This is a genomic window from Eisenbergiella tayi (assembly GCF_001881565.1).
GTDB classification, from domain to species: domain Bacteria; phylum Bacillota; class Clostridia; order Lachnospirales; family Lachnospiraceae; genus Eisenbergiella; species Eisenbergiella tayi.
In genome coordinates this window covers 1,255,234-1,370,576 of the sequence record NZ_MPDJ01000001.1, presented here as the reverse complement: position 1 = coordinate 1,370,576, position 115,343 = coordinate 1,255,234, and the positions used below count along the sequence as shown (strand labels likewise).

89 protein-coding genes, 2 tRNA genes and 2 other annotated features (1 of these 93 running past the window's edge) are annotated in these 115,343 nt (G+C 47.0%); of the genes, 74 read left to right on the top strand and 17 right to left on the bottom strand.

The window, feature by feature from the left end; genetic code table 11:
* The 6 genes in view from BLA28_RS05650 to BLA28_RS05625 are tightly spaced (at most 56 nt apart) and all read left to right on the top strand, a layout consistent with a single transcriptional unit that may run on beyond the window.
* Window positions 1-222, top strand: partial view of a carbohydrate ABC transporter permease gene (locus BLA28_RS05650; RefSeq protein WP_069156379.1) — the 3' end only. 690 nt of this gene lie to the left of the window's left edge; only the last 222 of its 912 coding nucleotides appear in the window; its start codon lies beyond the left edge, outside the window; the stop codon is at window positions 220-222.
* Window positions 223-233: 11 nt separating this feature from the next.
* On the top strand, window positions 234-1,061 hold the full coding sequence (locus BLA28_RS05645) for a carbohydrate ABC transporter permease (protein WP_169897203.1): 828 nt from the start codon (window positions 234-236) through the stop codon (window positions 1,059-1,061).
* A 46-nt stretch (window positions 1,062-1,107) separates the two neighbouring features.
* Window positions 1,108-2,247 carry a trans-sulfuration enzyme family protein gene (locus tag BLA28_RS05640; protein ID WP_069156377.1) on the top strand — a complete coding sequence of 380 codons (1,140 nt, stop codon included), beginning with the start codon at window positions 1,108-1,110 and terminating at the stop codon, window positions 2,245-2,247.
* Window positions 2,248-2,284: 37 nt separating this feature from the next.
* A complete protein-coding gene (locus BLA28_RS05635) occupies window positions 2,285-3,220 on the top strand; it encodes a glycyl-radical enzyme activating protein (RefSeq protein WP_242880562.1) in 936 nt (311 codons plus the stop codon).
* 8 nt (window positions 3,221-3,228) lie between these two features.
* Window positions 3,229-5,397 carry a pyruvate formate lyase family protein gene (locus BLA28_RS05630; RefSeq protein WP_069156376.1) on the top strand — a complete coding sequence of 723 codons (2,169 nt, stop codon included), beginning with the start codon at window positions 3,229-3,231 and terminating at the stop codon, window positions 5,395-5,397.
* A gap of 56 nt (window positions 5,398-5,453) precedes the next feature.
* On the top strand, window positions 5,454-7,736 hold the full coding sequence (locus tag BLA28_RS05625) for a hypothetical protein (RefSeq protein WP_069156375.1): 2,283 nt from the start codon (window positions 5,454-5,456) through the stop codon (window positions 7,734-7,736).
* A gap of 76 nt (window positions 7,737-7,812) precedes the next feature.
* Here BLA28_RS05625 and BLA28_RS05620 read toward each other — a convergent pair whose 3' ends face one another.
* From BLA28_RS05620 to BLA28_RS05600, 5 genes are all read right to left on the bottom strand, one after another.
* Complete coding sequence (locus tag BLA28_RS05620; RefSeq protein WP_069156374.1) at window positions 7,813-8,886, bottom strand: DmpA family aminopeptidase; 1,074 nt, start codon at window positions 8,884-8,886, stop codon at window positions 7,813-7,815.
* A 156-nt stretch (window positions 8,887-9,042) separates the two neighbouring features.
* Window positions 9,043-9,564 carry a DUF4411 family protein gene (locus tag BLA28_RS05615; RefSeq protein ID WP_069156373.1) on the bottom strand — a complete coding sequence of 174 codons (522 nt, stop codon included), beginning with the start codon at window positions 9,562-9,564 and terminating at the stop codon, window positions 9,043-9,045.
* Window positions 9,558-10,721 (bottom strand): ImmA/IrrE family metallo-endopeptidase, encoded by a 1,164-nt coding sequence (locus BLA28_RS05610; RefSeq protein WP_069156372.1) that lies wholly within the window; start codon window positions 10,719-10,721, stop codon window positions 9,558-9,560. The genes BLA28_RS05615 and BLA28_RS05610 overlap by 7 nt, the downstream gene beginning before the upstream one ends.
* 219 nt (window positions 10,722-10,940) lie before the next feature.
* Window positions 10,941-11,486: an NADH peroxidase gene (locus tag BLA28_RS05605; RefSeq protein WP_025486236.1), complete on the bottom strand. Its 546-nt coding sequence runs from the start codon at window positions 11,484-11,486 to the stop codon at window positions 10,941-10,943.
* 82 nt (window positions 11,487-11,568) lie between these two features.
* Window positions 11,569-11,970: a Fur family transcriptional regulator gene (locus BLA28_RS05600; protein ID WP_207650788.1), complete on the bottom strand. Its 402-nt coding sequence runs from the start codon at window positions 11,968-11,970 to the stop codon at window positions 11,569-11,571.
* Between the two features lie 251 nt (window positions 11,971-12,221).
* Here BLA28_RS05600 and BLA28_RS05595 point away from each other — a divergent pair, with 251 nt between their 5' ends.
* From BLA28_RS05595 to BLA28_RS05585, 3 genes are all read left to right on the top strand, one after another.
* The gene (locus BLA28_RS05595) at window positions 12,222-13,706 is read left to right on the top strand and encodes a sensor histidine kinase (protein WP_009256058.1); all 1,485 of its coding nucleotides are present in this window, start codon (window positions 12,222-12,224) and stop codon (window positions 13,704-13,706) included.
* On the top strand, window positions 13,699-14,388 hold the full coding sequence (locus BLA28_RS05590; RefSeq protein WP_009256057.1) for a response regulator transcription factor: 690 nt from the start codon (window positions 13,699-13,701) through the stop codon (window positions 14,386-14,388). The genes BLA28_RS05595 and BLA28_RS05590 overlap by 8 nt, the downstream gene beginning before the upstream one ends.
* A 148-nt stretch (window positions 14,389-14,536) precedes the next feature.
* Window positions 14,537-15,304 (top strand): hypothetical protein, encoded by a 768-nt coding sequence (locus BLA28_RS05585; RefSeq protein WP_069156370.1) that lies wholly within the window; start codon window positions 14,537-14,539, stop codon window positions 15,302-15,304.
* Window positions 15,305-15,429: 125 nt separating this feature from the next.
* Here BLA28_RS05585 and BLA28_RS05580 read toward each other — a convergent pair whose 3' ends face one another.
* Window positions 15,430-16,332: a helix-turn-helix transcriptional regulator gene (locus tag BLA28_RS05580; protein ID WP_069156369.1), complete on the bottom strand. Its 903-nt coding sequence runs from the start codon at window positions 16,330-16,332 to the stop codon at window positions 15,430-15,432.
* 483 nt (window positions 16,333-16,815) lie between these two features.
* On the opposite strand from BLA28_RS05580, the gene BLA28_RS05575 reads away from it, so the two are divergent.
* The 13 genes from BLA28_RS05575 (at window position 16,816) to hflX (ending at window position 39,613) form a co-directional block, all read left to right on the top strand.
* A complete protein-coding gene (locus tag BLA28_RS05575; RefSeq protein ID WP_069156368.1) occupies window positions 16,816-18,498 on the top strand; it encodes an extracellular solute-binding protein in 1,683 nt (560 codons plus the stop codon).
* 122 nt (window positions 18,499-18,620) lie between these two features.
* On the top strand, window positions 18,621-19,550 hold the full coding sequence (locus tag BLA28_RS05570) for an ABC transporter permease (protein WP_069156367.1): 930 nt from the start codon (window positions 18,621-18,623) through the stop codon (window positions 19,548-19,550).
* A gap of 11 nt (window positions 19,551-19,561) precedes the next feature.
* Window positions 19,562-20,449: a carbohydrate ABC transporter permease gene (locus BLA28_RS05565; RefSeq protein ID WP_069156366.1), complete on the top strand. Its 888-nt coding sequence runs from the start codon at window positions 19,562-19,564 to the stop codon at window positions 20,447-20,449.
* Window positions 20,450-20,471: 22 nt separating this feature from the next.
* Window positions 20,472-21,515, top strand: a complete 1,044-nt coding sequence (locus BLA28_RS05560; protein WP_069156365.1) for a family 43 glycosylhydrolase — start codon at window positions 20,472-20,474, stop codon at window positions 21,513-21,515.
* Window positions 21,516-21,529: 14 nt separating this feature from the next.
* On the top strand, window positions 21,530-22,552 hold the full coding sequence (locus BLA28_RS05555; protein ID WP_050018451.1) for a family 43 glycosylhydrolase: 1,023 nt from the start codon (window positions 21,530-21,532) through the stop codon (window positions 22,550-22,552).
* A gap of 22 nt (window positions 22,553-22,574) precedes the next feature.
* Window positions 22,575-23,600, top strand: coding sequence for a family 43 glycosylhydrolase (locus tag BLA28_RS05550; RefSeq protein WP_050018452.1), 1,026 nt, complete (start codon window positions 22,575-22,577; stop codon window positions 23,598-23,600).
* A 58-nt stretch (window positions 23,601-23,658) separates the two neighbouring features.
* Window positions 23,659-24,666, top strand: coding sequence for a family 43 glycosylhydrolase (locus tag BLA28_RS05545; RefSeq protein WP_069156364.1), 1,008 nt, complete (start codon window positions 23,659-23,661; stop codon window positions 24,664-24,666).
* A 156-nt stretch (window positions 24,667-24,822) separates the two neighbouring features.
* The gene (locus tag BLA28_RS05540; RefSeq protein WP_069156363.1) at window positions 24,823-25,539 is read left to right on the top strand and encodes an RluA family pseudouridine synthase; all 717 of its coding nucleotides are present in this window, start codon (window positions 24,823-24,825) and stop codon (window positions 25,537-25,539) included.
* On the top strand, window positions 25,527-27,245 hold the full coding sequence (locus BLA28_RS05535) for an O-antigen ligase family protein (RefSeq protein ID WP_069156362.1): 1,719 nt from the start codon (window positions 25,527-25,529) through the stop codon (window positions 27,243-27,245). Before BLA28_RS05540 ends, BLA28_RS05535 begins: the two co-directional genes overlap by 13 nt.
* A gap of 146 nt (window positions 27,246-27,391) precedes the next feature.
* The gene (locus tag BLA28_RS05530) at window positions 27,392-28,492 is read left to right on the top strand and encodes an AI-2E family transporter (RefSeq protein ID WP_141702877.1); all 1,101 of its coding nucleotides are present in this window, start codon (window positions 27,392-27,394) and stop codon (window positions 28,490-28,492) included.
* 99 nt (window positions 28,493-28,591) lie between these two features.
* The gene (locus BLA28_RS05525; RefSeq protein WP_069156360.1) at window positions 28,592-31,798 is read left to right on the top strand and encodes a UvrD-helicase domain-containing protein; all 3,207 of its coding nucleotides are present in this window, start codon (window positions 28,592-28,594) and stop codon (window positions 31,796-31,798) included.
* 326 nt (window positions 31,799-32,124) lie between these two features.
* On the top strand, window positions 32,125-37,737 hold the full coding sequence (locus tag BLA28_RS05520) for an InlB B-repeat-containing protein (protein ID WP_069156359.1): 5,613 nt from the start codon (window positions 32,125-32,127) through the stop codon (window positions 37,735-37,737).
* Window positions 37,738-38,314: 577 nt separating this feature from the next.
* Complete coding sequence (hflX, locus tag BLA28_RS05515; protein ID WP_069156358.1) at window positions 38,315-39,613, top strand: GTPase HflX; 1,299 nt, start codon at window positions 38,315-38,317, stop codon at window positions 39,611-39,613.
* 101 nt (window positions 39,614-39,714) lie between these two features.
* Here the strand turns inward: hflX and BLA28_RS05510 are convergent, their stop codons facing one another.
* Window positions 39,715-40,566 (bottom strand): CPBP family intramembrane glutamic endopeptidase, encoded by an 852-nt coding sequence (locus BLA28_RS05510; protein ID WP_069156357.1) that lies wholly within the window; start codon window positions 40,564-40,566, stop codon window positions 39,715-39,717.
* A gap of 219 nt (window positions 40,567-40,785) precedes the next feature.
* Here BLA28_RS05510 and BLA28_RS05505 point away from each other — a divergent pair, with 219 nt between their 5' ends.
* The 10 genes from BLA28_RS05505 to BLA28_RS05460 all read left to right on the top strand — a co-directional run bounded on the left by BLA28_RS05505 (window position 40,786) and on the right by BLA28_RS05460 (window position 53,823).
* Window positions 40,786-41,532, top strand: coding sequence for a LytR/AlgR family response regulator transcription factor (locus BLA28_RS05505; protein WP_069156356.1), 747 nt, complete (start codon window positions 40,786-40,788; stop codon window positions 41,530-41,532).
* Window positions 41,533-41,537: 5 nt separating this feature from the next.
* The gene (locus tag BLA28_RS05500) at window positions 41,538-42,284 is read left to right on the top strand and encodes a sensor histidine kinase (protein ID WP_081329873.1); all 747 of its coding nucleotides are present in this window, start codon (window positions 41,538-41,540) and stop codon (window positions 42,282-42,284) included.
* Window positions 42,285-42,423: 139 nt separating this feature from the next.
* Window positions 42,424-44,271: an ABC transporter ATP-binding protein gene (locus tag BLA28_RS05495; protein ID WP_069156355.1), complete on the top strand. Its 1,848-nt coding sequence runs from the start codon at window positions 42,424-42,426 to the stop codon at window positions 44,269-44,271.
* Entirely contained in the window at window positions 44,258-46,141 is a 1,884-nt protein-coding gene (locus tag BLA28_RS05490; protein WP_169897202.1) for an ABC transporter ATP-binding protein, read from the top strand. Before BLA28_RS05495 ends, BLA28_RS05490 begins: the two co-directional genes overlap by 14 nt.
* 427 nt (window positions 46,142-46,568) lie before the next feature.
* Window positions 46,569-46,794 (top strand) — a binding site (T-box leader).
* A 90-nt stretch (window positions 46,795-46,884) separates the two neighbouring features.
* A complete protein-coding gene (gene proS, locus BLA28_RS05485) occupies window positions 46,885-48,315 on the top strand; it encodes a proline--tRNA ligase (RefSeq protein WP_069156641.1) in 1,431 nt (476 codons plus the stop codon).
* 129 nt (window positions 48,316-48,444) lie between these two features.
* On the top strand, window positions 48,445-49,641 hold the full coding sequence (locus tag BLA28_RS05480; RefSeq protein WP_044972077.1) for an acetate/propionate family kinase: 1,197 nt from the start codon (window positions 48,445-48,447) through the stop codon (window positions 49,639-49,641).
* 82 nt (window positions 49,642-49,723) lie between these two features.
* The gene (locus BLA28_RS05475; RefSeq protein WP_069156354.1) at window positions 49,724-50,464 is read left to right on the top strand and encodes a DUF5058 family protein; all 741 of its coding nucleotides are present in this window, start codon (window positions 49,724-49,726) and stop codon (window positions 50,462-50,464) included.
* A 13-nt stretch (window positions 50,465-50,477) separates the two neighbouring features.
* A complete protein-coding gene (locus tag BLA28_RS05470) occupies window positions 50,478-51,188 on the top strand; it encodes a hypothetical protein (RefSeq protein ID WP_081329870.1) in 711 nt (236 codons plus the stop codon).
* A 40-nt stretch (window positions 51,189-51,228) separates the two neighbouring features.
* The gene (locus tag BLA28_RS05465; RefSeq protein WP_069156353.1) at window positions 51,229-52,668 is read left to right on the top strand and encodes a M20/M25/M40 family metallo-hydrolase; all 1,440 of its coding nucleotides are present in this window, start codon (window positions 51,229-51,231) and stop codon (window positions 52,666-52,668) included.
* Window positions 52,669-52,971: 303 nt separating this feature from the next.
* A complete protein-coding gene (locus tag BLA28_RS05460) occupies window positions 52,972-53,823 on the top strand; it encodes an Rpn family recombination-promoting nuclease/putative transposase (RefSeq protein ID WP_069156352.1) in 852 nt (283 codons plus the stop codon).
* Window positions 53,824-53,926: 103 nt separating this feature from the next.
* Here BLA28_RS05460 and BLA28_RS05455 read toward each other — a convergent pair whose 3' ends face one another.
* Window positions 53,927-54,724: a class I SAM-dependent methyltransferase gene (locus BLA28_RS05455; RefSeq protein WP_069156351.1), complete on the bottom strand. Its 798-nt coding sequence runs from the start codon at window positions 54,722-54,724 to the stop codon at window positions 53,927-53,929.
* Between the two features lie 357 nt (window positions 54,725-55,081).
* Between BLA28_RS05455 and BLA28_RS05450 the strand changes: the two genes are divergently transcribed.
* The 13 genes from BLA28_RS05450 (at window position 55,082) to rsmH (ending at window position 70,029) form a co-directional block, all read left to right on the top strand.
* Window positions 55,082-55,267, top strand: coding sequence for a hypothetical protein (locus BLA28_RS05450; RefSeq protein ID WP_169897188.1), 186 nt, complete (start codon window positions 55,082-55,084; stop codon window positions 55,265-55,267).
* Window positions 55,268-55,652: 385 nt separating this feature from the next.
* Complete coding sequence (locus BLA28_RS05445) at window positions 55,653-56,462, top strand: class I SAM-dependent methyltransferase (protein ID WP_069156349.1); 810 nt, start codon at window positions 55,653-55,655, stop codon at window positions 56,460-56,462.
* Between the two features lie 45 nt (window positions 56,463-56,507).
* On the top strand, window positions 56,508-57,686 hold the full coding sequence (locus BLA28_RS05440) for an iron ABC transporter substrate-binding protein (RefSeq protein ID WP_069156348.1): 1,179 nt from the start codon (window positions 56,508-56,510) through the stop codon (window positions 57,684-57,686).
* Window positions 57,655-58,710 carry a FecCD family ABC transporter permease gene (locus BLA28_RS05435; RefSeq protein ID WP_069151591.1) on the top strand — a complete coding sequence of 352 codons (1,056 nt, stop codon included), beginning with the start codon at window positions 57,655-57,657 and terminating at the stop codon, window positions 58,708-58,710. Before BLA28_RS05440 ends, BLA28_RS05435 begins: the two co-directional genes overlap by 32 nt.
* Window positions 58,707-59,465: an ABC transporter ATP-binding protein gene (locus tag BLA28_RS05430; protein ID WP_069156347.1), complete on the top strand. Its 759-nt coding sequence runs from the start codon at window positions 58,707-58,709 to the stop codon at window positions 59,463-59,465. The genes BLA28_RS05435 and BLA28_RS05430 overlap by 4 nt, the downstream gene beginning before the upstream one ends.
* 11 nt (window positions 59,466-59,476) lie before the next feature.
* Window positions 59,477-60,007, top strand: coding sequence for an FmdE family protein (locus tag BLA28_RS05425; RefSeq protein ID WP_069156346.1), 531 nt, complete (start codon window positions 59,477-59,479; stop codon window positions 60,005-60,007).
* A gap of 391 nt (window positions 60,008-60,398) precedes the next feature.
* Window positions 60,399-61,433, top strand: coding sequence for a LacI family DNA-binding transcriptional regulator (locus tag BLA28_RS05420; protein WP_069156640.1), 1,035 nt, complete (start codon window positions 60,399-60,401; stop codon window positions 61,431-61,433).
* An 81-nt stretch (window positions 61,434-61,514) separates the two neighbouring features.
* Window positions 61,515-63,506 (top strand): glycoside hydrolase family 31 protein, encoded by a 1,992-nt coding sequence (locus tag BLA28_RS05415; RefSeq protein ID WP_069156345.1) that lies wholly within the window; start codon window positions 61,515-61,517, stop codon window positions 63,504-63,506.
* 102 nt (window positions 63,507-63,608) lie between these two features.
* Window positions 63,609-64,958: an ABC transporter substrate-binding protein gene (locus BLA28_RS05410; RefSeq protein ID WP_069156639.1), complete on the top strand. Its 1,350-nt coding sequence runs from the start codon at window positions 63,609-63,611 to the stop codon at window positions 64,956-64,958.
* Between the two features lie 164 nt (window positions 64,959-65,122).
* Window positions 65,123-66,028: a carbohydrate ABC transporter permease gene (locus tag BLA28_RS05405; RefSeq protein ID WP_069156344.1), complete on the top strand. Its 906-nt coding sequence runs from the start codon at window positions 65,123-65,125 to the stop codon at window positions 66,026-66,028.
* Window positions 66,018-66,842 (top strand): carbohydrate ABC transporter permease, encoded by an 825-nt coding sequence (locus BLA28_RS05400; protein ID WP_009256014.1) that lies wholly within the window; start codon window positions 66,018-66,020, stop codon window positions 66,840-66,842. The genes BLA28_RS05405 and BLA28_RS05400 overlap by 11 nt, the downstream gene beginning before the upstream one ends.
* 14 nt (window positions 66,843-66,856) lie before the next feature.
* The gene (locus tag BLA28_RS05395) at window positions 66,857-68,848 is read left to right on the top strand and encodes a glycoside hydrolase family 31 protein (RefSeq protein ID WP_069156343.1); all 1,992 of its coding nucleotides are present in this window, start codon (window positions 66,857-66,859) and stop codon (window positions 68,846-68,848) included.
* Between the two features lie 125 nt (window positions 68,849-68,973).
* A complete protein-coding gene (gene rsmH / locus BLA28_RS05390; RefSeq protein ID WP_069156342.1) occupies window positions 68,974-70,029 on the top strand; it encodes a 16S rRNA (cytosine(1402)-N(4))-methyltransferase RsmH in 1,056 nt (351 codons plus the stop codon).
* A gap of 22 nt (window positions 70,030-70,051) precedes the next feature.
* On the opposite strand, the gene BLA28_RS05385 is transcribed toward rsmH, so the two are convergent.
* Both BLA28_RS05385 and BLA28_RS05380 read right to left on the bottom strand, forming a co-directional pair.
* On the bottom strand, window positions 70,052-71,788 hold the full coding sequence (locus BLA28_RS05385) for an ATP-binding cassette domain-containing protein (RefSeq protein ID WP_069156341.1): 1,737 nt from the start codon (window positions 71,786-71,788) through the stop codon (window positions 70,052-70,054).
* Window positions 71,785-73,566: an ABC transporter ATP-binding protein gene (locus BLA28_RS05380; protein WP_069156340.1), complete on the bottom strand. Its 1,782-nt coding sequence runs from the start codon at window positions 73,564-73,566 to the stop codon at window positions 71,785-71,787. Before BLA28_RS05380 ends, BLA28_RS05385 begins: the two co-directional genes overlap by 4 nt.
* A 399-nt stretch (window positions 73,567-73,965) precedes the next feature.
* On the opposite strand from BLA28_RS05380, the gene BLA28_RS05375 reads away from it, so the two are divergent.
* Entirely contained in the window at window positions 73,966-75,345 is a 1,380-nt protein-coding gene (locus BLA28_RS05375; RefSeq protein ID WP_009256008.1) for a [FeFe] hydrogenase, group A, read from the top strand.
* Between the two features lie 55 nt (window positions 75,346-75,400).
* Window positions 75,401-75,940 carry a rubrerythrin gene (gene rbr / locus BLA28_RS05370; protein WP_009256007.1) on the top strand — a complete coding sequence of 180 codons (540 nt, stop codon included), beginning with the start codon at window positions 75,401-75,403 and terminating at the stop codon, window positions 75,938-75,940.
* A 131-nt stretch (window positions 75,941-76,071) separates the two neighbouring features.
* On the opposite strand, the gene BLA28_RS05365 is transcribed toward rbr, so the two are convergent.
* On the bottom strand, window positions 76,072-76,401 hold the full coding sequence (locus BLA28_RS05365) for a branched-chain amino acid transporter permease (protein ID WP_081329869.1): 330 nt from the start codon (window positions 76,399-76,401) through the stop codon (window positions 76,072-76,074).
* Window positions 76,398-77,090: an AzlC family ABC transporter permease gene (locus tag BLA28_RS05360; protein WP_069156338.1), complete on the bottom strand. Its 693-nt coding sequence runs from the start codon at window positions 77,088-77,090 to the stop codon at window positions 76,398-76,400. The genes BLA28_RS05365 and BLA28_RS05360 overlap by 4 nt, the downstream gene beginning before the upstream one ends.
* Before the next feature lie 552 nt (window positions 77,091-77,642).
* Here BLA28_RS05360 and BLA28_RS05355 point away from each other — a divergent pair.
* On the top strand, window positions 77,643-79,490 hold the full coding sequence (locus BLA28_RS05355; protein ID WP_069156337.1) for a sensor domain-containing diguanylate cyclase: 1,848 nt from the start codon (window positions 77,643-77,645) through the stop codon (window positions 79,488-79,490).
* A 59-nt stretch (window positions 79,491-79,549) separates the two neighbouring features.
* Here the strand turns inward: BLA28_RS05355 and BLA28_RS05350 are convergent, their stop codons facing one another.
* The 3 genes from BLA28_RS05350 to BLA28_RS05340 are packed head-to-tail and all read right to left on the bottom strand — an operon-like array spanning window position 79,550 to window position 81,950.
* Window positions 79,550-80,281, bottom strand: a complete 732-nt coding sequence (locus tag BLA28_RS05350; RefSeq protein ID WP_069156336.1) for an ABC transporter permease — start codon at window positions 80,279-80,281, stop codon at window positions 79,550-79,552.
* A gap of 2 nt (window positions 80,282-80,283) precedes the next feature.
* Window positions 80,284-81,039, bottom strand: coding sequence for an ABC transporter permease (locus BLA28_RS05345; RefSeq protein ID WP_050018897.1), 756 nt, complete (start codon window positions 81,037-81,039; stop codon window positions 80,284-80,286).
* Window positions 81,036-81,950, bottom strand: a complete 915-nt coding sequence (locus BLA28_RS05340; protein WP_069156638.1) for an ATP-binding cassette domain-containing protein — start codon at window positions 81,948-81,950, stop codon at window positions 81,036-81,038. Before BLA28_RS05340 ends, BLA28_RS05345 begins: the two co-directional genes overlap by 4 nt.
* Before the next feature lie 496 nt (window positions 81,951-82,446).
* Here BLA28_RS05340 and BLA28_RS05335 point away from each other — a divergent pair, with 496 nt between their 5' ends.
* From BLA28_RS05335 to BLA28_RS05325, 3 genes are all read left to right on the top strand, one after another.
* On the top strand, window positions 82,447-83,178 hold the full coding sequence (locus BLA28_RS05335; RefSeq protein WP_044971389.1) for a response regulator transcription factor: 732 nt from the start codon (window positions 82,447-82,449) through the stop codon (window positions 83,176-83,178).
* Window positions 83,175-84,719: a sensor histidine kinase gene (locus BLA28_RS05330; protein WP_069156335.1), complete on the top strand. Its 1,545-nt coding sequence runs from the start codon at window positions 83,175-83,177 to the stop codon at window positions 84,717-84,719. The genes BLA28_RS05335 and BLA28_RS05330 overlap by 4 nt, the downstream gene beginning before the upstream one ends.
* Before the next feature lie 185 nt (window positions 84,720-84,904).
* The gene (locus BLA28_RS05325; protein WP_069156334.1) at window positions 84,905-87,610 is read left to right on the top strand and encodes an alpha-mannosidase; all 2,706 of its coding nucleotides are present in this window, start codon (window positions 84,905-84,907) and stop codon (window positions 87,608-87,610) included.
* A gap of 413 nt (window positions 87,611-88,023) precedes the next feature.
* Here BLA28_RS05325 and BLA28_RS05320 read toward each other — a convergent pair whose 3' ends face one another.
* Window positions 88,024-88,236: a cold-shock protein gene (locus BLA28_RS05320; RefSeq protein ID WP_009255996.1), complete on the bottom strand. Its 213-nt coding sequence runs from the start codon at window positions 88,234-88,236 to the stop codon at window positions 88,024-88,026.
* 506 nt (window positions 88,237-88,742) lie between these two features.
* Between BLA28_RS05320 and BLA28_RS05310 the strand changes: the two genes are divergently transcribed.
* From BLA28_RS05310 to BLA28_RS05270, 8 genes are all read left to right on the top strand, one after another.
* Window positions 88,743-89,132: a BlaI/MecI/CopY family transcriptional regulator gene (locus BLA28_RS05310; RefSeq protein ID WP_009255995.1), complete on the top strand. Its 390-nt coding sequence runs from the start codon at window positions 88,743-88,745 to the stop codon at window positions 89,130-89,132.
* Window positions 89,129-91,075, top strand: a complete 1,947-nt coding sequence (locus BLA28_RS05305) for a M56 family metallopeptidase (RefSeq protein ID WP_069156332.1) — start codon at window positions 89,129-89,131, stop codon at window positions 91,073-91,075. The genes BLA28_RS05310 and BLA28_RS05305 overlap by 4 nt, the downstream gene beginning before the upstream one ends.
* 81 nt (window positions 91,076-91,156) lie before the next feature.
* Window positions 91,157-92,770, top strand: coding sequence for a DUF5597 domain-containing protein (locus tag BLA28_RS05300; RefSeq protein WP_069156331.1), 1,614 nt, complete (start codon window positions 91,157-91,159; stop codon window positions 92,768-92,770).
* Between the two features lie 144 nt (window positions 92,771-92,914).
* Window positions 92,915-93,268 carry a PadR family transcriptional regulator gene (locus BLA28_RS05295; protein WP_009255992.1) on the top strand — a complete coding sequence of 118 codons (354 nt, stop codon included), beginning with the start codon at window positions 92,915-92,917 and terminating at the stop codon, window positions 93,266-93,268.
* Window positions 93,265-94,275: a hypothetical protein gene (locus BLA28_RS05290; RefSeq protein ID WP_069156330.1), complete on the top strand. Its 1,011-nt coding sequence runs from the start codon at window positions 93,265-93,267 to the stop codon at window positions 94,273-94,275. Before BLA28_RS05295 ends, BLA28_RS05290 begins: the two co-directional genes overlap by 4 nt.
* A gap of 56 nt (window positions 94,276-94,331) precedes the next feature.
* Window positions 94,332-94,619 (top strand) — a binding site (T-box leader).
* Between the two features lie 148 nt (window positions 94,620-94,767).
* A complete protein-coding gene (locus BLA28_RS05280; RefSeq protein WP_069156637.1) occupies window positions 94,768-97,137 on the top strand; it encodes a valine--tRNA ligase in 2,370 nt (789 codons plus the stop codon).
* Between the two features lie 150 nt (window positions 97,138-97,287).
* On the top strand, window positions 97,288-98,616 hold the full coding sequence (locus tag BLA28_RS05275; protein ID WP_069156329.1) for a CCA tRNA nucleotidyltransferase: 1,329 nt from the start codon (window positions 97,288-97,290) through the stop codon (window positions 98,614-98,616).
* 191 nt (window positions 98,617-98,807) lie between these two features.
* On the top strand, window positions 98,808-99,791 hold the full coding sequence (locus BLA28_RS05270) for a CotS family spore coat protein (protein WP_069156636.1): 984 nt from the start codon (window positions 98,808-98,810) through the stop codon (window positions 99,789-99,791).
* Window positions 99,792-99,960: 169 nt separating this feature from the next.
* Here BLA28_RS05270 and BLA28_RS05265 read toward each other — a convergent pair whose 3' ends face one another.
* The gene (locus BLA28_RS05265) at window positions 99,961-100,593 is read right to left on the bottom strand and encodes a helix-turn-helix domain-containing protein (protein ID WP_069156328.1); all 633 of its coding nucleotides are present in this window, start codon (window positions 100,591-100,593) and stop codon (window positions 99,961-99,963) included.
* A 472-nt stretch (window positions 100,594-101,065) separates the two neighbouring features.
* Here BLA28_RS05265 and BLA28_RS05255 point away from each other — a divergent pair, with 472 nt between their 5' ends.
* The 15 genes from BLA28_RS05255 (at window position 101,066) to BLA28_RS05185 (ending at window position 115,302) form a co-directional block, all read left to right on the top strand.
* A complete protein-coding gene (locus BLA28_RS05255; RefSeq protein WP_009255984.1) occupies window positions 101,066-101,341 on the top strand; it encodes an HU family DNA-binding protein in 276 nt (91 codons plus the stop codon).
* Between the two features lie 637 nt (window positions 101,342-101,978).
* A complete protein-coding gene (locus BLA28_RS05250; protein ID WP_009255983.1) occupies window positions 101,979-102,218 on the top strand; it encodes an RNA-binding S4 domain-containing protein in 240 nt (79 codons plus the stop codon).
* Between the two features lie 203 nt (window positions 102,219-102,421).
* On the top strand, window positions 102,422-103,438 hold the full coding sequence (locus BLA28_RS05245; RefSeq protein ID WP_141702876.1) for a phosphotransferase enzyme family protein: 1,017 nt from the start codon (window positions 102,422-102,424) through the stop codon (window positions 103,436-103,438).
* 63 nt (window positions 103,439-103,501) lie between these two features.
* Window positions 103,502-103,792, top strand: a complete 291-nt coding sequence (gene yabP / locus BLA28_RS05240) for a sporulation protein YabP (protein WP_009255981.1) — start codon at window positions 103,502-103,504, stop codon at window positions 103,790-103,792.
* Complete coding sequence (gene yabQ, locus BLA28_RS05235; RefSeq protein ID WP_081329866.1) at window positions 103,749-104,357, top strand: spore cortex biosynthesis protein YabQ; 609 nt, start codon at window positions 103,749-103,751, stop codon at window positions 104,355-104,357. Before yabP ends, yabQ begins: the two co-directional genes overlap by 44 nt.
* A gap of 32 nt (window positions 104,358-104,389) precedes the next feature.
* Window positions 104,390-104,698 (top strand): septum formation initiator family protein, encoded by a 309-nt coding sequence (locus BLA28_RS05230; RefSeq protein ID WP_009255979.1) that lies wholly within the window; start codon window positions 104,390-104,392, stop codon window positions 104,696-104,698.
* A gap of 303 nt (window positions 104,699-105,001) precedes the next feature.
* Window positions 105,002-106,213 (top strand): SpoIIE family protein phosphatase, encoded by a 1,212-nt coding sequence (locus tag BLA28_RS05225; RefSeq protein WP_044970156.1) that lies wholly within the window; start codon window positions 105,002-105,004, stop codon window positions 106,211-106,213.
* Window positions 106,214-106,307: 94 nt separating this feature from the next.
* Window positions 106,308-107,861 (top strand): tRNA lysidine(34) synthetase TilS, encoded by a 1,554-nt coding sequence (tilS, locus tag BLA28_RS05220; RefSeq protein WP_069156326.1) that lies wholly within the window; start codon window positions 106,308-106,310, stop codon window positions 107,859-107,861.
* Window positions 107,854-108,381: a hypoxanthine phosphoribosyltransferase gene (hpt, locus tag BLA28_RS05215; RefSeq protein WP_009255975.1), complete on the top strand. Its 528-nt coding sequence runs from the start codon at window positions 107,854-107,856 to the stop codon at window positions 108,379-108,381. The genes tilS and hpt overlap by 8 nt, the downstream gene beginning before the upstream one ends.
* A 97-nt stretch (window positions 108,382-108,478) precedes the next feature.
* A complete protein-coding gene (ftsH, locus tag BLA28_RS05210) occupies window positions 108,479-110,329 on the top strand; it encodes an ATP-dependent zinc metalloprotease FtsH (protein WP_044970160.1) in 1,851 nt (616 codons plus the stop codon).
* 308 nt (window positions 110,330-110,637) lie between these two features.
* Window positions 110,638-112,806 (top strand): alpha-glycosidase, encoded by a 2,169-nt coding sequence (locus BLA28_RS05205; RefSeq protein WP_242880561.1) that lies wholly within the window; start codon window positions 110,638-110,640, stop codon window positions 112,804-112,806.
* A gap of 57 nt (window positions 112,807-112,863) precedes the next feature.
* Window positions 112,864-112,945 (top strand) — tRNA-Tyr (locus BLA28_RS05200).
* Between the two features lie 47 nt (window positions 112,946-112,992).
* Window positions 112,993-113,076 (top strand) — tRNA-Leu (locus BLA28_RS05195).
* 427 nt (window positions 113,077-113,503) lie between these two features.
* Window positions 113,504-114,442 carry an ABC transporter permease gene (locus BLA28_RS05190; protein WP_069156225.1) on the top strand — a complete coding sequence of 313 codons (939 nt, stop codon included), beginning with the start codon at window positions 113,504-113,506 and terminating at the stop codon, window positions 114,440-114,442.
* Entirely contained in the window at window positions 114,442-115,302 is an 861-nt protein-coding gene (locus BLA28_RS05185; RefSeq protein WP_069156621.1) for a carbohydrate ABC transporter permease, read from the top strand. Before BLA28_RS05190 ends, BLA28_RS05185 begins: the two co-directional genes overlap by 1 nt.
* Window positions 115,303-115,343: the final 41 nt, after the last annotated feature.

The window sequence follows — 115,343 nt, the reverse complement described above, 5'->3', positions numbered from 1 at the left end:
GCGGTGCAGACCATCAACGCGCCGGATCTTATTTTCGGTATGACCCAGGGCGGGCCGGCCGGAAGCAGCCATATTGCATCCAGTTATATCATGACGGAGGTGGTAAAGGGCAATGATTACGGTCTGGTATCCGCAGCCGGCGTTATCCTCTGGCTTGTTACACTGGTTTGTACGGGAATCTATATTGCCTGCACCAATACCCTGAAAGGCGGTGACGAATAATGGCGGGAAAAATGATTCAAAAAGCAGTGCTCACGGCAATGAAGTATATTCTGCTGGCCCTGTTCTTTCTTTTTACGGTATTTCCTTTTTTCTGGCTTTTGGTATCTTCCCTGAAGGGAAGCAAGGAGCTGTATGAATTTCCGGTCCATTATCTGCCGAGGGAAGCGAGCCTGAATAATTACAGGGAAGTAATCGAGATGGGCAATTTCGGGCTTTATATTTTGAACAGTCTCTTTATCGCTCTGGCAGGGGCCTGCCTGGTGGTATTGATTGCGGGAATGGCTTCTTACATACTCTCCCGTATGGAGTTCAAGTCGAAACCGCTGATATTCATGGTATTTATGATGACCCAGATGCTGCCCACCGCGGTGGGGTTTGCCCCCTTATATATCCTTATGTCAAGGATGGGGATGATCAACAGGCTTACCACGGTAATTATTATTCTGGTAGGAGGGCAGATTCCCTTCGGGACGATCCTGTTAATCGGATTTATGAAGGGGATTCCCAAAGCGCTGGAGGAAGCGGCGCTGATTGACGGCTGCGGAAGGATCAAAACCTTTTTCCGGATTGTGATGCCCCTTGCGAAGTCAGGGCTGTTTTCGGTATTTATTTTTGTGTTCCTTGCCTGCTGGAATGATGTGTATACATCCGTGCTGTATATTAATGCCAACAGCAAGAAAACACTGACGGTTGCCATATATTCCATGATCGGAAAATATGACATCAACTGGGGCAATGTCGCCGCTGGAACATTGATTGCCATGCTGCCGGCCATCCTTCTCTTTGGTTTCATGAAAGAAATCTTTGTGGAGAATATTGCGGGGGCAGTGAAGGAATAGAATGAATTTACGTCTGCGGAGAATCCGCGGGCAGGAGGGCTGATAAATGAGAGCAGAAGAAATATGTACCCACTATAGTGAAGATCCTTCCCGTTTTGCAGGTGCGGTGACACCGCCTATCTTCCAGAGTTCCCTGTTTACGGAATGCGAGGGAAACGAAGGGGACAGGGAAGGGCGTTATGCTTATACGAGGGTGTCCAATCCCACCACGGAGATTGTGGAAAATAAGGTGGCGGCCCTGGAGCAGGGAGAGGCGTCAAAATGCTTTTCCTCCGGTATGGGAGCCATCAGCGCAGCGATGATGCATTATCTGAAAAAGGACAGCCATGTGGTGGCAGTTGCCAGTATTTACGGCCCTGCCCACCGTTTCCTGGCGGAGTATATGAAGCGTTTCGGCGTGGAGGTTACCTTTGTGAAGGGCACCGATACGGAAGAGATAGAAGGGGCGATTCGGGAAAATACGGATTTGATTTATCTGGAAAGCCCTTCCACCTATCTTTTTCTGGTACAGGATCTGGCAAAAATAGCGGAAGTCGCCAAAAAGCACCATGCGGCCACGGTGATTGACAACACCTATTGTACACCGATTTTCCAGAAGCCTCTCACTTTCGGCATCGATATGGTAGTGCATTCCGCCTCCAAATATCTGGGCGGGCACAGTGATATAATCGGCGGTGTGGTGATTGGCCGCAAAGAGGATATAGATCAGATCGCCCAGAGCGAAAGGGAACTGTTCGGCGCTGTCATGAGCCCTTTTGATTCCTGGCTGATGCTGCGCGGGATACGTACCCTTCCGGTACGTATGAAGCAGCATATGGCAAATGCCATGGAGATGGCGGCCTATTTCCAGGAGCTTCCTGTTGTAAAAGAAGTGATTTACCCCTGGTGGGAGACACATCCACAGTACGAACTGGCAAAGAAGCAGATGACAGGGGCCAGCGGGCTGATGAGCGTGGTGTTTGATCTTCCCGGAGAACAGATAAAAAGAATTGTGAGGGAGCTGGAATTTTTCCACAGAGGCCCCAGCTGGGGAGGCTTTGAAAGCCTGATTTCCCCGGTGGGAGCGGATTTGGAGCAGGATAACGAAACGATGAAAAAAGGACTGGTGCGCCTGCATATCGGATTGGAAGGCGCCGATCTTTTGAAGGAAGATTTTGAAAGGGCTGTAAAGAATGTGCTTGGATAATAAACAACAGATGCCACGTCCTGTGAGATATCCTTATTTGCAGCAGGTTCCATTCTCCGAGGATCAATCTCATATTCAGCAAAGCACGGCCGTCATTTTTAATATACAGAGGTTCTCTGTTTTTGACGGTCCCGGAGTAAGAACTGCTGTTTTTTTCAAAGGCTGCAATCTGAGATGCCGTTGGTGCCATAATCCGGAGTCTTATGAAAAACGGCCCCAGCTTGCCTTTGATAAACAAAAATGCATAGGCTGCGGCAGCTGCGTGGAGAATTGTCCGGGCGGCTGCCTCCTTCCGGATCCCGGAAGGGGACTCGTATATGACCGGAAGAACTGCCGGGACTGCGGAAGCTGTACCCGGGGCTGCTATGCCAGGGCGCTCAGCAGGATTGGCTATGAAATCACGGCGGAGGAGCTGATGGAGGAGCTTCTGGAGGAGCTTCCTTACTACCGGGAAAGCGGAGGAGGCGTTACCTTTTCCGGAGGGGAATGCATGCTCCAGCTTGATTTCCTGGAAGAGGTGCTGCTGCGTCTGAAGGATAAAGGAATTCATACCGCCGTAGATACCGCGGGAAATGTGCCTTTCGAGGACTTTGAGCGGATTCTGCCCTATACGGATCTGTTCCTTTATGATATGAAGGCCTTTCATGAGGAGGTTCACAGGAAACTGACAGGAGTGTCAAATGAACGGATCAAGGATAACTTGGTGCGGCTGGCACAGGCGGGAAAGGATATCAGGATCCGGATTCCGGTTGTGGAGGAGCTGAATGCATCAGAGCTTCCCTTTATGAAGCGTTTCCTGTGGGACAACGGGATCCGTGATATCGAACTCCTGGCTTATCACAGGATGGGTGTGGGAAAGGGCGATCTTCTGCTGGAACCGATCGTCCAGGAAAGCTTCCGGGAGCTGGGAGCGGAAGAAATGGAAGAGTATAATAGCAGTTCAGACAGAGCTGCGCATTTACTGCGCGGATAGGAGCGATTATGATAAATACGGAAAAAACGATTCTTTCTCCCCGTATCGAGAGGAAGATTGAGCAGCTGCATCAGGATAAAATAAGAATAAATAAAGAAAAAATAGATCATTTCGGCTATCTGGATATCGATGATCATGGATTCCTGTATTTTCCTGACTTCACCTTTGAACCCATTACCCATGAGGACGGCAGGGTATACGGGATGAAAATGCTGGGAGACAATTACAGGAAAATTCTGAATGAGATGCCGGTATACAGCAATCCTTCCAGTGCGCTGGCCACCTGTTGGCCTGGCAATCTTTCCAATTGGATGGAAATAGGGTTCCGTGAGGAAAACGAGCCGAAACACCTTTTCCCCATATATGAAAAGTATAATATCCTGCAGCACGGCTGCGGAGGGATGAACCATCTCTGCCCGGATCTCACCATAGGTCTTCAGCTGGGGTGGAAAGGCCTTCTGGAAAAGGTAAGATATTATAAGGAATTGAATATCCATGGTGACGTCTCTTTTTATGAAGGAGAGGAACAGCTGCTTCTGGGTGTTCTGGAATGGATTAAGCGCCATGTGGATTATACAAGGGGACTGGCTGAAAATGCTGCGGAGGAAGAGCTGAGGATCCACTATACACAGGTGGCGGACTGTAATGAATGGCTGCTGGAAAACCCGCCCCGGACGCTTCGGGAGGCATGTCAGTTTACGGCTCATTTCCAGTGCATTGACAGAATGTATTATGCCGGAGGCGCGCTGGGACAGATGGATGAGCTGTTCCGCCCTTACTATGAAAAAGATAAGGAAAGCTTAGGGCTTACCGATGAAGAGGCTGTCTGGTATTTTGCCAGCCTGTTCTTTAACGACACCCATTATTCCCAGATTGGCGGGCTTACGCCTGCCGGGGATCAGGACTTGGCAAGCCGCGTCAGTTTCCTGATTCTGGATGCGGTGCACTATCTGAAAATTCCTTCCAATGTGGCGATCCGTGTGCATGATTCCATGAACGAAGTGCTTCTGCGCCGGTCGCTGGAATATAACATGGAGGATGGAACCGGCGTCTGCTACTCCTGTAATATGGGCTGTGAAGAGGGCTTTGTAAAGAACGGGTTCCCGGAGGAGCTGGCGCGTATGCGTATCAAATCCGGCTGTAACTGGACGGCGATCCCCGGTGTGGAATATCCTCTGCAGGACGTGACCCGGATCAATATGCCCATGGCTCTGTATCAGGCCATGGAAGAGATGAAGGGAATGGAACAGCAGGGTACGGATACGCTTTGGGAGCTTTTTGCAAAGCATCTTACCATTATGGTGGACTGCATCAAAGAAGGCTATGACTGGCATTATGAGCATGTTTCCGAGGATACGCCCGAAATCATCCTGAATCTGTTCATGCACGGCCCGGTGGAACGGGGGCTGAACTGTGCCAGAGGAGGCGTGGATATCGTTGATCTGAACATTGATGGGATCGGCCTGGCTACCGTAGCGGATTCCTTCGGAGCCATTGAGCAGAGAATCGAAAAAGAAAAGGTTCTCACCTTCCGTGAGCTGTACGCCGCCCTGGATGCGGATTTTGAAGGATATGAAAGAATCCGTCTCATGCTTAAGAACATTGACAGGCTCGGCGCGCCTCATTCGCCTTCCATGAAGTGGGCGGAAAAGGTAAGGGATCTGTTTGTGAGTCTCTGCATGGACGAACCCACACCCAGGCACCGTTTAAAGGTTATTGCGGGTATGTTTTCCCATGGGGATATTGTCAGGTATGGGGAAACCCTCCCTGCCACGCCGAACGGAAGGAAATACGGGGATCCCATTTCTCATTCCAATGAACCGGATCCGGGCTTTGCCAATGGCCTGCATACCTTTTCCCCTTCCCTGAAAGCGAATACGGTGGCGAAGCTGCAGCCGGGCTTCGGGAATTCTTCCCCGCTCCATCTGGACGTGGACAATTCCATGATAACCAAGGAGGGCGGCGTGGAAGCGCTGGAAACACTGATCCATACCCATAACCATATGGGAGGGACGCTGATTAATCTGAACTGTCTGACGAAGGATCGGCTGCTGAAGGCCCATGCGGATCCGGACAGCGATCCGGATCTGGTAGTAAGAGTGACCGGCTATTCCGCCTTTTTCTCTTCGCTGTCGCCTAAATACCGGCAGCAGATCGTGGATCGGTTTCTGAATTAACTGCGCAGCGTATCGCCGTGATAATTATATGAACGGGCGGAAGGATAGAAGATATTATGGAATATACGGGCAACTGCCTGAAGCTGTTAAGCTTCTGGGCAATTAACGAGGAACTGAAGCTGTCCGTCCTGAAAGGCCAGCTTGAGGAAATGAAGGCAATGGGCCTTCGGGGAACGGTTTTTCATCCCAGATATTATCCGGGAAGGCCCGCTTATATGAGCGGCGCCTATCTGGATATTCTGTCGGAAATCATCCTGTACGCCGGACAGCTGGAAATGGAATTCTGGATCTATGATGAGAACGGATGGCCCTCCGGAAGTGCGGACGGCCATGTGCTGGAACATTTCCCGGACAGCCGGTGTGAGTGGCTCAATTACCGTAACGGAGAAGTGGTGCTGGAAGGGAAAGCCGGGTTTAATACGTTCCGGAGAGATGAAATGGCATATTTCATCGAGTATACTTATGATGGATACCGGAAAGGACTGTCGGAAGAGGCCTTTGCCTGTGTTACCGGATTTTTCAGTGATGAGGTGGGCTTTCTGGACGGACACGGCGTATCTGTAAGTATGGGAGGAATTCCCTGGTGCCCTGAGGCGGAGGAAGTCTATGGACAGCTTCGGGGCAGGAAGCTCAGGGATGACTGGAAGCTGCTGTTTACAGAAGGGGAAGGGTACGAGGAAGTACGGCTTGCTTATTGGAAGATATTAGGTGATATTCTGTCGGATGCCTTTTACAAACCTGTGAATCAGTGGTGCGAAGCCCATGGAAAGCGGTATACCGCGCATCTGAAGGGAGAAGAAACTCTGTTTTTCCAAACGTCCTGCAGCGGTTCCCTTTATCAGAACCTGAAACAGATCAATGTGCCCGCCGTGGATGCGCTGGAGCGTTATCCCGGAAACCATTATTATCCAAGGACCGTTTCTTCTTTGAGCAGACAGTTTTCAGACGGACGCTGTATGGCGGAGGCCCTGGGAGGAAGCGGCTGGGGTCTGTCGCCCGCGGATCTGGAAAACTACGTGGACTGGCTGGCGGAAAGCGGCATTGATACCATCGCTTTTCATCTGTGGCAGTATCAGGCGGACAGCGCTTCGGTACGGGACTGGCCTCCGAATATTCCACGAGGGCTGTCCTGGAAGGACGCGGCTTCAGCCGTATTCGGTAAATTATACCGCAAATGGGATAATCGGCTTCACAAACCAAGGCCGGTGCTTTTGGTTGCGCCGGAAAGAGGAGTGCAGGCGCAGTTTGATCCTGCTGACGCCATAGCTCTTAACGAGCATAACGGAAGCGGGACACCGGACAGCCGGAGCGGAAAGATAAGCCGGGCTTTTTCCCGGTTCGCGGAGCATTGCTATGAACAGGGGATTCCTTTTGATGTTACAAGTGAACGGATATTGGAGGAACATGGACATGTGGAGGATGGTGTCCTGCGGATAGGGAAGGCTGTTTATTCCGCGGTCATTTGCGGGGATGGCGCGTGGTTTCTGGAAGAACAGATCCGGGAACAGGCAAAAGCGGCCGGGATTTGGTATGAAGCCGGGGAATGGCAGTGGCATTATACAGGCCATGGCGGCAATCAAATTCTGCTGGAAGAGAAGGAATGCCATATTCCCTGGCGGGGATGTGAAGATACTGAAGGAGAATGGCGCATCCGTTCCCTGGATCCCCTGGAGGGCATCCGGGCAGGAGAAACTCAACTGATCGGAGAAGAAAAAGAAGGAAATGTCGTTTATACAATTCCTGATTCCGTGAAAAAGTCTTTTCTCAAAAATGGGGAAATCAGTCTGCGCTGGGAAGCATGTCCTGAAGGGGAGAACGCTCCCTTTGTATATCTGGAAGGGAATTTCGGTGTGAAAAGCACTGAGGGTTTCCGGGAGAAAGACCGGCATCAGTGGGAAACCGCCGGTGACTTTTATCTGACGGATATTCGGGAGGATGAGGTGGATGTCAGGGATTTGTGCGCGTCCGGTTTTCCTTTCTGCGGAACCTATGTGGAAATGGAGAGCCTGCATTATACAGGAGCGGATGGAAAACTGAGATTTGATAAAACCGGCCTGCATGCGGACTGCATGGCAGTTATGCTTGACGGGGATACGCAGCTTAGATATTGCTGGGGGCCGGAATGGGAGCTGGCGGGGATAAAACAGGGGATACATCGGACGGTCATCCGACTGTTTCCCAGTACCTTTAATACTTATGGACCTCATCACCACATAGATGGGGACCGGCATCTTACAAGCCCCATGCAGTACAGCGGGGAAAAAGGATTTGCAGATGCCCCGCATGCCCCGTCTTTTACCCTGACTGATAACTGGCATTTTGTGAAGTTTGGAATATAAACGGCTGACAGGGAAGGGAAGCCTGGCGTAACGATTCAGAATTTATCCGGACGGCAGCGCCTCGGCCGCCCGGAAGCTATAATGCGGCCGGTATCAGATAGGAGGCGAATTCGCGGAGACTGTAATAGGTTCTGCCGTCGGCCCCCTGTGTGGTATCGGCCATTATCATGGAATTAAGCACCGCTTCTTCGGTGGCTTCTCCCACGGCGCGGAAGGCGTGATCCAGGGCCGGCTCGGAAAGAATGCTCTGGGTCAGGACGGATTTTTCAGATTCTGCGGGAATGCGGTTGGCGGTGGTGAAGCCTATCATGATTTCCCCGCTGCCGTGCCCGGTATAGGAGCCGGTGCAGGCCAGGCCGTTGGCGGCGCGCCGGATGATGCGTTTCAGCTGCCGGTCGGAAACGGGAAGATCCGTGGCTATGATCATCATGATGGAACCCTGATCGTCTGCGGTGGGAATCACTTTGGTAAAATTGTCGGTGGCGTTAAGAAGCTCTTCTCCCACTTTTCTTCCCTGTATGGTAAAATACCGGGTTGCGCCGAAATTGGACTGTACAAGAACGCCCAGGGTATAGATTTTCCCGTCCAGGGGAATGAGCCGGGAGGCGCTTCCGATTCCGCCCTTGAAGCCATAGCAGACCGTGCCCCTTCCGGCGCCTACGGAACCCTCTTCAAAATCCGCGCATGCATGCTCCAGGGCTTCTCTTACATGGCTTTCATTTACCGCCCGGCGGCAGATGTTATTGATGCGGCTGTCGTTGCATTCTCCTACTACCGGATTGACGGAATGTACGGTTACTCCTTCTTTTTCGCAGCTTTGAATAGTATGGGAGATCAGAGCGTCGGACACCAGGCCGACATTCAGGGTATTGGTGAGAGCGATCGGAGTTTCCAGACAGCCCAGTTCCTCTATCTGGGGAAGCCCGCAGGTTTTGCCGAAGCCGTTTTGGACAAAACATGCGGCGACAGGCTTGGACAGAAATGGGTTTTCCGTACCGGGAAGAATGACGGTAACTCCGGTTTTGTTTTCCGGGGTGGAAATGGTGGAATGGCCTACCAGAACGCCCTTTACATCGGTTATTTTGTTGAGCGGGCCGGGCTGCATGCAGCCCGGGGTGATGGAATAATCCCGGATTCTTTGTTTTTTCATTTTTACTCCTGTTTGTGTGTGGAATGCACTTTCTGCACTGATAAGAAGGGCTTACTAGTCTTTGCCCGTTTAGTGATGAGAAAATTCTATGTATTATAAAACAAGGCAGATAAATCACGTTTACTGTGAAATATCCGTCTTGTCTCATGATAAAGTTTAAATTTTAATTCCTAATTGACGCATCATACCATATAGATTCCGTGTCCTCACTCCAAAGGCGGCAGCGACATCCGGAATTTTTGCATTTTTATTAGGTGTTTTTTTACTAAGGCCACCAGATTTGACTTCCTCAGTAACAATGGTGTATCCATGAACAGAAGCGGCAGCGATAAGCCATGGATCTGCGATATGTCCTGGTGCCCATGTATGTAAAGCGGATTCTTTATAAAATCCGCAATTTACAATATACTGCAGTACTTCCTGATATTTGGTTATAATTTCAGGAGTTACGTGTGGGCATATCTGCAGATTTTCTATTCCATCAAGCCAACGGGATAAATCATCTTGTCCGGTATCAATCTCATCTTTTACCATATCTAACACGACCAAATATTTTGATATGAGAGGATTCGATAACTCTTTCCAATAAGATGGGATCAGATCAAAGGCATAGTAGAATCGAAAGGGTGTCATAAAGAAATTAGAATAAACTAAAAATTTTTCAGTAGTCTCTACCATTCTGCACCTCCCAGACGATCAGCCACTTCTGAAAAAGTCTTACGGCTGGTATTTGTTAACCGATAAGCTTCTGTATAAGAAGTTCTTCCCATATTTATACTTTCGCATAAAGCTCTGATAAAACATCGGTCAAGCCTGGAAGTCATTGTATTATAGTAGTTACCGCCGGATTCTTTATTTTCCCTGGCTGCCTTATATGCATTCAATGCTTTTTCCACAATTTGGTCATATGCGGACTTAGTAATTTTTTTGTTATCTAAAGCCTTTCTTGCAATTACAATTTCACTGCAAAGGAAGTATTTAGAGATGGTTTTTATCCGCTGAAATAAATCTTCCACGGCAGTTTGATTCCATTTATAAAGAAAAATTTTTTGAGGAACCATTAATTCGCCTGCGGCGGCATTGCATATAAATTCTATTTGCTTCATGTTGTCAGGGCTGCTTCTCATATCATTATAAAAATCATCTTCGCCCAGCCATATATGAACAATTTCATGAAATAAAGAAAATAAACGCGCACCCTGAGAATCAGCAGCATTTATAAAAATAAGCGGCGCCCATTCATTTACCAAAGTAAATGCACGGAACTCTTCTACATTCAGTGCTCTGTGTGTATTTTTATTGACGATACCATTCATCATCACAACGATACCGTTTTCTTCCAACAGGCCTCTCATATAATTAAAAGCATTGGGTATATTATTGCATTTTTCAAACCATGCCTTATCTAATTCCAAATCAGCACGAATCTTATCAACAATTGCCGTTATGTCAGTACTTCCCTTCATACTTCCTACTATTGGCAATACGTCAAATCCCATGTCCTTTCTGTAACTGATCATCCAGTCCTGGACGGCTTCCATCTCATGGATAGTGTCAATTAAATTACGGCTTGGATTGGCAGACTGAATACTATCAACTGTTCGGTATTCTAACAATGGTATATATTCTTTGGGAGGTGTTTGCAAAAAGAAATATCCTAACGGAATATTGGATTTTTTACTGAAATCCTCTATTTGATTGAAAGTAGGCGTTTTGGTGCCATCAAGCCAATGCTTAATATTTTTCATAAGCTTATCACCCAGCTTGGATTCTTGAGTTTGGCTAAGTGCCCAATGAATTACTTCCGGCTGAATATTAACATTTATTGCTGGCATACATTTCTCCTCCTTTCAATATTTCTTACTATTATTATATCAGAAAGCAACATATTTGCATCAACATTTTGAGTAAATATAATATAGTTTTATTTTTATATTTGTTGTTCCATTAATCATGTGACACAAACGAAAAAATAAAAGACATCCCGGTTTCCAACGGAAACCCGGGATGTCTTTTGTGTAGTTTATATAGATCTCTTGGAGGAGTTCTTATAATTATTTGCCGAAGTATCTCTCCAGTAAGCCCTGGAATGCCTTGCCGTGACGAGCTTCGTCTCTTGCCATTTCATGAACGGTATCATGGATAGCGTCAAGGTTAGCAGCCTTTGCACGCTTAGCCAGGTCAAATTTACCTGCAGTTGCGCCGTTTTCTGCTTCTACTCTCATTTCCAGATTCTTCTTTGTGGAATCAGTTACTACTTCGCCAAGCAGTTCAGCAAATTTGGAAGCATGCTCTGCTTCTTCATAAGCAGCTTTTTCCCAGTAAAGTCCGATTTCAGGATATCCTTCTCTGTGAGCTACTCTTGCCATAGCAAGGTACATACCTACTTCGGAGCATTCTCCTGCGAAGTTAGCTCTCAGGTCTTCCATAATATCTTCGCTTGCACCCTGAGCAACACCTACAACGTGCTCAGCAGCCCATTCCATTTTTCCGCTCTGTGCGGTGAATTTCTCTGCGGGAGCTCCGCAAACAGGACATTTCTCCGGTGCTTTTTCGCCTTCATAAACATAACCACATACCTGACATACAAATTTCATAATCTTTTTCTCCTTTTAATTTAAAATGATTTTATTTTGTTACAACTCGCCGGTTATCCGGGAGTTGTGGATGGCTGTTTGAAACTTAAGAGAGAGCTTTCAGCTTTTTCTCTTTACAGTGGGGACCCAGGCCGTAAAAATAAGTGATATGGCCGGTTATCTGTCCGTTAAAGTTTTTAGCGGCTGTCTGGTTGATATAGTCGATGCTGTCCATGTCTAAATCAATCACATTTCCGCAGTCGCTGCAGACAAAGTGATAATGAGGACTGGTGTCTGCGTCAAAATGGTCGACACCGTCACCGACGCGTAATCTTGCAATTTCACCAAGATCTGCCAGCAGCGTAAGATTTCGGTACACAGTACCAAGACTGATGTTAGGAAACTCTGTTCTCACATTGCTGTAAACTACATCTGCCGTCGGATGGTCCTTTCTTGTCATCAGGAAATCTTTGATGGCTTCCCGTTGACGGCTGTATTTCAGCATCATCTCACGCCTCCTTTCTGTTGAAAACGATAACTGTTACTGTTACTATAGCAAAGCATATTCTTTTTGTCAATATCTTTATACTTTTTTTATAAATTTATTTTGCCGTTTTTATATTTAGGATTTCTTAATATGATATAATGTTCACAAGATGTGCTTTTCCGGATGAACAGCAGCAGTGTCCGAAAAGCGCTGCATCCTGCTGGCAGGACAGAATAACATCGGATATGCAGGGAAGGATAGGAATAATAACAATGAAATTCAGAACGAAGTTAATTATCACATTTTTAACTGTAATCCTGTTGCCTTTGCTTCTGTCGGCGATAGCATTCCTGGCTATCGGCGCTGTTTTAATACACAATTCTGATTTAAGTTATGGGTTTGAAACTACGGACTACAGTACCATGTCTGATTCTCTCGCTTCCTTCAGCGATATTACCGACGATATTTTTTGTGACATTGAGCAGCTTGCGGAAACGGATCCGTCCAGGCTGGAGGATAAAGAATATCTTGCGGCAATGAATGAAGATGCTTTCAAACGTTCTTCCTATATATTAGTAAGAAAAGGTACAGGCATATATTATTCGGGGAATGAAACGGCGACCCAGAAAATTTTCGGCAGGCTGCCTTCCTATGGATTTGAAAGCCGGGACACCAATGCCGGTTATTACTATAATGATATGCAGAAGCTGGTGAAGCAGATTGATTTCCGGTTCTCGGATGGTTCGGAGGGAAGCGTTTTTATCATTACAAGAGTGAACAGCGTTATCTCCAAGGCGCTTCTTATCTATATGTTTTTTGCTATTGTAATTATTCTCATTGTAACAAGTATTATTCTCACCCAATGGATATATAAAAGTGTATTTGCACCTATCAACCGTTTGAACGTGGCCATGCAGAATATAGCCGAAGGGAACTTTGAGTATACCCTCACTTCGGAGGATACCAATGAAATCGGGGAGCTGTACCGTAATTATGAGGATATGCGCCTGCGTCTGAAGGAGTCCACGGAGGAGAAGATACAGAATGAACGCCAGAACAAGGAACTGGTGAGCAATATTTCCCATGATTTGAAAACTCCCATTACGGCTATCAAGGGTTATGTGGAAGGAATTATGGACGGCGTGGCGGATACTCCGGAAAAAATAGACCGTTATATTAAAACAATTTATAATAAAGCCAATGATATGAACCGGCTGATCAATGAACTGACCTATTATTCGGGAATTGACAGCAACAAAATTCCTTATAATTTCCATCGGATTAATGTGGCGGAATTTTTTCAAGATTGTGTTGAAGATGTGGGGCTTGACCTGGAGTCTAAAAACATCGAACTGAATTATTCCAATCTGGTGGATCCCGATACCCGGATTATTGCGGATCCGGAACAGCTGAAGAAGGTAATCAACAATATTATCGGAAACAGCATTAAATACATTGATAAACCTAAGGGTATTATCAATATAAGAATCCTGGATGAGGTAGATTCCATCCGGGTGGAAATAGATGATAATGGAAAGGGAATAGCGGCCAAGGATCTGGGAAATATTTTTGAACGTTTCTACCGCACGGACGCATCCCGCAATTCCGCCATGGGAGGCAGCGGTATCGGCCTGTCAATCGTTAAAAAAATAATTGAAGACCATGGAGGTTACATCTGGGCAACCAGTAAGGAAGGAGAAGGAACCTGTTTACATTTCGTAATCAGAAAATACAGGGAGGCAGAAGAAAATGAATAAGATATTAATTATTGAAGATGAAGAAGCAATTGCAGATTTGGAAAAGGATTATCTGGAGCTGTCAGGCTTTCAGGTGGAAATAGAACATGAAGGGGATAAAGGGCTGGAACGGGCTGTAAGCTCAGATTATGACCTCATTATCCTGGATTTGATGCTTCCCGGAATGGACGGCTTTGAAATCTGCCGCCGTATCCGTGATGAGAAGAATATTCCCATACTCATGGTATCTGCGAAAAAGGATGATATTGATAAAATCAGGGGTCTGGGCCTTGGCGCGGACGATTATATGACGAAGCCCTTCAGCCCCAGTGAGCTTGTTGCCAGGGTAAAGGCTCATCTGGCCCGTTATACAAGGCTTGTAAGTTCCCAGCAGAAAACCAATGATATCGTGGAAATCCGCGGGATACGCATTGATAAGACCGCAAGGCGGGTTTATATTGACGGTGAAGAAAAGGCATTTACCACGAAGGAATTTGATCTGCTTACATTTTTGGCGGAAAATCCCAATCATGTGTTTACCAAGGAAGAATTGTTCCGGGAAATCTGGGATATGGATTCTATCGGGGATATCGCTACCGTTACGGTGCATATTAAGAAAATCAGGGAGAAGATTGAGGCGGATACGGCAAATCCCCAGTATATTGAAACGATTTGGGGAGTTGGGTATCGGTTTAAGGTGTAAGGTGAGACCCAAATCGTTTGCGATTATGGGGAGTTGGGTACCGGTTTAAGGTTTAAGATGGGCACAAAGTCGTTTGCGAATAGGGCGAATTGGATGTCGGCTTAAGGTCTGGTATCAGCGGCAGAATAATTTTGGAGCAGGGGAAAATATGACAATAGGCAGTGATGGGCCGGCAGAGAAAGACATTATCAGGGATAAGGTTCGAAAACTTTATTCCGCTTATCAAAAGGGATATCTGGGCGGAGAAAAAATGCCTGAAGATGAGAATCCCGGATTAGATAAGGCATCAAAAGAGAATTATATGTATTTTACTCTGCCCATGGCTTTAAACTATCAAAGAAATTCATATGTCCTTTGGGAGTGTGCAAATCGATTATACAGTGAAGCAGATGCAGGAACAGTATTTGACTGTCAAAAAGTATGTAGTATGCCGGCTGAACAGCTAAAAGAAATACTTGTTAAATATAAGGTTGCATTACAACCGAATAAACAGCCGGTTATATGGAAAACAATCTGCAGCACCATAAAAGACAGGTTTGATGGAGATATTCGGAATCTATTCCGTGATAATAATTATTCCGTATGGAAAATAAAAAAATATATAGAAGAAAATAAGAGAGACTTTCCATACCTGGGCGGTAATAAAATATGTAATTACTGGCTGTATGTAATGGAAAAGTATACAGATGTAAGTTTTACGGACAGAGAAAATATTACAGTTGCCCCTGATACGCATGTAATACAAGCCAGTGCCAGATTGGGGATTATCAGTCCGGAAGAAATAAAAAGTTCAGATGTACAGTTGATTGTAGTACAACGATGGAAAGAACTGCTTGAAGGAACAGAATGGGTGCCTATTGATATCCATACACCTATGTGGCTTTGGAGCAGAGGAAAATTTCAAGTAGAATTATAGAGTTATTTATAGGCAGTTGCCAGAATTTATTAGATAATCGCCGTCAGCCAGAAATATAGCTGACGGCGGTTTTTTATGCCTATAGATAAAGTAGGAAGAAAGCCGGTTATCAGTCCGGTATAAATTCAATGATGGTTTACAATTCTTTTTGCATATGTATTTCGATATTCCGAAGGAGTCATGGAAGTAATGTTCTTATAAGTCCGGGCAAAATTGTGATAATTAGAAAAACCAAGGGAATCAGCGATTGAAGTGACGCTCATATTAGTGTCGCTGAGCAGGAAATTTGCTCTTTCTATTTTCTGAGAGAGGATATACTGCTTCAGACTTATTCCTGATGTCTCTCTGAAATAACGGGAAAGATATTTTTCATTGTAGCCAAAATGAGAAGCGATACTTGATACCTTCAGATTATCACTTATAAAATAGTTTATGTAATCAACAATATCATTATAAAGCTGTTTCTGAAGAGGAATATTGGGGGTATCTGCATCTTTTTTTTCAGTGAGAGAAATTATGTGCTGGTTGGAAATTTCGCTGATAATTAAGGTGGTCATATAATCCATATAATGGGTATCATAACCGGTACGAACACAATTTTGCAGTTGTCTCATAAGAAGCAGTACACGTTCCGGATAAAGAAGTGTTTTCTGAACTGGAAGAAGAATATCATTTCTTCCGCCGTCAATTTTACTGGGGATAAGTCCTGATACGGGATAGGCACGTTGACAGGAGAAGTGCATCCAATAGAAACTGCATTCTGATTCACGGAATCCCCTGCGGATTCTTTTTTCATCACTCGGTTTTGATGAAGGAGGCTGAAGCAGAAGATACTGTCCGGGAGTTACCGTATATTTAACATCCTGATACTGAAGGTACAGGTTCCCTTCTGTTTCAACAATAAGTTCATAATCCTCCGTAGTCTGTACACTATGTGTCCATTTAGAGGAGAGGGCTTCAAATTTTCCGGTTCTGTTAAACATTAAGGGATTAGCTATATTGATCATGTAGGCAAGGCATTGAGGCATTTTATTCACATCCTGTCTTTATTAATACAAAAAGTAATTTTTTGATACAAAAAATATCCGGAAAAATAAGGTTGTATGTGTTTTGCTACTAGAAGTTGTATCCCTTTTTATAAATTATAGACCATAAAATACTACAATTCAATAGTAAAAAGCATAAGAAGTAGGAAAAACAGTATTCTAGGAAAAAAAATTACTGTATCTGAAACAAGTTTCTAAATGATACATTTTAATACGTTTATGCATTTTGATGGAATGTATAAAATTGTATAATAGTTATAAATAAATTGATAGCCGGCAGAAAAAAATGAATATATTGTACAAAAAGTCTCGGTATAAAAGAGATTCTTAACTTGTTACATTAGTTCAGTTTTTTCATAAATACAATTTATTTTCGAAATCTATGTAATTACAAGAAAAGTATCAGGAAACATTCAGTATTGCTAAAACAAAATGGGGATGTTTACAAATCAAGGAGGGAATGTTATGAAATACAAAAAGTTATTGGCATTAGTACTTACAGCCGGTATGCTTGGTGGAATTTTGTCAGGATGTATGCCTGGTTCAGGAACAGGAGAGGCTGCAAGTTCGGAGCCTGCAGTGGAAAGCAAACAGGAAACGACGGAAGGCAATACCGTACAGGAGGCAGATTCTTCAGAAAATGCAGGAGGTTATTCCTTGCCGTTATGTGATCCAGGAAGTGAGTCCCTTTCTATTCTCACATATCAAAACTGGCATGCATCAGCATATTATGATTCTGATGAAGGTCTTCCAGTAGAAAATGAAATTGAAAAAATCACCGGTGTTAAGGTGGAGTGGGAATGTGTTGCCAGCGGCGATTATAACACAGTAGCTCAGACGAGACTTGCGTCCGGCAGTGAACTTCCGGATATTATCCGTGTTCCTAACGGCACTACAGGATTAGCAGACTATAGTTCCCAGGGACTTCTGGTTAATATTAAGGATTATATAAATGAAACGGATACGCCTAATCTTTGGAAATTATTCCAGGAACAGCCTATATATGAAGCGCAGATGACCTCACCTGATGGAAATATCTATGGTCTGCCTCATGCAGAATTTGATATTAATAATTACGTATTAATGTGGAATATCATAAGACAAGACTGGCTTGATAAATTAGGGCTGGAGATGCCGGCCACCATTGATGAATATCATGATGTGCTTGTTGCATTCAGGGATCAGGATCCAAATGGCAATGGAAAAAAGGATGAAGTTCCTTTAGGCTACCAAAATGATCAGATGTTTGGACTTTATACATTTAAAGAGGCCTTTGGATTTAATAATACGGATATCTGGTCTGTATCCGATGATGGAGTTGTGGCTTTTGACCTTATGGATGAGAAATTCCTGGATTGCCTGACAACGCTGAACCAGTGGTATAATGAAGGGCTTCTCAGCACAACTACTGATGGTTCCGATTCCGATTCTCTGATTTCACAGGACAGGCTGGGAGGACAAACCTTATCCTCTACAGACAATGTCATCGGCAAAGATGATTTGGTAAGCGAGACAAATCCGGATGGACATTATGTGTTTATTCCTGCATTAACCAATGAAAATTATCCGGATAATAAACCCACTGTCAGTAAGAGACAGTCATTTCATGATTATTATGCCGTTACAATTGACTGTGAGAATCCAAAGCTTGCAGTACAATGGCTTGACTGGGTATATGCCTCCGAAGAATCTGCAGTACTGCGTTACTGGGGATTTGAAGGTGATACATTTACCGAAGAAAATGGACAGAAAGTATTTACAGATAAGGTTACCAATAGTGGAACCAGTGCTATTGATGTAATGCGCGGAATTGGGGCCTGGCCGAATTTTGTAGGGAATGAAAGCGGAGAGCCGTTTAAGGCTATGTATGTTGGTTCTTATTTTGAAGAAGCTTATAATGAGTTCAAAGACATTATGAGTGACAGAGTTCCCATTGCTATCGGAACAGATGAAGAGAATAAGGTATATACAGAAAAATGGCCTGATATTGAAACATATGTAAAAGAAAATGTTGTGAAATTTATCACAGGCAACAGAGCTTTAAGTGAATGGGATGTTTACGTGGATACTCTGAAACAGATGGGAATAGAAGAGGTGGTTGCTGTAAAGCAGGCATGGTATGACAGGACACAGGAAGTAATGCAGTAAAAAGGACTGTGCAGCAGCCACATTGTGGCTGCTGTTGTCCAACTATACCCGAAAGGGCTGATTGAACCGAATGGTTATCTGCCCGGAAGCAGTATGTAAAAAACTGGATGAGGCGATAGGATATGGCAAAAAATAAGATTGAAAAGAAAATTCCTGTGAGGAAGCTTATAAAAAGAGACAGATATCTGTTGCTTATGGTGGCACCATGCGTGCTGTATTTTCTGTTATTTCATTATGCACCTATGGTTTGGAATATAGTTGCGTTTCAGGATTATAACGTGAGGAAAGGAATCTTTGGAAGCAGTTGGGTTGGTCTTGAAAATTTCAAACGTTTTTTTGAGAGTCCCTATGCGTTCAGACTAATCAGGAATACCTTTCTGTTAAGCTTTATGGATTTGCTTATGGGATTTCCTGTGCCAATCCTCTTTGCTCTTCTTTTAAATGAAGTAAAAAGAAAATGGGTAAAAAGAACGGTTCAGACTTTTTCTTATCTGCCCCATTTTATATCAGTGGTGGTAGTTGTAGGCATGATGAAAATTTTTCTGTCTCCCACAGACGGCATAGTGAATCTGGCTATTCAGGCTTTGGGGGGATCAGCAGTTAATTTTTTCTCAGAAGCTAAAATATTTCGGTGGTTATATGTCTTTTCAAATATTTGGCAGAATTTCGGCTGGGATTCCATTATATACTTTGCCGCTATTTCAGGGGTAAATCCCGAGTTATATGAAGCGGCAATTGTTGATGGCGCAGGTCGATGGAAAAAAATGTTTTTTATAACATTACCATGTATCGCGCCTACTATAATAGTGCTTCTGATTATGAGAATCGGCTGGCTTTTGAGTGTTGGCTTTGAAAAAATAATCCTTATGTATAATGAGGCTACCTATGAAACCGCGGATGTTATTTCCACCTATGTTTACAGGGTCGGCCTGCTGAATTCGGATTTTTCATATGGTACAGCTATTGGCTTATTTAACTGTGTGGTGAGTCTGGTTCTGATTATTCTGGCAAATGGCCTGAGCAGAAAATTCAGCAATACATCGTTATTTTAGGAGGTTTAAGGATGAAACAAAAAAGAAGCCTGAGGGAGCGCGGCGTAATCGGAATTGTAGTTATTTATATTATTATTATACTTGCAGCTTTCATTACCCTGTATCCGTTCCTGTATGTTATAGCCAATTCTCTGAGTAATCCGCTGAATGTAATCAGAAGAGATGTTATAGTATGGCCGGTTAACTTTTCATTGACATCTTATGAAACTCTTCTGAAACAAAAAGATGTATTCATGGCTTACTATAATACTATATGGTATACAGTGGTGGGAACTCTGGTTAATATGATTCTTACCATTATGGCGGCATACGCGTTATCCATAAAAAAATTTTTTCTTCGTAATCAGATATCCGTCTTTATAGCGGTGACAATGTTTGTGTCGGGAGGAATTATTCCATCTTATATTGTGGTAAACCGGCTTGGTTTATATGATACCCCCTGGGCATTGATTGTGCCCACTGCGATAAGCGCCTATAACCTGATTGTGGCCAGAAGTTTTTTTGAATCTCTTCCTGAAGAATTAATGGAATCCGCTCATTTGGATGGAGCTAATGATTTGGTAATTCTTTGGAAAATCATCGTACCGGTTTCCAAGCCTATCATTTCGGTATTGATAATTTTTTACGCAGTAGGACATTGGAACGAATATTTTAATCCCATGATTTATCTTAAGAGCAGGGAACTGAAGCCTATACAGCTGTACCTCAGAGATATTCTTGTGGCAAATCAGCAGGCTACCACAAGTACGGGAGGAAGTACAGGAGCTGAACGACAGTATCTTTTTGAAGCACTGAAGTTTTCAACAATAGTAATTACCACATTGCCAATTACGATTATTTATCCTTTTTTCCAGAAGCATTTTGTCCAGGGCGTTATGATTGGAGCAGTAAAAAGCTGATGACATAAGAAGGATTATTCATATGGCAGAAGAAAATGGGGGAAATATGGGAAGATATAAGTACATACCTCGCAATACAGCGGGAGGATGGGAAAAAGAAGGAAGTTCTCCGGTAATCGGAGGTGCTTTGGGTACCGTATTTGATTGCTGTGTGCGTGAAGATAATGGAGAATTCAGGATTTGGTATTCCTGGAGGCCTGCCAGAGGGATTGCTATGGCATATAGTACAGACGGAATCCATTGGAGCCTGCCGCAGTTGGTTATGCCCCGGCAGATTAATCTTAGCTGGGCAAAGGATGAAGTAAACCGACCTTGTGTACTGTATAGAAATGGAAAATATTTGATGTGGTTTATCGGAATGGTTCGTCCGGAAGATTTTGAGTATGGTCATACTGCGGTAGGATATGCAGAGAGTATGGATGGAATTCACTGGGATGTATATAAGGAACCGGTTATGGTTCCGGAAAAACCTTGGGAAAAAAGCAGTCTGTACTGTCCTCATGTGATTTGGGATGACAAGGAATCTGTTTATAAGATGTGGTATTCCGGCGGAGAACAATATGAATGCGACTGTATTGGCTATGCTGAGAGCAAAGACGGAATACATTGGGAAAAGTATGGTGATAACCCTGTATTCACGGCGGATAAATCCAGATTTTGGGAGGCTCTCAAAACGGAAGCCTGTTGCGTCATAAAGGATGAAGAATACTATTATATGTTCTATTTAGGAATCAGTGCCGACAGAATGTCTGCCATTGGGGTGGCAAGATCACGGGATGGTATAAGCGGATGGGAAAGACATCCGGATAATCCTGTCATTGCAGGAACAGATGGTGGATGGGACTATATGGGTGTCTGTAAACCATTTGTACTATGGACGGAAGAAGGATACCGTATGTGGTATAACGGCTGTAATCAATCGGAGGGAGAAGGGCAGATTAAAGAAGAAATTGGTGTTGCCAGACATAAGGGACATAAGTTATGGCCGGACAGTGACGGACCACGGGAGAGAAACATTCCTGATGAGGAATTTGTTTGCCGGGATTTATTTTTGGGATGCCGGTAGGAAGAGAGGGGAGTATGATACAAAATGTAAAATGGGTTCCTCTTGGAACGGCGGGCGGATGGAGAAAGGCAGCGGAAAATCCGGTAATCGGACCGGAATATGGAACTACCTTTGATCTTCATGTGATAAAAGAAGAGGGTATATACCGTATGTGGTTTTCCTGGAGGGATGTCAAGCTGATTGCCCATACTGCCAGTACGGATGGACTGCATTGGGATCTGCCTCAGGCTGTGCTTACAGCTGTTCCCGGTTCCGGATGGGAAGGGGATGAGGTGAACCGTCCTACTATCGTCGTAAAGGACGGTTTATACCATATGTGGTATACCGGGCAGATGTTTGCCAAAGAAAACCAGATGAGCAGAAGCTGTATCGGTTATGCGGTATCAGAAGATGGAATAAACTGGAAGAGAAGGCAGGAACCTGTTTTTGTACCGGAGGAAGCATGGGAGCGATATTGTGTTATGTGTCCTCATGTCCTTTGGGAGGAAGAGAAAGGTTTATACCGAATGTGGTATTCTGCAGGTCGTATGCATGAAGCGGATGCGATTGGGCTTGCGGAAAGCAGTGACGGAATAAGTTGGACCAGAGTGGGCAGAAAACCGGTTTTTTTGCCTGATCCGAAGAATTACTGGGATATGAGTAAGGTCGAAGCATGTTATGTACTGAAACAGAATGACTGGTATTATATGTTCTATATGGGAGTTCATGGCGATTATAAATCAGCAGTGGGGCTCGCTCGTTCTGCAGATGGAATAAACTGGGAGAGGCATCCGGATAATCCCGTTATTGCGGGAGACGATGACCTTTGGGATTTTGGCGGTATATGTAAAGTAAGTGTAGTGAGAGAAAATAATGGTTTACGCTTATGGTATAATGCATCCAACAGCGGCGGAGAACAAATTGGCATGGCATATCATGAAGGATTTGCCCTGTTTCCGGATGAAGAGGAAGTATACGTGCAGGAACGGGAGAAAAATCCCTGTAAAGAAGGTAAATTCAGTTATTACTATAACAGATTTGCATTATTGGATAAATAATAGTTAATCAAAGGAGGCTGACATGGACTTTTGCGGATATAAATATAAACCCCGTGGATGTACAGGCGGATGGGAAGTAGTGGGGACCAGGCCTGTATTGGGGCCGGGACTTGGGACAGTAAATGATCCTTTTGTAATGAAAGAAGGAGAGCTTTACCGAATGTGGTTTTCCTGGAGAAAAGGAAGAGTAATCGCTTATACGGAAAGCAGGAATGGAGCAGATTGGGATAATGTACAAGTAGTACTTACTGCAGTCAAAGGTTCCTGTTGGGAAGGGCATGAAGTCTGCAGGCCGACAGTGCTGAAAAAGAACGGGCTTTATCATATGTGGTATACAGGAATGATGTACCCCACGGAGATTAATGCAGCCCGAAGCTGTATTGGTTATGCATCAAGCGAAGACGGAATTGTTTGGAAGAGAAGAGAGGTTCCGGTTATGGTACCGGATAACGACTGGGAAAATATTGCTGTGGCTCATCCTCATGTTCTTTGGGATGATGAAAGGAATTGTTATCGTATGTGGTATTGTGCCGGCAGGCAGCATGAGCCGGATGCAATTGGTTATGCGGAAAGTGAAGATGGGCTGCAATGGAAGAAAAGTGCAGAAAATCCTGTTTTTTCTCCCACAGATGAACATTATTGGGAAATAGGAAAAGTGTCTGCACCTTATGTCCTGAAGGAAGATGGATGGTATTATATGTTTTATCAGGGGATGGATGGGGATCTGATAGCAGGGGAAGGACTTGCCCGTTCCCGTGATGGAATTCATAACTGGGAACGTCATCCGGCTAATCCCATATCAGCAGGTAAGGATGGAAACTGGGATTGGCTGGGAACACGTAAGGTAAGCCTGGTAAAAGAATTAAATGGTTACCAGATGTGGTATACCGGAGGTATGAGAGAGGGTCAGGCAATAGGTATTGCATGGCATGAAGGTTTTGATTTCGGATTCCCCGAAGAAGGCCAGTCCGGAAGAGATGAAAGAGGTTTTGGTAAGGGTCTTGGAAGTGTAAATTATTACTACCATGATAATATTGCCAAGTATTAATAAGGGGCAAAAATAATTGATAGTTTACTGAGGCAATAAGAATAGAATGGAGGTATCTATGCATAACCCTAATCAATATAAGCCCATTCCCTGTGGAGTTATGGCAGGCTGGGAAAGAGTGGGAGACGCTCCGTTATTCGGAGGCGCAATGGGAACTGTTTTTGACAATTTTGTAATCTATGAAGATGGTATCTATAAAATGTGGTATTCCTGGCGGCCGGTAACCTGTATTGTGTATGCAGAAAGTAAAGATGGCCAAAATTGGACGCTTCCTAAAGTAGTACTTACTTATGATGAAGAATCTGAATGGGAATGTTCGGAAGTAAGCAGACCGACTCTTATACATAAGGATGGTATTTATCATATGTGGTATACGGGACATAAATGGTGCGGCAGGTATTCTACCAGTGTTATTTGCTATGCTACCAGCACAGATGGGCTGCACTGGCATAAATATGGTGAACCGGTAATGCTCTGTACGCAACCGTGGGAAAGAGAAATGATCTGGTGTCCTCATGTCATTTGGGAAGAAGAAGAGAAAAAATATAAAATGTGGTATTCAGGCGGTGCTACACCCAAAGCTGAAGCGGATGCTATTGGATATGCGGAAAGTGTGGACGGTATTCACTGGTCTAAGCATCCGCATAATCCGATATTCAAGCCTGATCCGGAGATTCACTGGGAGATGTATAAGGTATCTGCATGTTTTGTATGGAAACAGGATGATTGGTACTATATGACTTATCTGGGAAGTGATTCCGATATGCGGGCTGCGAATGGTATGGCAAGATCCAGGGATGGAATTACCAATTGGCAGCGGCATCCGGATAATCCGGTTTTCGGAGAATGTGAAGGTGAATGGGATTGTGCTGGTGTATGTAAGGTCAGTGTGCTGAAGCAGGATGATGGTTATCTTGGCTGGTATAATGGATTTAACCATACGCTGGAAGAAATGGGGCTGTTAAGGCATAAGGGTTTTGATTTTGATTTCCCTGAATATGGGACGGAAAGACAATCCCGCAGAGGAGATGGGAGATGCTATTCGGAAATAAATACGTTGTATTAGGAATATTAGAATAATACAGAAAGGGCATTGCCACGATACAGAATCTGGCAATACCCTTTCTTTTTTTACATATTAAATATATATACTTAAATCCATTCCATGTTATAATAAACCTGCCTAAATCATATATAAAATAATCATCCAAGAGGAAAATAAATGAAATCAACAATACTGGCAGAAGATAAAGACATCCTCGTCTGCTATAAACCTCCCGGCATAGCCGTCCAGAGCGCCAGGCTGGGAGAACCGGATATGGTCAGTGAACTCAAAAATTATCTGGGAGGGAAAAATCCTTATCTCGGTGTGGTGCACCGACTGGATCAGCCTGTTTCAGGAATCCTTGTTTTTGCAAAAACGCCGGCTGCGGCAGCAGCCCTGAGCCGTCAGGCGTCCCATGAAACGGGACAGGAATCCGGAAAAAAGAAAAAGCCGGCGGCCTTTATGGAAAAAGAGTACTGTGCTCTTGTTTTTACCGGAGAGGCTGAGAATTTACCTGAACCCGGCCTAAGCGTAAAGCTGGAGGATTATCTGCTCCGAGACGGAAGAAAGAATACTTCTGCTGTGGTGCCTTCCGGAACAAAGGATGCCAAACGGGCGGAATTGGTTTATGAAGTGAAGGAAAAAAAAGAAAAACAGGCCCTTGTCAATATCCGGCTGCTGACCGGACGCCATCACCAGATCAGGGTACAGTTTGCCCATGCGGGACTGCCGCTGCTGGGTGATGCCAGATACGGGACTGAAAAAAGCAGGGAATATTCTGCAGGGAAGGGAATAACCAACATCTGTTTATGTGCCTGCCGCCTGAGTTTTTATCATCCGGCAACAGGCAGAAGGATGGATTTTCAGACGGAGGAGCATCCATGGATCAGCTGACAGAAAGAAAGGAACAGGAAAAAAGCGTTGAGAATAAGGATAAAGGTACGGATTGGTTCTTCGGCAATATCAGGGATGCTGCCCAATTCCTTACGGGCTGCTGGATGTTTCTTATGCTCACAATATTTCCGCTGTATTTCGGTAACAAATACCATGAAATAGGCGGATATAAATTTTCTTTTTTCTCAGGGACCTCCACTCTTATACTGTTCCCCGCAGCGGTTCTCGCGGTGGTGGTTTTGCTTGGGAAAATGATGAAAAGGGACTGCGGAGAATGGAAGAAGGAAATTTCCCTGGCGGATATCGGTGTGCTGCTGTATATGGGGGCCTCGGTCATTTCTTTTGTATTGAGTGATTTCCGTACAGATGCATGGGAAGGGGTAAGCGGCTGGAATATGGGCCTGCGTACCCAGCTGCTTATGGGTGCCTCTTATTTCCTTATTTCCCGTTTTTTCCCGTGGAAAAACGGGAAAGAGAAACGGGGAACCGGTCTGGCCGGGAAATTGATTCTTTATGGTTTTTTTGCAGGCTCCGGGATTACCTTTATCCTGGGGATCCTTAACCGCTTTGGAGTGGATCCGCTGGGGATGTATAAAGGGATCAGCAGTTCCTATCTGATTTTATTCCTGTCAACTATTGGACAGGCGACCTGGTATTCCAGCTATGTCTGCACTGTTTTTGCTATTGGGCTCTGTATTTTTTTTGCGGCAAAGAGCAATAAAATACGGATTGCTTCGGGACTCTATTGTGTTTTGGGATTTATGACTCTGGTGACTCAAAACAGCGACAGTGCTTTCGCATCGCTTGCCCTGCTTTTTACTGGGTTATTTGTGGCGGCGTGCGGCAGCCCGGATAAGATGGAACGGTTCCTGGAGACGGCAATTCTGGGGGCGGCTTCTTTCAAGGCAATCGGATTCCTTCAGTGGGGATTCTCGGACAGGGCATTGGAGCTTGGCAGGCTGTCCGTTATGTTTTCCCGGGGGTGGCTTTCCTGGCTGCTTCTGCTGTTCTTCTCCATCTGCTTAATTGTACTTCTTCAATTTGAAGAAAAAAAAGGAAAGGCGGCTGTGGAAAAAGAATGGGGAAAATGGAAAAAAAAGCTGCGGCTGATCTGTATAATTGGGGTTTTATCAGCGGCAGTGCTGGCGCTGCTGCTTATTATAGGAAATACGGCTGGGCTTTGGGAAAAATGGTTCGGAATCACCTTTCATAATCAATATCTGCTGTTTGATAATAAATGGGGCAGCGACAGGGGCTTTACCTGGAAGGCTGCCGCAGGTATGTTTGCAGAGATGACGCCGCTCCGTAAACTATTCGGCGCAGGACCGGATTGCTTTAAAGCTTACAGCTACAGTATCCCTGAGTATGCCGATTTGCTGTACCAATATTGGAAGCCGAATATCCTTACCAATGCGCATAATGAATTCCTGAACCTGCTTATCTGCATAGGAATCGTGGGACTGCTTGCTTTTCTGGCCATGCTTGGTATGGGAGTATGGAGGTTTTTCAAGGCATGGGAAAAAAAATCCGAGGGCACGGAAAGTACATGGCTTTCAGCGTTTGTTTTGGCAGGAATGCTTTCCATTCTGGCCTATGCAGGACATAATTTTTTCTGTTATCAGCAGGTCTGCTGCACCCCCTTTTTATTTATTGTAATGGGGCTGGCGGAAAGCGCTGTGCGTATCAATGAGCGTAAGCATTCATAAAAAATATTAATTTAAGAAAATAATTGGAAAAACGAGCTGCCGGTGGTTGAAACTGGCAGCTCTAATCTTTTCTGAAGCAGGATAGATTTAATAGAAATCCTTATACTAATCTCGTGAAAATTTTGAAAGAAACGGGTGAAAAGGGTATGGGGAAATTACTGGAAAAAGGTTCGAAAAAGTGGATTTTTGCCGTAGCGGCAGGATTAGGCGTATTTATTGGATTCCGCTATTTGTTTCCGCTTGTCACGCCGTTCCTGCTTTCTTTTTGTATCGTTTATCTATGCAATCCCTGGCTGAACCGGGTACAGAGGAAAACCCATATCAGAAAGGAAATTCTGCTTGCAGGAGTTATGGCAGGTGCGGCGGCAGTGCTTTTGGTGGTTCTGTGGATTTTGCTGCAGTGCGGCCTGGGGCAGGTGAGGGTACTTACGGAGAACTGGGATGGGATGTGTAAGCAGATACAGTGTTTTTTTGGCGACTGTTGTCTGTTTGCACAGGAGCATTTCGGAGTGGATGCGGTAAAGGTGGAACGGGTGATAATTGAGAAGGTTGAGATTTTTATAGAAAACCTTCAGGCGGATTTTTTCCCGGCCATGATGAGGGAATCATGGTGGTATCTGAAAAAAATTCTTTCCGCTGCCGCTTTTTTGGGAGTGAGTTTTATCGCCTCCATTCTGTTGTGCAAGGATTATGACGGCATGGTGGAACGGCTGCAGGAGGGCGGGGAAAGTTCGGAAATCATAGAAAAAGTATTTGATATCGGGGAGAGAATTATCCGTCTGGTCGCAGTATATCTGAAAGCCCAGGCAGTGATTCTTCTGGTGATAATGCTGATATGCTGCATAGGGTTATGGATAGGAAAAGTGGAAAATGCTTTTCTTCTTGGCATTCTGGCAGGGATGCTTGATGCCCTTCCCTTTATCGGAACAGGTATTGTTCTTATGCCGACTGCATTCTGGCAGCTGGTGAACGGAAGGTTTGGCGCTGCTATTCTGTGTGTGGTAATTTATGTGGCGTGTATGGGAGCCAGGGAATTCCTGGAACCGAAACTGATGGGCAGCAAAACAGGAATCTCGCCTGTTTTTATGCTTCTTTCTGTTTATGCCGGTGTAAAGCTGTTTGGAATATCAGGAATCATCAAAGGCCCTCTGGCCATGGTAGTATTGCTGGAAATATGGAAATGTCTATGTAATAAAGACAGCGGGGGCAGCAGCTTCTCTTGCGAAAAAAGTGAGAAAAAGTTATAATTTACAATATGCAGGGAAAAAATGTACTGCATAAAAGATACGGAAAAATAAAAGATAAAACAATTGGTTTTCATATGGGAAGCAAATGAGGTAAACGCTATGTATATAGGGGATTTGCACATACATTCCAGGTATTCCAGGGCAACGAGCAGAGACTGCACACCTGAATATCTGGATTTATGGGCCAGAAAAAAAGGAATTGATATTGTAGGAACCGGAGATTTCACCCATCCTGCATGGAGGGAAGAATTGAAGGAGAAGCTGGAGCCGGCAGAAGATGGCTTATATACGTTGAAGGATGAATACCGGATAATGGATGCAGGTGCGCCGGATAACCGGAAGCCCAGGTTTGTACTCACCGGAGAGATCAGTTCTATTTATAAAAAGAACGAAAAAGTGAGGAAGGTTCACAGCCTGCTTCTGCTGCCCGGCCTGGAGGAGGCGGACAGGCTGGCGCGCCGTCTGGAGCTTATCGGAAATATCCATTCCGACGGAAGGCCGATTCTGGGATTGGACTGCAGGGATTTGCTGGAAATCATGCTTGAAACGGTACCGGAGGGCGTATATGTGCCGGCGCATATCTGGACGCCTCATTTTTCCATGTTCGGCGCATTTTCCGGATTTGATACGATAGAGGAATGCTTTGAGGACATGACACCCTATATACATGCTCTGGAGACCGGACTGTCATCGGATCCGCCTATGAACTGGAGGATATCGGCTCTGGATTCTTACCAGCTGATTTCCAATTCTGACGCCCATTCTCCGGCAAAGCTGGGAAGGGAGGCAAATCTTTTTCAGATTCCTCTTTCTTACGGAGGATTGGCAGAAGCCATATCCACAGGAAACGGACTGGAAGGAACAATTGAGTTTTTCCCGGAGGAGGGGAAATATCATTTTGACGGACACCGGAAATGTTCCCTTTGCATCAGCCCGTCCGAGGCTGCGGCCTATGGCAATATATGTCCGGTATGCGGGAAAAAACTGACAATAGGTGTTTTACATAGAGTGGAGCAGCTTGCGGATCGGAAAGAGGATTTTGTGCTTTCAGGGGCGAAGCCTTTTGAAAGCCTGGTTCCCCTCCCGGAAGTTATCGGGGCCTGCACCGGAAAATCGGCGGCTTCCAAAAAGGTATTGGAACAATACGAATCCATGCTTGTGAAGCTGGGATCCGAGTTTGAAATCCTGAGAAATATTCCGGTGGAGGACATTAAAAAAGCTGCCGGTGCGCCTGTGGCAGAGGGAATCCACCGTCTGCGCGAAGGAAAGGTAGAACGTACCCCGGGATTCGATGGTGAATATGGGACGATAAAACTTTTAACTCCTTCGGAAATCGACGGACTGGAAGGACAGCTCAGTTTTTTTATGGAAGAAAGGCTTCAGGAAAAAAAGAAAGCAACTATAGTAAACGATACGGAATCCGGTAAAATTTCCGCATCAGCCCGGGAACAGGGAAGCGGATCCGAAACAGATAAGGAAGCAAAGGAAAAGGATATAATCGGGGGGAATGCGGAGGAATTACATAAGAACAGCCTGAGCCCGGCACAGCAGGAGGCGGTATCGGCCCGTGACAGGGCTGTGGCAGTAATTGCCGGGCCGGGCGCGGGGAAAACGAGGACTTTGATTTCCCGCATATGCAGTCTTCTGGAAGACCGGAAAATCAGGCCTTCGGAGATTACCGCAGTTACTTTTACAAACAAGGCCGCGGAAGAAATGCGCAGCAGGCTGGAAAAGCTTCCCGAAGGAAAACGTATAAGCAAAGAATTATGCATCGGAACATTCCACGGCATATGCAGCAAAATACTCGGCGACAGAGGAGAGGATTTTTTCGTGGCTGACGAAGGCCTGATGGAGGAACTGGCAGGAAAAACAATCACCAGATTTGATTTGAAGCTTTCCGTATCCCGTTTCCTGAGAGAACTCTCTCTTCTGAAATGTGGGATTCAGGGACTTCAGTCTCCTGTTACCGAGGAAGCGGCGGCATATTACCAGGAGATGCTGGAAGAGGAAAAAGCGTTGGATTACGATGACCTTCTTCTGAAAACAAGGAAGCTTTTCCTGGATGAGGATATTTCGGCACAGGAAAAACAATTCCGTTACCTGCTGGTGGATGAATTTCAGGATATTAATCCGGTCCAGTATGACCTTCTTCGCGTGTGGAATAAAAACGGACAGGAATTATTTGTTATCGGAGATCCGGATCAGTCTGTCTATGGCTTCCGGGGATCGGATTCACAGTGCTTTGCCCGGCTGGAAAAGGATTATCCCATGCTGCGCACGATACGGCTGACAGATAACTACCGTTCCACGCCGGAAATTGTAGCCTGTGCATTGGATGTGATATCTCATAACAAAGGGCCGGAGCGCAATATGCGGGCATCGAACCCGGCAGGTGCCTCCGTCCGTGTGGTAGAGGCTCCCGGCGAAATGGGAGAAGCTATATTTATTGCCAAGGAAATCAACCGACTTATCGGTGGTATTGATATGCTCGATGTGGAAGAAAACCATGGAGGTGAGGTAAAAAGGGTCAGAAGCTTTTCTGATATTGCAGTCCTCTACCGTACCCACAGACAGGCGCAGCTTCTGGAAAAATGCCTTCGGCAGGAAGGGATACCATACGTGGTAGCGGGACGTGAGGATTTTCTTCTGGATAAAAATGTCCGGGGTACCCTTTATTTCTTCCAATACCTGCTCTGTCCGGAGGATCTTGTTTCCCGCAGTTTCTGCCGGAAGCTTATCTGGCCGGCAGAAGAAACCATGGCTGAGGAACAGCTGTCCATGCTTGCCGACAAATACGGGAAAAAAGTCCGCAGGGAAAAAACAGAAAAGCTGCTTGAGGTATGGATAAAGGATCGGAAGCTGGAAGAGAGCGAAGCCATGTCCAGGCTTCTGAACGCTGCTGTGCTCAATCCATCTATGGAAAGTTTCCTTGAGACCATTTCTTTTGGCTCTGAAGGGGATGTAAGACGGTGCGGAAGCCGCAAATTTCCGGCTGATGCAGTAATGCTCATGACACTGCATGGCGCCAAAGGCCTGGAATTCCCCGCCGTATTCCTGTATGGCATGAGAAAAGGGCTGATGCCGCTGGAGCTGGGAACGGCAGCGGGAGATATGGAAGAGGAGAGGCGTCTTTTTTATGTGGGGATGACACGGGCCGCCGAAGAACTGATTATAACCTCATCAGGAGAGCCCTCTGTTTTTCTTGGGGAAATTTCGGAAGAACATGCGGTGATGGAAAAAGCAAAAAAAGAGAAGCCGGTGGAAGAAGTGGTCCAGTTGAGCCTTTTTGATATGGAATGGACATAAGAGAGCAGAGCTTACTAACTAAATAATATGGATACATTCAGGAGACCGTTCGGGAAATAAATTCCCGGGCGGTTTTTATTTTAATAAATTTCATGATTTAGTTAAAATATTTGATTTTAGTAAAAATGTAACGCTTGGTGTTACGGTGCTGATTATATAATCAAGTTAATCTAATAAAAACATTCCTGCAAATACTCTCCGGGCAGCGGAACAGTGTGGCAGAACCTGATGATAATCAGAAGCAGCACATTACAGACTGAAGGATCGATATAAACCGGATGAAAAGAACAAGTGATAGATGGTCAGAACAGAGAGGAGAAAATCAGATGAAGAAAACAAAGGGCATGCAGAGGTTATGGGCGTTTTTACTGGCTTTTGTATTAATTGCCACAACAGTAGGCAATGACGGGCTTACTGTTCTTGCATCAGAAAATGAAACGGAGCAGAGCAGTGAAGCATCGTCTGAAACACATTCTGCAGAAGCTTCAGAAAATACGAATTCCGGCGGAGAGGAAGAAAACTCCGGGGAAAATAAGTCAAATCAGGAAGAAGCATCAGAAAGTTCTTCGGAAAGCGCTTCAGAATCTTCAGAGGAGTCTTCAGCTGAAAGCACATCTGTCAGCCAGGAAGAGGAATTAACTACAGAAACTTCTGAAGAGGAAAGTAAAACAGAAGAGAATACAGAAAGTATTTCTGAGGAGGCAAATCAGAATTCCAAGTGGAAAGTGAATTTCAACACAGAAGGCGATGTCAAAGTTTTTAAGGAAGATGGCCAGGAAATCACCGGAACACTGGAAGTTGAAAATGGAAAACAGCTGTCCTTCAAAGTAGAAGCTGGAGAAGGAACTTCTGTAAAAGTTACAGCAGATAATAATGAACTTTCTTCAGAAAATGGTATTTATAAAATTAATCCGGATAAGGATATAACAGTTACTGTAAAGGCAGAAAAGAATGATAATGCAGAGGCTTCCACAGAGACGGAAACCGAAACAGAAACTATAACAGAATCTGCTGCAGAAACCGAGTCTGAGACGGAAACTGAAACGAAAACGGAAGCAGAGACCGAGACGGAATCTGAGACCGAAACAGAAATAGAAACCGAATCTGAGATTGAGACTGAAACAGAAGAAGTGCTGGAAACCGAAACTGAGGACGTAACCAGGGAATTTTCTGTAGTGTCATTTCAGGTGGAAGGCAAAGGAAGTATTACTGACGCTGACGGCAATGAAATTGGCAGTCAGGTAGAAGTTGAAAATAAGAAATCTCTGGAGTTCTATGTGAATCCGGAAGATGGTTATGAAGTTGCTGAAGTAATTATTGATGGAACAGTTATTTCCAGAAGTGATAATAAGTATGCGGTATCTCCTTCTAAGGATGTAGAAGTTAAGGTGACTTTTGCAGAGAAGGAAGAAGAAGAGGAAGAATATATTGAAACTATAGATACTGTAGAAGTAAATGGCGTAACGATAAAAGTTACTACCTATTCTGCAGGGGTACTTCCGAAAGGTTATAAAGTAGTTGCGGAAGAAGTTTCTGCCGGTACAGTACAGAATGCAGTTGAAACAAAGCTTGAGGAAAAAGGAAAAGAACTGGTTGACTTAAGAGCATTTGATATCACAATTCTGGATAAAGATGGAAATGAGATTCAGCCTAAGGGCGGTGTTTCCGTACAAATCATAGGAACCGGAGTTGAAGGCGAAAACTTTGATATTTATCATATGTCAGGGGATGAAGCCCAGTCTGTTGCTGAAAACAGAAAGAACAGCGATGTGAGTTTTACTGCCAACAGCTTTTCTATATATGTATTGGCAGGAAGCGGGTGGAAATATGTAACGAAGAGTGAGACCATTTATCTTAAAGTTGGCGAAACTAAAACTCTTAGTGCAGGAAATTTGGATTCTAGTAACAACTGGAGTACTAGCAATAAAAATATTGTAGAAATAGACGGTAACAAAGGTACCGGTTTCATAACAATAACCGGTGTTAATCAGGGAACTGCTGTCATAACCCATGAGTATGAGAACATTTATGGGAAAAATGTGAAGGAAACTACTACAATTAAGGTTACTTCAGATGATAAACAAGCCGTAACAGCATACTTTTATGTATTATTGCCAGAAAAGGAAATCGGTTCTACTATAGCAAAGGATTATTTCTATGTAGGACAGGGAAGTGTAATTCCGTATGATGGAGATTCGCAAAAATCTGACTTAGTACAACATCAGGGAACTTCTAATGTAGTTACCTATCCGGATAAAGAACAAGTCCTTCAGGCAGTTAAACAGAGATATGGTTCAGATATTGAAGTAAGAGATGTTATCTGGTATAAAACACCTTGGGCAAACGGAGCTAACAGTAATACTGACAAGCCCTTGGTAAGTGCCGGTACCAAATGTTATCACGTTGATGGATATGTTTCGTACAGCACTGTGAATTATACGACAGTTGCATTTAAAGCGGTACCTCCGGGAGCCGGAGCGGATTCAGATGAAAACAGTTTTGAATTAGTAGATTACTATAATAAAGTTAAACTATTAGATGGAAAAGCGACTGTAACCCCAACTACCAAGACAGCAGCATTTATTAATGGTTATGTATTTGAAGGCTGGTATTCAGATAAGGCATGTACTCAGAAGGTAACAGATTGGACTGTTAATGGACCTACCACCTATTATGGCCATTATGTACCTAATATGGATGATACCAGGGAATTAAAATATCAGGTCGTATACCAGACTGAAGATGGTACTGTTTTTGATACAGTAAATGAGAAAGTAAATATTTGGGTAGAAGCAGACAGCTATATTGTAGAAAAAGTAGCAACTAAGACTTTCACCGGATATAAACAGAAAACGGATTCTCCAAAACTGCCGCAGGAAGTAAAAGATAACGATAAAGTTATTGTATTATATGAAGTGGATAAAAATGCCAAAGTAGAAGTGAAGTATACAGTACAGCACTGGGTAGCCGGAGTGCACCAATCAGACGATGATGTAGTGGTAACTGATAATGTATGGGTAAATGGTGCTAAGGAACTGAAGGTAACAGCAGACTCCCTTGCAAAGAATACCTATCCGGGCTACAAATTCAGCAGCTATGCTCCAGCAGACATCAAAGCAGGCAGTATAGTAGCAGACAATCAAATCATCCGGGTGAATTATGAAAAGGATGAGGATGCCAAAGTAGAAGTGAAGTACACGGTACAGCACTGGGTAGCCGGAGTACATCAGTCAGACGATGATGTAGAGGTAACCGATAAGGTATGGGTGAATGTAGCTAAGGAACTGACAGTAACAGCAGATTCCCTTGCAAAGAATACCTATCCGGGCTACAAATTCAGCAGCTATGCTCCAGCAGACATCAAAGCAGGCAGTATAGTAGCAGACAAACAAATCATCCGGGTGAATTACGAAAAGGATGAAGATGCCAAGGTAGAAGTGAAGTACACGGTACAGCATTGGGTAGCCGGAGTACATCAGTCAGACGATGATGTAGAGGTAACCGATAAGGTATGGGTAAATGATGCTAAGGAATTGACAGTAACAGCAGATTCCCTTGCAAAGAATACTTATACAGGATACAAATTCAGCAGCTATGCTCCTGCAGACATCAAAGCAGGTAGTATAGTACCAGACAAACAAATCATCCGAGTGAATTATGAAAAGGATGAAGATGCCAAGGTAGAAGTGAAGTACACGGTACAGCACTGGGTAGCCGGAGTTCATCAGTCAGACGATGATGTAGAAGTAACCGATAAGGTATGGGTAAATGGAGCTAAGGAACTGACAGTAACAGCAGATTCCCTTGCAAAGAATACCTATCCGGGATACAAATTCAGCAGCTATGCTCCAGCAGACATCAAAGCAGGCAGTATAGTACCAGACAAACAAATCATCCGGGTGAATTACGAAAAGGATGAAGATGCCAAGGTAGAAGTGAAGTACACGGTACAGCATTGGGTAGCCGGAGTGCATCAGTCAGACGATGATGTAGAGGTAACCGATAAGGTATGGGTAAATGGAGCTAAGGAACTGACAGTAACAGCAGACTCCCTTGCAAAGAATACTTATACAGGATACAAATTCAGCAGCTATGCTCCAGCAGACATCAAAGCAGGCAGTATAGTAGCAGACAAACAAATCATCCGGGTGAATTATGAAAAGGATGAAGATGCCAAAACAGAAGTGAAGTACACGGTACAGCATTGGGTAGCCGGAGTGCATCAGTCAGACGATGATGTAGAGGTAACCGATAAGGTATGGGTAAATGGAGCTAAGGAATTGAAAGTAACAGCAGATTCCCTTGCAAAGAATACCTATCCGGGCTACAAATTCAGCAGCTATGCTCCTGCGGACATCAAAGCAGGCAGTGTAGTAGCAGACAAACAAATCATCCGGGTGAATTACGAAAAGGATGAGGATGCCAAAGTAGAAGTGAAGTACACGGTACAGCATTGGGTAGCCGGAGTGCATCAGTCAGACGATGATGTAGAGGTAACCGATAAGGTATGGGTGAATGGAGCTAAGGAACTGACAGTAACAGCAGATTCCCTTGCACAGAATACCTATCCGGGATACAAATTCAGCAGCTATGATCCAGCGGACATCAAAGCAGGCAGTGTAGTAGCAGACAATCAAATCATCCGGGTGAATTATGAAAAGGATGAAGATGCCAAAACAGAAGTGAAGTACACGGTACAGCATTGGGTAGCCGGAGTGCATCAGTTAGACGATGATGTAGAGGTAACCGATAAGGTATGGGTGAATGGAGCTAAGGAACTGACAGTAACAGCAGATTCCCTTGCAAAGAATACTTATACAGGATACAAATTCAGCAGCTATGCTCCTGCAGACATCAAAGCAGGCAGTGTAGTAGCGGACAAACAAATCATCCGGGTGAATTACGAAAAGGATGAAGATGCCAAAACAGAAGTGAAATACACAGTACAGCATTGGGTAGCCGGAGTGCATCAGTCAGACGATGATGTAGAGGTAACCGATAAGGTATGGGTAAATGGAGCTAAGGAACTGACAGTAACAGCAGACTCCCTTGCACAGAATACCTATCCGGGATACAAATTCAGCAGCTATGCTCCTGCAGACATCAAAGCAGGCAGTATAGTAGCAGACGAACAAATCATCCGGGTGAATTACGAAAAGGATGAAGATGCCAAGGTAGAAGTGAAGTACACGGTACAGCACTGGGTAGCCGGAGTGCATCAGTTAGACGATGATGTAGAGGTAACCGATAAGGTATGGGTAAATGGAGCTAAGGAACTGACAGTAACAGCAGATTCCCTTGCACAGAATAATTACACGGGATATACATTTGACAATTATAATCCTGCAGACATCAAAGAGGGAATGACAGTATCTGATGGAGATGTTATTAAAGTAAACTATCTGGAAAATGAAGTCACCATCAAATACATCGCCGATGCAAATGGAAACGTAAACAATGACAGTGAAACAATACTGGCAGTCAATGGTACAGCCACAGGTTCCACAGCCACTGCAGCCCCAGGTTATCATTTCGTTAACTGGACCAATGAAGATGGCACAGTAGTAAGCACAGATGAGACATATGTACCTCAACGAGTAAACGAGTTATATGCAGCAGCAACATACACTGCACATTTTGAAGAGGATGTTGTTACCCCTCCTGCTCCCACCCCGACACCGGATGAACCGACAGGAACAACACCCACAGTAACGGCACCTACAGAAGCAACCGCCGTACTGGGAGAAGCATTTGCACCCGTACAGCCTGAAGTAGGAGTTCTGGGTGAAGCAGCAGCGCCTGAGGTTGGAGTTCTGGGTGAGGCCAAAGGTCCCGGAACCGGAGACACAGCTCCAATCGCCGCCTGGTCACTGATTATTGTAGGAGCAATCCTTACATTGGGGATTACTGCAAAGAAACGTAAAAAAGAAGAGCAGTAAATCAGAACTATAATTTTTACGAATAAAGACATGGGGAGCCATTGCAGTTATAATGGCTCCCCATGTTTTCTTCAGAATATCCTTGACAAAACATACTGATCCCCACTATGATGAATTTGTAATAACATTTTCAGGTGCTTTATAAAAATTAATAGAAATCAGAGGTCAGAGAGATTGATTATTAGAATAAGATTCAGATAACTATTCCAAAGGAAAAATATGCGGTATGGCAGCCTTACGCGGTATCCGGTTATAGTCGGCAGCAGCGTCAGGTTTTTTGTATACGTCTGCATATGATGGGAATAGTATTTGTTTCTTTGGCATTTTCCGGGGATTAATTCAAGCCGGATTATGCAGGAAGCAGTCTCTTTTTTTGTACCTGAAAATGAGAAAATGGAGGAAATGAAATGTTTACGCATAAAAATATTTGTTTTATCAGATTAAGGAATGGATACGAAAAAGAAACTTTCTGTAAATAAGTTTGTGTCTGCGCTGCTGTCACAAACGGATACCTGTAATAACAGAACAAAATAAGTATAATACTACATGGAAAAGCAGCGTAGAAAAGAGGAAATGAATGAACGAAAATAACAATACACAGCAGGAAAATATATCCCGGGTTCTTCTGGTAGGGGTTAACGTGGATGATAATCCTGATTTTGAAACCTCCATGGAAGAGCTGGAAAGCCTGGCAGAGGCCTGCGAAATGGAAGTTACGGCCAAAATAGAACAGAACCTTTCATCCCTTAATCCCGCTTATTATATAGGAAGCGGTAAGGTTAAGGAAGTTCAGGAAACCGTGGAACAGATGGATTTGGACTATGTGATTTTTGATGAAACCTTATCCCCTTCCCAGCTGAAAAATCTGCAGAAGGAAGTGGGAGTCCCCATAATGGATCGGACCAATCTGATTCTGGAGATTTTTTCCCGGAGAGCCAAAACCCGGGAGGCAAGGCTGCAGGTAGAGTCAGCCAATCTCCAATACATGCTGCCTCGTCTTGTAGGCATGAGGGAAGCCCTTGGACGGCAGGCCGGAGCCAGCGGAAGCATGAGTAATAAGGGTACCGGTGAAAAGCAGATAGAGCTTGACAGACGTAAAATTGAAAAGAGAATAAGTGAACTGCGCAGAGAGCTGGAAGCCATTGAACATGACAGGAATACCCAGCGTAAGCGTCGGAATGATTCTTCCCTTCCCCAGGTGGCCCTTGTGGGCTATACCAACGCAGGGAAATCCACTCTTATGAACAAGATGGTGGAAACCTATGTGGGAAAAGAGGAGAAAATGGTGGTGGCAAGAGATATGCTTTTTGCTACACTGGACACTACTGTTCGAAAAATCAACCAGAATGACAGAAAGGATTTTCTGCTGTCTGATACGGTTGGATTTATAAGCAAGCTGCCTCATGGGCTGGTTAAGGCTTTTCGTTCTACGCTGGATGAGGTCCGTTATGCGGATTTGCTTTTACAGATTGTAGACGCATCGGATGAACACTACCGGGAACACATTCAGGTAACAGAAGAAACCCTGCGGGAGCTGGGAGCCGAAAAGATTCCCTGCATATATGTGATGAATAAAGCGGATCTCATTATGGCAAAGGAAGAACTACCCAGGATTGACGGAAATAAGATTTTTATGTCCGCCCGTGACGGCATAGGCCTGCAGGAGCTTTTGCAGATGATTAAAAAAAGGGTTTTCTCCGGAAACAGGGAAGGCATATTTCTTATCCCTTACGAAAAAGGAGAAATTGTCAGCTATTTAAACAGCAATGCGACAGTCAGCAGCCAGGAATATCTGGCGGAAGGGGTAAAACTCTTTGTGGACTGCAGGGAAAGTGATTACTCCAAATACAGGGAATATTTATTCCCGGAAGACTGAAAAATAATTTTATCTGCCAAAAAGGGAGTCTGATTAGCGCTCCTCCATAAAAACAGCAGGGAAGAAACCGGATTACTGGATTTCTTCCCTGCTTTCTTTTTTTATATTGTATTTTCCTGATACAAAGGAGCTTTTTCCAATACTTTTATCCCCAGGAATGTAAAAATTGAAAAAGCCGCAAAGAGGAAGAGGAAGAGCCAAATGTTTTCCGGCAAAGGATCAATCAGAGCGGCGATATAGGTTCCTGAAAAATTGAAAAACATGTGCAGCAGCATGGGAGCCGCAAGAGTTTTAAAGCGTTTGCAGAGCCAGCCGAGTATGAGTCCGAGAAGGAAGGCATAAATTCCCTGTATCCAGTTCATATGAGCTATGCCGAACAGAATGGCCTGAATGATATTTGCTGCATGGAAACCGAGTCCGGTCTTTCTTAAATATTGGAGGGTAAGCCCTCTGAAAATAAGCTCTTCACCCAGCGGTGCCATTACCAGAGTAACGATGGATGAAAGCAATGTAAGCCCTACGATTCCGCTTTCCTCCATCAGCATATTGTATTCGTCCATGATATCAGGCACCAGATGATCGGCCGCGCCCAAAAGGAGGGTAACGAAGAAATAAATACCCACAGACAGCAAAAAAATACCGGCCAGGTTATGTATATGAAGCAGTTTTTTAACAGTGCCCCTTTCTTTTTTCCGTGTAAAGCCAAGATAATACCAGCACCCGAAAACAAGAAGGGTAACACCCTGAATCAATACAAGAACGCCTGTATAATGCTCCATAACATAAGTATAAACAATATCATTCAGCATAGCGGGATCCATTCCCGGCTGCATGGACATATAGACCGTTACAGCGGCATAAATTATCTGGCCCCCCAGAACCTGTATCAGCAGCATAAATAACAGCGGCAGTAAAGAAAGCACTCCATAACCGATTCTTTTTCCTTTGCTCATATGTAATTGTTCTCCTAATTTCCAGTCTGTCTTTTCCCTATTATATGCACACAGGAAACGTTTCTGCAATATTTATTATGTCATCGGCCGGCCCTTTTGTTCTTCTGTAAAAATCTTTCCTGCGCACAGGTTAAGTATACGCATTGACATCCATATTTGTCTGTCCTAGAATGTAAAAAAAGAAAACGTTGATATTCCCATAAAAACAGGAGTAAACAAATGCCGCTGAAAGCCGCAATATGCGATGATGAACCGGAACAGGCCGGAATGCTGGAACGTTACATAAAGGAATGGGCTGTTTCTTCCGATATAAAAATAGAGACAAGGATTTTTCCCAGTGCGGAGGCCTTCCGCTTTGTATGGGAGGAGGAAAAGGACTGGTGGCTGATCCTGCTGGATATTCAGATGGAGGGGGAAGACGGCGTGTCCCTGGCAAAATATCTGCGGGGAGAGGATGAGAAGCTGCAGATCCTTTTTATAACCGCCCTGCCCGATTACATAGAAGAAGGATACGATGTATCAGCCCTCCATTATCTGATAAAACCCATACGCAGGGATAAGTTTTTTCAATGTCTGGACAAGGCGGCGAAGAAGGAAGAGGAAGAAAGTTATCTTCTTTTAACGACAGTGCAGGGCGAAAAAGTACGGGCGGCTCAAAAAGAGATTATGTATATGGAAGCCTTTGCCCATACGGTTCAGATTCATATGAAGGAAGAAATTTTGGAGGTTCGGTGCGGAATTAATACACTGGAGGAGCAATTGGAGGGAAAAAATTTTATCAGGTGCCATCGCTCCTATATCGTGGGACTGGCTTATGCCGCGAGAATAAAAAAGAAGGAGCTTCTGCTGGATGACGGGACTTCGGTTCCTGTCAGCAGAAGGCTTTTTCAGGAGGTAAACAGGGCTTTTGTAGCATATTACAGGAGAGAAGAAAGCGGAGAATACGGAACAGGGGAAAGGACTTAAGGATTATGAGTATCTGGTTGGCAGTCGTCTATATAACCGCTTTTTTACTGGCGGCAGTGGGCCTTTCTTTTCTTATCCGTTGGTATCTGACCCGGCTGGTGGATCGGAGAATCGAAGGCTTTCAAAATGATCTGATAAGCAGGCAGGTGGACGAAGTGGAGAACATGTACCGACAGATGAGAGGCTGGCGGCATGATTTCCGCAATCATATACAAACCATGCTTATTTTAATGGAAAATGGTGAAAACCAACGTCTTAAAGAATACCTGGAAGGCTTGAATGCAGATCTCACCGAAGTGGATCAGGTGCTGAAAACAGGAAATGTCATGGCTGATGCCATTCTTAACAGTAAGCTTTCCCTGGCCCGCGCGAAAGGTATTGCGGTGAATGCCAAGGCAAAAGTACCCGGCCGGATGCGGATTTCTGATGTGAATCTGTGTGCCATGTTGGGAAATCTTCTGGATAATGCCATTGAGGCCTGCCTTCGGATAGAGGAGCCCGAAAAAAGGTTCATAAGAGTATATATAGGAATTATGAAGCAGCAGTTATATATTTCCGTAACCAACTCTATGGGAAAAAGACCCGAGAAAACAGGCGGCCGTTTTCTGTCCTCGAAAAGCGGACGGGATGAAATGGCCCGTTTCGGCTTCGGGCTCATGCGGATTGATGTCATAGCGGAACAAAATGGAGGTTATGTAAACCGGCAAAATGAAGAAGGGGTGTTTGCTGCGGAAGTGATGCTTCCCTTATAAATATCAGGTAATTCCAATTGCCTGGGATAACCATTCGTGCATAAAAGATGACCTTTTGTGCACGAATTTTCTTTTGCCTGGTGACAGGTGTTATCCTTGGATGGTAGTAATACGAATAAGTCAGCAGGGTGGTGTAGATATGGGAAATGGAAAAGTAAAAAAGAAGCCGAAGTATTCGGTACTGCAGAATTTGGCCTATGTATTGCCCAAGTGGTGGAAATGGGATAAAAAGGGTATGTTGACGGGATTGTGCAGAATTCCCCTTGTAGTGGTGATTCCCTTAATGGGTATATTACTGCCGAAGGCAGTGCTGGACTGTGTCACAGAAGGCGGTTCTCTGTTCAGGCTGGCGGCGGTCTTATCTGTTTTTACCTTTATCCTTTGTGTGTGCCACATGGTGGACAAATATATTACACGTGGACAGATATTTGCTATTGGCCTCAAAAATCGGATGAATTATCTTTATATTTGGGCGGAAAAGATTTTTACAACAGATTATTCCAATATAGAGCAAAGCAAAGGGCAGCTGCAAAAAGAGAAGGCGAGGGAATTCCTGCGGGGCAGTGATTCAGGGGGAGAGGCAGTTATTTCTTCGTTTGTGGGAATCAGCGGAGATATTCTGGGGCTTCTGGTATATGCGGGGATTGTGGCCTCCCTGCATCCTCTGATTATTCCTTTCCTGCTGATAATAGCTGCGTTGATATTTGCGGCAGGTCAGGCAGTCAGACGGCTGGAATACCGAATTCGTGATGAAAGTACGGCATTGAATCAGAAGCTTTATTATTTGTTTTACACTCCCACTGATTTTGCGGCGGGAAAGGATTTCCGGCTTTTCCGGATCGGGGATTGGTTCGGTGAATTGTTTTCAGTCTTTTTATCTGAAAAAAGCAGGCTGACCGGTAAAAATGAATTTTGGTGGTTTGCAGTTAATGCACTACAGGGAATTCTCAGCTTTGCGCGGGATGGTATTTGCTATTTCCTTCTGATTAAAATGGTGCTGGAAGGACGGATAACAGCAGGGGATTTTACCATGTATTTTGGAGCGGTAGCCGGTTTCTCCGTATGGCTGAATGATATCGCGCATCAAACCGGCAATCTGTCCAGATTCAGTATGGAATGCTGTGACTACAGGGAATTTATAGAAATGCCGGATACGTATGTGAATGACGGAAAACAGACGATCACAGCTGAGGAAGGGAGCCCTGTTGAAATCTGTTTTGAGCATGTTTATTTCCGATATCCGGATGCGCAGAAGGATACGCTGTGTGACCTGAATTTTATTATAAAGCCGGGGGAAAAGCTGGCTTTAGTAGGGTTAAACGGGGCGGGAAAGACAACCTGTATAAAGCTGCTGTGCGGTTTATATCATCCCACCTCGGGGAGGATTCTGATTAATGGAAAGGATATGGCAGCCTGCAGCCGTGATGAATATTACAGGCTTTTCTCCGTCGTATTCCAGGAAATTAATTTTTTGCCATTTTCCATCGCACAGAATGTTTCGGCCAGTGAAACGGATTTTGACAGGGATGAGGTACAAAAGTGTCTGGAGCAGGCAGGGTTGTGGGACAAGGTAAAAGACTTTCCAAAGGGAATGGATACCATGCTTAACCGAACGCTGAATGAAGATGCGGAAGAGCTGTCAGGAGGCGAATGGCAAAAACTTCTGCTGGCGCGGGCATTGTATAAAAAAGGGCCGGTTATCATTCTGGATGAACCGACAGCCGCTCTGGATCCTATAGCGGAGAATGAATTATATCATAAATATGGGGAACTCACCAAAGGACGAACCTCTCTTTACATATCCCACAGATTGGCCAGTACCAGGTTTTGTGACAGGATATTTTTCCTGGAAAACGGTTCCGTTACAGAAATGGGAAGCCATGAAGAACTGATGGCCCGCAAAGGTTCCTATGCTTACATGTATGAAATTCAGAGTCATTATTATAAGAAAAAGCTGGAAAGGGGTGAAGGATATGAAAAGAGATAAGCTCAGGACGGAGCTTCATATGCTTGGAAGGATTTTTAGACTGTATCACCAGTTTACCGGCGGGTTCTGGTTCGTGGTGGTTTTTCATGCGATACTTCAGGTTGCTTCTCCTTTTATTAACCTTTATTTCAGCGCCAGAATCCTGAATGAACTGATTGGAAATAAAAATGTGCAGCTGCTGGGACGATATGTATTATTAACCCTGACTATTAATCTGGCGGTATACCTTCTTATGCAGGGGATTGAAAAACTGAAGAACATTGCCAGTGAAAAGATCATGTGGAAGGAATATAACAGTATCAGTGAAGTGTTCCTGAATACAGATTATGAGAATCTGGGGGATCCGTCCTATCAGAATAAAAAGAGATATTATCTGGAAAGAATACAGATGGAAGGCGGTTTATGCTGGAGGGTAATCGGAAACGTACAAAACATTGTAAAAGGAGCCATAACCATAGGGACAGCTATCGTATTCGCGGTTCCTGCTTTTATGCCGTTTCACGGAAGCACCTCTTTTTTTTCCACCCGAACAGCGTCCATTCTGATGATCCTGCTGCTTGTGGGAGCATCCATATACTCTGTATGGCTGAATGGCAGGCAGGTGGAGCTGGATCGCAAATTCATGGAAGAATTTATGCTGGGAAACAGAAGTTTTATGTACTATGCAGGTGATTGTATGGATTACCGATATGGAAAAGAAATACGTCTGTATAGCGAAGGACAAATGCTTGTGGAAGGAATGAAAAAGGTGCTGGATATTGACCGGCTGGGAAAGAGAGGGCTTCTTTCCGGTTTCTATGAAGCGGTAAAAGACGGCCTGGGAGTGCTTCTTGGCGGATGTGTTTACTTTTTCATAGGAGCAAAAGCGATAGCCGGTGCTTTCGGAGCAGGGATGATAGTTCAGTATGTGGGTGCAGTTACTCAGTTTACAGGAGGCTTTTCTGAAATTATTTCGGGAATATCCGCTCTTCGAAGTGAAGAACCGTTCCTGGAAAACTATCTGGGAATCCTGGATTCCAAACCGATTAAGTACCAGGGAACCCTTCCCGTAGAAAAAAGGGATGATAATGAATATGAAATTGAATTCCGGAATGTCAGCTTCCGTTATCCCGGCTCCGACAATTGGGCCTTACGTAATCTTTCCTTAAAAATGAAGGTAGGAGAGCATCTTGCCGTTGTAGGAAGAAACGGCAGCGGAAAGACCACCTTTATCAAGCTGCTCTGCCGGCTGTATGACCCCACGGAGGGAGAAATCCTGCTGAACGGAATCGACATAAGGAAATATAATTATAGCGAATATCTTTCCTTATTTTCCGTAGTATTTCAGGATTTCAGATTATTTTCCTTTTCCCTCGGACAGAATGTGGCGGCCTCCGTGGAAGTGGATGGACAGAAGGCAGAGGATTGCCTGAACAAAACAGGTTTTTCCGACCGTATGCCTGATATGCCCAGAGGTCTGGATACTCCTTTGTACCGGGATTTTGAGTCTGACGGCGTGGAAATTTCCGGGGGAGAGGCACAAAAAATTGCCTTGGCAAGAGCTTTGTATAAGGATGCGCCCTTCGTTATCCTGGATGAACCCACTGCGGCTCTTGATCCCGTGGCAGAATATGAAATATATTCCGGTTTCGAAACACTGGTGGGGAGCAAAAGCGCCGTTTACATTTCCCATCGCCTGTCCTCCTGCCGGTTCTGTGACGATATTGCGGTATTTGAGCAGGGGCAGCTGGTTCAGAGGGGAGATCATGAAACCCTTCTTGCCCAAAGGGAAGGCCTGTATCAGGAGCTGTGGAATGCCCAGGCTCAGTATTATGAGGATAATACGGAAGAGTCGGAAAAATATAGTATAGAGCCGGTTATGGAAGGTTAAAATACATACGGAATTATAATGCATAAGCGTTACAGTTCAGCCTTCAGTCGCCGTCTGTGCCAGCCCTGCCGCCCTTGCCGTCCTCCTTTTCCCAGCCCGCCTGGCCTTGCCCTCCCCTGTGGGGCAGCACCCTGCAAGGTTCCTTAGAGGGGACGCTCCCGCTCGGATAATCACGCAGCGGTACTAAGGCTGCACAGGACGCAGCCTAAGGACCGGCGTGCTTATAACGCCCCTTACAGAAATCCTTGCAGGGTGCTGCCCCACAGGGGAGGGCAAGGCCAGGCGGGCTGGGAAAAGGAGGGCGGCAAGGGCGGCGGGGCTGGCACAGACGGCGGCTGAAGGCTGAACTGTAACGCTTATGCAGAGGATATTATCAAAATAAGTTGACAAAACCCAAAAAGTTTCCTAATATCAATACATATATATTGATAAGGCAGAGAAAAGGAAAAGTAAGCTGCATGTCTCATCCACAGAGAGAAAACCGATGGTGGGAGGTTTTCATGAAGCCGCAGCCCAACCGGCCTTGGAGCCTTGTACGAAGGAACGTGACGGTTCCATAAGTGCAACGTAATTCCGGCGTTAACGGAAAAGTAAGTGAACGCATCAGCAGATGTGTTAATCAGGGTGGTACCGCCGGTTTTCCGGTCCCTCAGACAGGTTTCCTTTAGGAGGCCTGAATGGCGGATCAGAAAACGGCGGTTTTTTTGCTGAAAAAAGCAATGAAGGAAAAAGGAGAAAGAAAAATGGCAGACAAGAAATTGGTGGAGGCAATAACCTCCATGGACGAGGATTTCGCTCAATGGTACACCGATGTGGTAAAGAAAGCGGAGCTGATTGACTATACCAGCGTTAAGGGCTGTATGGTGATAAAGCCTGCGGGCTATGCGATCTGGGAGCTTATCCAGAAGCAGCTGGACGAGAGATTCAAGGCAACCGGCGTGGAGAATGTGTATCTTCCCATGTTTATACCGGAAAGCCTTCTTCAGAAGGAAAAGGATCATGTGGAAGGCTTTGCCCCTGAGGTGGCATGGGTAACCCATGGCGGCCTTCAGCCTCTCCAGGAACGTCTGTGTGTGCGCCCTACCTCGGAAACGCTTTTCTGTGATTTTTATAAAAATGATATCCATTCTTACCGTGACCTTCCCAAGGTATACAACCAGTGGTGTTCCGTTGTCCGCTGGGAAAAGGAAACCAGGCCTTTCCTGCGTTCCCGTGAATTTCTGTGGCAGGAAGGACATACCGCGCATGCCACTATGGAAGAAGCGGAGGAGCGTACGATCCAGATGCTGAACCTGTATGCGGATTTCTGTGAGCAGGTTCTGGCTATGCCTGTTATCAGGGGACGCAAGACAGATAAAGAGAAATTTGCGGGAGCGGAATCTACTTATACGATAGAGGCCCTGATGCATGACGGAAAGGCACTGCAGTCCGGCACAAGCCATAACTTCGGCGACGGCTTTGCCAAAGCCTTCGGTATCCAGTTTACCGATAAGGACAATACCCTGAAATATGTTTACCAGACCTCCTGGGGAATGACGACACGTCTTATCGGTGCGATCATCATGGTTCACGGAGACAATTCCGGCCTGGTGCTCCCTCCTAAGGTGGCTCCTACCCAGATCGTGATCATTCCTATCCAGCAGAAGAAGGAAGGCGTTCTGGATACCGCTTATCAGCTGAAGGACAGGCTCAGTAATTTCCGTGTGAAAGTGGATGATTCCGACAAGAGTCCCGGATGGAAATTCTCCGAACAGGAAATGCGCGGCATTCCCATCCGTGTGGAAATCGGCCCCAAGGACATCGAAGCAGGAAAATGTGTGCTCTGCCGCAGGGATACCAGAGAAAAAATCGAGGTTGCCCTGGAGGATCTGGAGGCAAAGGCAGGAGAGCTTCTTGAGCAGATTCAGACGGATATGCTGGAACGCGCCCGCGCCCACAGAGATTCCCATACCTATGTGGCGGAAAACATGGAACAGCTGGAAGAAACCCTCAATACCAAGCCGGGCTTTGTAAAAGCCATGTGGTGCGGCGACCAGGCCTGCGAGGATATGATCAAAGAAAAATACGCCGCCACCAGCCGCTGTATGCCTTTCGAGCAGGAACAGCTTTCCGATAAGTGCGTATGCTGCGGAAAGCCGGCCAAAAAAATGGTTTATTGGGGAAGAGCTTATTAATCTTTCCCACATCATGGAAAAAGTATGATAGAATACCATTATGGAAATGCGGAATAAGGCAGGAAAATATACCTTCCTGGCGGATCCGTATGAAAAAATGGATGAAAACAGCAGGAGGGTATCATAAGTATGAAGGTTTTGGTTATCAACTGCGGCAGCTCTTCCCTGAAATATCAGCTGATTGACAGCGACAGTGAAGAGGTACTGGCAAAAGGTTTATGTGAAAGAATCGGAATTGACGGCAGCAACATCGCCCATCAGCCGGCAGGCGGTGACAAGGTGAAGCAGGAAGCGGATATGCCGGATCACACTGCAGCGGTGAAGCTGGTAATAGAAAAGCTTACCGATGAGAAGGTGGGAGTGATACGTTCCCTTAAGGAAATTGATGCGGTAGGACACCGTATGGTTCATGGAGGGGAGAATTTTTCCGGTTCCGTATGTATTAACGAAGAGGTCCTTCAGGCGATCGAGGACTGCAATGACCTGGCTCCGCTGCATAACCCGGCGAACCTCATCGGCGTCAGATCCTGCCAGGCTATCATGCCGGATGTGCCCATGGTGGCGGTGTTCGATACCGCATTCCATCAGACCATGCCGGAAAAGGCATACTTGTACGGCCTTCCTTATGAATATTACAAAAAATATAAAATCAGACGCTACGGCTTCCATGGCACCAGCCATGATTTTGTATCCGAACGCGCGGCCCGGATCCTGGGCAGGGACAGAAAGGATTTGAAGATCATCGTATGCCATCTGGGCAACGGCGCTTCTGTTTCCGCAGTGAAGTACGGGGAATCCGTGGATACCTCCATGGGACTGACTCCCCTGGAAGGCCTCATCATGGGAACCAGAAGCGGGGACATGGATCCTGCTATTGTTTCCTTCCTTGCGGAAAAAGAAGGTCTGAGCGCATCTGAGGTAATCGATATCTGCAATAAGAAATCCGGCGTTCTCGGTCTGTCTGACGGGTATTCCAGCGATTTCCGCGATCTGGTACAGGCTTCGGAGTCCGGGAATGATCAGGCAAAGCATGCGCTGGAGGCATATGCCTACCGCGTGGGCAAATATATCGGCGCTTATGCCGCTGCCATGAACGGCGTGGATGTGATCGTATTCACGGCAGGCGTGGGTGAGAACAATTCTGAAGTACGCGCGATGATCGCCCAGTATATCGGATATCTGGGAACCAATATTGATTTGGAGAAAAACAAAGTGCGCGGGGAAGAAATCATTCTTTCCGATGAAGGAAGCGCGGTGGTTACCATGGTGGTTCCCACCAATGAAGAGCTGGCTATTGCCCGTGAAACGGTGCGGCTGGTGAAATAAGCAGCATGATCCGACTGTAAATGCAGGGGTGCCGGAATCGGCGCCCCTTTTCCCATTAAGAAAACAGCAGGAGAACGTGAATATGAACAATGAATATATAGCAAGTGTGAACTCAGGTGTTTTTTATCTGATAGTAGCCTGTGTCCTACTTTTCATTACAGTGATGTGTTTTGTATATCTGATAAAAAGCTATCGTGCCGGCCTGGCTATCGGCATGGACAAAAAAGTTCTGAAACGTGCCATTATATCCAGCGCCACCTTTACCATCCTGCCCAGTATAAGCATCCTGCTGGGCGTTATCGCCCTCAGCGGAACGTTGGGGGTCCCCTTTTCCTGGCTCCGCCTTTCGGTAATTGGTGCCCTTCAGTATGAATTGAATGTGGCGGAAATCGCCGCTCAGAGCATCGGCCTCACAGGTCTGAAGCTGTCGGAAATGAGTATGTCGGCGTTTGCAACCATTTCACTGGTAATGACCATCGGCATTCTGGGCGGGGTGTTCTGCTGTATTTTCTTCCTTAAAAAGTATCTCGGCAAAATCCAGAAGGCCCCTAAAGCGAAGGGCGACAGCAAGCCCGGTTTCGGTGACCATGCCACAACCTGTATGTTTGTTGGTTTGTGCGGCGCTTATATCGGTTCCTACGTGGGGACGTTTACCAGTACCGGAAACTATGTCCCTCTTGCGGTTGCCGCGGTATCTGCAGCGTTTATGGCGGTATTCGAATATTTTACCAACAAAAAAGGCATGGCGGTCCTGGATAACTTCAGCATGGCGGTGAGTATGCTGGCAGGCATGGCAGCAGCTGTGATCATGAGCCTGGTATAAGGGAGGGATGAAAATGGACGAAAAGAAAATCGAACGAATGCAGGAAGACGAAGCCCTTAAGCAGGCTTTTCTGGATGACTTCAACAAAGGAATCCACAGGATAGGAAGATGTATGCTCATTGTCAGTGTAATCCTGCTGATAGGAGTCCCTTTCTTAATCGGAGCGGTAAACGGCGTCACACCAAGCCTGAAAGGCTTTCTGATTGGTTTCGCCAAGGTGGGGATTATTTATATACCTGTAGCGATTGTGGAATTCCTGGTATACACACCCATGCTGGGAGCCGGCGGCAGCTATCTGGCCTTTATCACCGGCAACGTGACGAACATGAAAATCCCCTGTGCCATGAATGCCAGGGATATCGCCAAAACCAAGGTGGGAACCCCGGAAAATGAAATTATTTCCACGATCAGCGTGGCCACCAGTGCCATTGTCACCACTCTGGTTATTGTGGCGGGGGTTATATTAATGATTCCGCTGCGTCCGGTCTTGGAAAATCCGGTGCTCATCCCCGCGTTTGACAACGTGGTACCCGCTCTGTTCGGCGCTTTGGGCTTAAAGTATTTTATGAAGAGCCCCAAGATTGCGGCAGTACCGGTTCTTTCCATGACTCTGCTGTGTGTATTTGTGCCGGCGGCTATTTCCCAGACCAGCCTTTTGATGATTCCGGCGGGTGGGATGGCCCTGCTGATTGGCTATTTCCTGTTCAAAAAAGGAAAGCTCTAAGCTTTTCTTTTATAATAAAAAATATTAGGGGGAATCAGATATGACAGGCAATATAATCCTGGCAATTGTAATTCTTATACTTCTGCTTGCAGCAGCAGTTATAGTGAGAACCTGTATGCTGCAGCCCACATCGGCCATGACGGCAAAGGTGGAGCTTCAGGAAAACGAAAGAGCGAGAGAATACGGAGAAGCTCTGGCAAAAATGATCCGAAAGGAAACGGTATCCAGCCGGTTTGATACCGATAAGACAAAATTTTATGAATTTCACGAAATCCTGGAGGAACTGTTTCCTCTGGTACATAAAACCTGTGAGAAGCATGAATTCAACGGAAGCCTGCTTTTTAAATGGAGCGGTAAGGGAAAGGCGGAGCCCATCCTCCTCATGAGCCATCATGATGTTGTGGAAGCCAACGGAAAATGGGATCATGAACCCTTCAGCGGTGATATTGACGGACACGGAAACCTCTGGGGCAGGGGAACCGTGGATACCAAATCCAGCCTGTTTTGCATTTTTACCGCTGTGGAAGAACTGATAAAGGAAGGCCATCAGCCGGAGAGGGATGTCTATATCGCCAGCAGCTGTACGGAGGAATTCAGCGGAGAGGGCGCGCCGTCAACGGTTGCTTATCTGAAGGAGCAGGGAGTAAAGCTGGCACTTTTGATAGATGAAGGCGGCATGATTATGGAAGAACCCATCGGCGGCGTGAAAGGGACCTATGCCATGGTGGGGGTTCTGGAAAAGGGTTACGGCGACCTGAAGTTTATCGCCAGGGGCAAAGGCGGCCATGCCAGCGCGCCGGGGAAAAATACACCTCTTGTCCGTCTGAGTAAATTTATGGCGGATGTGGAAAAGCACGATCCCTTTACCAGTGAATTTAACCCTACTGTGCTGGAAATGTTCCGCCGTGTAACCCCTAATATGAATTTTGGGATGAAAATGGTATTTGCCAACCTGTGGCTTTTCAAGCCTCTTCTTAAAAAGCTCATGCCTTCTATAAGCCCCGCCGGCGCGGCCATGCTGCATACCACAATTGCCTTTACCATGGCAAAGGGGGCGGATGGCCTGAATGTACTGCCTCAGGAAGCTTATGTGACAGGCAATCTTCGTTTTATCCCTCATCAGCCAACGGATGAAAGCATTGAGCTGATCAGCGAAAAAGCGAAGCAGTACGATCTGGAGACAGAGGTTATTTACAAGGATTATCCCTGTCCGGTTGTCAATTATGCGGAGGATGCCTTCCGGAAGGTGGAAGAAACCATCCATGAAATTTATCCGGGAATCGGGGTCAGCCCTTACGTGATGACCGGCGGTACCGATGCCAAATATTATAAGGATATATGTGATAACTGCATACGTTTTGCCCCGCTTTATATTAATAAACAGCAGTATGAAAGCATCCATGGGCTGAATGAGAATATTTCCATCGGGGCGCTGCCCATGGGAGTGGATTTCTATAAAAAGATAATAAAGGAAAGTTAGTTCAAAGTGCTTTTGGCACTTTTGAAATATTTATTTACGGTCGGCGGAGCAAATTCGGTGACCTGTTGGAAAAGGGCTGAAGCCATGTGTAAAAGTGCACGGGATTCAGTCTTTTTTTGTTGCCCATGTATGCAGTTTATGCTAAGATAAATTTATCTGTAAATTCTTTTTTTATCAGGGCAGTTCTGCCCATAAGTTTCCGTATTTTTATTTTAAGGGTAAGGGGGGATGTCTATGCTTGTTTTTCGTTTCTGATTATTGATTCAATTCCTGTGTATATGATAAAATAAAGGAGAAGATTAAATGACTGAAAGAAAAACCAAAATGGTGCCTCTTGGCGAATTAACCCTTATGGACCGCTTTCTCTTTGATGCGGCAATGGAAAACGAAGAGGTACATCGGGCGGTGCTTGAGATTATTTTAGGCAGAGACATTGCCCTTTTGACGAAAAACGAAACAGAGAAGGAGCTGCGGACAAGCCCGCTTTTGCGTTCCATTCGTATGGACGTTTTTTCCATGGATGAGGACAGGATTATATATAATTCGGAAATGCAGAAGCAGCTTAAGTATGATTTGCCGAAACGCAGCAGATACTACCAGTCACTATTGGATTCTTCGCTGCTGGAACCCGGTTCCATTCACTTTAACCTGCTGAACGAAACTTACATTATTGTGATCACGCCGTATGATATATTTGGACTTGGTAAATATAAATATACCTTTCAGGCCAGATGCAGTGAGGATTTATCGTGTGTTCTTGAGGATGGGGCAGTCCGTATTTTTCTTAATACGAAGGGAAAGAACCGGGACGAAGTGAGCAGTGAGCTGGTGGAATTTTTGGAGTATGCGGAACAGACAGACGGGAAACAGGCCTGTGAGTCAGAGAGCGAAAGAATCAGAAAAATCCATAATTACATCTGCAAAATAAAATCCAGCGAAGAGATGGGAGTGAGATATATGCAGGCATGGGAAGAAAAAGTGAAAGATAGGGAAGAAGGCTTTGAAGATGGATTCGTGGATGGAGCAAGAGACAAAGCCTGTCAGACAGCCCATAATTTGTATGACAGAGGATTCTCGGCGGAGGATACGTCCGGGATCGTGGAGGAAAGCCTGGAAACGGTAAGGCGATGGTATCAGGAATGGGCTGGTAAATAATAGCCATAAAAATATCCCCGGAACCCGGAAAGGAGTTCTGAGGATATTTTTGTTGTACATTAAGGATGGAACACAGAACTCGGCATCTATGTTTCAATGGGCATCAGGCCATCCTGAATTGTGCTTTTACTGCCCGGACAGCTACATAAGAATTCATATATTGATCAAATAATCCGCCGCCGTCTCCGTCTTCATAAAGGTCGGTAATAAGAAATCCGGCCTTTATCAGCCCTCCTATTTGTTCTGTCAGGCTATGGCTGAACAGAAGTGGTTCATGATTCTTAAGCATTTTCTGCTTCTTTTCCTCACTTAAGTCACGAAGGGAATGAAAAGGAAGTTTATATATGGTGGTAAGTGCCTGATCTTTGCTGAAATCCGGTTCAAACATAAAGTGCTCTTCTTTAACATAACCCATCATTAATATTCCGCCTGTTTTCAAAATACGGGCACATTCTTTCCATACCGGCAGAATGTTTTCAATATAACAATTTGATACAGGATTAAAAATGATATCGAAGGAATTATCATCAAAAGGCAGAGTCTTTTCCATGTCGCACAGTAATGTTGTTATGGAATAGCCTTCTCTTTTTGCTGCCAGTTTTTCGTTTTCCAGCTGTCTGGGAGATATATCTATAATAGTAACATCGGCACCGTGTGCGGCAAAAACAGGGCCCTGCTGTCCGCCGCCGCAGGCCAGGCCCAGAATCTTTTTTCCTTTAAGGGATGGAAACCAATTTTCCGGGACATATTTTGAAGAGGTTAGGGAAACCTGAAGAAGCCCCTCTTTTGCACGCAGATAATCTTCATGACTGATCATCTGAGTAAATTGTGCCCTGCCATCTTCCGAGCTGCCTTCTCCTATGACATCCCAGGCTTTTGCATTGTGTTCTGTGTAATTCATGGTTACCTCACTTTATAGGTGTGTTCTTAGAATTTGTGTACAGTTTATTTGATAAACCTTGTAAATGAACATTTTAATTGATAATCAATAGAATATATATTCTGTTTATGGTATGATTGAGTTATAGAATAACGGTTATATTGTGAATAACTATATTCAATATTAAGTATATCATAAAGGATATATAAGTAAAATGAATTTGCTGCACTCTGTATACGATTTTTACTTAAGCAGACAAAATCAGTAGTATTACTACCGGCAGATAAAAAAAAGCTTGTGGCGCTAGGACAGAAAGGAATAAGGAAATCTATAATTATATCTGTAAAAAAATTCACTGAAGAGATGGGAGTGAGATATATGCAGGCATGGGAAGAAAGAGTGAAGGATAGGGAAGAAGGCTTTGAGAATGGAGCAAGAGACAAAGCCTGTCAGACAGCCCATAATTTGTATGACAGAGGATTCTCGGCGGAGGATACATCCAAAATTGTGGAGGAAAGCCTGGAAACGGTAAGGCAATGGTATCAGGAATGGGCCGGTAAATAAGAGATAGGATTTATACGTTAAACCGAAGTTCTGCAATAGAAAATTGAAATGCCATAGTAAACTGAAATGAAAAAATTCCCTAATATATAAGGTTTATAATGGTTAAACAAGATTTCAACACTTCACCGCGTGAATACTGTAGGATCTTGACAGAAGAAAGTGGAAGTGCTATATTGAAAAAGCACACGAAGCGCGTCACACTGACTGAAGTCAGCATATAGAATTATTGTCCGATTATGTTTTTTACTTAAATTATTTGCAGTCATGTAGGCTGCTTGGTCTGTCAGAAGTACAGACTGAGCAGCTTTTTTATTGTTTCAGCCGTTAAGTGAAATATTATTTCATGGCTGCACACTTACTTGCAGTACATAAAAGGAGGGGTGCAATGACCATACAGGAAGTAAAAGATCGGTGGAGTCCCGGCATGAAAGATCCGCAGGCTGCCATCGACTGGTGGAACAGCAAGGCCGGCGCATTTGCGTCCAGAGACATACCAACAGCACAGAGCAGTCTGGCTATACGTCTGATCACAGAGAAGCAAATGATCGAACGTGGGCAGAGCTCGCTGGATGTCGGATGCGGAGGTGGTCGTTTTTCCTTTGCATTGGAGCAGCTGGGAGCCTGCGTCACAGGCATTGATTTTTCACCGCGAATGATCGAGGAATGTGAAAAGAGCAGGATCGCCCGTGCTTCTTCCGCCTGTTTCTGCGTTCAGGACTGGCAGAATATTGATTTACAGGCTCTTGGCTGGAAGAATAAGTTTGATTTGGTATTGGCGAACATGACTCCGGCGGTAGTTTCTGCCGATTCTTTTCTTAAATTATCGGAGGCAAGCCGGAATTGGTGCCTTATGGTAAAGCCGACCAGACGCAGTAATTCCATACTGGACAAGCTGAACAGTCTTCTTGAACTGGAGGCAGATACGAATTCCCTGGACGAGGCTCTTCTGTATGCATTTGAATTGCTGTGGCTTAACGGAAAAAAGCCAAAAATAGAGTATGAAGAGCAGCAGCGGGAAAACAGCTGGAAAACGGAGGATGCAGTTGAGGAATATACTTTAAGGATTTCGTCCTCCCATTCGCTGTCATCGTATCAAAAGGAACAGATTAAAGATTTTTTACATAGAGAAAGCATTGATAACGTTATAAAGGAAACAACACATACCACAATTGCAGCTGTTTACTGGCAGGTGTAGTTGGTAAATCATCGCAGGAGGGCCTGCAATCGAGGGAGGAATAAAATGAAAAAAATAGTATCTATGATAGTAGTATCCGTCATGGCCATGTCATTATGCGCCTGTACAGGCAAAGCAGATCAGTCCGCGTCTGCTGGCGGAAGCTCTGTACAGCAGAGTGAAGAATTCACGGAACAGCTCAGTACCGACAGTGCGGCAGAGTCGGAAGCAGAAAGTACGGAAGAGCCGGCAACTCGTATTATTACCGACAGTACAGGCCGTGATTTGGAAATTCCGTCCAGGGTCGAAAGCATTGTCTGTGTAGGTGTCGGCGCGTTAAGATACAGCTGTTATATGGATGCCGCCGGTTTGGTGGTTGGCGTAGAGGATTATGAAGTGAAGGAAGGAATGTCCAGGCTGTACAATTATGTGAATTTTGATAAGTTTAAAGACCTTCCGGTTACCGGAACCAATGGGGAACCCAATATTGAGGAAATCATCACCGCAGGCCCTCAGGTTATTGTAATGTCCTCCTATGCGAGCGCGGATGCGGACGATCTGCAGGAGAAATCCGGTATCCCTGTTGTGATGGTTTCCGGCAGTGATACGACTTTGGATGATAATGCTTATGAAACCATCCGTATTATGGGGGAGCTTTATGGAAAGGAAGATCGTGCGCAGGAGCTTACGGCATATCTGAAGGGGATTCAAAAGGATCTGGATGACCGTACAGCCGACATTCCCGAAGAGGACAAGCCCAGTGTCTATGTGGCGGGTGTTTCTTTTAAGGGCGCACATGGTTTTGAAGGAACGGAAGCTTATTATGGGCCTTTTGAGCTGATTCATGCGAACAATCTTGCAAACACAACGGATCAGACAGGGGCGTTTGATATTGATCTGGAACAGGTATTAACCTGGGATCCTGAAATTATTTTTCTTGATTTCAATGGAATGAGCCTGATTAATGAAGATTATGCAGATAATCCTGATTACTACCAGAATCTGACGGCTGTTAAGGAGGGTAAGGTATATTCTCAGATCTCTTTCCGCTCATCCGCTTCCAATCTGGAAACGGCTCTGGCGGATGCTTATTATGCGGCATGTATAATGTATCCGGAACAGTTCTCCGATATTGATCCGGTTGAAAAAGCGGGAGAAATTTTCACTGCATTGTTGGGGACTAACCCTTATGAAGATTTGAAGGAGGCCGGTTATGAATTCCGCCAAATTACAATCGGCGAATAAGCAGCCCAAAACCGTTTACCAGCAAAACCAGATAAAAAGTATCTGCTTTCTGGTGCTGATGGCTGTCATTTTGGTGCTCACAAGTCTTTTGGCGTTAAGGGCCGGTTCCTATGCTACGCCGCTTAACGAATTAATCAAGGGAATTTTCGGATTATCCGGGGATGATAAAATCAATCTTGTGGTTCGCAATAACAGACTGCCGCGGATCTGCACTGCAATTATCGCGGGTGCCGGGTTGGGGCTGGCCGGCTGTATTTTACAGGCTATTTTGCGGAATCCGCTGGCTTCCGCATCGACGCTTGGCGTTTCACAAGGAGCAAGCTTCGGCGCCGCGGTTGCGATTGTTGTCTTTGGTATGGGAAATACAATGGGGCTGGGCGTACCGGTGTGTGCTTTTGTGGGTTCCATTCTGGTGGCGCTGACCATTCTGGGGCTTTCCCGTTTCCGGAATATTTCTCCGGAAGGTATTGTCCTTTCAGGGGTTGCCATCAGCGCCATGTTTACCGGGGCGACTACGCTGATCCAATACTTTGCCGATGAAGTGCAGCTTGCTACGCTGGTGTACTGGACTTTTGGCAATTTGGGAAGCACGGGATGGGATGATCTCGGCGGAATGGGAATTGTTGTAGCAGCTTTAATTGTTTACTGCTGTTTTCACCGCTGGGATTACAATGCCCTCCTAAGCGGCAGTGAAACAGCTGTGAGTCTTGGAATAAATGTCCGCCGGCTGATTCTTGTGAATATGGTGCTGTGCTGCCTTACTACTTCGGTGATCGTAGCGAACGTAGGGCTTATCAGCTTTATCGGGCTGGTCGCGCCGCATATTGTCCGTATGGTGGTGGGGAATAATCATATATACGTCATCCCCGGATCCATTTTGACCGGCGCCACAATTCTGCTACTGAGTGATTTGTTTGCCAGAGTGGTCATCAGTCCGGTCATTCTGCCGATCGGAGCAATCACCTCATTCCTGGGAGGGCCTTTGTTCCTGTATCTTCTGTTTAAGGAGGGCAAACGGGAATGATAAGTGTGGAAAAAATCTGTTATCATTACCGGGGTTATCCGGATACGCTTCAGAATGTCAGCTTTCAGATGAATGGGGGAGAATTCCTTGCTGTCCTGGGCAATAACGGTGTGGGAAAAAGTACGCTGCTCAAATGTTTCAATCATATCCTTTCGGCGGATTCGGGGAAAGTGATGCTGGATGGAGAGGATCTTCTGGCCATGCCCATTCTGGAGGTGGCGAAAAGGGTTGCATTTGTTTCGCAGAATGTCCCGAGCACACAAATGACGGTACATGATGTGGTAATGCTGGGACGTAAGCCCTACATGCGCTGGGGGTTCACGGAGGCGGATCACGCTATTGTGCACGAGGTTATGGAGCGGCTGAACCTGGTGGGAGATATACAGGGACGTTTCCTGAATCAGCTCAGCGGAGGAGAACGGCAGAAGGTGATGCTGGCGAGGGCGCTTGCCCAGCAGCCAAAAGTGCTCCTGCTTGACGAGCCTACCAGCAGCCTGGATATCCGCAATCAATACCAGGTACTGCAGATAGTACGGGATATTTGCCATGCCGACGGCATTTCAGCTATCATAGTTATACATGATATCAATTTGGCTTTGCGTTTTTGTGATCGGTTTCTGCTGATGCGGAAGGGGCAGGTTTACAAATACGGGGACTTGTCGGTATTGGATTCGGAGGCGCTGAAGGCGGTTTATGACGTCAGCGCGAAGATTGTGGAAGTCGGCGGACATTATACGGTATTAGTGGATGATTAGGAGAGAATAAAATGGATAAGAAAGAATTGTGGGAAAAATGCGTTGCCTTTCACGGCCATGAATGCGGCGGCCTGACGATTGGCTATAAGGCGGCACTGTATGCGGCCGATTTGTTGGAACTGACTTTTTCATCTGATGAAGAGGTGGTGTGTATTTCGGAAAATGATGCCTGCGGGATTGATGCCATTCAGGTGATTCTTGGATGCAGCATTGGAAAGGGAACCCTTTTGTTTCACATGACCGGGAAGCAGGCCTTTTCCTTCTATAACAGGGCGGCAGGGAAATCCGTGCGTCTTGTACTGAAAAAGAAACCCGATTCCATGACTCGGGAAGAGTCTTTCGGGTATTATCAAAGCCTGGAGCCAAAAGATATGTTTGATGTGAAGGAGACAAAAATTACATTACCGGAACCGGCGCGGATTTTTGCTTCTTATGAATGTGACTGCTGCAAAGAGACCGCAGGTGCAAACTGGATCCGGCTTCTCGGGGATAAAAAGGTATGCATTGACTGTTATACGAAATACGATCGCTTTCATGTGTAAGCATCCTCACATTTATAATTTCACCGAACAAAAGGATAGGTAACTAAAAAAATCCCCTGATACTGATAAGGTATCCGGGGATTTTGCCTGTTTTGGGAATTCTGTAAGAAATAGGTTTTTAATTGTTATACCCGGCCGCCCTATCGTTTTCGTTTCTCAGCCCTCATAAATCCTACGGTGCAAAAAGGATTTTCTGGTCATTTTCCACTGCTCAGAACAGCTTTAATTAGACATATCTTATATAATTAAATAAAATGAGATAAAAATATTGACAAATTGCGCATGATTGCTATATAATTGAGTTAACCGGTTAACCAAAAGGTAAACCGGTTCAAAAAGAGATATGAAAATCAGGAGCCTTTTTAAAAATAAGGCCCAAGGGGAAGCATTTATGAAGGAAAAAGCAACGATCCGGGATGTGGCCGCCGCCGCAGGTGTGTCCGCGGCTACCGTGTCTTATGTACTCAACGGAAAGAAAAAAGTATCGGAACAGACGAAAAATGCAGTTCTTGATGTAATCCGCCAGATGGAATACGTTCCGGATTTGAATGCAAGGGGACTGTCCCTGAAGGACACGAAGCTGATCGGAGTTGTGGTTCCCCAGACAGAACCGGGAAGCACCCTGATGTTCCGAAACAATTTCTACAGTGAAATATTAGGGAGCATTGAATTCCATGCCAGGCAGAATGGCTATCATGTTCTGATATCTGCCACAGACGTGACGGAGGATTATCTGGATTTGATCAGGGAACGCAACCTGGACGGGGTCATCATTATAGGAACCTACCAGAATAAATTTTTAAGCCAGCTGAAGCAGCTGGATGTGCCGGTGGTCCTGGTAGACAGCTACTGTAAGTATGACTGGTTCCATGCGATCCGCATTGATGATGAAAAGAGCTCTTATCTGGCCACGAAATATGTGCTGGATGCAGGACACAGGAGAGTGGGGCTGGTTTCCGGTATCCTGCATGAAAATGGAGTCATGAAGAAGCGTTTCAGCGGGTATCAGAGAGCGCTGGCTGATTACGGAATTCCGTACCGGGAGGAATATCTGTTTGAAGGGAACGTAGATTATGACAGCGGCGTCAATATTGCGGAGCGGATTTCCCGCGAGAAGGTGGATGTTACCGCGGTGGTCGCTGCGGCCGATATTTTTGCAATCGGTCTGATGAAAGGGTTTTATGAGGAAGGGATCCGGGTGCCGGAGGATATTTCCATTATAGGATTTGACGACCTGGATATTTCCGCCTATCTCACTCCGGGGCTCACCACAATAAAGCAGCAGATTTCCCTGAAGGGAGAACGGGCAGTAAACATGCTGGTGCAGAATATGGCGGATCCCAACATGGCGAAGGTGGAAGAAATTCTTCCGGTACGGCTGGTGGAACGGGCCAGCGTAAAGCGTATCGATCCGGATAGGGAATAAACCGCTTTCCGGAAGAAACGGAAAAAGCCGGGAAAATGGAAACCAACAGGTAAATATACAGCAAATGATGGAGATGTGTGTATGGAAGAAAGGATAATGGGCTCGGCCCCCTGTATGTATCATGCAGCGCCGGAAAAGGGCGGGCAGGCCGTGCTTCGCAGGGAAAATGCCGGTGAGTCGGATATCCTGTACATTGACGTTCCCTATGCGGGCGCTTACGGTATGGGAGAAAAATATAACGGGCTGAATCAAAAAGGAAAAACTGCGGTAAACCAGGTGGTGGAAAAATTCTGCCGGCAGGGTGAGAACACGTATCTGGCAGCCCCGTTTTTTGTGACGGATACAGGATTGGGAATTTATGTGGAAACGGCGGAAAAAACAGAATTCCGTTTCCGGGAGACAATCGAATGTGAAATACCTGCCGAAGCGGCGGTACATGTATTTACGGGCACGATAGAAGAGATAATCGCCGCATATATGAAGATTTTCGGACCGGCGCTGCTTCCCCCAAAATACAGCTTTGGAATCTGGATTTCCGCGAACCACTGGAACAGCCGGAAGGCGGTGGAGGAGCAGCTGAGGGAGCTTGAGGAATACGGGTTCCCGGCCAGCGTGATGGTGCTGGAGGCGTGGAGCGATGAGGCCACATTTTATATCTGGAACGGTGCGGAATATGAGCCGAAGCCGGATGGAGGGGTACATACCTGTGAAGAGTTTGATTTTTCCAAAAGCCCTTACTGGCCGGATCCCGAATCCATGATCCGAAAACTGCATGAAAAGGATATCCGGCTGGTTCTCTGGCAGATTCCGGTCTATAAAAAGCAGGGAATGGACGAACGTGTCTGCAGACAGCTGGAGCTTGACAGGGAAAATGCGGTCCGGAAAGCGTTTTGTGTGAGAAAGGAAGACGGAAGCCCCTACCGGATTCCGGAAGGGAACTGGTTTGCCGGTTCCATGATACCTGATTTTACCAATCCGGAGACGAAAAAGGACTGGTTTGGCAAACGGCAGTATCTGCTGGATATGGGGGTAGACGGATTTAAAACGGACGGCGGGGAGTTTATCTATGAAAGCGATCTGCTGTTTTCCGGCGGCATGACCGGTGCGGAGGCTAAAAATAATTATGCACAGACTTATACAGGCGCGTATACCCAATTCCTGAAAGAAGAAAATGTACTTTTTTCCAGAGCGGGATTTGCAGGAGCCCACAGAACACCCATACACTGGGGAGGCGACCAGCAGTCGGAAAACGGGGAGCTGTACAGTGTCCTTCAGGCAGGATTGTCGGCGGCCATGACGGGTATCCCTTTCTGGAGCTTTGATATCGCCGGGTTTGCCGGGCCTCTGCCTTCGCCTGATTTGTACCGGCGTGCGACACAGCTTGCCTGCTTTGTGCCGGTGATGCAGTGGCATTCGGAGCCGGACGGGGGACAGTTTAAAGAGCTGATGCCGGGGATGGACGGAAATAATGAGCGAAGTCCCTGGAATATAGCAAAGGCCTGGAATTATCCTGCATTCATCGATGAAATGAGGTTCTGGCACAGGCTCAGGATAAATCTTCTTCCCTATCTGTACAGTACGGCGCTTCAGTGCTGCAGGGAGTACCGGCCGATGATGAGGCCTCTTGTTTATGACTGGCAGCAGGATCCGGAGGCGGTAAGGGCGGAAGACGAATATATGCTTGGAAACAGCCTGCTGGCGGCCCCGCTGCTGCAGGAAAATCAGAGAATAAGGAGCCTGTGGCTTCCGGAAGGCAGCTGGTACGGATTATTTTCCCGTAAAAAGTATGAGGGCGGAAGACATATAGAATCGGATGGCGAAGAACGGTTCCCTGTTTACTTAAGAGCTGGTCACGGGCTTGCATTAAAGGGCCCTGCGAGGGAAGGCCTGGATGCCGATACCGGAAATGGAACAGGAAAATGTGAGGATCTGCATTTCCTTCTGGCAGGGGAGACAGGCGCCGAGAGATTTTGGGATGAGGAACATGAGGCAAGGATCCGGTGGAATAAAACAAAAGTGGAGCTGGAGGGCACGGAAGGCCTGCATATCACATGGGAGTTTGTCACCGGATAGGGTAATTCAATTTTTTTTTGAGAGGTTAACCGGTTAAACAAAAAATATATGCTTTCGGGCAAAAATGATTTGCGCCAAATAATGCGCAGAAGGGAGAAAAAAATGAAAAAAGGAAACCTGAAAAAATTACTGGCGGTTATGATGAGTGCGGCGATGGTCGCATCAATGGCAGGGTGCGGTTCGTCTGCAGCCGCAACGGAAAGCCAGGCGCCTCAGGAAACAGCTTCAAAAGCGGGGGAAACAGGGACAGCGGCAGCGGAAACCGTGGATATTTCCGCACAGGGGGATAACCAAGAGGCGGTGACCATCACCTATGCCAATTTTAATGCCTCCGGGAGCAATGAGGAAACACTTCAGAAGATGTATGAAGCTTTTCATGAGGAATATCCCAATATCACGGTAAATATCGAAACCATTGGCTATGATGATTATTTTACCCAGATGCAGACCCGTGTGGCCGGCGGGACGGCTCCGGACTGTTATGAGCTGAATATTGAAAACTTCGCGGCTTATGCCAATAAAGGCGCGCTGGCCGAGTTGACCGGCATCGATACCTCCGGTTATGATGAAACGGCGCTGAGTGCATTCAACGTGGACGGCAAACAGTACGGTGTACCCGGAAACTTTTCCAATGTAGTATTGATTTATAATAAGGATCTGTTTGATCAGGCTCAGATTGAATATCCTAACGACGACTGGACCTGGGATGATGCGCTGAAAGCGGCGGGAGCGATCAGGGCGCTGGATGAAAATACATACGGCATTTACCAGCCCATTACCTTCAATGAATTCTTTAAGGTAGCCGCGCAGTACGGCGGAAGCATTTTAAATGAAGATAAGACAGCTTTTACCATCAATTCCCCGGAAAACCTGACAGCGGCGGAAATGATGATCAATAAGGTGACGGAGACGAATGTACAGCCGAACGAGGAGCAGATGGGCGGCATGGGCGACTGGGATTTGTTCCAGAGCGGGCGTCTCGGCATGATTCCTACCGGAATCTGGGCATTTGCAACCTTTACCGACGGCTGTGACTTCGCATGGGACATCTGTGTGGAACCCGGCGGAACACAGAAAGCGACCCATTTCTTCAGCAACGCCCTTGTAGTGAATGCGAAGAGTGACAAAAAAGAAGCGGCTGCAACCTGGATCAACTGGCTTGCATCCAGCGATAAATCCGCACAGATGAGAATTGATGCAGGCTGGGATCTTCCTGCTGTTAATAACCAGGAAGTGCTTTCAGGATATCTTGCCATCACGCCTCCCGAGAACCGTCAGGCCGTATTTGATTCCCTGAATTATCTGGTGGTAGCTCCTATTATTGAAGATTATTCTCTGATGGCCGATATTATAACGGATAAGCTCACTATGGCAGCCTCCGGGAAAATAACAGTGAAGGATGCGCTGGATCAGGCTCAGAGCGAATGTGAAGCACAGATTACCCTTAAGTAAAAAATAGTCTCAGCTAAAAGCAAGTAAAATGTGCGGCGGCGTCAGCGGTTCAGGTATGTCTGAACCGCTGCAGGCAGTCTGACGGTCCGGCAGAGGACAGGGTGCAAAAAGGCCGCCGCAGCCAAAAAAGTGCAGGGAAAGCCCTGCGGTGGGGATAAACTATTATGAAGAAAAAAAGAAGGATTAAGGATCTTCTGCAGTCGGTTCCTTTCATGCTTCCCAGCTTTGTGGGCATGATAGTGTTCAGCCTGCTTCCCATTCTTATTTCCATTATTATCAGCCTGACCGACTGGAACGGGCTGGATGCGCTGAACTGGAAAACCCTGTCCGGACATTTTATCGGCATTGACAATTATATAAAAATCCTGACTACGGCAGAGTTCTGGAAGGTTCTGGGGCATACGCTGTATTATATCGTCCTTTACATTCCTCTCGTTTTTGTGGCGGCCCTTGGAGTCGCTGTTATCTTAAACAAAAGCATGAAGGGAATCACTGTGTTCCGTATCATGTATTATATCCCGGTTCTGACCTCCTGGGTTGCGGCGAGCCTGATTTGGAAATGGGTGTTAAGCCCTCAGTACGGGATCTTTAACCAGCTTCTTTCGTTTGTCGGCATTAAGGGACCGAGCTGGCTTACGAGTGAAGTGTGGGCCATGCCGGCTATTGTGCTGGCTTCGGTATGGAAGGACATGGGATTTTTCGGACTGTTTCTGCTCTCCGGGCTGAAAGCGATTGATGTAGGGTACTATGAAGCGGCGAGAGTGGACGGCGCAGGAAAAAGCAAGCAGTTTTTCAGGATAACCCTTCCGCTTCTGACACCATCTATCTTTTTCTGCCTGATTATGTCCCTGATCAATGCCTTCCAGCTTTTCCCTCAGGTTATGATCATGACGGAAGGCGGGCCGAACGGGGCGACCCAGGTTATGGTGGAACGGATTTATACATATGGCTTTAAGTACTTTAAGATGGGCTATGCATCGGCATATTCCTGGCTTTTGTTCATCATTATTTTTATCCTGACCGGCGTGCAGATGAAGCTGCAGAAAGGATGGGTGCATTATGAATCATAAATTCTGGCGGGCTTTCCGCTTTTACCTGATATCCTGCCTGCTTGCGGTGATCGTGATGGTTCCCTTTTTGTGGATGCTTTCCACTTCCCTGAAAAGCAAGGGCGCCCTGATGGAAATCCCGATCCGTTGGATCCCGGAAAATCCCACGATGGATGCCTACCGGAAGGTGTTTTCAAAATTCCCGTTTCTCAGGGCTATTTTCAACAGCTTCTTCATCACCACAAGCTATACGCTCATTACCATTTTGTCGGCCTCCATGGCGGCGTTTGCCTTTACCAAAATCCGGTTTCCCGGAGCGGACGGCCTGCTGAAGCTGTATCTGGCCTCCATGATGATACCGACCCAGGTGACGCTGATCCCGCTGTTTGTGATCATGAATAAGCTCGGCCTGATCAATACCTACCCCAGTGTGATTCTGCCGTCTCTTTTCCGGGTATTCGGTATTTTTATGCTGGTGCAGCAAATGCGATCCATACCCAATGATTTTATGGAAGCGGCCCGGATCGACGGCGCGGGGATGTTCCGGATCTTCCGGGTGGTCATTCTTCCCCTGTGCGGCTCTTCCATCGCCACACTGACCATAACCACTTTCATGGAAAGCTGGAACGATTATCTGTGGCCTCTGCTGATGCTGACGGATAAAAATAAGATGACGCTGACGCTGGCGCTTAACAATCTGAACGGCCAATATGGGACAGAGTATAATGTGCTTATGGCGGGCAGCCTGATTTCCATGCTTCCCATCATCATCGTTTATGCCTGCGCTCAGAAAAATTTCAAACAGGGCGTGATGGCAGGCGGAATCAAAGGCTGATAAAGGAGATTTTTATGATAAAAAGATATGTGTTCGGTACACCGCTTGAGACAGACGCTGTCCTGAATAAACCGGCGGCATGCCGGGATAAGCCCCCTTATCTGGGGAAATGTGAGAATGCCCTTATATATAAAATGGACGAAGAGGATATCGTGTACGGCCTGGGAGAAAATGTGCGCGGCATGAATAAGCGGGGCTGGATCTATGAGAGCAATTGTACGGATGATCCTGTCCATCTGGAAGAAACCAAATCCCTTTATGGGGCGCATAATTTCATCCTTGTTTCCGGGGAAAAGCAGTTCGGCCTGTTTCTTGATACGCCGGGCAAGGTGGTTTTTGATATCGGATATACGAACAGCAGCCAGCTGAAAATTACCCTGGAGGACGGGGATTATGAGCTGTATATCATTGACGGGGGCACGCCTGATGACATCATAACCTGGTTCCGGGAACTGATTGGCCCGAGCTATCTTCCGCCTAAATGGGCTTTTGGATTCGGGCAGAGCCGGTGGAGCTATGCATCTTCGGAGGAAGTGAGGCAGGTTGCCGCCCGGTACCGGGAAAACCATATTCCCCTGGACAGCATTTACCTTGACATCGATTATATGGAACGGTACAAGGACTTCACCATCGACAGGGAGGCCTTTCCCGATTTTGAGCAGCTTGTTGAGGATATGAAACAGCAGGGAATTCATCTGGTTCCCATTATCGACGGCGGCGTCAAGATAGAGGATGGCTATGAGGTCTATGAAGAAGGGGTAAAAAACGGATTTTTCTGCAAGGATGAGGGCGGAGACGATTTCGTGGTGGGAGTATGGCCCGGCAAATGCCATTTTCCTGATATGCTGGACGAGAAAGCACGGGCCTGGTTTGGGGATAAGTATAAATTCCTGCTGGACAAGGGAATCGAAGGCTTCTGGAACGATATGAATGAACCGGCTATCTTCTATTCCGAAAAACGTCTGAAGAAGGTATTCGAAAAGCTGGAAGAATACCGTAAGATGAACCTCGATGTGAATACCTTTTTTGAATTCCAGGATCTGGTTTCCACCATTTCCAAGAATCCGGAGGATTACAGAAGCTTTTACCATACCTATAAGGGAAAAAGGATCCGCCATGATAAGGTACATAACCTGTTCGGCTATTTTATGACCCGTTCCGCAGGGGAGGCTTTTGAACGGCTGGAGCCGGATAAAAGGATTCTGATGTTTTCCAGGGCTTCCTATATAGGAATGCACCGGTACGGCGGCATATGGACGGGGGATAATAAATCCTGGTGGTCCCATATCCTGTTAAACCTGAAAATGATGCCTTCCCTGAATATGTGCGGATTTTTGTATTCAGGGGCCGATATCGGGGGCTTTGGTGCAGATGCCACGCAGGATCTGGTGCTGAGATGGATGGCGCTCGGTATCTTTATGCCTTTGATGAGGGATCATTCCGCCAGAGGGACCCGCAGGCAGGAGGCCTATGCTTTTGAGGATATAGAAGCCTTCCGCGGGATTATCGGGCTGCGTTACCGGCTCCTTCCCTATCTCTACAGCGAATTTATGAAAGCGGCGCTGAAAAATGAAATGTACGCAAGGCCTCTCGGCTTTGTCTGGCCGGAGGATCGGATCGCGCGCCGGGTGGAGGATCAGCTTCTGATAGGGGAGAGTATTATGATAGCCCCGGTATGTGAACAGAATGCCGTGGGCAGGACGGTATATCTGCCTGAAGAAATGAAGCTTCTGCGTTTTCACGGGCAGGAGGTGACGGAGGAAAGAGTGCTGCCTGCCGGTCATCATTTCCTGGAAATCCCGCTGGAAGAGGTGGTTCTGTTCATCCGGAAAGGCTGCCTTCTTCCGCTGGCTTCAGGAGGAGAAAACGTGGAGCAGGTGGACTGGAACCAGCTGAAGCTTTATGGCTTTGCAGAGAAAGGCGATTCCTATGAGCTATATGATGATGACGGCGTCAGCCCTCATGTAATCCTGGAGGAAAACCTGAGAAAGATTGTATTGAAATAAAAGGATGGTAAAAATACCGGGTTATGGCGGACTCATGTCCACCGCGCCCGGTATTTTGGTGTTTTTAGTTGCCTGCCGGAAAATTAGTTGTTATAGTAAGAGGAAAGTAAGCGGAGGTGACAACCATGGAAAATCAGGAAAAGAAGCATAAACGCCGTGTCCGTTATTCCGGCGCCTATCCTAAGAGCTATAAAGAAAAATATAAAGAACTTAATCCGGAAAAATACGCGGATACCGTATCACGGGTCATACAAAAGGGAAGCACGCCTGCGGGGATGCATATTTCCATCTGTGTCAGTGAAATCCTGGAATTTCTTCAGATTAAGCCGGGGCAGACAGGCCTGGATGCCACCCTGGGTTACGGCGGGCATACCCAGGAAATGCTGAAATGCCTGGATTCCCGGGGGCATCTGTATGCACTGGACGTGGATCCGATAGAATCCGCCAAAACAAAGGAGAGGCTTGAAAAGCTGGGCTTCGGAGAGGACATCCTTTCGATCCGGCTGCAGAATTTTGCCGATATCGACCGGGTGTCGGAGGAGGCGGGGCTGTTTGATTTCGTGCTGGCGGATCTGGGGGTTTCTTCGATGCAGATAGATAATCCGGACAGAGGCTTTTCTTATAAAACAGAAGGGCCGCTGGATTTGCGGATGAACCCGGAAAAGGGGATCAGCGCCGCAGAGAGGCTTAAGAATATCACGCAGGAGGAGCTGCAGGGCATGCTGCTTGAAAATGCCGATGAGCCTTATGCCGGAGAGATTTCCAGGGAGGCGGTTACCAGGCTGAAGAGGGGAAAAACCATTGATACCACAGGGGAGCTGCGCCAGGTAATAGAGGATGCTCTCGCTTTTCTTCCGGCTGCGGAGCGCAGGGAGGCGGTCAAGAAGTCCTGTCAGAGAACCTTCCAGGCATTGAGAATCGATGTGAATAACGAATTTGAGGCGCTGTATTCCTTTATGGAAAAGCTGCCCCAGGTGTTGGCGCCTGATGGCCGTGTGGCTATTCTGACCTTTCATTCCGGAGAAGACCGTATTGTGAAGAAAAGCTTTAAGCAGTTTTATAAAGAAGGACTTTACCGTGAGATTTCCAATGAGGTCATCCGGCCTTCCGCAGAGGAATGCAGCAGAAACAGCCGCGCCCGTTCCACGAAGATGCGATGGGCGATCCGGGCGGAGGAATAGCTCCTTCCGCCCTGAGGATGTCTTAAGAGGCATTTCCGCCGATGGATAAAATACGGTCCGCCATCGCTTTGACATAGTCACTGTTACTGACTATGACTGCGGCACCATTGTCGCGCCGCATTCGTTCTCTGAGGGTTTCTATGATCTTTCGTTCTGTTTTCCCGTCCAGGGCGCTTGTGGCATCGTCCAGCAGATACAGGCGGGGGTGGATAAGCAGCATGCGGGCCAGCAGGATCCGCTGCTTCTGGCCGCCGGAAAGCATAATTCCGTTTTCGCCCGCCAAGGTGTTCAGACCATTCGGCATATGCATTACTTCTTCTGCAATACAGCAGTCATTCAGCGCTTCCAGGCAGGCCTCATCGGAAAAATCTCTTCCGAGAGTGAGGTTTTCACGGATGGTGGCGTTGAGCAGATGGGAGTTCTGCAGGCAGACTGCCGCGTTGGGCAGCTGAAACAGGGAAAAGGGATCTTCTGTTTTTTCTCCGTTCCACAGGAGTTCTCCGATGGTGCCAGGGACAATGCCAAGGAGGGCATGAAGCACGCTTGATTTTCCTGAAGCTACAGGGCCGGTCAGGACAAGGATTTCCCCGGCGCGAAGGGTGAAATCCACATTCCGGATTCCTCTGCCGTCCTCATAGATGCAGGACAGAGCCTTTACGTCCAGCTGCCGGAAGGGCTCCGCAGGCCGGGCGGAAAAGGCAGGCGGAAGGTCTGCCTTTTCTTTCGAAGTGAGAATGCTTTTTTGTGCTCCTGCCAAAATCAGATTTCCTGTCTGCCCCAGAACAGCTGTATTTTTTTCTCCTGCCGATTCCCTGATCCGCTGCCAGGAAACCTCGGCCTTCTTTGTTTCCGTATACAATTCTATTATGCGGAGGATACAGTCATTCAGCGTATCCAGATAACAGATGAAAATAGAAAAGTCGCCCAGCGGGAACCTGCCCGCACGCATGAGTCCCGCGACGCCTGCCATCATGGCGGCGACACAGATGACGGAGGCGATATCCACTGCGGCATTCACCCCGGACTGGAACAGCGTATCCTTTACCTGTGTTTTGGTCCGCTGCTCCAAAACGGAATCGTATCTTCGCAGGACGGATTTTTTCCCGCCCATGGTTTTAATGGACAGAACAGCCGTGGTGATATCGGACAGCGTATCTGAGGCAAAATCGTGCATGGCCCTGTTTTTCTTCCGGCTTTCGCCTATTTTTCCCGACAGCTTTTTTATGAGGAAAAGACACAGGGATAAGGGAAGGAAGATAAAAAGGGTTATTTTCCAGTTGACAAGCAGAAGGGAACCGATGGCAGCTAAAGTATAAACCACATATCCGGTCACTTCCGTCAGGAGTTCCACAGGGAATGTGGCGGCAGGTACATCGTCGTCCAGCCGTTCGAAGACCTTTCCGGAATTGACGGCTTTTTCCTTAATATAATCGTTTTTCAGGAGTCCTTTGAAAAACTGCAGGCGGAGGCTGTCCTGATAATAATAGTTCCGAAGGACATCCGTATAGGCGGAGCCTTTGATGCACAGGCAGCGTAAGACTCCGTTCACAGCCATGATCAGGAAGCAGGGCCAGATCACGGACAGGATCCCCTGCCCCCGGATATTTTCCTGCAGACTGTTCAGAATCCAGCGTAAGCAGCTGATGTTCACGGCGGCATAACAGAAAATATATATATTGAGAAAGATACTGAACAGGGTGAGCCAAGGCCGTATCTTAATGTTTCTCAGGAAGAAGTCCCTGTAGCTGTTTTTATTCATAAAGAAATTCCTCCTTTCTCATCCCCTGCCGTAAGTGCTTTATAGTAAAGGGAACCGGGATTGTTCATAAGGCGGCGCGTTTCGCCCTCTTCCACGAGGATGCCGCCGTCCAGCACAAGAATTTTATTCACCATCCGCAGTGCCTCCGGATGATGGGCGATCATGAGGACAGTCCTTTCACCGCTCAGCCGTTTTATGGCGTTCATCAGCTCCTTTTCCTTCTTTTTATCCAGGCTGGAAGTGATTTCATCCAGAATGATAACCTGGGGATGACGGAGAAAAAGACGGATGATGCTTACAAACTGGGCCTCACCGGCAGATATACTGCCTTCTGCAGAAGAAAAAGAGGTATCCAGGCCCCTTTCAAAGCCTTCCAGCCAGAGCTCCAGCCCCAGGGCGTTTATGGCTTTATAAATATCCTCATCCCTGATATCAGGATCGAATAAAGTGATATTATCGCGTAAGGATGCGTGCAGAAGCTGGGGCTTCTGGGGACAGTAAAGAATCTCTTCCCTCAGCTCTTTCAGACTGTAGCTGTCAAGCTCCAGGCCGTTTATGAAGATACTGCCGGCCGGACAGCTGTAAAGCCTTGCCAGGAGCTTCACCAGCGTGGTTTTGCCGCATCCGGTTTCCCCCATGATTCCCATGAGATCCCCTTTATGTATGGTAAAACTGATTCCCCGGAGGATTTCCGTTCCCTCCTGGTAACTGAAATGAAGGTTTCTTACTTCCAGGGAAGAGAAATCCTTCAGGGAAGCCGCGGGGGTATTTTCATCCTGTGCAGGATAAGGGACGGCCTGTGCAGAGGGAGTACAATTACCGTTGTGTTCTTCAGGGATGCCGTTTTCGGCAGGTTCCTTCAGAAAGGCTTCCACACGCTTTTTCCTGGCGGAAGCATTCTGCAGGCCTCCCAGATGATTGCGGAAGGACTGGAGGGGAGCATAAATTAAATCTACATAATTGTAGAACAGATAGGCGGTACCCAGGGAAATCATTCCTTTGTCCCATAACAAGGAGGCTATGAGCAGGGTGCCTCCCACGCTGATCACTTCCATCACCGTAGATGCCCTCCAAAGCCTGCCGTACATCTGGCCGGCGGGAAGGGATTCCCGGAATTTTTCATGCATGGCTTTTTTCAGGGAAACCAGCGCATGTCTTTCGGCGCCTGCCAGATGGATTTCCACAAGATTGTCCAGCTTATCCTTCAGGATGCCGTTAAAGACGGCGGCGGCCTGGCTGCTTTTCAGATAGCATTTGGTGCCGAAATCGGAAATGACTTTGTAAATCCATATGCTGAACAGGCTTACTGCGAGCATTAAGAGGGCTGTCAGACGGTTTTTCATGGCGACAGAAAGAATGACTCCGACGAGAAGAAGGACGCTGGTTCCGATCCGAAGGAATAATATCTGATAATATTCGTATACACCTTCCACATCCTCGTCCAGCCGCGTCATGATTTCACCGCTGCTGAAGGTATCATGCTTGTTCATGGGGAGATCAATGAAATGTTCCAGCATCTGGTGCCTTATCCGATTGGTGATTCTTCCGCCGAGCCTGCAGGAGATAAATTCTTCACAGAGGCCGGCCCCTTTCTGGGCGGCTACCGTAAACAGATAACCTGCGATGATCAGGGTTATGGCTGTCATGGGCGCATTGGTTTCCGCCCTGTCGATAAAAGCGCTCAGAAACCTGGGCACCAGAATCTGCAGGCCTGTATTTGCCAGTATGACGGCGCTCAGAAGAAGCACCGTTCTTTTGTTGTTTTTTAAGATATCCATATTTTCTATCCTGTAATTTTTTTGTAATGGGGTTCCTTCCTGCCATGCCTGAGGCCATGGAGGAAAAGGGATAAGAACAGTTACCTGTGAAGTTAATGATTATTCCGGAATCCCCGGAAGGATTACGGCAGTCCTGTAAAGCTATAATAACGGGTCCGTGGGATAAGAGACAAGGGAGAGAACAATTATAATTTTTTTTGACATAATTCCATATATGGTACCGTTCATACCTTTCCTGAAAACTTTATAATAAAAATAGTAATTATTTCTATTATTGTTATTGACAATCAGAAAAAGAAGGGATATACTGGAAACATCAAAGGAAATGACCTGTGAATTACCTGGCCGGCGGGTAAGGATCAGGAACTGGAAAAGGCTTTATAGTAGAAAGGACACAGGATGAGCAAGCATAATTTTACGGATATCAGGGTTCCCATAGAACCGGATAATCCGTCTATATGCAGGGATGAGGCCAAGTGCATCAAATGCGGCCAATGTAAAAAGGTATGTACGGAAAGCATCGGGGTAGCGGGACGCTATGACCTGAGCCTTACGGGTGATAATGCTATCTGTATCCATTGCGGACAGTGTGCCAATGTCTGTCCTGCCGGAAGCATTACAGAAAGATATGAGTATGAACGCGTCAGGAAAGCCGCGGCCAATCCGGACCGCATTGTTATTTTCAGTACTTCCCCCTCCGTCCGTGCGGCGCTGGGAGAGGAATTCGGGATGGCGGACGGAAGCTTTGTCCAGGGTAAGATGGTGGCGCTGCTGAGAAAGCTGGGTGCCGATTACGTTCTGGATACCAATTTTGCAGCAGATATGACGATTATGGAGGAAGCCGGCGAACTGGTAGAACGGCTGACCAAAGGGACCGCGCCTCTTCCTCAGTTTACCAGCTGCTGTCCCGCCTGGGTGAAATACGTGGAGACCTATTATCCTGAAATGAGGGATAATGTATCTTCCGCCAAGAGCCCTATCGGGATGCAGGGGCCTACCATAAAGACTTATTTTGCAAAGAAAATGGGGATTGATCCCAAACGTATCGTAAATGTGGCGCTCACTCCATGCACGGCTAAGAAATTCGAAATCCGCAGGGAAGAGATGAATGCCGCAGGGCGATATCTGGGAATAGAAGGGATGCGGGATATGGATTACTGCATCACTACAAGAGAGCTGGCCAAATGGGCGAGGGAAGAGGGAATCGACTTCGCGGGGCTGGCGGACGAGGATTACGACGACCTGATGGGAGAAGGCTCCGGCGCCGGTGTGATTTTCGGGAATACCGGAGGGGTTATGGAAGCCGCGGTACGGACAGCGTACCATATGGTTACCGGAGAAGAAGCCCCGCCTCTGCTGTATGAGCTGCAGTCCGTGAGAGGGCTTGACGGAGTAAAGGAAGCCTTTGTCTATATCAATGACGATGTGATTCTTAAGCTGGCGGTGGTTTATGGTACCGCCAATGCTGGCCGCCTGCTGGAAAAGATCAAAAACGGAGAGAAGCAGTATCATTTCGTGGAAGTGATGACCTGCCCCGGAGGCTGTATCGGAGGCGGAGGCCAGCCTAAGGATACGGAATGGAAGGGAGATACCCTGATAAAGGCCCGTATCCAAAGCCTTTACGAGAGAGACCGGCAGATGAAGATACGCTGCAGCCATCAGAATGAAGAGCTCATAAGGCTGTACGAGGAGTTCTACGGAAGGCCCCTGAGCCATCTTGCAGAGCAGATGCTGCATACTTTTTATGTGGACAGAAGCGCTGATTTAGGAGTAAAATAAAAGTATCTGGCAGTTACGGACAAAAAATTTTATCAAAAGAAAAGGAGAATATGTTATGGCTGATTTAAAAGGATCCAAAACAGAAAAGAATCTGGAAACCGCATTTGCAGGAGAATCAATGGCGAGGAATAAGTATACATACTTTGCATCCAAGGCCAGGAAAGACGGCTATGTACAGATTGCCAATATTTTTGAGGAAACAGCAAACAATGAAAAAGAGCATGCAAAAATGTGGTTCAAGCTTCTGAATGACGGTATCGGCTCCACCGCAGAATGTCTGCTGGCAGCAGCGGAAGGCGAGAATTACGAATGGACCGATATGTACGCTAATTTCGCAAAGGAAGCCAAAGAAGAAGGCTTTACTGAGATCGCCAGATTATTCGAAGGCGTTGCCAAGGTTGAAAAAGAGCATGAGGATAGATACAGAAAGCTTCTTGCAAACGTGGAAGGAGATATGGTATTCTCCAAGGACGGCGATGTGGTTTGGCAGTGTTCCAACTGCGGACATATCTGCATAGGCAAGAAAGCTCCTGAAGTCTGCCCTGTATGCGCACATCCCCAGGCATACTTCCAGGTGAAAGCTGAGAACTATTAATAAGCCGGTTTTACAGCAGCCTGGTGGAAAAAATTAAAGAACAGCTGAATATCCGCAGTTCCCTGTTGACGGGGACTGCGGATATTTTTTGGAAAGATTTCTTTCCGGCAAGCGGTATCCGGACAGACTGCCTATTTGAAAATAACCTGTACAAGAAACATATACAGGACAGTCCCTCCGCCGATGCTCAGCAGCATATTATGCTTCCACTTATGTACGCAGAGAACGAAGGCCGCCGCGAGAAGTTCAGGGATTCCATGGGAACCCTTCAGGATGGAAACGGATTTGAAGCAATAGACTACCAGCATGGCCATGGCTGCAAAAGGCAGGACCGTGCCCAGGTAATTAACAATTTCCGGTGTCTTTTTCCCCGCCGGAAAGAACAGAAAGGGGAGCGCCCGGGTCAGGATGGTAACGAGAGCGATAACCAAAAGTGTGATTAGTATTTGTAAGCTTGTCATAGGGACCTCTCTTTTGTGCATTGTTTTCTGAAAAGTATAAGGAATACAAGAATACCGGCCATGGAAAAAAGAAGGAAATTATCATGGCCTGCCGTAATCAGGCACAGGAACGTAATAACCAGTCCTGCAAGCGCCGGGATATGATTGGAGGTACTTTCCCATTGCTCCAGGAAAATAACCAGAAACAGAGCCGTCATGGCGAAATCAATTCCCGTGGAATCCAGGGGAAAAATATTTCCCACCAGAACACCTGCCAGGGTGCCAATCACCCAGTAGCTTTGATCGAGAAGGGCTATAAAGAAAAGAAAATACTTCCGTTCAACGCCTTCCGGCGGTTTTGCCGAACATTCCAGGGAATAGGTTTCATCGCTTAAGGAGAATATCATATAAGGTTTAAGCTTTCCCATAATTTTAAAAGGTTCCAGCATGGAGAGCCCATAAAAAAGATGGCGGGCATTCACCATAAGAGTTACCAGAGCCGCAGACAGCGGAGCAAAAGGGGTGAGAAGCAGTTCAATCGCTACAAACTGCATGGAACCGGCGTATACAAACAGGCTCATGAACAACGCCCATCCATAAAAAATCCCCTTACTGGTGAGAAGAATACCAAAAGCCATACCCAGAAAAAGATATCCCATCATAACCGGCAGGGTATAAGGAAACGCCGCCTTAAGAGCTTTTCTTTTCATTAGTCCGAACCTCCTAATTTATGTAAAAAGTTTGCATTCCGTCAGCCGTCCTGCGTTCCATCGCGATACTGATGGTTTACCGAAACTTATTATATCCGTATCCGAACATGTTTGCAATCATCCTTTTATATTACGTCATCCTTTTATGCCGCAGCTCAGCCTTCCGCTTCATAGCCCCGCCCTCCCCGCCCGCCGTTTTTCCCCACCCGCCCTCCAGATGCCAGCCCCCTCCGGATCGGATTCTGTCCCCTGCAAAGGCCTTCTAAAAACGCCGGTCCTTAGATTGCGTCCTGTGCAATCTTAGTACCGCTGCGTTTTTGGCAGAGTGAAAGCGAGTGCGAGCACTCACTAGCGTGCCTGCGCAGGGGACAGAATCCGATCCGGAGGAGGAAGCATCTGGCAGGGCGGGTGGGGAAAAACGGCGGGCGGGGAGGGCGGGGCTATGAAACACAAACCTGAACTACAACACAAAAGCATAAACAGATATCTAAGTATTGCTGGACAGAGTTGTTTGGAACTAGTATGATTAAGATATAAATAAGTGAGGTTCTTATGAAAAATCTGGCGGTGGAATTCGATGGGCTGAATGAGCTGATTTATGTGTCGGACAGGGAGAGCTATGAGCTGCTTTATCTGAATAAATGCGGCCTTCAGGTATTCGGATATGATAATTTTGAACAAGTAAAGGGTAAGAAATGCTATGAGGTCCTTCAGGGAAGGACGGAGCCCTGTGATTTCTGTAATAATGATCTGTTGACGGAAGACAGTTATTATGAGTGGGAAAGAGATAACGAAATTGCGGACGGGCATTTTCTCCTGAAGGATAAGCTTGTGGACTGGGACGGGAACGGACGGCTGGTAAGGCTGGAAATTGCTCTGGATGTTACTAAGAGCACCAGGGAGAAGAAGAAGCTTCAGGAGACGCTGGATCGTGAGCAGGAGGTACTGGAATGCATTCGTATGATGCATTCCTCTGTTGACGTGGATGTGGCGATACAAAATACTCTGAAGGTAATGGGGGAGTATCTTTATAGTGAGAGGACTTACATTTTTGAAATCTACGGGAGTCTGATGGACAACACTTATGAATGGTGTGCGCCGGGGGTGGAGCCTCAGATTAATAATCTGAAGGATGTGCCGGTATCGGATATCCGGCGCTGGATGACCTATTTTGAAAAAGGGGAGAGTGTGATCATCAAGGATCTGGAGGAGTTTAAGGAGAGCGAGCCCAGGGAATATGAAAAGCTCCATCTTCAGAATATCCATTCTCTGGTAACGGTGCCTTTGATAGAAAATGACGCTGTTATGGGATTTTTTGGGGTGGACAATCCTCCCGTTCAGGATTTGGAGAATACGACGGCAATCCTGAATATCCTGGCTTATTTTTTCCAGACGCTTATTTCCAGGAACCGTATGGCAGACAGGCTGCAGCAGCTCAGTTTTACGGACGGGCTGACCGGGGCAATGAACAGAAATGCCTTTATAAGGGATATTACCCCGCCGATTCCGGATAAGGGCTATGGCTGGGGAGTTGTTTTCGTTGATGTTAACGGGCTGAAGGAAACCAATGATCAATATGGCCATGTGGCGGGGGATGAACTGCTCATACGCACTTATCAGAAAATCAGCAGTGTTTTTGGAAATGCCTCCAGGTACAGGACAGGCGGGGATGAATTTGTCATTCTCTGTCAGGATCTGGGGCAGGAGGAATTTCTGGAAAAGACGGCGCAGCTGAAGTGTATTTTCAGGGAAGAAAACGGCGATATCGCTGCGGTCGGTGTGAACTGGACACAGAAGGGCAATTCCCTTCAGCAGGCAATAAATGAAGCGGAAAACCTGATGTATCAGGATAAGAAAAATTTTTATTCTGTCCTGGAGGCTTCAGGGGAAGAAGAGCCTGAGAGGATACGGTTTAAAACAGACGAATTACAGAAGGAACCGCTTCAGGGCAATACGCTGGATATCCTTGAGGAGGCGCAGATAAAACAGGTTTCCCAGGAAATGCTGCATTTGTATTTTGAAAAGCAGGATGTGGGAAGGCTGCTTCGATATATGGATGAATCCTTTGTCTGGGCGGATGAAGAACATCCCAGGGTGTATGGGCGTAAAGAGGCGGAAGGATATTTTATCAGAATGGCTGATGCGATGGCCGGATGTATGATAAGGAATCTGGAGCAGTATACCAGAAAGCTGTCGGAGGATACCTGGCTGTGCTGTAACTGGTGCTATCTGGATCGATTTGACCGGCTGGGGCATCTTGTCAGGAGGCCGTTTAATGACAGCATGATTTTTAAAAAGAAAAAAAGCGGGGAATTCAGCTGCTATTTTTCCCATGTGTCAAGGAAATCCCTGTCGGAGATGGATGAAAAATCAGAGATAAAGGACCCGGAGGTGAATTAATTTGCCCGGGAGATATGAAGAGCGGCCGAAGAGGGCCGCTCTTTTCAGGAAAAAGGGGATTATGCTTTTACATCCGATTTCTTCAGGTACCCTATTTCCAGCAGTACAAAAAGCAGCAGGAAAATGGTGCAGCTTAACAGAAAGGGCAGGGAGGAGCCGGAGAGGATATCTTCTTCCCGGTTGGAATTCATGCCCAGGAGCATGAGGGAATAAGGACAATAAAGTCCCAGATCCCTGGAGGAAAAAAGAAGGCCGGATATACTGCCCAGTAAGGCGATTGCTATGGGAAGGGCAAAGCTTCTGATGAAGGAGGAGAGCAACAGCTGCAGGGCGGCTATGGCCAGTCCCCCTAAACAGCCTCTCAGCAGCCAGAAGCAGGTCTGTATAGGAGGAAAACCCGCCATACCCACCGCGCGGCCGCTGATGAAGTACAGGACGCCCACCCAGAGCTGGGTCAAAAGAGTGACGCAGGCAATGGCCAGAAACTGGGATAAATACAGGATGGGAATGGGAACGGGGGCGGTCATCAGGGCATTGCGGTTGTGGTTGAAATTTTCCACACGCCAGAGGTAGGCGCAGTAAACGGCAATGAGGGGGCCAAAGAAAAAATTGGAATAAAACAGGGTGGTCTGAGTCCAGAGACTGTACCACAGGGAGTCCAGGATTTCCACATTCTGCAGGTAATTTGCACACCCCATTACGGTGCTGATCAAGGGGAGAATGAGGAAAACCACCCAGATAAAAGAACGTTTCAGTTTCATAAGTTCTGCGCGCATACAGGAAAACAGCATAGTTAAACCTCCTTTTTCATAAATAAATGTTTTCCCACGATGTAAAGCGCTGCGGCCGCGATCAGGAAAACGGAAAACCAGCCCCATCGGAAGGGGGATTCATACAGATACATGGTGCGGGCGCTTTCGTCATACCAGGAGGAAAGGGTCAGCCCTACCATGTAATAGCCCCAGGGGAGAAAATTGGCCACGCTTCCCACAGGGAAGAAGGCGGAAAAGACACCAACCAGACTGCCCAGAAGCCCGATGAAGAGAGGCATGAGCTGGCTGGTTATGAGCATGGAAAGAACCTGCTGCATCAGATACAGCGCCAGGCTCACTACAAAGAGCACGGCAAGGAAGGGGAGCAGGTGTTTTATGGGAAGCGGCTGCGTGAAGTGCAGCAGCCTTCCAAGCAGCAGAACATTGGCGCCTTCCAGCAGGGTGAGGAAAAGGATATAGATACCTCCCAGAAGGAGCTTTGCGTCAAATATCTTTTTTTTCTCCTGCATGGTGCAGAGCAGCTTATAGGTATTCCCCTTATTTTCCGCATCACATATGCGGCTTGCCATGACCGCAAGAATCAGAGGAAGAAAAATGGTGTTAAGCAGGGGGAGCTGGAACAGAAGATTGAAATACCCTTCTGCGGAAGCTTCCGGTTTTGCCAGATAGCTGTTGGACATCATCCAGAGGAACTCCATGCCCACAACACCGAGAGGAAGAGCCCAGAGGAAGCGGCCCCTTATTTTTTTCAGTTCGGCCCGTAAAGCGGTAATCATAAGCTCACCTTCCTTCCGGTTAAATCCAGGAAAATATCCTCCAGGGTCTGCTGCTGTTCCTGGATCCGGAGAAGACCGGCGCCGGAGGCCGCAGTCCCTGCCATGAGAAATGCCAGTTTATCATCCGACATATCACGGAAGGTAAGATATTCCCCTTCTATGCGGCAGGTTACCTTCTGATCGGTTAAATAGCGGAAGGCGGCTTTATTATCCATGGTGCGAAGCCGTATCTGTTTCCGGCTGTGTTCATACAGGTGAGCGAGGCTGTCCTGGAAAATAAGTTCGCCCCGGTCGATAATGCCCGTATGGGTAGCCATCTGATCGATTTCACTGAGAAGGTGGCTGGATATCATGACGGTCATACCATATTTGCCGGGGAGAGAACAAATCAGCTCCCTCATCTCCTGGATGCCGGCAGGATCCAGGCCGTTGGTGGGTTCATCCAAAAGAAGCAGCTTCGGACGTCCCAGAAGGGCGGAGGCCAGGCCCAGGCGCTGCTTCATGCCAAGGGAATAATGCCCCGCCTTTTTATTCTGCTGTTTCTCCATTCGGACAATGCGGAGAACCTCATCGATTTCTTTTTCGGGAACTCCCTTGAGGAGACATACGATCTTCAGGTTTTCCCGTCCCGTGAGGTGGGCGTAATAGGAAGGGGATTCAATGAGCGAGCCTGTGTCCCGGAGGATTGCCAGGCGGTTTTTGTCATTCATGGTCTGTCCCAGGACCTCAACGGTGCCGCCGCTGCATTTGATCAGGCCCAGAATCATTTTCATGGTCGTGCTTTTTCCTGCGCCGTTGGGGCCGAGAAAGCCGTAGATGCTGCCCTCGGGGATCCGCAGATCCACATTATTTACGCAGGGGGTGTTGTTGTAGGTTTTGGTGAGCTGATTGGTTTTTACTGCCAGTGCCATAATTTTCTCCATTTCTCCGGCGTTTGGCGCCGTGTTTGTGTGATGCAATTTCTTTCTTGTACCCAGAATAAAGGAGCCCCCTTAAACGTCCATGAAGCCTGCCTTACTTTTACCTTAAATTTTTGCCGGAACTCTGGAAGGACAGGCAGCTTGCGGATATAATGGAAAACAGGGTTACTATTCACGGTTCCTGTGCCGTCGGTCTTAAGATTCCGTCCACCCGGTATTCCCTGTCCTGTCCTGCGTACCGTAGTTCTGCAAGGTTCCTGTCAGGGCACGCTTCCGCTCGGATAAATACGCAGCGGTACTAAGGCAGCAAAATACGCAGCCTAAGGACCGGCGTATTTATACGGCCCATACAGGAATCCTTGCAGAACTGCGGTACGCAGGACAGGACAGGGAATACCGGGCGGACGGAATCCTAAGACCGACGGCACAGGAACCGTGAATAGTAACAGGACGGAAGATCCGGGAAAGTTCAGAAAAGGAGTACTGTATGAATACGATATATGACAGCAGCCTGCTGCTGGTGGATGATAATGAAGACTTATGCAGGATGCTTACGGATATGCTTTGCAGAGAAGGGTTCCGGAATGTGGAGTCGGCAGGAAGCTGTGAGGAAGCCTTTCTTTATTTTCAGATGGGAAATAAGGAACCGGATCTGGTTATTCTGGATATTAACCTGCCTGACGGCGACGGTTTTTCCCTGATGCAGAGAATACGCATGGTTTCCATGGTACCAGTGCTTTTTCTGTCTGCCAGGGATGAGGATAATGACCGGCTTCTGGGACTTGGCCTGGGGGCGGATGATTATATGACAAAGCCGTTTCTGCCGAAGGAACTGATTCTCCGGGTGACGGCGGTTTTGAAAAGGACGTACTTCCCGCCGGGAAGGGCAATGCGGCAGGGAGAGGACGGGATACTGCAGCTGGGAAAGAAAAAGGTGGATTTCAATGCGGGTACCGTGTCTGACGGGAAGGAGAGCCTGCAGCTTACGGCAAAGGAGCTGGCTATTCTGAAGAAGCTGTATGAGAACAGGGGAAATATCGTTACTTTTGACATCCTTTGCAATACCGTTTGGGGAGATGAGTATTATGGATATGAAAATACGCTGATGGTTCATATCCGGAGGCTGCGGGAAAAAATAGAAGAGAACCCGTCGTCGCCGGAATGGCTTCTGACAGTGAGAGGGCTGGGGTATCGTCTGGCAAAGGAGCAGGGATCATGAAAAGCTTATTTAAAATATACCGGCGGTATATTTTATCCGCCGGATGGATAGCCGCCGTGGTTATCCTTGTCAATATGTGTGTGATGATGATGGTGGGAACCTATTTCGCCTCCCAGAACCGGGAAAACCCGGACAGCGTGGGAAGGCGGCGGCTCATGGAGGTCAGTTCCCATATGAACAGGGAAAGGGACGGGACGCCGTATCTGGAAGAAGAAGGCTATAAGCTTCTGGAGGATACGGGAGCGGCGTTCGCTTTTCTGCTGAATGATTCGGGAAACAGGATCTGGAACTGGCAGGTGCCGGAGGAAATTCCGGTACATTTTACTTTGGGAGAGGTGGCGTCCTTTTCACGCTGGTATCTGAAGGATTATCCGGTGCGGGTGTGGAATTGTGAGGAAGGGCTCCTTGTCATAGGGGAATCCAAGGGTGTTGTGTCCAAGTATATGATGGAGATGTCTCTGTCATCCATACGGAAGCTGCCGTTTTTTCTTATCGTGATGGTTCTTGCCAATCTTTTTATGGTGCTTATTCTTGCGGTTCTGTCGGGTTACCGCCTTTATTCATCTCTGAGGCCGGTGGCGTCAGGCATCGACGGGCTGATATCAGGAAAACGGGTGCTGGTTCCGGAGCAGGGGCTGACGGGAGAGCTGGGGAAAAAGCTGAACCAGGCCGCCGCAGTCCTGGACAGGCAGAGATGGAATCTGGAGCAGAGGGACACAGCCCGTACCGAATGGATTTCCGGCGTGTCCCATGATATCCGCACACCGCTTTCCATGGTGATGGGATATGCGGATAATCTGGAAAATAAGGAGTCTCTTTCTGAGGAGGACAGGAGGCAGGCCGGAATTATTAAGGAACAGAGCCTGAAAATAAAAAACCTGATAGAGGATCTGAATCTTACCTCCAAGCTGGAATATCAGATGCAGCCCCTTCGTATGGAAGAGTATGTGCCTGCGGCCCTGCTGCGCTCCGTGGCGGTTTCCTGGCTGAACGGAGGGTTTGATGAGGAATATGAACTGGAGGTTTCCATCCGGGAGGAACTGGAGAGCGTGGTCATGCAGGGGGATATCGGCCTGCTATCCAGAGCTTTGAATAATCTTATCGGAAACAGTGTCCGGCATAACCGTTCATGCCGTATAGAAATGAGCGGGGAACTGATTGCCGAAAACGGGCTTTCCCTGTGCCGCATCGGGGTGAAGGACAATGGGAAAGGGATTCCGCCTGAAATCCGTGAGCTTCTTACACAGGATCTGGGATACCGGGATGTTCAGGAGCAGGAGACGGGCCGCATGACGGGAAAGCCCCGTGTTATGGAAAAGTCCCGCGTTATGGAAAAGCCGCATATTATGGAAAAACCCCACATAATGGGGCTGCGTATAGTGAAGCAGATAGTTAACACCCACGGAGGCCGTATGGACTTTTCCGGGGACGGAAGGGAAGTGATCCTCTTACTGCCGGTGGCAGGCACCCTGGAGAGCCTAAGGAGCAGGAAAAAGCGTAAATGGTGGGAGATTCTGTGGTATGGTGAAGTGAAGGGCTGAAAGGCGGGTAACGGTTCAGGCCTGTCCGGACTGCTGAAGGGTATAAAAACGTTAGAATAAATCTAACCTTTTACGGAAGATTTTTTTCGGCTGATCCGTTATAATGATTCCGAAGTGTGAATGGAAGACAAGAATAAGAGAACACGAAGATTTATGGGCAGAGCAAAGTAAAGGAGAGCGGGAAAATGAAAAAACAAGCGCACGTGATTTCTCATTCCCATTGGGACAGGGAATGGTACCTGCCGTATGAGAAGCACCATTGCCTGGAAGTGGAATTTATGGACAGGCTTCTGGATACCATGGAGAGGGATCCGGACTTCAAAAGCTTTCATCTGGACGGACAGACGATTATGCTGGATGATTATCTCCAGGTGAGGCCCGAGAAGAAAGAACTGGTGGAAAAGCTGGTAAAGGAAAAAAGGCTGTATATCGGTCCCTGGTATATCCTGCAGGATGAATGGCTGACAGGAAGCGAATCCAACCTCCGTAACATGGAAACCGGTATGAGGGAAGCCGCCAGGTACGGAAACGTGAGTAAGGTGGGGTATTTCCCCGATTCCTTCGGCAACATGGGACAGGCGCCCCAGATACTCCTGGATGCGGGAATCGACTGTGCCGCATTCGGAAGGGGAGTGAAGCCTACCGGCTTTAACAACGAAGTGGCGGAAAATGATAATTTTACCTCACAATATTCGGAAATGTTCTGGGAATCCCCGGATGGATCCCGGATTCTGGGAGTGCTGTTTGCCAATTGGTATAATAACGGCATGGAGGTGCCTGCCGAACCGGAAGAGGCGCGGAAATACTGGGAGGAAAAGCTGGCGGGGGCCATGAAATTTGCCTCTACGGATCATCTTCTGTTCATGAACGGCTGTGATCACCAGCCGGTACAGACGGATTTGTCCCAGGCCCTCAGGACAGCGGCAGATCTTTTTCCCGATATCACCTTTATCCATTCCAATTTTACGGACTATTGCCGGTGCCTGAAGGAAGAGCACAAAGAGGATCTCGCTGTGATTAAGGGAGAACTGCGCAGCCAGGAGACCGACGGCTGGTACACTCTGGCGAATACGGCGTCGGCCCGGATTTATCTGAAACAGATGAATGCCCGCTGCGAAGCCCTTTTTGTCCGTGCTGCGGAGCCGCTGGCGGCCATGGCTTATGAATGGGGAAAGGAATACCCTCATGATCTGCTGGCCTACGGCTGGAAAACGCTGATGCAGAACCATCCTCATGACAGTATCTGCGGCTGCAGCGTGGATGCGGTACACAGGGAAATGGTTACCCGTTTTGAGAAGGCGGAGCAGGTTGCCCTTCATATCATCGAGGAAAGCCTTGCTTATCTGGCAGCGCATATGGACTGCCGGAAATTCCGTGAAATGGACGAAGAAGCGGTTCCTTTCCTGGTGGTAAATCCTACCGGTTACCGGAAAAGCCAGGTGGCGGAGGCAGTTCTTACCGTAAAAAAATATCCTTTCAAGGGAAGTACGGTAGATGCCTGTCTGGAGAAGGCCAAAACGGAAAAACTTCCTGCCTATCGTATTGTGGACAGAGAAGGGAATACGGTTCCCGGCAGGGTGGAGGAGCTGCCCTATGCTTTCGGCTATGATCTTCCCAAGGATCGCTTCCGGAATGCTTACTTCGGACGCAGAGTCAGGGTGACTCTGGAAATCGAAGAAATGGCGCCTTTTACCATGGATACCTACTGCCTGCTTCCTGTGGAGGAAGAAGGGGAAAAAGAAAACGGGGACTCCCTTTTTATTTCAGAAAACACGATGGAAAACAGGTGGCTTTCCTGCCATGTGAATGATAACGGAACCGTGGATATCACACATAAGGAGAGCGGTATTGTTTACCGTGAGGCGGTAATGCTGGAGGATACCAGGGATATCGGCAATGAGTATATCTACTTTAAGCCGGTGGGAGAAGCCCCTGTTCTCAGCAGAAATGCGGAAGCGGTGATCAGCAGGGTGGAGGATACGCCGCTGCGGGCCGCCATACGGGCTGAAATAACCATGGAAATTCCTGTTTCCGCGGATGAAAGACTGGCAGAGGAAATAAGGGATCTGGTGGAATTTAAAAACAGGAAAGCCGGCAGCAGCAAGGAAACACTTTTCATGACCGTGGCAGTCACTTATGTGCTGGAGCGGGTGGGCAAAGGCCTGAAGGTAGAGGTGGAATTTGATAACCAGGCGCTGGATCACAGACTCCGTGCGCTGGTAAAAACCGGGCTGGACACCCAATGGCATTATGCGGATTCCATTTTTGAGGTGGCAAAGCGGAGCAATTCTGTGTCCCCGGTATGGGAAAATCCCTGCAACGCCCAGCACCAGCAGCTGTTTGTCAATGTTCATGAGGACAGAGGCGGAATGACAATAGCCAATAAAGGCCTAAACGAGTATGAAATTCTTCCGGAACAGGAAAATACCATAGCGCTGACCCTTCACAGAGGCGTCCGTGAGCTGGGAGACTGGGGAGATTTCCCGACGCCCCAGGCGCAGTGCCTGGGAAGGCAGAAAAAGGAATTCTGCCTGATTCCCCATGGAGAAGGAAATGCCCTGTACCGTTCCTATGAAGAAGCCTATGCTTTCACATCTGAGCTGTGGGCTGCAAAAGCGGAGACAGGGGAAGGAAATATACCGGAGCATTACACATTCCTGGAATGGAGCGCAAATACCCTGCTTTGGACCGCATGGAAGGTGCAGGAGGAGACAGGGGACTTTATATTCCGGGTATTCAATGCCTCCGAAGAATCGGATAAGCTGGTACTTCAGACGGATAAGAGGATATACCGCTCCAATGTGCTGGGAGAAAAGAGGGAATATCAGGAAGGCGGAGAAACAGAGGTGAGGGGCTGCGGTATTTATACAGCGGGCCTGGATAAAGAATAAAAGAAATATATTACGGCAGGCCATTTTCAGCGGCCTGCCGTATTTATAAAATCACTGTAACCATACAAATCCCCTCTCCGTCCCTTGAGATCCGGTTTCCCGCCCCGGCCAGTGACTTCTTTGCGCTGCCGGCCCAGGACATGCAGAGGATCCTGTAAGGGGCGTTATAAACTCGCCGGTCCTTAGGTTGCGTCCTTTGCAACCTTAGTACCGCTGCGTGTTTATCCGCGCGAAAGCGTCCCCTCTAAGGACCTCTGCATGTCCTGGGCCGGCAGCGCAAAGAAGTCACTGGCCGGGGCGGGAAACCGGATCTCAAGGGACGGAGAGGGGATCTGTACGGTTATAAATCACATAAAAAAAAGAAGCGTCTGCAGAAGATACAGGCGCTTCTTTTGATTTAACGTTATTTCAGATTACTGGGGAATAACATTGACAGCGCGAACCTTCTTGCTGTCTCTGGGATCAGCTTCTGTATCAAATGTTACAGCCTGACCTTCCTGTAATGTCTTGAATCCATCAGTCTGGATAGAAGAATAATGTACGAATACATCTTCTCCGTTGTCTGCGTTGGTGATGAAACCATAGCCTTTTTCTGCGTTAAACCATTTTACTGTACCGTTGCTCATTAGTGGTACCTCCTCATTTAAAAATTTTTACATATTCGGGGCGAAATACAAAAAAATCACATATTTTTGTAAATCTTCGAACGTGCCAAGGATTTACAAAAATATGTGAAATCATTGAATCGTTTGGAATACAGCATCATAGTACCCTTCTTTTAAGAAACTGTCAAGAGTTTTTTTGAAAATTTAAGTAAAAAATCAATGGAGAAAAATGTTAATACGCTAATAAATATTTCTTTTTACGACCCTGTGGTTTTAAAAGACAGGATGCCATGCCTGAACCTGCCTTTTGGAACGGCATTTTCCGGCCGCCTGACTCCCTGAAGCCCCTGTGCGTACAGGATTGCGGTTTTTGGGGAGCCGAAAATGCCGGGTGTTGGGACATGGCAGCAGAGGGCTTGCAGGATACGAAAAACAGCATTTACGGAATGTGTATTTTTCCCGTTGACATTATGACTACACTGTGTAATACTATAAATGACTACAAGATGTAATAAAAGGAGGTCATTATGGAACCAATACAGCTGATGTCGGACTCGGAAAAAGAGATAATGGAAATTATTTGGGATAACGGAGGCCGTATCTATATATCGGAGCTGCTGGAGGCCGTGGCGGAAGCGGGCCGTGAATGGAAACGGACGACGGTGAGGACCTTCCTTACCCGCCTTATGGAAAAGGGATTGCTTCTCGGCGTACGGCAGGGGAAAAACTGTGAATACAGGGCGGCCATAACCAAAGAGGAATATCTTTCCGGGCAGGCCAGGAATTTTGTAGAGGAAGTATTTGACGGAAACGTAAAAGATCTGCTGGCGTCGCTGATCGGCCCCGAGAAGCTGGAAACGGAGGAGATCGAGCAGCTGCAGTCATTCTGGGAAAAGTGCAGGGAGGATATGCAATGAACACGATGATGCAGGGACTTTTGTCCGCATCCCTTTCCGGTTCCTTGATGGTGTTGGTATTTTTAGCGCTCAGGTATCTGCTGAACGGGCATATCAGCAGGACGGGCTGTTATTACATATGGCTTTTAATCCTTCTTCGGTTCCTGATACCTTATTCCCCGATCCCCGGAATTGCAGGTTATACGGCCGAGCGGATCAGACAGGCGGCCGGACGGCAGCAGACGGCGGAGACGGGAACACAGGACAGTGTTCCTGTTATGGAAACGGCAGGAGGAAAAGGTACAGGGGAAGCTTCCGGGACTGCAGGGACTGATGTGCCGGAAATGGATGTGGAAAAGAACACGGGAAGGGCGGCAGTCCGCAGAACAGCAGATGCATATGCGGCGGCGACGGCGGAAAGAATGTCATTTACCCGGATGTCCGCTATGATCTGGCTGGTGTGGCTTCTTCCTGCCTTAGGATTGCTGGCGCTTCGTATTTACCGCTACCGCCGTTTTATGAAAAAACTGAAAGAGCACCGGACTCTGCCGGAGGATCCCGTAATTTTACATGTATGCACCGTATTATGCAGAGAATGGGGATGGAAGAAGGAGGCAGTCCTGTATCAATGTCCGGGAATATCTTCTCCGATTCTGACCGGATTCCTCCATCCTTTTCTGGTCCTTCCCGGGGAATTGTGCAGGGAATGGGAAACAAAGCTGACTGAGGAGCAAAGGGCGCTGCGGATGGAATATGTACTCCGCCACGAGCTGATCCATCTGAAGAGGCTGGATTTATATTATAAATGGCTTGTACAGGCCGTGGTCTGTATCCACTGGTTCAACCCCCTGCTGCTGATGGCGGCCTCAAAAATCAGTGAGGACTGTGAATTATCCTGTGATGAGCAGGTGATTGCCGGACTCCCTGCGGCAGGCCGGATTGCTTACGGAGATACCCTTATAGCGTCCCTGCAGGCTCTGCGCGCCCCTGTAAGGCAGGAGGCCTGTGCGGGTCTGGGGGAAAAGACGGAATTGATGAAGGAGAGGTTAACGGCGATTATGAAATATGATAAGAAAGCAGCGGGAAAAAGAAGGGCGGCAGCCGTGATGCTGGCAGGGCTTCTGCTTGTTACAGGGTTTGTCTGCGGAGGCTTTTCCGCAAGGGCGGAGGGAGCCGCCGGGATAAACGGAGGAAAGACAGCGGCCGGAGGAAATGCAGCCGGTATGGATGTGGCAGGAAAGCAGCCGGCGAAAAATACCGTGACACGCGGAGGGGAGACAGTCCCCTTCTGGGGAGAGGATTCGAACTACAATAATGCATGGCAGGGACAATTTGCCTGCAGCTGTTTTTTTAAGAATGGATACCTCATTCAGCTTGCATGGAATAGTGACCCGGAAAATTACCGGACGGTGAGGAATATAACGGCAGGAGAAAGAGACTGGCAGATCGCTTTTCTGGATGGGACGGATTCCCTTGCCGGAGACGAGAATTTTATGGAAGCCCTGAAACTCTGTATTCTGGTGCAGAAGCAGAGAGAAGAAAAAGGCGGCCTGTCAGGCTTCTGGAACGAAAAAAACAAAATGAAGCAGCCGGTGGTATTTTATGTGGAAGGGCCGTATACCCAGACAGCCGATGAACTGGCGGAAAAGACATATGATGATGAAGACAGCTTGCTGCTGTATGCGTCTGTGATTGATGAGGTATCTCCCCGGACAGCAAAAAAATTGGGAGAACGGGCATATGAGGAGGATGATGCGGCACATTTTTCTCTTACGACGGACTCCATGTCGGAAGACGACAGGATGGCTTTTGCAGTGAGGGCTTACGAAGAGGACAATGTAACCATGTTTTCCATTATATGCGACGAATTGACGGAGGCTCACAGAAAGCAGCTTGAGGATCGGGCGAAGAAGGACAATCAGGAGATGTATTATTATATCCTGAAAAACAAAGAGGAGGGATGAGTTTTTTTACACCTGTTCATGAATGTCCGCCGGATCTATAATAAAGGCATCTGAAAACTGGAACATAAAAAGGAGAGGGAAATGGAAAATACATTCTTTCAGGATGCCGCCGGCAAGCCGTTTATGCCCATCGGCCTGCAGGTTCATAATTCATCTACAGGAAGCAATATGATAAAGAAAGCCATACAGGCGGTGAAAGCATATGGGGGAAACTGTCTGGAGGCTCCCGTTTACTGGTGCTGCGTGGAACCGAAACAGGATCGGTATGATATGGAGCTGGTAAAGGGAATTGTCGATGAGGCAAGAAGCGCAGGTCTTCATCTGATTCTTCTTTGGTTCGGGACCAGTAAAAACGGACATCCGAATTACGTACCGGAATATATCAAGCTGCAGCCGCAGACCTACAGGCTGGCTCTGGGGCCGGATAAGGCGCCGGTTCCGTCCCTGTCCGTGCACTGCAGGGCGACTCTGGAACGGGATAAAAAGGCTTTTGTGAAATTCATGGAATTTCTGAAAGCATATGACGGAGAGGAAAGGACAGTCCTCGCCGTTCAGATTGAAAATGAGATGGGGTATGCCAATACGGACAGGGATTATTCCTGTTTGGCGGACAGGGATTATGAAAAACCTGTGCCGGAGGCTCTGAAGGATGTGGAACTGCCGGACAGCGGGAAAGAAAGCATTCCGGCAGACAGCGCGGTATCCCCATGGAAAAAACAGTTCGGAAGGCATTCTCACGAAGCCTTCAGCGCATGGCACCATGCTTTGTATATAAACGAAATCGCGGAAGCGGGAAAAGGGATTTACCGGATCCCCATGATAACCAATGTCATGGTTGGGGAACAGTCCTATGAAGAGCCCGGCTTATGCTATAATGCCGGAGCGGCGGTGGGCAGGGTCCTGGATATCTGGAAGGCCGGAGCGCCGGATCTGGATCTGTTGGGGCCTGATATTTATAATCAGAACCGCAGGGAGTATGTCAGGATCTGTGAGGCCTATGCGAGAGAGGATAATCCGCTGTTTATTCCGGAATCCCCTGTCCGGGGAGAAGCCAATGCCATGAACGCACTTCTGGCGGCGGCAGATTACGGCGCTGTGGGCATCTGTGCCTTCGGGGCCGAAAGCGCCCTGGATGAGGAAGGGAAGCTTATGGAGGACTGCCGGGATATGGCTCTGACCATGAGAATTCTCTCTTCCATGACACCTCTTCTGATCCGTTACCGGAATACAGGAAGGGTTCATGCGTTTGCGGAAGAGGAATTCGAAACAAGCCATTACCTGAAGCTGCCGGAATATCATGTGGTGGCTAAATATCTGAGACATGAGAAAATGTATTTCGGATATACCACGGATACCGGCTCGGAAGAAGGCAGGAAAAAAGCACAGGTGAGAGGGCGCGCCCTGCTGGTCCAGACCGGACCCTGTGAATTCTATCTGGGAGGCGCCGGTGTGGCTCTGGATTTTTACAAAAGGCCTGCGCCCGGGGATGAAGACTGCTTCAGCCATCTTTCCTCAAGACAGTCGGGACAGCTGAATTTCCTATCTGTGGAAGAAGGGCATTTTGACGGGGAAACCTGGGTGACCGAGCTGATGCGGAACGGGGACGAAACTAATTTTTCCCAGTATGTGCTGGACGGACAGCTGCTTCGCATCCGGCTGAATCCTGATACGGGGATGGATGTGGAGGATAAATAAAGGGACTTATGAGAGGGAACCACGGGAGAAACGTGGTTCTTTTTTTGTGAAATAGGAAAATAATTTAATGTATTGACATAGTGTGTGATACACACTATAATGTAATAAACAATATAGTGCAAGCAAAAGACAAGAGGATGAGATATGGGAAAAGAAGACGTGCTGGCCGGTCTGCTGATGGAACTGCGCCGGGGAACCATTGTACTGAGTGTTTTAAGCCAGCTGGATGAGCCGAAATATGGCTACAGCCTGGTGACGACTCTGACGGAATACGGAATGCCGGTGGAAACGAACACTCTTTATCCGCTTCTCCGAAGGCTGGAGGGGCAAGGACTTTTAATCAGTGAATGGAATACGGAGGAAAGCAAGCCCCGGAAATATTACTGCATTACCCCGGAGGGTAAGGAAGTTTATGAAAAGCTGAAGAAACAATGGCATAAGACGGCGGCAAGCATGGAACAGCTTTTGGAAGGAAAGGGAGAGGAAGGTATAAAATGAGCGTACAGGAATTAAAGGAACGATATGTATATGCGGTGTCCAGGCTGCTTCCCCATAAGATGCGGGAGGATATCAGCGCGGAGCTGGATACCCTGATTGAAGATATGCTGGAGGAGCGCTGTCAGGATCGGCCTGCTGAGGAAAAGGATCTGCGCGTTGTGCTGGCGGAACTGGGATCCCCTTCCGAAATGGCGAACCATTACAGTCCGGATAAGGATAAATGCCTTATCGGCCCCCCTTACTTCAGCGCCTATAAGTATGTGCTGCGGATAGTTTTCCTTGCGGTGACAGGAGGAATGCTGCTGGCCGGAGGAATTACCATGGTTATGGATAACTGGCAGAAAACTAAAATTTTTTATGAATATCTTGCGGATTTGGCCGGATGGATGGGAAGTATTATTATGGGACTGGTATTCGCCTTTGGTTTTGTGACACTGATTTTCGCTTTTTTCCAGAGAAAGGGAATCAGCCTGGAGGATATTAACGGAAGCTGGGAGAATCTTCCTCCGGTGCCTGTAAAGCAGGAAAGGATTGGAAAAGGGGAAACGATCGCAGGGGTATGTCTTTCCGTCGCATTTCTCATTGTTTTTTTGATAGTGCCTCAGATCCTCTGTGTCATTGTAAATCAGGGAGGACAGAAGGTGAGCATCCCGATTCTGAATGCGCAGACAGTCAGGAGCGTATGGTTCCTGCTGATAGGTATGGTGATTTTTGGAGTAGGCAGGGATCTGTTCGGTTATTTTGAAGGCAGGTATACCAGACGTCTGGCCGTGGTTACGGGCATTGCCGATTTATTGAGCTTTATCTGCTTCTTCTTTTTCCTGAACACGCCGGGACTGGTGAATGCTGATATCATTCCGGCAATTGACAGCCTGTTCCAGGGAAAGGATATGTTTATTGCGAAGGTGATAACAGGCTTCCCGGGAGTATTCCTTTTGGTTATGGCACTCATCTTTGTGCTTGACTTCGGAACTAATTTATATAAGGCACTGAAATACGACAGATAAAAAATGGATATTGACTTCCTCATATTCCATGCTTATAATAACGATAACAGACTCAGACAAAAGCGTTGATGAGGAGGAGTACATGTTCTTCCGGATGAACAGAGAGAAGATGGCTGGTGAAAATCTTCGTGAAGGGAACATGGAAGTAGCCTTTGAGCTTTGGATTGAACGGGATCGGGCAGGCAGTGATACGCCGGGCAGGATTCCAAGTAGACTCCAACGGAGATTTCCACCGTTATCAGGGAAAGCGATATCGGAAGCCGGAACGGTTTTCCCGTATTGTACAAAGTGCAGAAGTCTCTTCTGAATTTAGGTGGTACCACGGACTATAGTTCGCCCTAAGCATATTTGCTTAGGGCGTTTTTTTGTGCGGAAACAAGGTATATGATTGCCTTCTTGTGGAAAGCTGTCCGTAAGGTACGCCGCCGCTACGCTTCCTATCTGGTTTGTAAAACAAAACAACGGCTGTGCCGTAAAATGGAGGTATCCGGAATGGATAAAAAGTATGATTTCAGAAAGACGGAAAAGGAACTGCAGGATTTGTGGGAAGAGGAAGGGATATACCGATACCAAAACGGGCGGGACAGAAAGGTCTTTTCTATTGATACGCCGCCCCCGACGGTAAGCGGAAAGCTTCATATCGGGCACGTATTTTCATATACCCAGGCGGAAATGATCGCCCGTTATAAGAGGATGAGGGGATATGACGTATTCTACCCCTTCGGTTTTGATGACAACGGGCTTCCTACGGAACGCCTTGTGGAGAAGGACAGCGGTATCCGGGCGGCGGATATGCCCGGAAGCCTGTTCCGGGAAAAGTGTATGGAAACGATAGCGGCATATGAAGCGGATTTCAAGAGTATGTGGCAGCGTCTGGGATTAAGCGTTGACTGGTCCCTGCAGTATCAGACGGTATCCGACGATACCCGCCGGATATCCCAGAGGGCTTTTCTGGAGCTGGTAAAGCAGAAAAGGGCCTACAGGAAAGAATCGCCGGTATTATGGTGTACCCAGTGCCGGACCTCCATCGCCCAGGCGGAGCTGGAAATGAAAGAGCAGGAATCGGTTTTTAATTATCTGGCATTTGAGGCGGAAGGGGAAACGCTGCTGATAGCCACCACCAGGCCGGAGCTGCTGTATGGCTGCGTATGTGTTTTTGTAAACCCGGAGGATGAGAGGTACCGGCATCTGGAGGGGAAAAAGGCCCGTGTTCCCCTCTATGGTTTTGAAATTCCTGTTCTGACGGATGAGCAGGCCAGCATGGATAAAGGGACGGGAGCGGTTATGTGCGCTACTTATGGGGATACGGCGGATACCGCCTGGTGCGAAAAGCATGGTCTTCCTTATAAGAGGGTAATATGCCCGGACGGCACCATAGATCGGGAGGTGCCTTTGATTGGCGGAATGAAGATCAGGCAGGCCAGAGATGCCATACTGCAGGAACTGGAAAAAGACGGAGCCCTGGTACGCAGGGAAGAGATGACCCATATGGTAGCCGTACATGAAAGGTGCGGGACCGATGTGGAAATCATCCCGTCCAGCCAGTGGTATATTGATGTGCTGTCGGAAAAGGAACGGTTCCTGGAAGCTGCGGATGAAATACGGTGGCACCCCGCCCATATGAAGAGCCGGTATATCAGCTGGGTGGAAAATCTGAAATGGGACTGGTGTATTTCCCGGCAGCGTTATTTCGGGGTACCGTTCCCTGTCTGGTATTGTAAAAGCTGTAAGGAGCCTGTATTTGCAGAGGAAGACCGGCTGCCGGTAAATCCCGCGGAGGAAGGGCCGGGAAAGGCCTGCCGCTGCGGCTGCCGGGAATTTATTCCGGAAACCGCCGTTTTTGATACCTGGGCGACCTCATCGGTTTCGCCTTTGATTAATGCCAGATACAAAGAAGCGGATGACAGAAGCGGGGAAATCCTTCCTATGGGCATGCGGCATCAGGCGCACGAAATCATCCGCACCTGGGCTTTTTATACCATAGTACGAAGCCTTTACCATACCGGAAACATTCCCTGGAAGGATATCATGATCAGCGGCTTCGTCCTTGCCAAACCGGGAGAAAAAATAAGCAAGTCCAAAAGCAACGGCGGCCTGTCCCCCATGGAGCTGATTGAAACCCATTCCGCGGACGCCATCCGGTATTGGGCTGCCGGAGCGAAGCTCGGGACAGATACTTTTTTCAGTGAAGAGGATTTAAGGCCCTCCAAACGGTTCCTGAATAAGCTGTACAACGCATCTCGCTTTGCCTTAATGCATCTGGAGGATTACCGGCCCGGAGAAGGTACGGAACCGGTGCTGCTTCCGGTGGATCTGTGGATTCTGGAACGGGTGAAGGAAACGGTGACGGATGCGGAGGCGCTTCTGGAGGAATATGAGACGGGGCAGGCCAGAAAAATAATAGACGAACTGTTCTGGGAGGATTTCTGTGATTATTATATCGAGATTGTAAAGGAAAGGCTTTACCAGCCGGAAAAGCACGGGGCCGGAGAACGGGCGGGTGCCCAGTATGCCCTTTACCACACACTGCTTGGGATTCTGAAGCTGTATGCCATCTATGTCCCCTATATTACGGATTATATTTACCGATCCTATTTCAGAGAATTCGAGAAAGAAGTTTCTCTGCACTGCCTTCTCTGGACGGCGGAAAAGCCGGACAGCCAGCTTCTGGCATTCGGAAGCCATTTAAAGGAGGTAATTGCCGGTGTCAGAAAGGAAAAAACCGAAAGACAGGAATCCATGAAGGAACCCATTCCTCAATTAGTCATCACCAGTCCCGGAAAGCTGATGAAATATTATAAAAAGTCCGGGAAGGATATCATGGCCTGTACCAGTGCGGAAAAAATAATTTTCAGGAACTAGTGGTTACAATACACGGCCCCGGTGCCGCCGGTCCTATGGTTCAGCCCGCCCGGCGGCACCGGACCGATTTTTAAGTTGCGAAAGAAGCGGTATATTATATATAATACACTCAGGTCTTAAAAAAATTTTGAAAGAGGAGGAACGAAGAACATGATAATACAGCTTCCGGAGGACGTCCGTTTTATTATACACACCTTGCAGGATGCAGGACATGAAGCCTATGCGGTGGGAGGCTGTGTGCGTGATTCTCTGCTTTCGAGAACGCCGGACGACTGGGATATTACCACCTCAGCCAGGCCGGAGGAAACGAAAGCGCTGTTCCGCCGCACCATAGATACGGGAATCCAGCACGGCACCGTGACTGTCATGCTGAAAAAAAACGGCTATGAAGTGACCACATACCGGGTGGACGGCGAATATGAGGACGGCCGTCATCCTAAAGAAGTGATATTTACCGCCAATCTCATTGAAGATTTAAAAAGACGGGATTTCACCATAAATGCCATGGCTTACAACGAGGAAAGCGGGCTGGTGGATGCCTTTTCCGGAAAAAAGGATTTGGAAGAAGGAATTATCCGCTGTGTGGGAGACGCCGATGAGCGGTTTACCGAAGACGCCCTGCGGATCATGCGGGCCGTGCGGTTTTCCGCCCAGCTTGGTTTTTCCATGGAAGAAAAAACAAAGGCTGCGATCCGGGGACATGCGGAAAATCTTCGGAAGGTGAGCGCGGAGCGAATCCAGACGGAGCTGACCAAGCTTGTGACAAGCCCTCATCCCGAATACCTGAGAAGCGCATGGGAAACCGGCATCACTGCAGTTTTCCTTCCGGAATTTGACCGGCTCATGTGTACGCCCCAGAAGAATCCTCATCACTGCCTGAATGTGGGAGAACATACCCTGCGGGCCATGCAGGCGGTCAGGCCGGATAAAATACTGCGCCTGGCCATGCTTTTCCATGATTTCGGCAAGCCGGACTGCGCCTCTGCCGATGAAAACGGTACGGATCATTTCCATGGACATGGGGCCGTGAGCAGCAAAATGGCGGAAGAGATACTGAAAAGGCTCCGGTACGACAACGATACCATTGATCGGGTGCGGGAACTGGTTTACTGGCATGATATGGAAATCCTGCCGGAAAAAAGGGCTGTGCGCCGGGCGGCATCCAAGGTGGGAAAAGAGCTGTTCCCCCTGCTGCTTGAGGTAAAGCAGGCGGATTTGGCGGCACAAAGTGATTACCAGCGCCCGCAGAAGGAGGAATGGCTGCGCAGCCTTCATGACATCTATGAACAGATTCAGGAAGAAGGGGACTGCCTGTCCCTTAAGGACCTGGCCGTGACCGGCCGTGACCTGATCGCGGCGGGGATGAAACCGGGACCGCAGCTGGGACAAACCCTTCAGAACCTCCTTCAGCTTGTCCTTGAGGACCCTTCACGTAATTCCAAAGAATATTTGCTCTCAAACCTTCCGAAAGAAACATAAGTTGAGCTTCCCTCTCATATGATAGGTAATACCTAGCGGCAGAAAATTACCGCTGTCCGGACAGCAGTTTTTTAATCGGTATCCGGCGGCAGATGCCGGACGAATGCTGTCACACAGCGTATGTCCCGCAGCGTAGGCCCGGCAGCATATGCCTGGCGGAAGGTGCCAGGTATGAGAGGGAGGTATTATCAGTGAATGACAGAGCGGCAAGCGTTTTTGAAAATTATGAAATAGAGATTCTCCGGATATTAAAAGGAAGAGGGGCGCTGCTGGGGGAAACCCAGGAGGGCTGGTTAATCCTGAAGGAATATACAGGTCCCGCCGCACGGCTGGAAATACAGGAAAAGCTGCTGGAGGCTGTGATGGAAAACGGCTTTTCCCGGGTGGAGCAGCTGAAAAGGAATAAAGAAGGCGAATTAATTTCCTATGACCAGGATCGGGTTCCTTATATTGTGAAGACCTATTTTGAAGGCAGGGAGTGTAATCTTAAGGATGTGAGGGAGTGCCAGAGTGCGGCCAGGACGCTGGGAAGGCTGCACAAGGCCATGTGTCAGCCCGGAATTGCCCGGGATTATGATGTGCCCGCTTTCTGCATGGAAAATGAATATGTAAAGCATAACAGAGAACTGAAGAAGGTGCGCCGTTATCTGCGGGAAAAAAGCCAGAAAACGGAATTTGAAATCTATCTGCTGCACCACTACGACTTTTTTTATGAAATGGCTCTGTCTGCGGCAGAGGAGCTTCAGGAATATACGGCCGACTTTGATGAGGAAAAGATCAGGGAAAAGGGTAATTTCTGCCATGGCGATTTCCAGTACCATAACCTTTTATTTACCCAGGGCAATTTTTCCGTAATCAATTTTGAAAAATACATGCTGGATAACCCTGTCCGGGATTTGTATCTGTTTCTCAGGAAGCTTCTGGAGAAAAACAGCTGGTCGGTCAGCCTTGGCCTGAATATTTTTACAGCCTATGAAACGGAAAGAAGCCTTACCGATGAGGATCGCATGCAGCTGTATTACCGGTTTGCCTATCCTGAAAAGTTCTGGAAGATCGTTAACTTTTATTATAATAACGGAAAGGCCTGGATACCCGGAAGAAACAGGGAAAAGCTGGAAAACCTTCTGAAGCAGGAGGCCGAGAAGAAGAATTTTATGAATAATGTCCTGAAATGAGAATGGGAAGGACGTACATAAACGGGGAATAAAAAGAGGATATTTAAGGGGTTATGAGAAACAGCGCTGCGTGCCGGAATATGCAGCGCTGTTTCTCCGTTCCGGGTATTTGCAAAGATGACAGGATTTACCGTATGCTCCGGGCAGAGATAACCCTGCCGTAACCCTGTTACCATATTCCTTTCCCGTCCCCCAGGATTATTGTTTTTATATTTTCGTCAATTTCCATATCACTTAATCCCTGCTGAATAAGCGGCTGGATCACTTCTCTGCTTTCTCTTGTGTGCGGAAGCTCTGATGCAAGCCTGTTTGCGCTGTCTTCTCTTCCTGCTTTTAAGTATAAGAAGCATAATGCTGCACGCATAGTTGCTTTTTGCTTCTCATTGCTGGACAGGGGCAGCCCTCTTTCCATAAGTTCAATAGCTTCGTTGGTATTTCCTTTTAGGGCCAATGTACTGGCCAGGCCGAGAATCATACCGGGTTTATTCGGATATATTAATAAGGCATCCCTGTATGTCTGCTCGGCTGAATTGTAATCGCCGCATCGCTGATATGCCACAGCTTTTTTATGGATATTGTAGCGCGTTTCTTCTGCCCGTATCGTATCCATGCCAATAAGTAAATCGACACTCGTTTCAAATATATTTGCCAAGGCCGGCAGGAAGGTGATATCAGGGTAGGATTCACCTCGTTCCCATTTTGAAACGCTTTGTGCTGTGATTCCTAAATATTCAGCAACATCCTCTTGTGTCAGGTTTTTCAGCAGTCGGTATTTTTTCAGATTTTCCGGTAAATGTAACATATTGCCCTCCTAATGATTTATTCTGATAAAATCATACCATGAGGATATTTTTATTCAATGGCGCATTAGTTGTTCCCGATGCAACTGTCCACACTCCTCTTTGTTATTTGGAACAATATATTATTTGTGGTTATTCAGAATAAAAGGACAGCTCGTGCGGAATACTTGCTGATTGTAAGCTATTTTTATCAGCCGGACTGCGGAACCGGCAGGCTTTTATCATCCGGCCGGTTTAAAAGTCTGTTGAGCAGAAATGCCGCATTTTTCCGCATAAATACCGACGAATCGAAGATGTATCTTTTTCTGACAGCTTCTTTATTAATAAAGGGTTAAATTTATCCTTAAAACCCAGGTTTTTCAAGGGAAATACTTGACAAAGAAGGGATAAACGTATATATATAATATAGTGTCTGAGAGATTAAACTCTTTTGCATACAGAAATAATTTACAGTGATAACAGGAGGAGTTCATAATGAACAAAACAGAATTAGTAGCAGCTATGGCTGACGCAGCTGAAATTTCCAAGAAGGATGCAGAGAAAGCTCTGAAAGCTTTTACTGATGTAGTAGCAGATGAACTGAAAAAAGGCGGAAAGGTACAGCTGGTAGGCTTCGGTACCTTCGAAGTATCTGAAAGAGCAGCCAGAGAGGGAAGAAATCCTCAGAGCGGTGAAGTTATGAAGATTGCTGCTTCTAAGGCTCCTAAATTTAAAGCAGGAAAAGCTTTAAAGGATATGCTTAACGCATAATTGGGATTTATACATTTATAATGGACAAGTATCAGTGGCTGCCAAAACACAAATTGGCAGCCATTTTGTTGTGGGGGGCCACGTCCCTTCCGAGAGCATCTGTCAAGGATGGTACCCAGGATGTTCCAGGCAATGCCGGGTTCCGCTGCCAGACAGAGTCTCTGCGTGGGCACGCAAGTGAGTGCTTGCACTCGCTTTTGCTCTGCTAAAAACGCAGCGGTACTAGGATTGCAGAGGACGCAATCCTAGTACCGGCGTTTTTAGAAGGCCCTTGCAGAGATCTCTGTCCGGCAGCGGAACCCGGCATCGCCTGGAACACCCTGGGTATCATCCTTGACAGATGCTCTCGGAAGGGACTGGATCAGGCTTGCGGAAGGTTATGGGGAGAATTAAGAAGGAATTGTATGAATGTGTATATCATAGTATAATCAGGGAAACGGTATCCTGAAAGTGCCGGATGATGCCGGATAATGCCGGAGAGTGCCGGATGATGCCCGAGAGTGCCGGATTATAGTTGGAATGGAAGGTTTGGGTTTTTCTTGTGTGATGGGATTGGGGAAAATGTGATTGATAAGGTTGGAACAGCAAAAAATATAAAATATATTTTGAAGGAACAAAAAATCGGAGGAGGAAAATTATGAGATTGGATAAGTATTTGAAGGTATCACGGCTGATTAAGAGGCGTACGGTGGCTAATGAGGCTTGTGACGCGGGGCGTGTTTTGATTAATGATAAGCCGGCTAAGGCTTCTTCCAATGTGAAGGAAGGGGATATTATTACGATTCAGTTCGGGAATAAGGATGTGAAGGTGGAAGTGCTGGATGTGCAGGAAACGGTGAGGAAGGAAGAGGCTAAGGAATTGTTCCGGTATCTGTAGGATGTCTTGACTTTTGGGGGAGTTTCGCTTACTATGATTACAGAAAGGCAGGTGAGTCGTATTATGAGGAAAATGGATAATGGGAATTTCGGAAAGCAAAGACGTACGGCTCGCATGAGGGGATAATTCTGACAGCATTCATCCTTTTATATTTGAGTGGTAAATTTACGGCGCTTCTGTTTTCCGGGAGTGCTGTTTTTTTTATGTTAAGAAAGGATTATAGAATGCTGAAGCTTGAATATTTGTTTGAAAATTATGAGTTGGCCAGGGAGGCGCTGGCTTTATGGGAGCATGATGAGGATAACCTGGAGGAGATGCTGGGGTATTTCCGTATATCCTCCAATGCGGTTTATCCTTTTACAAGGGAGGGCAGGGTCTGTTTCCTGCGGCTGGCTCCTGTGGGGGAGAAGGCGGAAACGGATGTCAGGGGAGAGTTGGAATTTATCCGTTATCTGCTGAAGGAAGGGTATCCGGCATTGAGACCGGTATGCTCGCTGTCCGGAGAGGATATGGTAGTGGCCGATACCGGGTTTGGAAGGTATTTTGCGTGTGTTTTTGAGAAGGTGGATGGTGTGGAGATCTCTGAGGCCGGATACGGCCGGGAGGTGATGTATGCTTATGGAAGGGCTTTGGGGAGGCTGCATGCTCTTTCTTCGGGGTATGTTCCTGTTGTGAGGAAACGGGAGCATAAGGAGATCCTGGAATGGATAAGGCGGACTTTAGAAGAATACGGAGGCTGCAGGGAGGCTTTTACAGAGCTGGCGGCGGTGGAGCGTGAGCTTGGCAGGCTGGCGGTGACGACGGAAAATTATGGGCTGGTGCATTATGATTTTGAGCCGGATAATGTTTTCTGGGATGAAGGGAAAAAGGAATGCAGCGTCATTGATTTTGATGACGGAATTTATTGCTGGTACGGGTTGGATCTTGAGCAGGTGCGGGATTCTCTTGCGGAGGAGCTGGAAGGGGAGCAGCTGGAAAAGGCCTGGAGGGATTTTCAGGAAGGATATGCCTGCGAGTATGCTTATCCGGAGGAAACGAGGGAGCTTCTTCCTCTCATGCGCAGATTTGTGGACTTACGTTCTTATGCGGGGCTTATCCGGTGCATCAGTTCGGTGACGGAGGAGGAGCCGCAGTGGCTGGTAGAACTTCGCGGGAAGCTGAACGGAAAAATAGAGAGGCTGGAAGAGGGATTTTCGGAAACATGTCCTGCAGCGGAGTAAAGCAGTCATAAAAAGGGGCCTTCTCACATATATTCTATAAGAACACGTGAGGAGGCCCCAGCTATGGAAGATTTGAATACAACCAGAGACAGACGTCATAAAGTGGTCCTGACAGACAGAGGAATCTGCAATATCAGCGGTGTGTGTGACGTGCTTTCCTTTGATGTGGCAGAGGTTCTCCTGGAGACTGAACAGGGGATGCTCATGATAAAAGGAAATGATCTGCATGTGAGCCGCCTTATGCTCGATAAGGGCGAGGTGGATGTGGATGGAAAAATAGACAGTCTTACATATTCGGAGAATACCGGCTATGGCGGAAAAGGGGAATCTCTTTTCACCAGGCTTTTCAAGTAGGTGCGCCGTGAGCCCGGTAATTGCAGGAGAAGGAGTTTTTATACTGCACTCCTTCCTCCTGGGAGTGATTATTACTTTTATTTATGACCTGTTTCGTATTGTAAGACGAATCATTCCCCATGGATGGTTCCTGCTTTCGCTGGAGGATCTGGCCTTCTGGATACTGGCAACGGCAGGTATTTTTTATATGCTTTATTATGAAAACAGCGGGATGTTCCGTTGGTTTTCCGTGATAGGGGCAGGGGTGGGAATGTTCCTTTATAAGAAGACGCTGAGCGCGCCTTTTGTGAATCTGGTTTCCGGAGCGGTGAACAGGCTTTTGGCGCTGCTTGGGAAATTCCTGTGGAAACTGACGGCTCCTGTGCGCTTTGTCTGGCACAAGCTGACGGTGCTGGCAGGAAGGGGAGCGCGCAGGGCGGCAAGGGAGGCCAGAATACGCCGCAGACAGGTAAAATACAGGTTGACTGCATGGAAAAAAGCGATTAGAATGAATTTATGTAAACGACGGGAGAAAAGACAGGATAAGAAAAAAATGAGGCAGAGGGACGCAGGCGACTGTGGCTGAAGGACGGCTTTTCAAAGAGGTGTTAATTAAATATGGTAAAAAGAAAAGTGGTTTTCCGCAAGAAGAGACAGAACCGCCTGGGAATGTTCCTGGTACTGACGGTCGTATTGATGCTTCTTGTCGTGGTTTCCTTCAAGAGCGTGGAGTTAAAGCAGAAGCAGGAAACCTACGCCGCAAAGGAAAAGGCTCTGCAGGAGCAGATAGATGCGGAAAACGCCCGGACACAAGAAATAGAAGAATATAGAAAATATACCCAGACCAAAAAGTATGTGGAAGAGGTTGCCAAGGATAAGCTTGGATTGGTCAAAGAAGGGGAAATTATATATAAACCGAAAGATTAAACTGTGGAATGAGACAGCGGAAGGGGCTTCGGCCTGCTTTCGCTGTCTTTTTGTATCAGGGGACTTTTTTCCGGAAAACAGAAGTCTGCATAAACAATAAACATAAGAAACGACCCCGCCCGACGCACAACCGCAAAAGCTGACAGTAAAAAACGCTGAAAAGAAAAGCTCTTGTGAGAAAAGAAAAAAATAACCGGAAAAAAAAGGAGGACATCCCTCTACGCTTTGACAAATCCTGCAAAGTCAGTCCGTTATAATTGAGTGAAAAATGAGGCTCTATTATGAGGAAAGGCGGGATGGCAGATGAAAAACAAGGACACTGCGGATACGGCGCAGTCCGTTTATCTTTTGGAATATGGCAGGCGTAAAATCAAAGTATGTGCGGATACCTTTCAGAACCTGGCACAGATTTTCGGGGAAGAAGGGGAAGGCATGGATGCGGAAGAAGAGGCCGGCGCACGGCAGGCCAGAGCGGTTTATCTGATGAGGAAGAAGCTCACGGAAGGACGTCAGCTGTTTGCGGGGAACCTGAAGGAAATGGCGGAAATGATGAACCAGGTGGCGGAAGAATCCGTGCGGTTTATCAGCCTGGGAAGCAGGAGACAGAAGCAGATCGCCAAGGGCCTCTTAAGCGAGGGGCTGCTGGCAAAGGATGTGTACCTGGTACAGAAGGGCGACGGGCGCATGGAGCTTTCCGTGCTGCTTTCAACAAAGGGAAGGGCGTCCCGAACGGTGGAGGATGCGGCGGATTATCTTTCCGTGCTTCTGGATATGCGACTGGTATCCGCAAAGAGGAATCCGTTCTTTATCGGACAGACGCCCCTGTGTTTTTTCTTCGAGGAGGAGCCTTTTTATTGTTATATGACGGGGACAGCCATGGCGGTAAAAGAAACAGAGGAGGTATCCGGCGATAATTTTGCCTTTTTCGAAGCGGATGACGGAAATTTCACCATGGTGCTGTCCGATGGTATGGGATCCGGGGAAAATGCATGCAGGGACAGCGAGGCCGTGGCGGATATGACGGAGGCCATGCTGGAGGCCGGGCTGCCGCTGGAAATGGCCGTGCAGCTGGTAAACAGCGCGGTTGCCAGTGAAGGAAGAGAAGAAAATATGCCGACTCTGGATTTGTGCAGTGTGGATCTGTGCGAGGGCAGCTGCCGGTTTATGAAAACGGGGGCAGCAGTAAGCTTTATTAAAAGGGGCAGCATTGTGGAAAAAATCGATGGAGGGACCTTCCCCCTGGGAGCTTTCGGGTATGCACAGGCGAAGCCGGCGGAATGCCAGCTGATGGATGGGGATTACATAATCATGCTTTCCGACGGCATGACGGAGGGCTGGCCGGACGGCGACGGAGAATCCAAACTGGAAAGCATGATAGGCCGTATCGGCGCGGTATCACCCGGAGAGCTTGCCAATTCCATCATGAAATATGCGATTGAACAGTGTCAGGGCCGGATCCGGGATGACATGACGGTTTTAACGGCCGGAATATGGGAAAGAACCAGGGAAGATTGATTTTTTTCCGTATTTTGGATATAGTATACAAAGGAAACTGAAGATTCATTCCCGCAGCCTTCCCGTCCGTGCGGCTGCCGCCGCAGGAGCGCAGATGCACGGACGGGAAGGCTGCGGGAACAAAGAACCGAAGGCTAGTAAGAAAATGGTAGAAAAAATACGCAGTTATATGGAAGAACATCATATGGCGGAAAAAGGAAGCAGGATTGTGACGGGAGTGTCCGGAGGGGCGGATTCTGTCTGCCTGCTCCATGTGCTTGCCCTGCTTTCGGACCGCTATGAATGGAAGCTGGCAGCTGTCCATGTGAATCACCTGATCAGGGAGGAAGCGGGAGAGGATGCCGCTTATGTGGAAGAATGCTGCAGGAAGCTGGGCATTGCCTTTTATCTCACGGAAACAGATGTGGAACGGGAAGCGCAGCAGAAGAAGCTTTCTGTGGAGGAGGCGGGGCGTCAGGCGCGTTACCGCGCTTTTGCGGAAGCGGCGGAGGATTTCGGCGCGGACAGAATCGCTGTGGCGCATAACCGCAACGACAGGGCGGAAACCCTTCTTTTTCACATGTTCCGCGGTACCGGGCTGGATGGTATGGCATCCATCCGGCCGGTGAGGGATCATATTATCCGTCCTCTTCTGTGCGTGGGCAGAGATGAGATCGAAAGCTGGCTTCTGGAAAAAAAGATAAGCTGGTGTATAGATAAAAGTAATGATACGGATACTTATACCAGAAATAAAATCCGCCGTCATATCCTTCCTTTTGCCAGGGAAGAAATCTGCGGGGAAGCGGACGTTCATCTGGCGCAGGAGGCGGAGCTGCTCATGCAGACAGCAGATTATGTGAACCGTATGGCGCAGGAGGCGCTTAATCGCTGCAGCAGCCGGGGTGCGGCCGGCGGCTGTGAGCGGAAGGCAGACTGCGGGACGGAGGGAGTCCGTAAGGAACATCCTGAAATCCGGATTGAGGTGGATGCATTTCTGCGGGAGGAAGAGCTTCTGCGCACACATATGCTGAAGCAGGTGCTGAAGGAGCTTTCCGGAGGCGGGAAGGATATAGGGATGAGCCATATCCGTGATGTGGAGGCTCTTTTTCATAAGCAGGGAGGAAGAAAGCTCATGCTGCCTTATGGAATAGAGGCGCTGCGTGGCTTCGGAGAGGTAATCCTGCAGGAAAAGGAGAAGGCGCCGGAGAAGGGTTCGGAGACGGCTCCTGCCTTTTGCCGGATAATAGACAGGAAACTGCTGGAAGAACGTATTACGGAGACAGAACAGGAAGCGCCCGCGCTGCAAATCGATGCAGGGGATGCGGGGATCCTGGAATTTTCGGTGTTTTTCAGGGAAAATTCTCAGATTATTCCACAAAAAACATGTACGAAATGGTTGGATTATGATAGAATAGAATCTCTGGTACTTCGGACCAGACAGCCGGGGGACTATCTTGCCATCAACGACAGGCTTCAGAAGAAACGTCTGAAGGACTACCTGATTCAGGAAAAGATACCGGTTAAAAATAGAGAAAATCTGCTTCTGCTCGCGGACGGCAGCCATGTCCTCTGGGTATTGGGCTACCGCATCAGCAGTGCAGTGAAAGTAACGGAAGATACAAAAAGGATACTCCGTATACACATAAGAGGAGGAAAAGAAAATGGCTGAGAGAGTCAGAGTTTTATTATCAGAGGAAGAGGTGGATGCCAGAATCCAGGAAATAGGGGATCAGATCAGCAAGGATTATGCCGGAAGACAGGTTCATCTGGTATGCGTGCTGAAGGGCGGAAGCTTTTTTATGTGTGAGCTTGCCAAAAGGATTACCGTTCCGGTTTCTTTGGATTTCATGTCTGTATCCAGCTATGGAAGCTCCACCAAATCCAGCGGTATCGTAAAGATCGTAAAGGATTTGGATGAACCTCTGAAGGATAAGGATGTCATCATTGTTGAGGACATCGTGGATTCCGGCAGAACCCTGAGCTATCTGATGGAAATGATGCGTGACAGAGGGCCTAAGAGCCTGGCGCTGTGTACGCTTCTGGATAAACCGGAAAGAAGAGTGGTTGAAGTAAATGTGAATTATACCGGCTTCCGGATTCCCGATGAGTTTGTAGTAGGCTACGGGCTCGATTATGACCAGAGATACAGAAATCTTCCGTACATTGGTGTGGTGGAATTTGATGATTAATCGATAAGAAGCTGCGTGAGCAGCTTCTTCGTTTGAAAAAAAAGAAGATAAGCATGTTCTGAGGCTGCAGGGATCTTCTGAAAAAGGAGGAAAGAAATTGGGAAAAAATGTCAGGGGCTTTAATCTGATCTTTATATTGCTGCTTGGAGCTCTTCTGCTGATGGTCTGGTCCAGTTCCATGAACCAGATGCAGGATAATTATACCAGAGGAGCACTGGAAAAGGATCTGGCGGAGGGCAATGTGAGCAGCGCCGTTATCAGCCAGAACAAGGAAACCCCTACCGGTTCCGTTACTGTTATGCTTAAAGGCGGGGATAGCCGGACCGTCTATGTGACGAATGTGGAAGAGGCTATACAGCTTTTTGAGGACAGCGGCATTGATCCTATCGTGCGTGATGTGCCCAAAGAAAGCTGGTTTATGAATTCCATGCTGCCCGTATTGATAGTAGGCGTTGTTATCATGGTATTTTTCTTCATGATGATGAATGCCCAAAATGCAGGAGCGGGGGCAGGAAGCAACAAAATGATGAATTTTGGCAAGAGCAGGGCCAGAATGAGCGTGGGCAGTGAGAACAAAATTACTCTCAAAGAGGTAGCCGGGCTGAAGGAGGAGAAAGAGGAGCTTCAGGAAATCGTGGATTTCCTGCGTGAGCCTTCCAAATTCACCAAGGTAGGCGCGAGGATTCCCAAGGGAGTTCTTCTGGAGGGCCCTCCCGGAACAGGTAAGACGCTTCTTGCCAAGGCGATTGCCGGCGAAGCGAATGTTCCTTTTTTCAGTATTTCAGGCTCTGATTTTGTGGAGATGTTTGTTGGTGTGGGCGCTTCCAGGGTCCGTGACCTGTTCGAGGAAGCCAAGAAGAACTCACCCTGTATTGTATTTATCGATGAAATTGACGCTGTGGCAAGGCGCAGAGGCACCGGCATGGGCGGCGGCCATGATGAAAGGGAGCAGACCCTGAATCAGCTGCTTGTGGAAATGGACGGCTTCGGCGTGAATGAAGGCATCATCGTTATGGCAGCGACCAACCGTGTGGATATCCTGGATCCGGCGATTCTCCGCCCGGGGCGTTTTGACCGTAAGATCAGCGTGGGGACTCCTGATGTGGGCGGCAGGGAGGATATCCTGAAGCTTCATGCCAGGAATAAGCCTCTGGCCGAAAACGTGAACTTAAAGCAGGTTGCCCAGACTACCGCAGGCTTCACAGGGGCGGATCTGGAGAATCTTTTGAATGAGGCGGCAATTCTGGCTGCCGAAGCGGATCGGGTTTTTGTAGCCCAGGAAGATATCCAGAGAGCGTTTATCAAAGTGGGAATCGGTTCGGAGAAAAGAAGCCGCATCATTTCCGATGAAGAAAAGAAAATTACCGCATACCATGAATCAGGCCATGCCATTCTCTTCCATGTGCTGCCTGATGTGGGACCGGTTTACACGGTATCCATTATACCTACCGGCATCGGCGCGGCAGGCTATACGATGCCCCTTCCCGAACGGGATGATATGTTTATGACAAGAGGACGGCTGGAAGAGGAAATCATGGTTTCCCTGGGAGGCCGTATCGCCGAGCAGCTTATTTTTGATGACATTACCACAGGGGCCTCCAGCGATATCAAGAAGGCTACCAAGCTTGCCAGGAAAATGGTTACCCGCTTCGGTATGTCGGACAATATCGGCGTTGTATGCTATGACGACGATGACGATGAAGTGTTCATCGGAAGGGATCTGGCCCATGCCAAATCCCACAGTGAGCTGATCAGCGGGGAAATTGATAAAGAGGTTAAGGAAATCATAGACAGGTGCTACAGCCGCGCGAAGGATATCATCCTGGAAAATATGGAGGTGCTCCATAAGTCCGCACAGCTTCTTCTTCAGAAGGAAAAAATCACCAGAGAAGAGTTTGAAGCCCTGTTCCAGAAGGAGAAACCCTTCTTCGATACCGTTGCTGAATAGTCAATTGTGAAAAAGTACCAAAAATGATATAGTGAATTTGTGATATTTGTGAATTCTGGGTATGTACAAATTGGGTTGGGTTTGCTATTATAATACTCGTAACCCCCCCCAATACATTATATAGTTTTTTGCTATACCCCATAAGAAATACCTTCTCTAAAAAGGACAGCCGTAAAAAGCTGTCTTTTTTACTGTGGTAAAAGCTTGAATGTAGGCGGGGTTTACGTTACAATGGAGAAGGAAAATCTCTAATAGTAGGCATTTAGGTTATATACCGGGAAATGCATGAGAGCAAGGGTGTTTGGATTATGAATTTTGAACGGTTTTTGCGGGGCGAACAGCATCAGTATATAAGCAGTATGCGGCCGGTCCTCAGCAAAAGAGCTCTGTTCAGTGATACGACTGGAAATTTTATATCACCGGCAGAACCGGCACCATACAGTGAAGTGACAATTACCTTCAGGGCAAAAAAGAACAATCTGGACCGGGTGTTTTTTGTCTGCCAGGGACAGAAGAATCTGATGTTTAAAGTGTCGTCGGATTCTCTTTTTGACTATTACGAATACCGGCAGCTGCTGGATAATGAAAAAATCACTTATTATTTTGAAGCACAGTTAGGAAAAGTAAAATGCTATTATGATACAAGAGGCGTGGTAAAGCAGACGGAAGAGCATTATTATTTCTGTATTATACCCGGCTTTTCCACACCGGCCTGGGCCAAAGGCGCAGTCATGTATCAGATATATGTGGATCGTTTTTATAACGGAGATCCCGCCAACGATGTACTTACAGGAGAATACCATTATATCGGTGACAAATCGAAAAAGGTTGATGACTGGTACCGGTATCCTTCCCAAATGGACGTGAGGGATTTTTACGGGGGAGATCTGCAGGGAGTATTGGATAAGATGGATTACCTGCAGGATCTGGGGATAGACGTGATCTACTTCAATCCTCTGTTCGTATCTCCGTCTAACCATAAATATGATATACAGGATTATGACTATATCGATCCCCATGTGGGAAAGATAGTATATGAGGAAGGCGATCTTCTTCCGGACTGGCAGCATGAAAACCGTTTTGCCGGCCGTTATATCAACCGTGTGACCAACAGGGTGAACCTGGAGGCCAGCAACCAGATGTTTATTGATGTGGTTGAGGAAGCCCACAGAAGAGGGATGCGCGTTATTATTGACGGTGTGTTCAATCACTGCGGCTCTTTTAACAAGTGGCTGGATCGGGAACGGATATACGAAGGCAAGGAAGGCTATGCCAAGGGCGCCTTTATCGAAAAGGACAGTCCGTATCATGACTATTTTATGTTCCATGATGAGAACAGGTTTCCTTATAACCCCACTTATGACGGCTGGTGGGGGCATGATACCCTTCCCAAGCTGAATTATGAGGGTTCCAGGCAGCTGTATGAATATATCATGAAAATTGCGGCTAAATGGGTTTCACCGCCTTTTAATGCCGACGGCTGGAGACTGGATGTAGCCGCGGATTTGGGGCATTCCCCGGATTTTAACCATCGGTTCTGGAGAGATTTCCGCAGAAGTGTTAAAAACGCCAATCCCAATGCCATTATTCTCGCGGAGCACTATGGGGATCCTTCCTCCTGGCTTCAGGGGGATCAGTGGGATACGGTGATGAATTATGATGCATTTATGGAGCCGGTGACCTGGTTCCTTACGGGAATGCAGAAGCACAGTGATGATTACCGCCCGGATTTGCTGGGCAACGGAGAAAGCTTCTGGTCAGCCATGGGCTATCATACTGCCTGTTTTGCCACACCTTCCCTTCAGGTTGCCATGAATGAGCTTTCTAACCATGATCATTCCCGTTTCCTGACCCGTACCAACAAGAAGGTGGGACGTATGAATACCTTGGGGCCGGGCGCCGCCAATGAAGGCGTTGACAAGGCTGTTATGAGGGAAGCGGTATTAATACAGATGACCTGGCCAGGCGCGCCCACGATATATTACGGGGATGAAGCCGGACTGTGCGGCTTTACCGATCCGGATAACCGTCGTACTTATCCCTGGGGCAGGGAAGATAAGGAGATGATCGCCTTTCATAAGGCAATCATCCGTGTGCATAAGGAAAATAAGGAATTTAAGACCGGCTCCATCAAATGGATGCTCACCGCCGATAATATGATTGGTTATGCCCGTTTTACCAAAGATAACCATTCCGTGATACTGATTAACAACAATGGGCACGAAATGACGAAGGAATTATCCGTCTGGGAACTGGGGATACCCAAACAGTCGGAAATGACAAGGCTTATCATTACAGGAAGGGAAGGATATGATACGGAGCATGTGACGTATCAGGTAACGGCAGGAAAAATAACCGTGACTATGCCCCCCTCATCAGGGGTTATCCTGCAGCATAAGAATAAACCGGTCAGGAAGCAGGAAGACTTGAAAACGAATGAGAAAACGAACGGAAAAAATTTCTTGCAATTCCAATAAAGTTATGGTTAAATGTATATTGTTGGAGACGGATTTCCGTCTCCGGCAATAGAAAATGGATGGATTCCCGAGTGGCCAAAGGGGACAGACTGTAAATCTGCTGCAAATTGCTTCGGTGGTTCGAATCCACCTCCATCCATTATCCGCAGGCTCACAGAAATGCTTTGTATAGACTGCGGATGGTCTGCCGGCATGGCGGAATTGGCAGACGCAAGGGACTTAAAATCCCTCGGGAGCAATCTCGTACCGGTTCAAGTCCGGTTGCCGGCATCAGTCTTTTGAAGAGGACTCTTTACCTGGTTTCTGACGGGTAGGGTTCTTTTTTATTTTCGGCTTTTGTCGGGATATTTCTTTTCATTTTCCAGTTATCATTGAAAGTAATATAATTATTTTTTACAACGGCTTTCAGGGGCGATCCTGAAGGCCGTTTTTTGTTCTGATACATCTATGGCACAGTAAGTATAATTTTGCCTGTGTATATACATTTTTTAAAATAATATAGGCTAATTAACGGTGAAAAAAAGTAAAAACAGCTAACAACATCTTTTGAATGAGAAAAAATATACATAAAAAAACCTGTTTAAATATAAAAACAGGATACTTTATATAAAACCGTGTGGATTGAAGCGGCCCTGTTATTGTCTATAATTAAAAATAGATAAGATAAACAGCAAAAAAAGTCGGAAGGGACATGGATATGGCTAAATCAGCGGGTACCGGAGCAGTGATGAAAAAGAAGAAGCATTTAAAAAAATACATAACTCTTTATTTGATTTTTCTGCCGGTGGCAATATGGTATATCATTTTTAAATACATTCCCATGGGCGGAATTATAATCGCTTTTAAATCCTTCAGTCCGATGAAAGGAATCGGGGGCAGCCCTTTTGTTGGAATGGCCAATTTTGAACGGCTGTTCAAATCCTCTGCCTTTTTATCCGTATTAAAAAATAATATAATTCTCAGCGTGATGGACATCTGTATTGTGTTCCCGGCGCCGATTATTCTGGCGCTGAGTATTAATGAAGTGAAAAATAAAATGGGAAAACGCGTGGTACAGTCGATTACCTATCTTCCTCATTTTATTTCCTGGGCGGTGGCAGGCGGATTGTTTTATATGTTCTTCTCTGTCAGCAAAGGCCCTGTGAATGCCGTGATAAAGGCGGCCGGAGGAGCAGGCATTAACTTTATGGGAAGCTCGGTATGGTACCGGTGGATGGTAGTGCTGTCCAGTGTATGGAAAGAGGTCGGATGGGGCTCGATCGTTTATCTGGCGGCTATTACGGGAGTGGATGAAGAATTATACGAGGCGGCGGCCATCGACGGGGCAAACCGCTGGAACTGTCTAAGATACATTACCCTGCCGGGAATATCGTCGGTAATATCGGTCATGCTTATCATGAGAGTCGGGGCGATTCTGAGCCTGAATTTTGACCAGACATTTGCCATGCTGAATGATTCCGTCCTCAGTGTGGGTGAAACGATTGAATATTATGTATACCGTGTGGGAATGAGCTCAGTAAATAATTATTCGCTGGGAACGGCGATCGGGCTGTTTAAATCATTGATAGGATTTGTCATGGTGCTGGGTGCCAACTGGGCATCCAAAAGGATATCGGAAGACGGGGGAATATGGTAGTGAGGAAGAAAAGGAAAATAAGTGCTTTCACGATTGTTAATACTGTCTTGCTGGCTTTGGTTACTCTGCTTATGCTGTATCCGTTCTGGTATATTATCATAGGATCGGTTTCTTCCACAAATTATATTTACAGCGGAAAGATGCTGCTTCTTCCGGATCAGATTAATCTGGATGCCTATGTTACCATGCTCAGCAACAAAAGGGTCGTACAGTCTTTCTTCAATTCCATTTTTGTTACTCTGACGGGAACCTTTTTAAGCATGGTGCTTACCTTTATGGGGGCCTATGTCCTGTCCAAGAAATATCTGCCGTACAGGAGCCTTCTTACCCTGTTCCTGGTCTTTACCATGCTGTTTGAAGGAGGAATGATTCCCTTTTATCTTCTGGTTAACAAGCTGGGAATGACTGACACCATATGGTCGCTGATCATACCCGGCTGTATCAGTACCTACAACCTTATCATTATGAGGAATTTCCTGATGACAATTCCCATCGAGCTGGAAGAGGCGGCTGAAATTGACGGAGCGGGGCAGCTGGGGATTATGCTGAAGGTTTATCTCCCCCTGGCAAAATCCGTTATGGCCACCGTTACCCTGTTTTATGCTGTCAGCTACTGGAATTCTTTTTTCTGGGCAACCATTTTCCTGAACGATTCCAAATACTGGACACTCCAGGTAATATTAAGGGAACTGGTGCTTATGGCCAATGCTGCGGCAATTGATTCTGCCAACGGTACTATGATTACGGAAAATGCCAAGATGGCTTTGATTATCATCACATCGCTTCCAATTATTATGGTTTATCCATTCCTTCAGAAATACTTTGTAAAAGGTATGCTGGTCGGTTCTGTCAAGGGATGAGTGAATAAATAGCAAAAAACGTAACTGTTCAGGCTCCCTCT

What these genes read in the sequence shown, in the direction of transcription:
- BLA28_RS05625 (WP_069156375.1), top strand. Translation starts at nt 5,454, where the DNA reads ATGGAATATACGGGCAACTGCCTGAAGCTGTTAAGCTTCTGGGCAATT.
- BLA28_RS05340 (WP_069156638.1), bottom strand. Translation starts at nt 81,950, where the DNA reads ATGGCACTGGCAGTAAAAACCAATCAGCTCACCAAAACCTACAACAAC.
- BLA28_RS05520 (WP_069156359.1), top strand. Translation starts at nt 32,125, where the DNA reads ATGAAGAAAACAAAGGGCATGCAGAGGTTATGGGCGTTTTTACTGGCT.
- BLA28_RS05595 (WP_009256058.1), top strand. Translation starts at nt 12,222, where the DNA reads ATGAAATTCAGAACGAAGTTAATTATCACATTTTTAACTGTAATCCTG.
- BLA28_RS05580 (WP_069156369.1), bottom strand. Translation starts at nt 16,332, where the DNA reads ATGCCTCAATGCCTTGCCTACATGATCAATATAGCTAATCCCTTAATG.
- BLA28_RS05435 (WP_069151591.1), top strand. Translation starts at nt 57,655, where the DNA reads ATGAATTCCGCCAAATTACAATCGGCGAATAAGCAGCCCAAAACCGTT.
- BLA28_RS05585 (WP_069156370.1), top strand. Translation starts at nt 14,537, where the DNA reads ATGACAATAGGCAGTGATGGGCCGGCAGAGAAAGACATTATCAGGGAT.
- BLA28_RS05230 (WP_009255979.1), top strand. Translation starts at nt 104,390, where the DNA reads ATGGTAAAAAGAAAAGTGGTTTTCCGCAAGAAGAGACAGAACCGCCTG.
- BLA28_RS05430 (WP_069156347.1), top strand. Translation starts at nt 58,707, where the DNA reads ATGATAAGTGTGGAAAAAATCTGTTATCATTACCGGGGTTATCCGGAT.
- BLA28_RS05325 (WP_069156334.1), top strand. Translation starts at nt 84,905, where the DNA reads ATGAAAAAACAAGCGCACGTGATTTCTCATTCCCATTGGGACAGGGAA.
- yabP (WP_009255981.1), top strand. Translation starts at nt 103,502, where the DNA reads ATGGAAGATTTGAATACAACCAGAGACAGACGTCATAAAGTGGTCCTG.
- BLA28_RS05405 (WP_069156344.1), top strand. Translation starts at nt 65,123, where the DNA reads ATGAAGAAAAAAAGAAGGATTAAGGATCTTCTGCAGTCGGTTCCTTTC.
- BLA28_RS05300 (WP_069156331.1), top strand. Translation starts at nt 91,157, where the DNA reads ATGGAAAATACATTCTTTCAGGATGCCGCCGGCAAGCCGTTTATGCCC.
- BLA28_RS05225 (WP_044970156.1), top strand. Translation starts at nt 105,002, where the DNA reads ATGAAAAACAAGGACACTGCGGATACGGCGCAGTCCGTTTATCTTTTG.
- BLA28_RS05615 (WP_069156373.1), bottom strand. Translation starts at nt 9,564, where the DNA reads ATGGTAGAGACTACTGAAAAATTTTTAGTTTATTCTAATTTCTTTATG.
- BLA28_RS05440 (WP_069156348.1), top strand. Translation starts at nt 56,508, where the DNA reads ATGAAAAAAATAGTATCTATGATAGTAGTATCCGTCATGGCCATGTCA.
- BLA28_RS05360 (WP_069156338.1), bottom strand. Translation starts at nt 77,090, where the DNA reads ATGAAAAGAAAAGCTCTTAAGGCGGCGTTTCCTTATACCCTGCCGGTT.
- BLA28_RS05205 (WP_242880561.1), top strand. Translation starts at nt 110,638, where the DNA reads ATGAATTTTGAACGGTTTTTGCGGGGCGAACAGCATCAGTATATAAGC.
- BLA28_RS05380 (WP_069156340.1), bottom strand. Translation starts at nt 73,566, where the DNA reads ATGGATATCTTAAAAAACAACAAAAGAACGGTGCTTCTTCTGAGCGCC.
- proS (WP_069156641.1), top strand. Translation starts at nt 46,885, where the DNA reads ATGGCAGACAAGAAATTGGTGGAGGCAATAACCTCCATGGACGAGGAT.
- BLA28_RS05420 (WP_069156640.1), top strand. Translation starts at nt 60,399, where the DNA reads ATGAAGGAAAAAGCAACGATCCGGGATGTGGCCGCCGCCGCAGGTGTG.
- BLA28_RS05345 (WP_050018897.1), bottom strand. Translation starts at nt 81,039, where the DNA reads ATGATTACCGCTTTACGGGCCGAACTGAAAAAAATAAGGGGCCGCTTC.
- BLA28_RS05535 (WP_069156362.1), top strand. Translation starts at nt 25,527, where the DNA reads ATGGATCAGCTGACAGAAAGAAAGGAACAGGAAAAAAGCGTTGAGAAT.
- BLA28_RS05280 (WP_069156637.1), top strand. Translation starts at nt 94,768, where the DNA reads ATGGATAAAAAGTATGATTTCAGAAAGACGGAAAAGGAACTGCAGGAT.
- BLA28_RS05525 (WP_069156360.1), top strand. Translation starts at nt 28,592, where the DNA reads ATGTATATAGGGGATTTGCACATACATTCCAGGTATTCCAGGGCAACG.
- BLA28_RS05290 (WP_069156330.1), top strand. Translation starts at nt 93,265, where the DNA reads ATGAGCGTACAGGAATTAAAGGAACGATATGTATATGCGGTGTCCAGG.
- BLA28_RS05640 (WP_069156377.1), top strand. Translation starts at nt 1,108, where the DNA reads ATGAGAGCAGAAGAAATATGTACCCACTATAGTGAAGATCCTTCCCGT.
- BLA28_RS05365 (WP_081329869.1), bottom strand. Translation starts at nt 76,401, where the DNA reads ATGACAAGCTTACAAATACTAATCACACTTTTGGTTATCGCTCTCGTT.
- BLA28_RS05575 (WP_069156368.1), top strand. Translation starts at nt 16,816, where the DNA reads ATGAAATACAAAAAGTTATTGGCATTAGTACTTACAGCCGGTATGCTT.
- rbr (WP_009256007.1), top strand. Translation starts at nt 75,401, where the DNA reads ATGGCTGATTTAAAAGGATCCAAAACAGAAAAGAATCTGGAAACCGCA.
- BLA28_RS05465 (WP_069156353.1), top strand. Translation starts at nt 51,229, where the DNA reads ATGACAGGCAATATAATCCTGGCAATTGTAATTCTTATACTTCTGCTT.
- BLA28_RS05295 (WP_009255992.1), top strand. Translation starts at nt 92,915, where the DNA reads ATGGGAAAAGAAGACGTGCTGGCCGGTCTGCTGATGGAACTGCGCCGG.
- BLA28_RS05265 (WP_069156328.1), bottom strand. Translation starts at nt 100,593, where the DNA reads ATGTTACATTTACCGGAAAATCTGAAAAAATACCGACTGCTGAAAAAC.
- BLA28_RS05395 (WP_069156343.1), top strand. Translation starts at nt 66,857, where the DNA reads ATGATAAAAAGATATGTGTTCGGTACACCGCTTGAGACAGACGCTGTC.
- BLA28_RS05500 (WP_081329873.1), top strand. Translation starts at nt 41,538, where the DNA reads ATGAGTATCTGGTTGGCAGTCGTCTATATAACCGCTTTTTTACTGGCG.
- BLA28_RS05320 (WP_009255996.1), bottom strand. Translation starts at nt 88,236, where the DNA reads ATGAGCAACGGTACAGTAAAATGGTTTAACGCAGAAAAAGGCTATGGT.
- BLA28_RS05570 (WP_069156367.1), top strand. Translation starts at nt 18,621, where the DNA reads ATGGCAAAAAATAAGATTGAAAAGAAAATTCCTGTGAGGAAGCTTATA.
- BLA28_RS05445 (WP_069156349.1), top strand. Translation starts at nt 55,653, where the DNA reads ATGACCATACAGGAAGTAAAAGATCGGTGGAGTCCCGGCATGAAAGAT.
- BLA28_RS05310 (WP_009255995.1), top strand. Translation starts at nt 88,743, where the DNA reads ATGGAACCAATACAGCTGATGTCGGACTCGGAAAAAGAGATAATGGAA.
- rsmH (WP_069156342.1), top strand. Translation starts at nt 68,974, where the DNA reads ATGGAAAATCAGGAAAAGAAGCATAAACGCCGTGTCCGTTATTCCGGC.
- BLA28_RS05245 (WP_141702876.1), top strand. Translation starts at nt 102,422, where the DNA reads ATGTTAAGAAAGGATTATAGAATGCTGAAGCTTGAATATTTGTTTGAA.
- BLA28_RS05305 (WP_069156332.1), top strand. Translation starts at nt 89,129, where the DNA reads ATGAACACGATGATGCAGGGACTTTTGTCCGCATCCCTTTCCGGTTCC.
- BLA28_RS05355 (WP_069156337.1), top strand. Translation starts at nt 77,643, where the DNA reads ATGAAAAATCTGGCGGTGGAATTCGATGGGCTGAATGAGCTGATTTAT.
- BLA28_RS05190 (WP_069156225.1), top strand. Translation starts at nt 113,504, where the DNA reads ATGGCTAAATCAGCGGGTACCGGAGCAGTGATGAAAAAGAAGAAGCAT.
- BLA28_RS05600 (WP_207650788.1), bottom strand. Translation starts at nt 11,970, where the DNA reads ATGATGCTGAAATACAGCCGTCAACGGGAAGCCATCAAAGATTTCCTG.
- BLA28_RS05255 (WP_009255984.1), top strand. Translation starts at nt 101,066, where the DNA reads ATGAACAAAACAGAATTAGTAGCAGCTATGGCTGACGCAGCTGAAATT.
- BLA28_RS05415 (WP_069156345.1), top strand. Translation starts at nt 61,515, where the DNA reads ATGGAAGAAAGGATAATGGGCTCGGCCCCCTGTATGTATCATGCAGCG.
- BLA28_RS05610 (WP_069156372.1), bottom strand. Translation starts at nt 10,721, where the DNA reads ATGCCAGCAATAAATGTTAATATTCAGCCGGAAGTAATTCATTGGGCA.
- hflX (WP_069156358.1), top strand. Translation starts at nt 38,315, where the DNA reads ATGAACGAAAATAACAATACACAGCAGGAAAATATATCCCGGGTTCTT.
- BLA28_RS05510 (WP_069156357.1), bottom strand. Translation starts at nt 40,566, where the DNA reads ATGAGCAAAGGAAAAAGAATCGGTTATGGAGTGCTTTCTTTACTGCCG.
- BLA28_RS05335 (WP_044971389.1), top strand. Translation starts at nt 82,447, where the DNA reads ATGAATACGATATATGACAGCAGCCTGCTGCTGGTGGATGATAATGAA.
- BLA28_RS05550 (WP_050018452.1), top strand. Translation starts at nt 22,575, where the DNA reads ATGGACTTTTGCGGATATAAATATAAACCCCGTGGATGTACAGGCGGA.
- BLA28_RS05275 (WP_069156329.1), top strand. Translation starts at nt 97,288, where the DNA reads ATGATAATACAGCTTCCGGAGGACGTCCGTTTTATTATACACACCTTG.
- BLA28_RS05410 (WP_069156639.1), top strand. Translation starts at nt 63,609, where the DNA reads ATGAAAAAAGGAAACCTGAAAAAATTACTGGCGGTTATGATGAGTGCG.
- BLA28_RS05400 (WP_009256014.1), top strand. Translation starts at nt 66,018, where the DNA reads ATGAATCATAAATTCTGGCGGGCTTTCCGCTTTTACCTGATATCCTGC.
- yabQ (WP_081329866.1), top strand. Translation starts at nt 103,749, where the DNA reads ATGGCGGAAAAGGGGAATCTCTTTTCACCAGGCTTTTCAAGTAGGTGC.
- BLA28_RS05560 (WP_069156365.1), top strand. Translation starts at nt 20,472, where the DNA reads ATGGCAGAAGAAAATGGGGGAAATATGGGAAGATATAAGTACATACCT.
- BLA28_RS05620 (WP_069156374.1), bottom strand. Translation starts at nt 8,886, where the DNA reads ATGAAAAAACAAAGAATCCGGGATTATTCCATCACCCCGGGCTGCATG.
- BLA28_RS05250 (WP_009255983.1), top strand. Translation starts at nt 101,979, where the DNA reads ATGAGATTGGATAAGTATTTGAAGGTATCACGGCTGATTAAGAGGCGT.
- BLA28_RS05495 (WP_069156355.1), top strand. Translation starts at nt 42,424, where the DNA reads ATGGGAAATGGAAAAGTAAAAAAGAAGCCGAAGTATTCGGTACTGCAG.
- hpt (WP_009255975.1), top strand. Translation starts at nt 107,854, where the DNA reads ATGGCTGAGAGAGTCAGAGTTTTATTATCAGAGGAAGAGGTGGATGCC.
- BLA28_RS05425 (WP_069156346.1), top strand. Translation starts at nt 59,477, where the DNA reads ATGGATAAGAAAGAATTGTGGGAAAAATGCGTTGCCTTTCACGGCCAT.
- BLA28_RS05470 (WP_081329870.1), top strand. Translation starts at nt 50,478, where the DNA reads ATGGACGAAAAGAAAATCGAACGAATGCAGGAAGACGAAGCCCTTAAG.
- BLA28_RS05350 (WP_069156336.1), bottom strand. Translation starts at nt 80,281, where the DNA reads ATGCTGTTTTCCTGTATGCGCGCAGAACTTATGAAACTGAAACGTTCT.
- BLA28_RS05565 (WP_069156366.1), top strand. Translation starts at nt 19,562, where the DNA reads ATGAAACAAAAAAGAAGCCTGAGGGAGCGCGGCGTAATCGGAATTGTA.
- BLA28_RS05330 (WP_069156335.1), top strand. Translation starts at nt 83,175, where the DNA reads ATGAAAAGCTTATTTAAAATATACCGGCGGTATATTTTATCCGCCGGA.
- BLA28_RS05540 (WP_069156363.1), top strand. Translation starts at nt 24,823, where the DNA reads ATGAAATCAACAATACTGGCAGAAGATAAAGACATCCTCGTCTGCTAT.
- BLA28_RS05490 (WP_169897202.1), top strand. Translation starts at nt 44,258, where the DNA reads ATGAAAAGAGATAAGCTCAGGACGGAGCTTCATATGCTTGGAAGGATT.
- BLA28_RS05645 (WP_169897203.1), top strand. Translation starts at nt 234, where the DNA reads ATGATTCAAAAAGCAGTGCTCACGGCAATGAAGTATATTCTGCTGGCC.
- BLA28_RS05555 (WP_050018451.1), top strand. Translation starts at nt 21,530, where the DNA reads ATGATACAAAATGTAAAATGGGTTCCTCTTGGAACGGCGGGCGGATGG.
- BLA28_RS05480 (WP_044972077.1), top strand. Translation starts at nt 48,445, where the DNA reads ATGAAGGTTTTGGTTATCAACTGCGGCAGCTCTTCCCTGAAATATCAG.
- BLA28_RS05455 (WP_069156351.1), bottom strand. Translation starts at nt 54,724, where the DNA reads ATGAATTACACAGAACACAATGCAAAAGCCTGGGATGTCATAGGAGAA.
- BLA28_RS05545 (WP_069156364.1), top strand. Translation starts at nt 23,659, where the DNA reads ATGCATAACCCTAATCAATATAAGCCCATTCCCTGTGGAGTTATGGCA.
- BLA28_RS05630 (WP_069156376.1), top strand. Translation starts at nt 3,229, where the DNA reads ATGATAAATACGGAAAAAACGATTCTTTCTCCCCGTATCGAGAGGAAG.
- BLA28_RS05450 (WP_169897188.1), top strand. Translation starts at nt 55,082, where the DNA reads ATGCAGGCATGGGAAGAAAGAGTGAAGGATAGGGAAGAAGGCTTTGAG.
- BLA28_RS05590 (WP_009256057.1), top strand. Translation starts at nt 13,699, where the DNA reads ATGAATAAGATATTAATTATTGAAGATGAAGAAGCAATTGCAGATTTG.
- BLA28_RS05530 (WP_141702877.1), top strand. Translation starts at nt 27,392, where the DNA reads ATGGGGAAATTACTGGAAAAAGGTTCGAAAAAGTGGATTTTTGCCGTA.
- BLA28_RS05475 (WP_069156354.1), top strand. Translation starts at nt 49,724, where the DNA reads ATGAACAATGAATATATAGCAAGTGTGAACTCAGGTGTTTTTTATCTG.
- BLA28_RS05505 (WP_069156356.1), top strand. Translation starts at nt 40,786, where the DNA reads ATGCCGCTGAAAGCCGCAATATGCGATGATGAACCGGAACAGGCCGGA.
- BLA28_RS05385 (WP_069156341.1), bottom strand. Translation starts at nt 71,788, where the DNA reads ATGAATAAAAACAGCTACAGGGACTTCTTCCTGAGAAACATTAAGATA.
- BLA28_RS05460 (WP_069156352.1), top strand. Translation starts at nt 52,972, where the DNA reads ATGACTGAAAGAAAAACCAAAATGGTGCCTCTTGGCGAATTAACCCTT.
- BLA28_RS05375 (WP_009256008.1), top strand. Translation starts at nt 73,966, where the DNA reads ATGAGCAAGCATAATTTTACGGATATCAGGGTTCCCATAGAACCGGAT.
- tilS (WP_069156326.1), top strand. Translation starts at nt 106,308, where the DNA reads ATGCACGGACGGGAAGGCTGCGGGAACAAAGAACCGAAGGCTAGTAAG.